The sequence below is a fragment of the Paracidobacterium acidisoli genome (assembly GCF_003428625.2).
GTDB classification, from domain to species: Bacteria; Acidobacteriota; Terriglobia; order Terriglobales; family Acidobacteriaceae; genus Paracidobacterium; species Paracidobacterium acidisoli.
In genome coordinates, this window is record NZ_QVQT02000005.1 from 115343 (window position 1) to 230685 (window position 115343).

Sequence of the window (115343 nt, forward strand, 5' to 3'; positions counted from 1 at the left end):
ATCACGACGAGTCGCAGAACCTGGAGCTCCAGCCCGGCGATGTCGTGACCATCTTCTCTCAGGCCGATATCCATGTGCCGCTCGTGCAGCAGACGAAGTATGTGCGTCTCGAAGGCGAGTTCGTGCACTCCGGCATTTACAGCGTGCATCCCGGTGAAACCCTGCGCCAGCTCGTCAGCCGCGCCGGCGGCCTTACCCCGGGCGCGTATCTTTATGGCTCCGAATTCACGCGTGAATCCACGCGCGTCGTGCAGCAGCACCGCATCGATGAATATGTGCAGAACCTTGAGCTGGAAATTCAGCGCGGAAGCCTCGCCCTCGCTGCCTCTCCCGTATCCACGTCGCAGGACATCGCCAGCGGCGCCGCGGCCCAGAACAGCGAGCACGAGCTCATCAGCCGTCTGCGGCAGATGCGGGCCACGGGCCGTGTCGTGCTGGAGCTCGAATCGGCCAGCACCGGCATCAGCAGCCTGCCCGACATCCCTCTCGAAAATGGCGATCACTTTATCGTGCCGCCCGTTCCGGCAACCGTGAACGTGGTCGGCGCCGTCTACGACCAGAATTCCTTCCTTTACCATGATGGCCGGCGCACCGGACAATATCTGCGCCTGGCCGGTGGCCCCGATCGCGACGCGGATACCAAACACGCGTTCATCATCCGTGCCGATGGTTCGGTCGTCAGCCGCAAAGATGAGAATGGCCTCTGGGGAAATACCTTTGAAGATGTGCCGCTCAATCCGGGAGACACCATCGTGATGCCTGAAAAGACCATCAAGCCATCCGCTCTGCGCGGCTTCCTCGACTGGTCGCAGGTCTTCTCGCAGTTCGCTCTCGGAGCCGCCGCCATCAGCGTGATTCATCAATAATGGCTAAAGATGTCAGATCAATAATGGCCTAAAGATGTCAGGTCAATAATGGCTAAAGAGGTCAGATCGAAGCCGGGTTGCTGCTCTTCATCGTGATCGGATCGTCAAATAAGAATGTGAGGGGCGCCATAATGCGTATCGGCAGTTGCCCCACCCGGCAGGACAGGAACTGGAAGCACCATGAATAAGTCGACAGCCTTCGAACAGGAGACCGGTACCGCAAAGCCCATGACCGCCGGGCCGGAATCCTCGACCGTGTCGCACCCCGAGCAGCAGGAGATCTCCCTGCTCGACATCCTGCTGGTCCTTGCCGAGCGTCGTAAACTCATCTTCCTGATCACTGTCATCTTCGCCATCGGGGCAATCATCATCTCTCTGGTGCTGCCCAAGCGCTATACGGCGGAGACGACGATCCTGCCTCCGGATGCAAAGTCATCCTCTTTGTCTTCCATGATGACTTCGCAGCTGGGAAATCTGGGCGGCATCGCAGCTCTCGCAGGGGGAAGCCTCGGACTCAAAAATCCGAATGAGATGTTCATCGCCATGCTCAAAAGCCAGACGGTGGAAAACGCCATGGTCCACCGCTACAACCTCATGCAGGAGTATCACAGCAAATATCTCTCGCTTGCGCGCAAAAGCTTTGAAAAGCACGTCACCCTCGACGGAAACGGCAAAGACGGCCTGATTCACATCTCCGTCGAGGACTGGGACCCGAAGCGCGCCGCTGAGCTGGCCAACGGTTACGTCGATCAGTTCCGCACACTCTCTCAGACGCTCGCCATCACCGAGGCCGGACAGCGCCGCCTCTTCTTCGAGCAGCAGCTCCAGCAGTCGAAGGACAGGCTTGCCGACGCCGAAGAGGCGTTGAAGGAGACCGAGCAGAAGACCGGCATGATCCAGCTCGACAGTCAGGCACGCGCCCTGATCGAGACCGCGGCCAGTCTGCGCGCGCAGGTCACCGCGAAGGAAGTTCAGCTCCAGGCCATGCAGACCTATGCCACAAGCGAAAATGCGAACGTGGTCGAGATGCAGAAGGAGCTCGACGGACTGCGTGCCCAGCTCGCCAAACTTACCGGCAACCAGGATGAAACCAGTGGAGCCCTGATCGCTCCCAAGGGTATGATGGCGCAGACCGGCCTTGAATATGTTCGCCGCCTGCGGGACGTCAAATACTACGAGACCATCTTCGAGATCCTTGCCCGTCAGTATGAGCTCGCCAGACTCGACGAAGCAAAAGAGGGTGCTGTGATTCAGGTGGTCGACCCGGCCATCGTTCCCGACCGCCGCTCGTTTCCCCAGCGTGCTCTCATCACCGTCGTCACGACATTCATCGGCTTCTTCTTTGCCTGTTCCTTTGCCCTGGCCCAGGCTGGCCTGGCGCATATGAGGCAGGACCCGGAGACGAACGCGAAGCTCAGTCTTCTGCGCCAGCTGCTCCGCTTCCGCCGCTCGCCGGCAATTGCACACGAAAGGTGAACCCCCGGTGCCGCTCATGGCATCCTTGAAAGGGAATGGTTCCGGCACAGTCACATCCCCGGCGCTCGTTTGAGCTCACTCTTGCCAGCGCTCGCCGCACCATGCTCTTCAGCGAGATCGTCCGGCTGGCCATCGACAGCTTCCGCGCCAGCAAAGTGCGCTTCATGCTGACGGCGCTCGGCATGGTCATCGGCTCGGCCTCGGTCATCTTCGTCGTCACCATCGGCCTTACCGGAAAACAGTACATTCTCAATGCCATCGAAGGCATCGGCACCAATATGGTGGAGCTCGAGTACTCCGGCGGCGGAGCGGGCAACGTCAACACCAATTTCCAGAACGATCTTCTGACGCGCGATGACGAGCGTGCCGTCGACGAGCAGGTTCCCGCCGTTGCCGCCTCGTCGCCTATGCTCGAGATGCACGACCGCATCAGCTTCGGCAGCGGCCTCGTCAAGGATGTGCTCGTCCTCGGCGTCAGCCCGCAATATCGCCAGGTGCGCAACCTTATCGTGCTCTCCGGCCGCTTCTTCGACGACGAAGACGAGACCACGCACACCAAGGTCGCCGTCGTCACCGAGCCCTTCGCGCGCGCCATGTTCGGCAGCACCTCGGCGGCTATCAACGGAACCTTTCAGCTCAGCGGCATCCCCTTCACCATCATCGGAACCTTCCGCGAGCGCACGGACACCTTCGGCCAGTCCGAAATCGCCGACCAGACCATCCTTGTTCCCTATTCCGTTGCGCGCTACTTCACCGGCACCGACAACGTGAAGCAGATCTTCTTTTCCATCCGCGACGCAAGAGATGTCGAGGCCGCCTCAAAGCAGATCGTAAATGTCGTGCACGGCCGCCACCAGCAGAATTCCGTCTACACCGCGCAGACTCTCACCGCGCTCCTCACCACCGCCAGCCTTATCGCCAACGCGCTCACCATCGTGCTTATGCTGGTCTCAGCCGTCACGCTCGCCGTCGGCGGCGTTGGCATCATGAACATCATGCTGGCCACCGTGCGCTCGCGCATCCGCGAAATCGGCATTCGCAAGGCCCTCGGAGCCACCGCGCGCGAAATCAAGCTTCAGTTCCTCATCGAGGCTGTCTTTATCTCGCTCGCCGGAGGTCTCATCGGCACGATCATCGGCCTCGCCGTGCCTTTCTCTGTCCGGTTCTTCACCAGCTATCGCGTTCCTGTCTCCGGATGGTCCGCCGTCATTGCCCTCGTCACCTCGACGATGGTCGGCATCATCTTTGGAACGCTGCCGGCCAACCGCGCCGCCCAGCTCGATCCCGTCGAATCCCTCAAGTACGAATAACGCAGGAGCAGCGAGCGCAGCGATTAGCCATCAGGAGGTAGCGATGAGAGAACAGGAAACAGAGAATTCAATGCACCGCACTGCCTCTCTTCTAATGGCTAATCCCTGATCCCTGCCTTTACCGCATCTTCACGCCTGCAGGAATCACCGCCAGCGCGACTTCCATCTCCGTTCCATCCGGCAGATGCACATTTTTGCCGTGTGAGAGGAACGTCGCCGAATTCGCGTCGTGAATATCGCTCTTCAGTGTTACTCCCGGCACGCCGTTCTGCGGCGTCTGCTGCTGCTGTTGCCCGGCCTCTTCACCGGAAGGCATGCCCGCTCCGCTCATCTGCGGCTGCGAAGCGGAAGCAGACGCCGCTCCGGATGATCCCGACGGCATGCCCGCTCCGCCCGGTACTCCCACGCCGCCCGGAGAAGACGCGCTCGGCATCGGTGCGCCGCCGCCTTCGCCCGCATTCGGCTGCTGCATCGGGTTCACCGGCTGAACAATCGCCGTCACCGTCGCCTTGATCGGGAGCTGCTGCCCATCCTTCAGGCGCGCATGATCGAACGTCACCACAATCGTCGAATCGCCTTTATGCTCCGACGCCGTGACCTGATCCACGTGCCCCACCAGCTCCGTACTCTTCGGCAGCGTCTGCGCGTCCGGAATCTGCACATCCTGCTGCAGCTTCGCCGTCACCGCGTCGCCCTGCTTCGCCTTCTTTGCATCGAGTGTTTTATCGAGCTCTGCTTTTGCCGGAACCATCTGGATCGTCCGTGCCGCCGGCTGCTGCGCCGTATCGCCCGCGGCCGTATTCTGGGCGCTCATCGCCGGAGCTGCCAGAAAAGCCGTCATCGCCGCCGCAGCGCATGGCAAAATCCACCGCTGTATCTGTCTCTGCATACAAAGCCTCATTTCCGCCGCGCATCGTCCTCTTGCGGGGACGCTCCTCCGCGAAATAGCGTTGCCTGCCGCACCGCCGCTGTTAAACTGGAAACAGGCAGCTTCGCCCCGTTTTTTCTGAATCGAAGCAACCATCAGAGCTATGGCCACCGCCACCCCACTCCCGATCTCCGTCAGCGAGTATCTCCATACGAGCTATCGCCCGGACTGCGACTACGTGGACGGCATCATCGAGGAGAGAAACCTGGGCGAGTTAGATCACGCAGCCATGCAGGGCGCACTTATGCAGTGGTTTAGCCAACATGCGCGCGAGTGGGGAATTCACGTCTACCCTGAGATCCGCGTCCAGGTCTCCTCAACGCGCTTCCGCATCGCCGATATCTGTCTGGTCTCCCGGCAGGCGCCGCGCGAGCAGATCATTCAGACGCCTCCTGTCGCCGTGATCGAAATTCTCTCCCCCGAGGACCGCAGGCCGCGATACGCCCAGCGCCTCGATGACTATCGCCACATGGGCGTGAAGCACATCTGGGTCATCGACCCCGCCACGCGCAAAGGCTTCGACTGTTCTTCCCGGGACTGGATCGAAACATCGCACTTCGTCGTCTCCGGCAGCCCTGTTCACCTTGATCTTGCGGCGCTCTTCGCCGCCATCGACGAAGACCACGCCCGGTAGCTGCTTTTTCCGTCGGGTGGCTGGATGCCATCGCCCTCCGGAAAGCACTGCCCGAAACCCGGCGAGCCGCGGTCGCACCGCGCTCCGGCAACAGAAAGAGCTTAGGAAATCCCTGTGAGCACCATTCGCAATATCGCCATCATCGCCCACGTCGACCACGGCAAGACCACCCTCGTTGATGCCATGCTCCGCCAGGCCGGAACCTTCCGCGCCAATGAAGCCGTCGCCGACCGCGTCATGGACTCCAACGACCTCGAGCGCGAGCGCGGCATCACCATCCTCGCCAAGAACACCGCCATCTTTTTCAAAAACGAGAAGATCAACATCGTCGACACCCCCGGCCACGCCGACTTCGGCGGTGAGGTCGAGCGCGCCCTCAAGATGGTCGACGGCGTCATGCTCCTCGTCGATGCCTCCGAAGGTCCGCTGCCGCAGACTCGCTACGTGCTCTCCAAGGCCCTCGAAGCCGGCCTGCCCGTCATCCTGACCATCAACAAGATCGACCGCCCCGACGCGCGTCCGCAAGAGGTTCTGAACGAGGTCTACGACCTCTTCATCGACCTCGACGCCAGCGAAGACCAGATCGACTTTCCCGTCCTCTACACCAACGGCAAGCAGGGAACCGCGACCACCGACATCGCCATCTCTGGCACCGACCTTCAGCCCCTTTTCGAGCAGATCCTCACCACCATCCCCACCGCGAAGGGGGACGCAGCCGCTCCGCTCCAGGTCCAGGTCACCAATCTCGACTACTCCGACTACCTCGGCCGCCTCGGCATCGCGAAGGTCTTCAACGGAACCCTCAAAACCGGCGACGAAGTCTACATCTCCAAGCTCGACGGCTCGCTTGAAAAGACCCGCATCACCAAGCTCTTCAGCTTCAGCGGCCTCAAGCGCACCGACATTACCGAGACCGAGCTGGGCGATATCGTCGCCGTCGCCGGAGTCACCGGCATCACCATCGGCGAGACCATCACCTCCATCGAAACCCCCGCGCCCATGCCGCCCATCGTCATCGACGAGCCGACCATTGCCATGCAGTTTTCGGTCAACAACTCGCCCATGGCCGGACGCGAAGGCAAGTACGTCACCTCGCGCAACCTTCGCGAGCGCCTCGACAAGGAGCTCCTCACCAACGTCTCCATCCGCGTCGAAGAGACCGGCAGCCCCGACAGCTTCAAGGTTCTCGGCCGCGGTGAGCTCCAGCTCGCCATTCTGATCGAGATGATGCGCCGCGAAGACTTCGAGCTCATGGTCGGCCGCCCCGAGATCGTCACCCGCACCATCGAGGGCAAGACGATGGAGCCAGTCGAGCACCTCACCATCGACATCCCCGACAACTTCGTCGGCACGGTGATTGAGCGCCTCGGGCCCCGCAAGGGCGAGATGGTCAAGATGCACGGCCACGGCCGCGTCCGCCTCGAATTCCGCGTTCCTTCGCGCGGCCTCATCGGTCTGCGCAGCGAGCTGCTCACCGAGACCCGCGGCACCATCGTCATGAATTCGATCTTCGATGGCTACATGCCGTATCAGGGTGAGATCCCGCAGCGCCCCACCGGCGCCCTCATCGCCGATCGCACCGGAACCACCACCGCCTATGCACTCGAAGGCCTCGAAGACCGCGGCGTGCTCTTCGTCCCGCCTGGCGTGGAAGTCTATGAAGGCATGGTCATCGGCGAGCACTCCCGCGACAATGACCTCGACGTCAACGTCGTCCGCGAAAAGAAGCTCACCAACATGCGCGCGTCCTCATCGGATGAGTCCGTTCGCCTCACCCCGCCCCGCGCCATGAACCTCGAGCAGGCCATCGAGTTCATCGCCGAGGACGAAATGGTCGAGGTCACGCCCAAATCTCTCCGTCTGCGCAAAAAGGTCCTGCAGGCCAACCGCCGGCCCAAACGCTACGCGCCGGTCTCCAGCTAATTCCGTGTCCGCGCCGGGGCGAGTCTTTTCTCGATGAGACGCGCCCCGTCTGCAGGTCAGCGCCTGTGCTGACCTGCGCCGCATCCTCTTTTAGTCCGGGCCAAACCTCCTCTCTCCCCCACCCGGCAATTGTCATTTCTTTATCTCAACTTCCTGCACCTGCAATCCGAACCCATCCAGCCGCCGTACCCACTGCAATGAAAACTTCGTCTCTGCGAAGTGCATTGCCCCGCCCGCTCGACTTCGCGCGCCCCCATCAGGATGTTTCACTTTGTGAGGTCTATATGCAGGAAGCCACCATCGTGGAAAAAACCCGTACGTCTGTCGCTCGCCGCGCCTTTCTGAAGAATGCCGGCGGAGCCGCAGCCTTTGCCGCCGCCGCACTCGCCGGAGGCACGCAGCTTCTGCGCGCCCAGGGCACCAGCGTCATCGACACGCCGCAGGAGATCTTCACCGCCGCGCTCGTCGCCGAAGATCTCGCCAACGTTTTCTACTACAACGTGCTCACCGGCCCGGTCATCCAGAACGCCAACCTCGCCGGTCCCGGCGGCAGCGCGAAAAACATCGCGCCCACCGGACAAGCCGACGATGTCGGCTACCTTCGCGCAGCACTCTACGAAGAGTTCCAGCATGCTCTGCTCTTCCGTCAGCTGCTGGGCAGCAACTCCAACTCCACCGACCCCTTCCAGACGTTCTATTTCGACAGCGCTGCATTTTCCGATCTCGACACCTTCGTCAACACCCTCGTCGCGCTGGAGCAGGCCTTCATCGGCGCCTATCTCGCCGCCATCCTTGAATTCAGCACCCTCGCCGCGCAGGGTAAAACCCTCACCTTCGGCGGCCAGCAGTTCACGCCCGGCCAGCTGGCCTACTTCGCCCAGGTCTCGGCCACCATCATGGGCGTGGAGTGCGAGCATCGGGCCCTCGGCCGCTCCATCAATCCTCTTTTCATCCCCGCCAACAACACCACCTACGAGTCGACCGACGGAATTCTCTCCGTCTTCAACGGCCCCAGCTCCGCCGTCGCCGCGCTTACTCCGTTCATCACCCCCGGCAGCGGAAAGACCGCCTATCCGCTCAAACAGGCGCATGACTTCGCCTACACCGTCTGGACCTTCACCGCCGGAAACATCCCCGCCCCGCCCGCATCCTGACGCCGCCTCGAACCGGAAGACAGAGAGGCGTCGCTTTCCGGCGCGCCTCTCTTTCGCTCTCCCGCTCTCGCGCCTCTGCTGCGGGCCCGCGCTGTGTTAGTGTTTGGTTAAGAGCCTGACCGCGCCCCAGGCGCCTCGGGTGTGTATTGCATGTCGCCTCAGCCGAATCTTCTTTCGCCGAACACCTCACAGGCATCGGCTGCGAACAAGTCTCACCGGCAGGAGCCCTCCTGGCTCCGGCGTTCGGAGCTGATCCTGCGTGTGCTCGTTCGCCTCTATATCGGTCTTATTCTTGTCGTTCTGCCCTGGACGCACTTCTGGGCCGACAATCGCTTCTTTATCTACTTCGCTCCCGTCGCCCGCTTCACCGTCAGCGGACCCTTCCGCGGCTTCATCTCCGGCCTCGGCCTTCTGAATATCTGGATCGCCATCACCGACGCCGTCTTCCACAAGGAACCCTGAGCCGTCCGTCCCTCCGCTCCGGAGAGGTATCCTCTTCAAAGGACAGGCAGCATCGCTCTGTGCCATCCCGTCACCCCGCGGACCAGGAGAGCCGCACCGATCATGTCCCGGAAAACCCCTGAGCCGCTGGCCTCCGCTCCACTCGCCTACGAAAACCCTGCCTTCCTCAACAGCCCCGACGGCCGCATCATCCGCATTCTCTCCGAGTACTCCGAGCCCCTCGCCCGCTTTCGCCGCGAGCGCATCCAGGACACCGTCGTCTTCTTCGGCTCCGCCCGCTTCCGCGCTATCGCCGAGGCCAGCCACGATCTCGACGAGGCCAGGCGCGACCTCGAGCTCCTCGAAAACACCGGCTCCCGCCAGCCCGCTCCCGAAGAAGAGCAGCCCGCGCGCCGTCCCGATCTCGATCAGGGAGAGACCAGCGCCCTCCGCCGCCGTCGCGCCGAGGCCGCCGTCGAAATGGCCCGCTATTACGAGGACGCCCGCCGTCTCGCCGGACTTCTCACCGAGTGGACAAAGACCCTCCGCTCCCGCCGTCATCGCTTCGTCGTCACCTCCGGCGGAGGCCCCGGCATCATGGAAGCAGCCAATCGAGGCGCCTGGGAAGCCGGCGGCAAATCCATCGGCCTCAACATCCGTCTGCCCTTCGAGCAGATGCCCAACCAGTACATCACCCCCGCGCTCAACTTCGAGTTCCACTACTTCTTCATGCGCAAGTACTGGTTCGCCTATCTCGCCAAAGCGCTCGTCGTCTTTCCCGGCGGCTTCGGCACCCTCGACGAGATGTTCGAGATCCTCACCCTCGCCCAGACGCAGAAGCTGGCCAAAAAAATCACCGTCGTCGTCTACGGCTCGTCTTACTGGAAGGAGGTGCTCAATCTCGACGTCCTCGTCGAAAAGGGCGCCGTCTCCCCGCGCGACCGCGATCTCTTCCAGTTCGCCGACACCCCCGAGCAGGCCTTCGAGCTCCTCCGCGACGGCCTCATCCGCAACCATCTGGAGCCCGAAGCCGCCCGCCCCGAAGCCGACGTACCCGACATCGCCCACACACGGAGCTAAAAAGCGGTCAGCTAAGAAGCGGTCAGCTAAGAAGCGGTCAACTAAAGTCCGGGCTGCTAAGAACCGGTTAGTTAAAGTCCGGCCATCGGCGGCAATGCAGCGGAGGGATCTGCTTTCTCTTCCCTCTGCAGAATCTCGGGTGCCCCACCTTCGCGAACCGGGGTCCCCAACGCACGTGGTGTTCGTGCGCTGGGGTGGAGAAGCTAAGGTGGGAGGGTCATCTCGCGCAGGGAGATCCGGTAGAAGCCCCGGGCTTCAGCCCGGGGAAATCACGCCGGAAACGAAAAGGGGCTTCAGCCTCGGGCCTTTTTCGCAGGTCAGATATTTCGGCTCGAAAAGAGAACTTCAATTTCGCCCCATCCATGAGCCGGCCAAATCTTCCGCTGACCGTCTTATCGCTGACCGTCTTATCGCTGACCGTCTTATCGCTGACCGTTTTTCCGCTGACCGTCTCATCGCTGCCCGCCCCTTACCTGAACAGGTAACCCCCACATTTGACCCTCCTTTTGCCTGCCCGTAATGCCTCGTTCACGGTGCAATCCGATACTCAGCGCAGGCAGGATCTACGGGAGGAACCAAATGGCCGAACTCCGCCGCATCTCGTATCTCTGGAAGGACGCCGACGCTGCTCGTGGCTGTTCCACCGCTGTTTCGCTCCACAGTCACACCAATCAGTCGAAAGAAACCCTCGACTTCCTGGCGAACCTCGGCAACACCTATCCGCTCATGCGTCCGCTGCTCAGCTTCGGCGAGCGCCGCGCCCGCGAGCGCTATGGTGTGACCGTCAATTACGCCTCGGCCTGGTGGACACCGCCCCTCACGCCGCGTCTGGCCTTCGATCTCGAGAGCCGCCAGATCGAAAAGCTCGGCCTCCAGCCTCTCGTTTCCATCACCGATCACGACACCATCGCCGCGCCCATGCTTCTGCGCACCGTCGCCTCGGCCCGCCACATCCCCGTATCGGTTGAGTGGAGCGCTCCCTTTGGCGGCGATCAGGCCTTTCACCTCGGCATTCACAATCTGCCCAGCGACACCGGCGCCGAGTGGATGAAAATCTTCGAGCAGTACACCGCCGAGCCCGGCACGGCCGCTGAAAAGTCAAAACGGCTCACGGAAATCCTCTCTGCTCTGCACGCCCTGCCCAACGTGCTCGTCGTCTTCAATCACCCGCTCTGGGATCTCTATCTCATCGGAGCCGAAAGGGCCGCCCAGCGCGTCGACGAGTTCCTCCACATGAACCACGAGTTCATGCACGCCTTCGAGCTCAACGGCCTCCGCCACTGGGAAGAGAATCGCGCCGTCAAGCACCTCGCCCGCCGGTGGAACAAGCTCCTCATCTCCGGCGGCGACCGCCACGGTCTCGAGCCCAACGCCAACATCAATCTCTCGAACGCGTCCAGCTTCACCGAGTTCGTGCATGAGGTCCGCTACGAGGGCCGCAGCCACGTCCTCTTCATGCCGCAATACGCGCAGCCCTGGAAGCACCGCATCCTCGAGTCCACCCTCGACGCCATCCGCGATTATCCGGAGTTTCCGCAGGGCTCCCGCACCTGGGACGAGCGTGTCTACCACCCCGATGCCAACGGCGTCCCCCGCCCGCTCTGCGCAATGTGGCCCGGCGACGGCTCCGCTCCCTGGTATCTGCAGCGCGCCATTCAGGCGGTCCGCCTCATGGGCAGCCGCCCCGTCTCCGGCAGCCTCAGGATGGCCTGGAGCGAATCCCGCGAACTCGGCTTCGCCCTCGGCGAAGAAGCCTTCTGATCGGAAGAAGCCTTCCGGCTTTATGGGTCGCCGCACAGGCGCCCACCACACAGGTGCTCCCACTCTTCATGCAAGGAAGGGTGGGAACGCACACCCTGATTGGCGACAAGGAAGGAAGTCGGGGATGGCACGGAAGATTCGGGTGACAAGGAACTAGTTCATTCCCTTGTCCGGACAGACGGGCATGGGGCACCGGCATAACTTTGTTCGCCGGGGTCCCCAACGCACGTGGTGTTCGTGCGCTGGGGTGGAGAAGCTAAGGTGGGAGGGTCATCTCGCGCAGCGAGATCCGGTAGAAGCCCCGGGCTTCAGCCCGGGGGAAAGAGCAGCGAAATAAAAGGGGCTTCAGCCCCGGGCTTCACGAATTTCCTTTGCTCGCACCGGCAGCATCCGGAGCGTTGGTTTCCTTCTCTTCGTCCCAAACGGGATGGGGCAGGCGCGAAGCGAAGGACCTGCATTTCCTGCTGGGCGAAAGATGGGAAGTGTCATCGCTTCGTATCAGGGCACGGCTTTAGCCGTGCCGAACCAGCCTCAAAAACCGAAGGGCTTCAGCCCCTGCGCAAGCATAGTCACGGAATATATCCCATCTCGCGCAGCGAGATCCGGTAGAAGCCCCGGGCTTCAGCCCGGGGAAAAGAGCAGCGAAATAAAAAAGGGGCTTCAGCCCCGGGCCTCACGAATTTCCCTTGCCCGCATCGGCAGCATCCGGAGCGTTGGCCTCCTCCGCTGGCGCAGGGGGAACCGCCGCCGGATCTGCCGGCTGGTTCTGCGCCGCAACCGGAACAGCCGCGAGACCCTGACCCGGGGCTGGCGCCGCAGATTCCGGAGCCGGCTCAGCCCCAGCCGCCGCAGGCTGCGATGGCGGTGCCGGCGGAAGCTTCTGTACCGGTGGAATCCCTCCCGCAGCGTCTTTAGTCTCCTGTCCTCTCTGGATAATCCGGTCGAGCATATCCGGTACAAATCGCTCTGCAAAGCCCGCGATGAAGCTCCACAGAAACAGCTTGGCGTAATCCAGACTGGCCATCGGAAGCAGCCGGAAAAGGAACGGCCAGTTTTCCGGGTAAGCGATCTTGCTGTCCGGTGGGATCGCATGAAAGGACGGAAAAACCGTGCCGCCGACCAGATTGGCGATAAAAATCAGCAGCAGCACCACGGCGAACAGTGCGCCGATCAGCGGAGACAGCCACAGAAAGTAGCTGCTGTTCTGCACCGCCTGGATTACCATCAGTGAATCCGCGTCCTCGCTGTTGATCGACTGCATCCGCCGCAGGGAGCTCACATACCCTCCCAGAATGCCTGCATAGAGCACAGTCGCCAGAACCGCGATAAACGGGATGTGCAGCCAGCGGCCGGTGATCAGCAGAGCCAGTGCCCACAGAACCGTATAGGTGAGCACCCATCGGACCACGCGAATGGTCAGGTGGGTCTGTACCGAATCCAGCTGCGGCCCCAGAACGTACCGCCAGTGAATGCCGCTCGCCAGCGTCTTCAGATCTCCCAGCAGCGATTTGCGAATCGCCGTGTCCGACCCGTTGCACTTGTTCAGATCGGCTGGCTGATAGACCCCGTACTGCCGCTCTCCCACCACTTCGCGGTACCGCAGCCGCAGCACCGGCGCCCGCTGCAGCAGTGTCTCCGTCGGCTGCAGCGACAGCAGCGTCTGTTCCAGCTCCAGCAGGCTGCCCCGGTTCAGCTGCTCCGGGCTTGTCCGGAAGGTATCGATGATCGCCTTCGCCCGGACCATCGCCGGATCGGTAGCCGGCACATCCAGCGCATCCAGCTCCGCGATCATATGTTCAACATAGGCCGTGTCCCATGGGTACAGAGGGACAGACCTGCGTGTAAAAGGCCAGCTCATGAGGTATCTCCTTGGCATGCGGTCGAACAGCACTGGGGAGAAAGAAGAGGGGAAGCCGGATCGGAGAGCCAGGTCAGCAGCCGGATGAGCCGCGAACGTACCAGCCGCGCAAGCCGCGGTCAAGCGGATTCTTCTGCAAAGCGTCCGCGCCCCCGTGTCGTCGTCGCCCGGCTCAACAGGAGCAGGCTCTCTGTCCGCGGCCGCAACATCAGTCTGCTTGCCGCCCGGCAGCCCGCCGGTATCAACCGAAGCCTCGTTTTTTATTCGGTTCTGATCGAGCTCCGCAAAGACGATCCGCAAACATAGCGCGAAACCCATCCGCCGGGAAGCCAAAATGCTTCTGTTCCGATAGACTGAGAGCGGGTTTCTCCTGTGGACTGAGGGGGCTATGCCATCCGAGGCGGGCTTTCAGTGCGCTGGCTGTGGAGAGTGGAATGAAACTGTGGTCGACGAGTCTGCCGGAAAACGGCAATCGTATGTCGAAGACTGTCAGGTGTGCTGCAAGCCCAACCTGCTGGTTATCTCGTGGAATGGTGGCAGGTTTGTCATCCGCGCCGAACTGGAAAGCTGAAAGCCTCGACTCGGGAGTGTGGCAGTAGCCGGATGATGAACAGCACGCAGTATGAAACACCGGGGTTGGGGTCTGCCCCTTCCGTCACATATAATCGCCTTTTCCGAGAATCCGGCCAGATTTTCAGCAGTGAGGGTGTGCCTATTTTTCCCGTCGATCGTTGGAGCGCAGACTCCCGGAGCCATCAGAGCAATTCTTTGCGTCGTCAGTCCCGGGGGCTCATGCGTGCCGGAGTGCCGTCCTGCCGCATGATGAAGTTATTCGTTCTCATTCTGTTGTCCCTGACCGCTGCCTCCGCATGGGCGCAGCAGCAGACCATCAGTCAGATTCGCGTCATCGGCAACCGCCGCATCCCCAAGGAAACCGTTCTCGCGCGCATCTTCAGCCGCGTCGGCGAGCCTTACGATCCGCTGACCGTCGAGCGCGACTTCAACTCGCTCTGGAACACCGGCTACTTTGAGGATGTTCGCATCGAGAAGGAAGACTCGCCGCAGGGCGCGGTCCTCGATATCTACGTCCGCGAAAAACCCACCATCCGCGAGATCAACTACAAGGGCCTCAACTCCGTCACCCTGTCCGATGTCCTCGACCGGTACAAGAAGGAGAAGACCGGCCTTTCGGTCGAAAGCCAGTACGACCCCACGCGTATCGCCGCCGCCGTCACCGTGCTGCGTGAGCTGCTCGCCGAGCACGGCCACCAGTTCGCTACCATTAAGACCGACATCAAGACCATTCCGCCCGCATCTGTTCAGGTCAACTTCCTCATCAAGGAAGGTCCCAAGGTCAAGGTCGGCAAAATTCAGTTCGTCGGCAATGACCACGTCAGCTCCCGCATTCTGCGCGAGTCGATGAAGAATCTGCGGCCCGTCGGCATCCCGCACTCCATCTTCCTGGAAAATCTCTTCGCCAAGACCTACGACGCCAGCAAGCTCGAAGAGGATTCCGAGCGCGTGCGCCAGGCCTATCGCGACCGCGGCTATCTCCGCGGCGGCCCGGTCGGTGAGCCGCAGACGCATATCCGCAACGAAGGCGGTCTCTCATGGATCACCTTCCGTCCCCGCAAGGGCAAGGACATCGATATCAAAATGAATATCGATGAGGGTCAGCGCTACCGTCTGGCCGGTATTACCTTCAGCGGAAACAAGGCCGTCACCAACGCCAAAGCGCTCCGCGCGCAGTTCGCCATGAAGGACGGAGACTGGTTCAACGCAACCGCCTTCGGCAAGGGCCTCGACAACCTGCGAAAGGCCTACGGCCAGCTCGGCTACATCAACTTCACCGGCATCCCCAACCCGACCTTCGACGACGCGAAGCACACCGTTACCTTCAACGTCGACATCGACGAAGGCAAGCCCTTCTACGTCTCCCGCATCGAGTTCCAGGGCAACACCGTCACCCGCGACTTCGTCATCCGCCGCGAGCTGCTCCTCCAGGAAGGCCAGATCTACAACAGCCATCTCTGGGAGCTGAGCCTGATGCGCCTCAATCAGCTCGATTACTTCGATCCGCTCAAGGTCGATCAGGACTCCGAGACCCATCAGAACGCCGAAAACGGCACTGTCGATCTGCTCCTCAAGGTGCACGAAAAGGGCAAGAACTCCATCGGCCTCAACGGCGGCGTCAGCGGCCTCTCCGGATCGTTCCTCGGCCTCAACTATCAGACCAACAACTTCCTCGGACTCGGTGAAACCCTCACCGTCCAGGCCAGCGTTGGCGATCTGGCGCGCAATCTCGTCTTCAGCTTCAACGAGCCGTATGTGCGCAACAAGCCGCTGAACCTCGGCTTCTCGGTCTTCGACAGCAAGTCCGACTACAACGCCTCGAAGAACTACCAGGTCACCGGCAGCGCCGCCAACCTCAGCGCGGCTACCACGTCTCTGCTGCAGAACTACAATCAGTCGAGCACCGGTTTCACCATCTCCGGAAGCTACCCGCTCAAGCACTTCAGCAAATTCGGCTTCCCGCGCTTCGGTGTCACCTACTCGTTCAACGATTCGTCGATTCGCACCTTCAGCGCCGCGTCGGCCAATCTCTTCCAGACGCTGGCCTTCCGCAGCGGCATCCAGGGCCAGAACGCCCTCCAGGGCATCGTCAACAGTTCGGCATCGTTCAGCCTTTCGATCAATAAGCTGGACAGCACCTACATGCCGCACACCGGCCAGGAGCTCTCGGCCGCATTCCAGATCTCCGGACTCTGGGGCAACGTTCGCTACATTCGCCCCGTCATCGAGTTCCGTCAGTTCCGTCCCATCAAGGGTCTGTGGTTTAACCCTGAAGGCCGCAACACCTTCGGATATCGTCTGCAGGCGGCATATATCCGCGGTATCAGCGGCGACGTCGCGCCTCCCTTCGATCGTCTCTATCAGGGCGGCGAGTCCGATCTTCGCGGCTTCGATGTCCGCTCCGGAACCCCGTACGGCTTCGTTCCCACGCGCGTCCAGTTCGCTCTCACCAATCCCGACGGCAGCACCGTTCCACGCGATCCCAACAATCCGAACCTTGGACCGATTGAGGTGCCGCTGCCCGTCTACGGCATCGCTTCCATCGGTGGTGACGCCAACTTCACCTCCAACTTTGAATACCGCATTCCGATCTACGCCCGGACCGTGGCCTTCAACATCTTCGATGACTTCGGCCTCGACATGGCACTCGACAGGAACCAGCTCCGGCAAAGCCCCCAGGGACTCGACGCCCTTACCTCGCCGCTCTACGGCTGCCCGAACTACGTGAACGGCGCCTGCCAGGGGGGCTTCCCGATTAAGTTCAGTCCCAACATCGACCCCATCTCCGGAACCAACTTCGTCCCGCGTATGTCGGCCGGTGGAGAGCTGGACGTGATGATGCCGATCATCAACGCGCCCTTCCGCCTCTACTACGCCTTCAACCCGCTTCGTCTCGAAGAGAATTTCACGCGCCAGGATCTCATTACCCGCGCCATGTTCCCCTCAGGCGGCGCCGGCGACTACTCCTATGCGCGAGCGGAGCAGTTTTACAACGGCCTTTATCAGCTTCGCGAGCCCCGCAAGACCTTCCGTCTCGCGGTCAGCACCACCTTCTGATCCTTCCGGGGCAGGGTCCGCTCTGCCCCGAATCTTACCGGGATGTTCATTGACGCCCCCTCTGACCCAACCTATAATTTTGTCAGCTTCTGAGCATGTCTACTGTCCGTGTCTCTCCTGCGCTTCCCGCTGAAAACCGGGAGCAGCTCCTGTGAAGTACGGAAGAGGTCGATACCAGGAAGCGATAGTTCGCTTCTAAGCAGGATGCGGGCGATCTTACCCAGGAATTTAAGGAGTTTGTCATTTCCATGAAGCGTTCGTTGTCACTCGTTTGTGTACTCGTGTCCGGATTCGTCGGCATGAGTGCCCTGGCTCAGGCCCCTGCGGATCCTGCGCCGGCCGCTGCCGCAGCCAGCCCCTCCGGCACTACCAAAATTGCGGTGATTGAATTTCAGGCAGCGGTGATGCGCACCAACGAAGGCCAGCGCAACTTCTCCGAGCTGCAGAAGAAGTATCAGCCCAAACAGCAGGCAATCAATCAACAGAATCTTGAGGTTGAAAACCTCAAGAAGCAGCTGCAGACCGCCGGCGACAAGCTCAGCGATCAGGAGCGCGCCTCCCAGCTGAAGTCGATCGACGAGAAGGAAAAGGATCTCCAGCGTCTGGTCGAAGACACCAAGAATGATTATCAGTCCGAGATGGGCGATACCTTCAATCAGCTTGCACAGAAGGTCGGTGAGGTCGCGACCACCTATGCGCAGCAGAATGGCTTTGGCCTCCTCATTGACGCCGGTACGCAGCAGAGCGGTGTTCTCTGGGCCAGCCCCACATCCGACATTACGCAGGCTGTGATCACGGCCTACAATGCCAAGTCAGGTGTTCCGGCTCCCGCCAGCGTGCCCTCCGCGCCGACGCCGCAGCACACTCCGGCAGCCCACACGGGCGCGACCGGTGCGCATACCACCGCCAGCCATTGATCCGGCGTTTTTTCCACGAAAAAGAGGCTCCGTCAGGAGCCTCTTTTCTTTTCCGGGCCATTTTCTCTGGATGTTCTGCTGTACGCCGAGCAACCCTTCTGCCTGTGGAAAATTTTGTGGAATTCTTTTGCCGCAATCTTCCTGTCCGAAGTAATCCTGGAGCTTTCTTATCTTTGAAACTCGGGTCTTTCCGCCCCAGTCTGCTTATCTTTCAATCACTTACACGCAGAATTGCCGGGCTTCCGCCTCACTGCAGCAGGAAGGATCGCGCGCCTGCGCCGCAGAAAGCGCTTTCCACAGCAGAAGTTAATGTGTGATTACGAAACCCCAGGACAGGAACAGGGAAGACCGGGAAGCCAGAGAAAGAAGGAGTGCTTTTGGTGGAGCTAAACGGGATCGAACCGTTGACCTCCTCGTTGCGAACGAGGCGCTCTCCCAGCTGAGCTATAGCCCCACACTGGCCGGAAAAACTTTGTCTATTCTAGCAGTCTCTTTCCATTTCGCCAAAGGTCCATCGTGCCATCGATGCTGCAAACATGCCCCGGCTCCCCCGGCACGAATCCCGGGTGCCCCACCTTCGCGAACCGGGGTCCCCGGCGAACAAAGTTCGCTGGGGTGGAGAAGCTAAGGTGGGAAGGCAGTACTGAATCCGGGTGCCCCATGTCCGTGTTTTGGACATGGGGCACCCGGCAGAGAGACTCCCGCCAAAGAGCTTCACCGGCGCGTCACCGATGGAACGCGGTCGCGAATCGCGGCCGTCAGCGCCGTGCGCAGATCCTGAATACGATCCACCGCAATTTCGCCCTGCGCCAGGTCCGCGGCGCCTCCGCCGCGCATCCCGAAGGAGGCAAGCGCCTCTCGCAGCAGTTGTCCGCAGTGAAACTCCATATCATGGCTGTGCGCCAGCACCACCGATCCAGGATCGCTCTCCATACCGAACAGCAGCGCCACCGTCTGCGGAACCGACGCCGTCAGCCGCGAGGCCAGCAGACGAAGATACTCGCGGTCGCGGTCCGCATACACCCGGCTCACCAGCCGCAGCTGATCCTCGATCGGAACCTCTACCGCCAGCCGCGTCGCATGATACCCCGCCAGTTCCTCGCTAAGCCGCAGATGCTGCTTCGCCGATGCCTTCGTCTCGCTCTTCAGCCGTTCCAGCGCCGCAGGCAGATCGTCCGCCTTGCCCGAGATCAGAGCCGCAGCGCGCTCCAGCAGCTCTGCATCGTGCCGCGCCGCCGCCACCGCGCGCAGGCCGCAGACAAATTCCACGCGGACGCCGCGCGCCACTTTCTCTGTCCCGCGCACCAGCAGCCCGCCGATCTGTCCCGTAGAGCGGACATGCGTGCCCCCGCACGCATTCAGATCGCACTCCTCGATCTCAATCAGCCGGATCTCGCCTTCGCGCTCCGGCAGCTTGCGCAGTTGCCCCTCCGCGAGCAGCGCCTCCGCCTTCTCCCGCGGTACCACCTGCATGCGGACCGGCCTGTCTTCCGCAATGATCTCGTTCACGATGCGCTCCACGCGCTCCAGGCTGTGGTGTGCCGGAGCCGTCCCGGCAAGATCGATCGTCGAAGCCGTCTCGCCCAGGTGAAACGAGACTGTGGAAAGATGCAGCTCGCGCGCAAAGATCGCCGACAACAGATGCTGCCCCGTATGCTGCTGCATGTGGTCGAGCCTTCGGCTCCAGACAATCTCGCCTTCCACTTTGCTTCCCGCCAGCAGAGGCTTCTCCGTGGTGTGCCACACCTCTCCGTGCTCGTCTTCTTCCACGGACTCGATCGGAGCTTCCAGCACCGCTCCTGTTCGCGACACCGCCCGCAGCACGCCCGTGTCGAAGGGCTGCCCTCCGCTCGTGGGATAAAAGGCCGTGCGGTCCAGCGCAACCTGCCACACCGAGCGGCCCGCGGTGCGGGAAACCTCGCGAATATCGGTGACAGCCGCCTCGAAACTCTTCAGAAACGAATCAGCGTAATAGAGACGGTCAGACATACCGCAAACCCTCGCTCCTCCAGTGTAGGACGAATCCCTCCGCTCAGTTCGGGCTGCTTCCCATCCCCTTCCACTCCAGCTCGATCAGCCCCGGAAGACTCTCCAGCTCCGCCAGGATGGGAGGAATATCCGCCGCGCCCCGCGTCGACGGCCAGCGCAGCTCGCAGGAGATACTCTTCCGGTGTTCGTCTACAAAGTGGCTGACCGAAAGGGAGCGGACATGAAACTTAGCCGCCACCAGCCGGTCGCGCAGCTCCTCGACCGTCAGCCAGTCCTCTCCGGCCATCACGCACAACGTCGCCCGCTCATACCGCTCAATCCGGTTTTCGACGCCGCGCAGCCCCTGCAGCACCAGAAATCCGGTCAGCGTCGCCGCCGAGCCCAGCACGAGCTGGCCTCCGCCCAGGCACAGCCCCACAACGGTCGCAAACCACAGCGTTGCGGCGGTCGTAATGCCCAGCACAATCTCATTCTTGCGGACAATCGCGCCCGCCCCGATAAACCCCACCCCGGTCAGAATGCCGAGAGGCAGCCGCATCAGGTCCATCACCGCGTAGGAGTCATGCGGTTTCCCGTTCGTCGGCATCAGCAGATTCACCTGAATCATCGCCACCGACGCCGCCAGCGTGACCAGCAGCGTCGTGCGCAGCCCCGCCGGATGCCCCGTCTTGCTCCGCTCCGCGCCCAGTATCCCGCCCGCAATCACCGTGAGCAGAAGACGCAGCGCGATCGCCGGCCAGTGAATCTCCGCCGTCATGTATCCCTTGGATTAAGTCACCACTCGCCGCGGATGGCTGGCCTCTGCTCCGTCAGTCGATTTTGGTGAATGGATCGGGTGGAAGGGTATGGGCTCCGGGCCGTGTCTGAGGAATCGGTTCCGGCAAAGTTTTGTATCAGGGCACGACTTCAGTCGTGCCGTATGCCGCCGAAATACATCCGGGCTTCAGCCCCTGAGGAATCATTTCCCAGGCGGACTATCGCTATTTCTCAGCCCGGCTCAGGCAGCGACTGCCGCACAGCCGCCATCGCCTTCCAGGGATCGCGCCGCAGCCGGCTCGACCACTCTTTGAAGTCGTGTACGCGAAAGACCGGCATCTTTCCCTCGGAAAGCTCCTTCCACGCCAGCGGCATCGCTGCCGGAGCGCCGCTCCGCGCCCGCGGCGAATAGGGAGCCACCGCCGTCGAGCCCCGGTCGTTGCGCAGATAGTCCAGAAAGATCCGCCCCCTGCGCGCCGCGCGCGTCATCTTCGTCAGATACAGCTCCGGATGCGCTGCCTCGATCTCCAGCGCGATCCTGCGCGCAAACTCCTTCACCGCCGGCCACTTCTCCTTCGGCGTCAGCGGAGCCACCACGTGCAGCCCCTTGCCTCCGGTCAGCTTCACAAAGCTCGTCAGTCCGTACCGCTTCAGCTTTGCGCGCACTTCCTCCGCGGCCGACGCCAGCACCCGCCACGTGATCCCTTCCCCCGGATCGAGATCGAAGATCAGATGGTCCGGCTTCTCCACCGCATCGTTCCGCGATCCCCACGGATGAATCTCCATCACACCCATCTGCGCCAGCCCCGCCAGCGCCTCCGGCGTCGACAGCGTGATGTACTCCTCGGCCTTGCCGCCGCCACGTTCGGCAATCTTCGTTCCCTCAATCCCATCCGGCATGCCCGCCGTCACATGCTTCTGAAAGAAGCAGGGATGGCCGCTTCCATCCGGACAACGAACCAGGCTCAGCGGCCGCCCCGCAATGTAGGGCAGCATGTACTGCGCGATGGCCAGGTAATAGTCCGCCAGCTCCTGCTTGGTCAGGTGCGATTCCGCATCGAGCTCTTTATCCGGATGCGTAAGACGAATCTCGTACGCATGCGTCTGCGCCGGCGCGCGCTTCCCGGCAACCGCCTTCTGCTTCACCGGCGCAGAAGAATGCTTCGCTGCGCTCTTCGCTTTCTGCGGCGTCTTCGGCACAGGCTCTTCGGTCTCCCGCACCACATCGGCTGCGGGCTTGTCGTCGCGCACGCCCTTGAACGAGGCCTGCCGCACCAGGTGATCCGCCGTCCACGTCGCGAACGCAACCTCCGTCACCACGCCGGGAGTCACCCACCTCACCCCGCGTGCCGCCTCCGCCGGAACCGCATCGAATGCCGGGCCGCTGCGCCGCAGCTTCTCCAGCCGCTCGCGCATTGCACGCCGCGCCGCCTGCGTAAAGCCGGTCCCGGTGCGTCCCGCATAGATCAGCTTCTTTCCCTCGTAATAACCCAGCAGCAGCGCGCCAATGCCGCGGCCTCCATCGCTCGGAAGCGTAAACCCTCCGATCACGAACTCCTGCCGCATCCCGCATTTGATCTTCAGCCAGCTTCCGCCGCGCGCGGAGCTATATGGCGCATCGGCCCGCTTCGAGACAATCCCCTCCAGCCCCAGCCGGCACGCATGCGCAAAGACCCTGCCGCCATCTTCTTCCAGATGCTCGCTCAGGCGCACAAACCACTCGTCGTCTTCGCCGTTGCTCTCGCCCAGCAGCTGCGCCAGCATCGCCTTACGCGCCGTCAGCGGCTCTCCACGCAGTGAGTGACCGTTCAGATGCAGCAGATCGAAGACAAAGTAGTACAGCGGCTGCCGCCGTTCTTCGTGAAAGGCCTGCTGCAGCAGCTGAAAGCTGCTCGCGCCCGACGGCGTAAGCGCCACCACCTCGCCATCCAGAATCGCCGCCTCGACCGGAAGCTCCTTCAGCTCCGCGGCAATATCCGCCATCCGGTGCGTCCAGTCCAGTCCCTTGCGCGTCAGCAGCTTCACCTCAGGCCCTGCTTTAGCGCGGCGAATATGTGCCTGCATGCGATACCCATCCAGCTTCAGCTCATGCAGCCATCCATCGCCCTCCGGAGCAGCGGCCGTCAGCGACGCAAGCTGCGGCTGCACAAACGCCGGCATCGTCTCGCGAGGCAGCCGGGCGAGCGCCTTCGTGGCAATCGGCTCACCCTTCCTTCGCCGTTTCGCAGCGTTTGTCTTTGTCCGTGCTTTACCCCTGCCGGAGCCCTTCGCCGCTTCTCCGTTGGCTTCGCGGCTGTGCCACACGCGGTCTTCCTGCGCGGCAATGGCCTTCAGATCGCGACCTGTCGTCACGCTGTCCGGTGCATCCTCAAGAATGCTCGGGTCCTTCTCCGCTTGTTCATACTGGTCATGCTCTTTAATCAGCAGCCAGTTCGGTTTGGCCTCGCTGGCCGCGCGTCCGCCCATCCGGATCAGCGCCCACTTCCCATGCAGCTTTTTTCCGTGAAGCGTGAACTTCAGATTTCCTTTGGCCAGCCCTTCGCTCGCATCGCCCAGCGGCTCCCAGCTCCCTCTGTCCCACAGCATCACGGTGCCGCCGCCATACTCCCCTTTGGGAATAATGCCTTCAAAGCCGCCATACTCCAGTGGATGATCCTCCACCTGTACCGCCAGGCGCTTGTCTCCGGGAAAGTAGCTGGGGCCTTTGGCGACCGCCCAGCTCTTCAGCACCCCATCCCACTCCAGCCGAAAGTCGTAGTGAAGCCGCGTGGCATCGTGCTTCTGAATCACAAAGGCAAGTGTGTGGCCGCGTGCTTCCGGCTTCGCGGCCGCAGACGGCCCGCCCCGCGGCTCCGCTGTTTTGTTGAAGTCGCGCTTTTCGCGGTACCGCGCCAGATTCTTCCGGATACTCCCTGAGCCGGGCTTTTGCTGCGAGGCACGTCGCACCATCACCACCTGCCCTTAAGCGCTTCTGCGATGGCTGGCCGCCGCAGGCCTCACCGGTACCGGACCCTTCTTCGCGGGGATCGCGCGTCCCTTGCGTGCAGACGCAGCAGCACGCTTCGCAGGTGCCTTGCCGTTCTTCTCGCCGATGCTTCTGCGCAGCGCCTCCATCAGGTTCACGACCTTCTCCGGCCTCGCTTCCTCTTCCTCGCGTGCCAGCGGCTCGTTCTTCAGCTTCGCGTCCAGCATTTTCTGAAGAGCCGTTTCATAGTCGTCCTTAAAGTCGCTCGCATCGAACACGTGCGTTCTGCGCCGAATCAGCTCCTTCGCCAAAGCCAGCTGATCCGCATCCACCGTCGCCGCGCCGATCGACGAAAAATACTCATCCGGCTTGCGCAGCTCGCCGGCATAGCGCAGCGTATAGGCCATCAGGCCGCGCGCATGTTTGCCCATCTGCGGAACGATCGCCACCAGGTGCTCGCGCCGGTCGAAGGAGACTTCGCCCAGCCCCGCCTTGCCCGACGCCTGCAGCGCCTCGCGAATCACCTGATACGCCTGCGTCTGCTCATCGTCTTCCGGAACCACAAAGTAAGGCCGGTCGAAGAACGACGGATCGATCTCCGCAGCCGCGACAAACTGTGAGATCTCGAGAGCGCGCTTCGTCGGCAGACGCAGTGCGTCAATCTCCTCCGGATCGATAATGAGGTACTTTCCCTTGTGGTATTCGTACCCCTTCACGATCTGGCTGCGATCGATCGGGCGGTTGTTCTCGACCACGCTCTGGCGGCGCACCCGCTCGCCCGTCTCACGATCGATCTCGTGAAAGGAAATCTGGCTGGCTGCGCTGGTAGCCGGAAAAAGCTTCACGCCGAAGGAGACCAGAGAAATCTGTAGCTGACCTGACCACGTTGGATGTGCCACGTGCAACCTCGCGTACTGCAGGTAATTAGGATTCCACCTCACGGCGGAAAGCTGCCACGCCTGCGATTGTTCCCTGATCGGATACTCACCCGGGCAGACCCACCCTGGCAAAGCTAAGGTGGAGAGATGTGCCCACGCTTCGTATCAGGGCACGGCTTCAGCCGTGCCGAAACAGCCTTAATCGGATGGGCTTCAGCCCCTGTCTCGTCGGGTGTCCCATGTCCCGTTTTGACAGAGGTTCTTCATCCGGCGCGGAACGCTGCCAGTGATCCTTACGCGAAAGGCCGCTGTTTGCAACACGTTTCTGGCGTGCAGCCCCATTCCGGGGCGAACAGAACGGGAAGAGAAATGCCTGGGGGAAAGATTTCTACGCCGCTTTTTTCTGCGCCTGAATGCGCTCCGAAAGCAGCTCCTTCGCCCGTTCCAGCTCTCTTCTGCGTGTGGCGCTCAGCCCCTTGCCCGCTCGGTTGATGAAGTAGGTCAGCATCCGCATCCCCGATCCAGGTCCCCTGGGAGAAACCTTCTTCGAGGCCAGCGTGCGCGCAATCACCGGCGCGCTCTTCGTGAAAAGCCCCTCCGGCGGATGCGTCGAGTCCGTCTTTACCTTACTGACCCAGCGCTTTCCGCTCGTATGGCTTCTGCCTGTGCTGCCTTTTCCAGTGCTGTGCGATGTCCGCGTCTTCGTCATCGAAACCTCCCGCTGTGATCCTGCAGGTTACGATGCGTTCCTGATGCAGTCCGTCTATTCCATTGCCGCAGCCGTGCTCTGATACTCGCTCCGCGTCAGGAAGTAGAAGACCGCCGGCGTCACCACCAGCGACAGCAGCATCGAGATCAGCAGTCCGCCGGTCACCGCAATCGCCAGCGGCTGCAGCATCTGCGACCCCGCGCCCAGCGCAAAGGCCAGTGGCAGCATGCCCGTCACCGCGGCCAGCGCCGTCATCAGAATCGGCCGCAGTCGCCGCTTCGCCGCCTCCAGCATCGCTTCGTGCCCATTCATGCCCAGGCTGCGGAACTTGTGCTCCGCATCGAGCAGCAGAATGCCGTTCTTGGCCACGATCCCGATCACCATAATCAGCCCCATGAACGAGGCCACGTTGAACGAGGTCTGCGTGATCAGCAGCGCCACGGCCACTCCGAAGGTCGACAGCACCGACGAGGTCAGAATCGCCACCGGCGCGGCAAAGTTGCGGAACTCCGCCAGCAGCACTCCGAAGACCAGCACCAGCGCCAGCAAAAGCACAATCAGCAGCTGATGGAACGATGTCTGCTGCTCCTGGTAGGTGCCGCCGTACGTCACGCGCACCGTTGGAGGCAGATGCAGCCCATCCACCGCGGCCTTCACCCGCTTCATCGCCGAGCCAAGGTCCGAGCCCTCCAGCCGACCCGTCACCACGATCATCTGCTGCAGGTTTTCGCGCCGGATCTCGTTCTGCGGCGGCAGCTGCTGCACCGTCGCCAGCGCGCCCAGCGTTGAAGTGTGCCCGCTCGAGCTGTTCAGCACCGTATTCTCGATTGCGCTGAGCGAGCTGCGGTACGCGTCCCCAAACCGGACGCGCACCGTATACGGCCGGTCATTGCTGATGATCGGATTGGCCGCCGGCACGCCATCCAGAATGGCCGTCGCGTCTGTCGAAACCTCTTCCGGCGTAAACCCCAGCCGCGCCGCTACCGCGGGGTCCACCTGGAACGAAGTCGCCGGGCCGCTGATCGTGTTCTCGATCCCGTTTAGCACGTCCACGACGCCCGCCTGTTTGTGGATCGCGTCCGCCACCTCGGGCCCAAGCTGGTTGAGCAGCGCCTGGTTGTTCGAGAAGATCTTGATCTGCACCGGCTCCGGCGCATTCGACAGGTCGCCGATCATGTCCTGCAGCACCTGCGTGAACTCCACGTCCAGCTCAGGCTCCGACGAGGTGATCTGCGCGCGCACGTCGCTGATCACATCGTCGATGGCCCGGTCGCGCTTGTCCTTCAGCTTCACCGTGATGTCGCCCGTGTTGGCTTCCGTCACCGCCGCCAGCCCCATCTGCAGACCGGTGCGCCGCGAGATGCTCTCCACCTCCGGCGTGTTCTTCAGAATCTGCTCCACGTGGCGCAGCACGCGGTCCGTCTCCGTCAGCGAGCTGCCCGCCGGCATGATGTAGTCCAGCACGAACCCGCCCTCATCCATCTCCGGCAGCAGATCCGTCCCCAGCGACTGAAATACAAAGTAAGTGCCCGCCACCAGAATCACGCAGCCCGCCACCAGCCACAGCGGACGCCGCAGCGCCTGCTGCAGCAGCCTGCCGTGCCAGTCGATCACGCGCCGCATCAGTCCCGTGCTGCCTTCGGTCTCATGCAGCATCAGCTTTCTCAGCTCTTCCTCTTCCGTCTCCACCGGCTTCGCGGCATCGTCTTTCGCGCGGTTGTCGTTGCGCAGCAGCATCAGGCTCAGGCTCGGCGTCCACGTCAGCGCCAGCAGCAGCGACGTCAGCAGCGAGACCGTCATCGTAATCGCCAGCGCGCGGAAGAAGCTCCCCGTCACGCCCGTCACGAAGATCAGCGGAAGAAACACCACGATCGGCGTAATCGTCGACCCGATCAGCGGAGCCGTAATCTCCTTCAGTGCCTTGCGCACCGCTTCGAAGCGCGGCTCGCCCGCATCGCGGTGCAGTACGACGTTCTCCACCACCACGATCGCGTCGTCGATCACCAGGCCCACGGCCGCCGCCAGCCCGCCCAGCGTCATCAGGTTAAAGCTCTGCCCCGTCGCGTACAGAAAGATAAATGTAACCAGCACTGTGACAGGAATCACCAGCCCCGCGACAATCGACGATCCCCAGTCGCGCAGAAACACCACCAGAATGATCGAGGCCAGGATCAGGCCGATCAGAATCGCATCGCGAACGCTGTTGATGCTCTCGCGCACCAGGTGCGACTGGTCGTAATATGGCTCGACCTGCACGCCCGGAGGCAGCACGTGCTTCAGCTGCGCGATCTCCGACGCCACTTCGTCCGCTACCGTGACCGTGTTGCTCGAAAGCTGCCGCGTCACATTCAGCAGCACCGCCGGCTTTCCATTCGCCGTGACAATCGTGTACACCGGCATATCGGCCGGCTGCACCTCGGCCACGTCGCCAATGCGAATCGGAACCCCGGCCGCCGTGGTTTTGATCACCACCTGCGCCAGCTCGGCTGCGTTGTGAACCTGTCCGCCCACCAGCCCCAGAATCAGCTCGTGCTGGCTCTCATACAGCCCCGGCGAATCGATCAGATTGGTCAGCTGCACCGCGTTCAGAATATCGGTGACCGTGACCCCCGCCTCCTGCAGCTTCGCCGGATTCGGGATCACGTGGAACTCCGGCACCTTGCCGCCCTGCACCGTCACCGTGCTCACGCCGGGAAGCCGGTTCAGCGGCGGCTTCAGATCGTATGTCGCAATCTCCCACAGCCGGTCCTGCGCCACCGTATCCGAGGTCAGGCTGTATCCGAGAATCGGAAACGTCGCGAAGGTCAGCCGGTTGACGGTGATGTGCGTCGTCGCCGGCAGTGTCTGCTCCACGCGTGAGATCGCGGCATTCACATACTGCAGCGTCTGGAACATATCCACGTTCCAGTTGAAGAACAGGCTCACCTCCGCCGATCCGCGGCTGGTGATCGAGCGCACCGTTTCGAGCTCCGGCACCGCGTTCACCGCGTCCTCCACCGGCCGCGTGATCGTCACCTCCATCTGCTCCACCGGCATCACGCCGTTGTCGATGCCGACCACCACGCGGGGAAAGTTCGTCTCCGGAAAGACCGCAATCGGCACCTGCGTCGCCAGATACACGCCGGCCACCACCGCGACAATCACAAAGAACAGAACCGGCCGCGTATTCCGCGCCAGCCAGAAGCTGCTGTCGCCGCGAAGGCCCGCCTGTATTCTTTCCTTCAGTTGCTGAAGTCCTGCCTGGCCGCGCCGCTCCCGGGGCATCAGTCATCTCCTCCGGATTTCGCAGCGCTCGGCTTGTCGGCATCCTGATCGGCCTCGGCCGCCGTCACCACCTTCACCTTCGTGCCGTCGTCCAGCGCATACGCGCCCACTGACACCACCTGCTCGCCCGCCTTCAGACCGCTCACAATCTGGACCACCGCATCGTCGCCGCTGCCCGACGTGATGCCGGTCTGCACCACGCGCTGATGCGCCACGCTCCCTGCGTCAACCACCAGCACCATCGTCTTGCCGCTGCTGGCCGTCACAACCGCTCCCGCCGGCACCACCAGCGCATGCGGAAAGCTCCTGCCCGCAATCGAAACATGCACCGGCGTGCCCGCCCGCAGCTCGCCCTTCGCATTCGGCACGCGCACCCATACCTCGACCGTCGTGCTGCCCGGATCGAGCGCCGGGCTGATCAGCGATACCGTGCCCTTCGCCGGCTCATCCATCCCCGGCACCGCGACGCTCGCATCCGATCCCACCTTCATCTGCTGCACCTCCGACTGCGGCAGATGCGTCTTCGCAATCAGCGCCGAGGTGTCCATCACCGTCAGCAGCGGAGTTCCCGCCGCCGCCGTCTCGCCCGGAAACAGCGGCCGCTCCGTCACCACGCCGCTGATGGGGCTGCGAATCTCCGTGTAGTTCACCATCGCCTGCGCGCCCTTGTATTTGCCCTCGGCGGACTCCAGTTGCCCTTTGGCGCTCTCCATCGCCGCCGCGCGATTCACCGCCCGCTCCGACGCGAGGTGCTTCTGCGCAATGTCGTATGCGCTCTGCGCCTGCACCAGCGCTGCGTGCGCCGTCTGCACATCGCGCTCCGGAATCGCTCCCTGAGCGAACAGCGATTTGCGCGCGTCATAAATCTTCTGCTGCAGATCCAGCGCCGTCTTCGCCTGCTCCTCGTCCAGCTCCGCCTTCTGCGTGCTCTCCGGAATCGTCGCCTTCACCGCCGACTGATAACTCGCCTGCGCCTCGGCATACGCGCCGCCCGCGTCCATCGCAGCCGCCGTCAGGTCCTTGTTTTCGAGCGTCGCCAGCAGTTCGCCCGCCTTCACTCTGCTGCCGCGCTGGATAAAGTACTTCGCCACCGGCGCCGTCACCTTCGGCACAATCGCCGCCTGCGCCAGCGGAGCCAGCACCGCGTCTCCGGTAATCTGCTCCGTAACCGGCTGCTCCGTCGCCGTCGCGGCCTGCACGCTCACCACCGTCGGAGGCGCCGCCTCTTTGCTGCTGCATCCCGCTGCCAGCAGCAGCGCTGCCGCCACGGCCACAGGTGCGTATCGTCTGCAGCGCGGCTCTCTCCGCAATGCAGCTGGGGTATCGATCCGGTTCATCCAGTCGGCCTTTTTATCCACGTTCTGCCTCATTGAGCAAGCACTCCGGTCAGCGTCAGCAGGCTTGCCAGCGCCGCGCGATAGCGAACCATTCCATCTGCCTGCGCCGCCTCCGCCGTCGCCAGCGTGTTCTGCGCATCCACCACTTCCAGCACCGTCGCCTCGCCCGCCTTGTAACGCAGGTTGGTCAGCTCCAGGCTTTTGCGCGCCCCACCGGTGCTCTGGTCGAGCGAGCTCAGCTGCACGCTCGCCGCGCGCGCTTCGTCATAGAACTCGTCCAGCTCCGCAATCAGCGCCCGCTGCGTATTGGTCAGCTGCGTTCGCGCCACGTCGCGCATCGCCTTCGCCTGCCGCACGTGCGCCTGCGTCGCAAACCAGTCCCACACCGGAATATCCAGCGTCACCGACGTGGAGTACGCCAGGTTGTGCACGCCGTCGCGGCCGTTCACCGCAAACTGCTCTGCGTCGATGCCGTAGTTGTAGTTCAGCGTCAGGTCCGGCAGATACGCGGCCCACGCCGCCTTCACATCCAGGTTCGCCGCATCGGCCGCAGCCAGCGCGCTGCGCAGGTCCGGATTGTTCTTCTCCGCGGCCGCCTGTACATCCGCTCGCTCCGGCACTGCAGGCAGCTTCGCCTCCGTCTCCGCAAGCTGATAGCCGGTCCTGGGATCGGGAAATAACAGCACGCCCAGATCCAGCCGCGCCCTACTGGCGGCCAGCGTGGCGTCGCTCAGCGCGCGCTGCTTCTCTTCCAGTTGAAGCTCGGCTTTCACCACATCGGCGTGCGCCACTTCACCCGCCGTTTCCAGCCGCTCCGTCAGATCGTGAAAGTGCGATGCCTCATCCGTCGCGCGCTGCGCCACAGCCTCCTTGCGGTCTGCGGCCAGCAGCGAGAAGTAGAGATTCACCACATGCACCACCAGCGCCCGCCGTGCCGCCTCCTGCTCCGCCGACGCCTGAATCGCCGCCGCGCCCGCGCGTTTGTACTGCGCAAACACGCCCAGCCCCACCGTCTCCGTCACCTGCGCCTGGCTCATGTACTCGTGCACGCTGTTGTTGGCGATATACGCCGGTGCCGGAGTCACTCCGCTCTGCGCCAGCGCCGCCTGGTCCTTCGCCGGCAAATGTGCCGACTGCGTGAACAAATACTGATTGAAGTAGCGCACGCTGGGCAAAAAGGCCGACCGCGCAATCGTCCTGTCCGCCGCCGACACCTGATTCGCCGCAACCGCGCCCGCGTATGTGGGGTCCGCCGTCTCCGCGCGGCGAATCGCCTCATCCAGCGTGATCACCGCCGGAGCCTGAGCGGGAGCCTGTGCCTCCGTGGCAACAGCACTGCCCGCAGCCGGAGCGCTCGGCAGTGTTCCCGCCGCTCCCGCCTCCTGCGCCGTAGCCGGCACAGCAAGGCACAACGCTGCCAGCAAAGAGATGCCCACTCCCGCGACCGGGAAAAGAGCGCTTCGATGATGCCGTTGTCCAGTCAATCGCTCACTCCGTGCGCCCACACCGGAAGGAGCAGGTGCACACGTCTCTCTCCGAATTTTCCGGCCGATGATTCCCGTACAGTCTTTCAGTGGAGCCTTAAAAAAAGATGAAGGTGTGGAACCTTAAAAAAATATGAAGGTAATGCGTAGAACATCCCGACGATTTAAGTGCCCCATTCTTCGCGAAGCGAAGTGTGGGAGTGTAGAACCTCAACCCAGGTTTCCGCTTTGTCTCGCGCCAGCGAGACCCGGTAGAAGCACCGGGCTTTAGCCCGGTGAATAAACAGACGAAGAAAGACGGGCTTTAGCCCCGGCCGTCCCCCACGCCGGGCAGCCATACCGTTGCGGCTGCGCCGCCGCCGCGCTCGCTCTCGATCCGGATCGTGCCGCCTGCCTTCACCACAATCGCCCTGCAGATCGCCAGTCCCAGCCCCGTGCCGCCCGTATTGCGGTTGCGCGAAGGGTCGTCGCGATAAAACCTCTCGAAGACATGCGGCAGCGCCTCCGTGTTGATGCCGTCTCCCTGGTCCACCACGCGCAGCTGCACGCCGCCCTCGGCAGCCTCCACCGTAATCTGCACCGCGGCCTGCTGCGGGCTGTGCTGCAGCGCATTCAGCAGCAGGTTTGAGACGATCAGCCCAAAATCGTCCTCGGAAAGCCGTACGGAAAGCGGTCCCGAAGCCGTCACCTGCACCTTCACATTACGCAGCTCGGCCATCGAGGCAAACTGTTCCGCGGTCCTGCGCGTACAGGCCGCCGCATCCGACGCAGTCTCGATCGCCGTCGTTCCCGCCGCCGCGCTTTCCACCCGCGCCAGCGTCAGCATCTTCAGCACAATCTCTTCCATGCGCGCGCAGTCCGCATGGCAGCGCTCGAGCCCCGCTTCATACTCCTCCGCCGTGCGCTTCTTCATGTGCAGCAGCTGCAGAGACGATTTCGTTACCGCCACTGCCGTCTTCAGCTCATGCGCCGCATCGCTTACAAACCGTCTCTGCTGCTCGAAGGCGCGCTCCAGCCGCTCCAGCACGCTGCGCAGCGCCTGCTCCAGCGGAGCCAGCTCGCGAATCCGCCGCACCTCCTCCGGCGGATTGAACTGCCACGCGTGCACCGAGATGCCCGCCGCCTCCGCCGCCAGCTCACGCACCGGAGCCAGCGCCCGGCTCAGCAGCCACGCCATCAGCACGCCCGTAATCGCCATCAGCAGAACGCTCGCCAGCGCATAAAACTCCACCGCATCCCGCACCGCTCTCCACACGTGCTTCGTGGGAGCGCCGTAAACAATCACTACGTGCCGCGGAATCCCGCCGCCCTTGTCTCCCGGATCGACAATGCGCAGCCCGTGCAGCACCAGTCCGCGGTAATGCCTGTCCTTCACCTGCATTTTGAAGTACGAGCCGTCTGAAGCCTGCAGCTCCGTCTGCGACGCGCCGCTCCAGTTCGCCGACCGCCCCAGCACGCGCCCGCTCGCATCGCGCACTTCGTAGACGTCCTCCCGGGGAAGGGAAATCTCCGTCCCGTCGAGCATCACGTTGTCGCCCGTGTCCTCCGCATCCTGCACCGCTCCCAGCAGCGAATCGGCCCGCCCGTGCAGCATCACATCGAAGGCGCGGAAGTGCGAATGCCGCTCGTAGATCAGAGCGATTCCTGTCACGCATAGCGCCGCGAGCAGTTCGGTCAGCAGAACGGTGACAATCAGCCGCCGCACAATCGAATACCGCTTCATCCCGCGATCTCCCGCTGAATCACCAGCCGGTAGCCGCGCCCCCGCAGCGTTTCGATGCACGGCTGCTGCGCCTCCGCGTCCAGCTTCCTGCGCAGGTTCGAGACATGCGCCTCGATCACGTTCGAGTGGTGCTCCCAGTTGTAGTCGTACAGATGCTCCAGCAGCTCGCGCTTCGAAACCACCACCCGCGGCCGATGAATCAGATATTCGAGAATGCGGTACTCCATCGGAGAAAGCTCGATCCGCCGTCCCGCCCGCTCCACCGTCTGCTCCAGCGTGTTTACCTCCAGATCGGCCACCTTCAGCGTCGGGTGCGGAGCGCCCTTGCCGCGCCGGATCAGCGCCTTCGCGCGCGCGATCAACTCGCCCAGGTCGAAGGGCTTGCTCAGGTAATCGTCTGCGCCCGTGTTGAGCAGGTCGATGATCGACCCGGTCTCGCTCTGCGCCGTCAGAATCAGCACCGGCGTGCTGGCTCCCCGCGTTCTCAGCCGCTTCAGAACACTCTTGCCGTCCATCTTCGGCAGCATCAGGTCCAGGATGATCAGGTCGTAGCACGGATCTTCGGCCAGCAGTGCGCCCGTCTCTCCGTCCTCTGCGCAGTCCACGGCAAAGCCCGGACCATCGCGCAGAGCCGACGCGATATTTTCCGACAGCCGCGTCTCATCCTCGACCAGAAGAACCCGCATATTGATCAGTGTCGCTCAGGCGCGGCGTCTCCGTCGCGCCTGTTTCGAGCGGCGTTTTATCGCTCCACCACCAGAACCTCGAAGCTGTCCGCCAGAATCGCAGGCCGCGGGCGCGGATGCTCCGCCGTCGCTGCGGGCTTGGGTCCGAACTCCGCCGTCACCAGATAAATCGTTCCCGTGCGCGAATCGATCGCCATCGTGCGCGCGCCCCGCTTGGTCGGCAGCGTCTGCACCACATGGAACTTGTCCGGCGAGTCTTCCTTCACCACCGTCAGACTCCCCTCGCCATTCGAGCTGAAGGCAAGCTGGTCCTTCGTGTCGAAGCGGTCCGCATCCGGACCATCGCCGATCGGCTGCGTGGCCACCAGTTTGCCCGTATCCGAATCCACGATCGCCATCGTCTTGTTGTCGCAGACTGAGAAGAGGCGGTGATGCGCGGCATCGATCGCAAGCCCCGAAGGCGACTCGCACGGAGCCAGCGGCCACACATTCAACACCTTATGATTCGCCGCGTCGATGCGCACCAGCTGGCTCGTGTCCTCGATATTCACGAACACATGTCCCTGTCCGTCCGCCTGCGAAAACTCCGGCTTGCCCGGCAGCGGAATCGTCGCCACCACGCGATTCGTCGCCGTATCCATCACCGTCGCATTTTTGCTGCGTCCGTTGAAGGCATACACGCTCCGCGTCGTCGGCTCGTACAGAATCGAATCAGGATTGGTGCCCGCCTGCACTGAAGCCGTTACCTGAAAGGTGGAGCGGTCGAAGACGCGGATCATTCCCGCTGCGCCGTCGCTGATGTATCCGGTTTTTCCATCCGGATTCAGCGCCACGCCGTGCGTTCCGCCCAGCCCCGTGATCTCAGCTTTCTCTTTGCCCGCGACCAGATCCACCACCATCACCCGGTTGTTGCGCGCGATGTACAGCAGATGCGCCTGCGAATCGACCAGCAGATAATCCCATCCGCCCTCGCCGCCGAGCTTCCAGGTCTGCTTTATCTGATACGCGTCGGCCTTCTGTGCCCAGGCCGTGGATGAAAACATAACCGCCAGTCCAAGCCCGGCGATCAACACCCCGGACGCTGCTTTCCTGATCATCTTCCACATCCTCCCGCGATCAGGCTAGGAGCCGAACCTTAACCCAGCCTGAAGAGGACGCTTTTAACCATCTGTTATCGAAGCAGCAGCCCCCACGCCGCAATCACAATGCCCGCGCCCCCGAACAGCATGCCCAGAAGCCAGTACGAGCGCTGCCGGGTCAGCAGCGTGATCGACGTAACCACCAGCCCAATCTCCAGCAGCGCCTCGCCCAGATCGAATTTGGTGGCCCTGCGTTCCGCCTTGCGCACCTCGTCTTCGTACTCGCGCGCCTTTTTCTGGTCCTCCGCCAGATTCTCATTCCACTTGTCGAGGTGGCTTTTGTAATTGCTGCTGACCTGATTCGCCGCGTTCTGGTCGCGAATCGGCAGCGCCGTCAGCAGATCGGCGGTCAGCTGCGTGTCGTACTGGCGAATCTTCTGCGCCTGATAAAAATTCCACTGGTCGCTCGCCCGGGCCTGCATCAGCACCGCTTCGGTGTGCGTGCGGTGCCCCAGCACCGTGGTGATGGCCACCACCACGGCCAGTACGCTCATCGTAAAACTCACCGGCCTAAGGCTTGGGTCGTGTGCGGCGTGTTCGTGTTCTTCCTGCAGTTCCTGTGCTTCGTTCGCTTCCATAATCGCTTTCCGGCAGCGGCTTTCCTCGTGGCTGCCCGCCTCAGTGTACGAGCCCCCATCCGGTTTTGGAAGCGGATCAGTTTTAATAGATCAGCTTGAGCGAAAACTGAATCTGGCGCGAAGTCCCCGCCGTTTTGCTGATCTCTCCAAAGCCCGATCCCTTGATCGTATTGGCCGGCAGACCCATGTTCACGATATTGAACAGGTTGAACAGCTCCGAGCGGAACTGCAGGTCCATCAGCTCCGCGCCGCTTCTCCTGTGGCCGAACGGCGTGTCTTTGATGAACGCAAAGTCGAAGTCGTAATACGCCGGTCCGCGAAACGTATTCCGCCCCAGCGTTCCAAAGCGTCCCGAGTTCGGCCCGGTCCCGCCCGCGATCCCGGTCGGAATATGAAAGAAGGAAGCGTTGTTCGTCCCTTCTCCGAAGTAGTCTTCGCGCGGCCGGGTCGCGCTGTGCGTCGTCGACAGATGCGGTTTGGCAATCTGGTCCGGCCGGTCCGCGCCGTATGTGCCCACGCCCGTCTGCTGAATACCCGAGTACACCGTGAACGGCGCGCCGCTCGTGATCGTCGAGATGCTCAGCATCTCCCACCCCGCCGTCACCTTCCGGCTCACCGGATGCAGAAAGCCCAGGCTCTCCGCGTGCAGGTCCTGCGCCAGGCTCAGCGTAAAGGCATGCGCCGTATCGAACGTCGACGGCCCCTTCTCCGGGTGCGTATCGAATGGATTCTGCGGCGACGGAATCGTCACCGCGCCCGTCGAGCCCGTGCCGCCCGTCACCGTGCTCGTGTCGTCCAGCGACTTCGACCACGTATAGCTCGCCTGAATCCCCGGTCCGCCATGTCCCGCCGTGCCCGACAGCGATGTCTGCAGCGCGTGGTACGACGAGTGCGAGTTGTCGGTGATGACCTGTTCAAAGCCGAATCCGCCGCTTACCGCGCCCGACGCGTCGAACTGCGTGTACGGAGCAAATGCCGGCTCTGCGCCCGGATACCCGTTCGGATACGAGATGCGCGGCAGCCGGTACGACGCCGTGCCCACATACGCCGCATCCGCCGTCAGCCCGCCGAAGCGCCGCTCCGCGCCCAGCGTCCACGTCTGCAGAAAGCCGTTGCCGAAGTGCCGGTCCACCGCGCTGATGTTCAGCAGTGAGAGCTGATGATCGGGCGACAGCGCCGCCATGTCCTTCTGGTAGCGGTCCACATCCATCACCGTGTTGGCCGGAACCTTCTTCGTGTCGCTGCTCGCGAAAATATCCTGCCCCGCCGGCGTGTACACGCGCGGCAGCTGCGCCGGCGTGATCTGAAAGCCATAGCGGATCGGCCCGTTCTTCGCCGTGTTGACACGCGGATACACCGCAAACGGCGTCGAGCCGGTAAGAAAATTATCCTGCCAGATATTCGGCGGAATCACCGTGATTCCTCCGCCGGCATGTATGTGCAGCCTGCTCGTCGCGCGCCAGTCCAGCTGCACGCGCGGCCCCCATCCATTCCATCCGAACCGGTATCCCGGCTGCGGATTGATCAGATACTGCTGGCTCACGCCCGCCGGCGGATGAACATCCAGAAAGCTCGACGTGCGATGCGCCCGCTCTGAAATCGGCGAGTACACCTCGTAGCGCAGCCCGTAGTCCAGCACGAATCGCTCCGACAGCTTCCACGTATCCTGCGCATACACCGTGAAGTTGTTGCGGTTGATCGCCGCCGGTCCGATATGCGCTCCGTTCGAAAAATACGGCGGCGCCACCGCGACCGTGTACGAGTAGGGATAGCCGATCAGCAGGCTGCTCAGCGTATCCGGCAGCGGATCGCCCGGCTGCACGTCATGCGTTCCGCTCATCGAGGGAATAAAGATCGGCGAATACACCGTGCCTCCGCCAAAGTCGTACTCCCCGTTCGGGCTGATGCCGAAATACGTCGTGTCGCGGTTCAGGCGAACCTCCGCGCCTGCTTTCAGCGCGTGCCGCTTCGTCGTCCAGGTAAAGTTCTGCCGCGCCTGAAACAGATTTCCAAACGACGACATCACCGACCCCGCCGCCGAATTGAACGCCTCATACAGCCCGTCGTTAAACTTCAGCGCCGGGTCCGTCCGGTTGGGAGTAGGGAACGACGGCGTCGTGCGCGTGATGCTCAGCGACGACTCCCACAGAAAGCGCGGCGAAACCGTCCTCGTGTACGTAAAGACCACATTGCGCTGCCGGTCCACATACTGCACGCCGAAGCTCGGATCGATCGTCGTCTGGTCCGGATTCGTCGTCGGCCCCGTCAGGTTGTCGAAGTTGAAGCGCGCGAAGAACTGTCCCTTCTCGCCCAGCTTCTGATCCAGCCGGATCGAGAACTGATCGGCGTCCGTGGCCACCTTCGACGGAGCCGCATACGTCCGCGCCTGATACGTGCCCATCGGATTATTCGGCATCGGATACCGCGCCAGGACCGCGGCAATCTGCGGATTCACCGGAACCGTCAGCGTATCCGTGCTGCCATCCGCATACGTCACCGTATCGAACCCCGCGCGTTCTGAAGCGGTCGGCATCGGCAGCACCTGCGTCGTGCCCAGTACCTGGCGAAAGCCCTGGTACTGCCCGAAGTAAAAGGTCTTTCCGCGTCCGTCATAAAGGTGCGGCAGCACCACCGGTCCGCCATTCGTAAATCCGAACTCGTTGCGGCGGAAGGGCGGAATCCGCCCCGGCTCCGCGATCGAGGGATGATCGAAGTAGTTGCGCGCATCGAAGGCCGAGTTGCGCACAAACTCGAAGACCGATCCATGAAAGCCGCTGCTGCCCGAGCGCGTGATGATGTTCGTAAACCCTGAAGCGCCGCGTCCGATCTCCGCCGGCATCCACCCCGAGCTCGACTGAATCTCCTGCACCGCATCCACATTGAAGTTGGTGAAGGTCGCGCCGCCCATCTCCGGATCGCTGATATCCGCGCCGTCCATCGCGAAGGCCGCCTCCACGCCGCGCTGCCCGTTGATGGCAAACTGCTGCGTGAAGTTCGTCGCGCCGTTGCTGTCCGTCATCGTGCCCGCCGCCAGCAGCAGCAGCTGGCTGATGTCGCGCTTGTTCAGCGGCAGCTCGCTCACTGACTGGCTCGAAAGCTGCTCGCCTCCGGTCGCAGCCGGCTTCGTGCCTGAGTCGCTCGGCGGCGGCTTACCCGGAATCGAAAGGACATTCTCATCCGTAAGCGTCAGCGCGGCCACTCCCTGCGCGCTTGAAAGATCAATCGGCAGCGGCACACTCGCCGCTCTGCCCCGCGCCCGCACCGTCAGCAGGTAGCGCCCTGGCTGAATGTTCACAAAAGAAAAGCTGCCGTCCGCCTTCGTCGTGGTTGCGCGCCGGTTGTCCTGCAGGGCAAGCTCGACCGTGGCCCCGGCCACCGGCTGGCCCGATACCTGGCGCACCACGCCCTGCCACACGGGAATCGCCGTCGACTGCGCCGATAGGGGAAGAGTCAGAAGAAGGCATGCGGCGAGCAGGCAGAGCATCAGCCCCGAACCTCGTCTGCCACGCTGTGTTGTTTGCCGGAAGGTGTAACGGCTGTATGTTCTGCGATCCGCGATCAAATGGCCCAATCCACGTCGTAACGTTTACATTCGGGCGAAATACCGGCTCTTTTCTCAGCCTTTCGTTCGCCGGTGGGAATTATATCGGCTCAGCAGGATACCGGTCCGTAACCGGCGGCATCCAGGGGTGCCCCCGGCGTGCCCCCACCTTCGCGCAGCCTCGGTGGGAAGGGAGTATTGAATCAGGGTGCCCTATGTCCGTCTTTTCGGACATGGGACTGAAAACCCTTTCCTTGTCATCCCGACACCCTTCCCCTTTGTCATCCCGAGCGAAGTCGAGGGATCTGCATTTTCTCTTCCCTCAGAAGAGTCAGGGTGCCCCACCTTCGCGAACCGGGGCCCCCGGCGCATGTAGTGTTCGTGCGCTGGGGTGGAGAAGCTAAGGTGGGAGGCGTTATCGCTTTGTATCAGGGCACGGCTTCAGCCGTGCCGAACCAATCTCAAAAATCAAAGGGCTTCAGCCCCTGTGCGACATAGCCACGGAACACCTCCCGTCTCGCGCCAGCGAGACCCGGTGAATAAAGCATCAAAGAAAAAAGGGGCTTCAGCCCCGGCCTGAAAACAGACTCATGATTCGGTTCAGGGTGCGCGGAACGAATACGCCGTCACCGAATGAGGAGGCACCGTCACCGACGCTGGACTCGACAGCGTGCTGTTCGTAAGCGCCACCGTCGCCGCTGTAAGGTACGTCGTCGAGCCCGTGCGCGAGTCGTTCATCAGATTCAGCGCGCCCGGCGCATACTGCATCACCTTCACCGTCCCCTGCGGCGCCGCCGTCCCCGCAAAACCGACCGTATAGCTCGTCAGCGGATTCGTATTGATCAGCACAAAGCTGCGCTCTGCGCCGCTCCTGAAGCAGAACGCATACAGCCACGGAACATGATCCATCGCCGGCTGATCGTTGTCCGCCGGATCGCCCGGATAATCGTACGTCGGCAGCCCCGACGTGAAATCGCAGTCCGTCATCTCGCCTTCGATGGCGTGATTCACCAGCTCCACTCCCAGAAACTGCGGACGCACATTCTCCGTCGCCCCGCCCATGTCCACCACGTCGCCCCACAGCTTGGCATACAGATCCGGCGGATTCGACGTGCCGTTGTACACCCCGGTCAGCGTGAAGAACGCCTGGCTCAGAATGCCTGCACGCTCGTTCAGCAGCCCCTCCAGCGCGGCCACGATGCCCTGTCCGGCTCCTGATGTCAGCTCGTCCTCTTCGTCCTGGGTCAGATTGCGCGCCGGCGGCGTGCACTTCGTCCCGCACGACTGCATCGTGGAGTTGTTCTCCTCATACACCGCCACTTCGCAGCGCGACGTCCCCTTCGGCCCGCAGGCATGCAGATTCTGATAGTCCTTCAGCGACTGATATACCTTTGTCTGCGACCGCGGGTTATAGATGTTGTTGTACGGCTCCACCAGCGCCGAAGCCCACGCCGCATCCATCGACGGCGGACTCATCCCGAGCGACGTATACGCATTGATCTCCGCATAATCCGGGCATCCGTCTTTCTTCGGTCCGCACACATTCTCAATCGCCAGATCGGCCTGGAACGTCGTCGCCGTCTGAAACCCGATGCCCAGCCTGATCACATCCGGAGGAAAATACGGGTCCCGTGTCCGGATCGGCTGAAAGATCGCGTGCGCCCTCTCCGAATAATCTCCGTAGTATGTCGCGTTCTTCCGCCACGGCAGATTCTGCCCGGCAAAGGCAAAGTTCCAGCACTCGTTGCAGAACGAAAGATCGATCTCGCTGAAGACCGAGGTCCACGGCTGCGTCTGTCCCAGCGCCGCTCGCCTCGCGCCGTACTTCGTCACCGCCGGAGCATCCAGGAACTCCGTCAGGTTCACCGGATCGTCCCCTTCCAGCGTCACCGGCAGCTCGATATACGGCACCACCGGCTTGCCTGAGATCTTCTGTACCGTCTCGCACAGCACCAGAAAATCGTTCAGGCTGATGCCTTCGCCCATGCCCTCGTTATAAAAGCCTGTGCCCGAGTACGCCCGTCCCATCGCCTGATCCGGCTGCGTCCAGTTCCATGCCGTCTCGCCATTCTGGCTGCCCCAGAAGCGCAGCACCTGCGACCCCGACCGGACCAGCGTATCCACCACCTCATCGCGAAACACCGACGGATTCCGCGGATTCTGCCCCGAGATCTTCCGGAAGCTCAGATTGTCGAAGGCCACCGCGCCCCCGGTCACCGCAACCGTAAACATCCCCGGTCCCGGAGCCGTGCAGTCCGTCGTTTTGCCGCCGGCCACGCAGTTCGCATCGCCCGTTGCAATGCCCACCTCGGCCGCCTCGCAGTTCTCCGTGTATTCGGCCCACTGCCCGGTCAGCTTCGGAGCAAACGGCGCGCACCGCAGCCGGTTCGAGCTCGTGCTCAGCCTCTCGAGCGACGTCCGCAGCTGCGGACTCCCCGCGGTAATCTTCGCTTCAAAAGACAGCTGGTACGTCCCCCGGTGCAGCACATAAATATCCGGCGTCGTATTCGCGATCTGCAGATTGTCGTAGTAGAGCGTAAAGCCCGAAGAAGACCCCGGCGCCGTCGCATCCATCACCAGCGACTGCGTCCCGCACGCGGCGCACAGCCCCGTCGTCAGCGACGTCAGCTTTCCGCCCCTCGGAATCTGCACCGCCGCCAGCCCGTTGCTGCCCGCGCTCCGGTCGCCCTCCCACACCGCCTCCGGTGTCGGGTCCGTCACCTTCGACACGATCATCACATCGCCCGCCGCCGTCGCCGCCGCGCACGGAGCGGCAAACGTGAACGTCACCCCCTGGCCCTTCCGGAAGTCGCTCCGCGAATTCCCGGCAATCGTGCCCGAGCACCCCAGCTCCGCCCCATGCCTCTGCGACTGGACAATCGAAAACTCCGCGCCCTTCCAGTAATCCTCCGCCACCGGGTCATACGAGTCCGGCGAAACAAAGGTCGTGCGCGTCCCCTCGTCTCCCGACGGCCAGATCTGCCGGATCGAGAACGGCTCGAAGCCCGGATTCCCCGTCCCCAGCAGGTTTTTGAAGACCTGGCTGTTGTCGTAATACGACAGCGATCCGACATTGTGTCCAATGCGTTTGGGGTGAGCCTGCAGAACCGAGGCGTCGTTAAAGGTGAGCGTTTGCGCTCCGGCAATCGTCGAGACCAGCAGCAACAGCCAGGGAAAATGCCTCATACCGATGCTGTTCATTGTAGTGGGCAGCGGTTCTCCCCCAGGGAAAACTTCCAGGAAATCTCCGCACGGCATGAATTTTGAATGACCTGCCTGTAACAGACCGAAATTGCCGGCCGCCGGGGTGCCCCATGCCCGTCTTTTCGGACATGGGACTGAAACCCTTTCCTTGTCATCCCGAGCGAAGTCGAGGGATATGCATTTCTTTTCCCTCCGAAGAGTCAGGGTGCCCCACCTTCGCGCAGCTAAGGTGGGAAGGGCACGGCTTCAGCCGCTGAGGGACGGTTTCCGAATATTCCATCCCCGCCCTGTCATCCCGACACCCTCCCCCTTTGTCATCCCGAGCGAAGTCGAGGGATCTGCATTTCTCTTCCCCCTGAAAAGTCAGGGTGCCCCACCTTCGCGAACCGGGGTCCCCGGCGCACGCGGTGTTCCTGCGCTGGGGTGGAGAAGCTAAGGTGGGAACGTCTCGCGCCAGCGAGACCCGGTAGAAGCCCCCGGCTTTAGCCGGGGGAATAAAGATATGAGAAAAAAGGGGCTTCAGCCCCGGCGAATGAAAGCGAGAAATTGAAAGAGAGTGTCCCATATCCGTCTGTTCGAACATGGGGATCGCAGAATCCGGATGCTTCGCGGAGCCGAAAGCCGCGTTCCAGGCCGCACCCGGCGACCCGAAAGTTGCAGGCCGATGTACCCTCAGCGTCATATCCACCCCTTGCAGCCGTCCTCTATGGTTCCTGCATCTCACTCCCTCAAAGGGGACAAAGCTTTTATGCAGGTTCTTTGCATGCCCACTCAGTTCCATGCCGACATTGAATGCCCCATCTGCGGCCAGAGTTTCGCACTCTATTTCGAAAGACAATCCGAGGCCGAGCGGCACAACGCCCTCGAAGAGGTGCGCTGCGCGCTCATCAACCACCACGGACTCGTCAGCACTGCCGCAGCGCACTCCGGCAGCTCCTTCAATGTGCCCGAGTGGTCCGGTCCGGCCAATATGTCGGCGGCGGCGCTGCTGGGCGGCGCGCCGGTCCACGAATAAGTCAGGCCCTCCCCACGCCCCTCGAACGGGCGCAGAAAAAGTAAAAGGGCCACCGTCTGGTGGCCCCGAAATGCTTCTTCTGCAGTTGCCTGTTATTCCTGAACATTATCCACAAACGCCTTCAGCTTGCGCGACCGCGACGGATGCCGTAGCTTGCGCAGCGCCTTCGCCTCGATCTGCCGGATGCGCTCACGCGTCACCTGGAAGCTCTGTCCCACCTCTTCCAGCGTGTGCTCCGAGCCGTCTTCGAGTCCGAAGCGCATCTTGATCACGCGCTCTTCACGCGGCGTCAGCGTGCGCAGCACCTGGGACGTGTACTCCTTCAGGTTCACGCTGATCACGGCATCGGACGGCGAAACTGCCTGGCGGTCTTCGATAAAGTCGCCCAGGTGCGAATCTTCCTCTTCGCCGATCGGCGTTTCGAGCGATATCGGCTCCTGTGCAATCTTCAGCACCTTGCGCACCTTGGCTACAGGAATATCCATCCGCCGCGCGATCTCTTCCGAGGTAGGTTCGCGGCCCAGCTCCTGCACCAGCTGCCGCGACGTGCGGATCAGCTTGTTGATCGTCTCGATCATGTGCACCGGAATGCGGATCGTTCTCGCCTGATCGGCAATGGCGCGCGTAATCGCCTGTCGAATCCACCACGTCGCATACGTCGAGAATTTGTAACCGCGGCGGTACTCAAATTTGTCCACCGCCTTCATCAGGCCGATATTGCCCTCCTGAATCAGGTCGAGAAACTGCAGTCCGCGGTTCGTATACTTCTTCGCAATCGAGACCACCAGCCGCAGGTTGGCTTCAATCAGCTCGCGCTTCGCCTGCTCGGCATCCATGTCGCCCTGGATGATCTCGCGCTGCGTGCGCTTCAGCTCGGCAATCGACAGCCCGGCTTCCTGCTCCAGCTTCTCAAGGTCGGTCCGGCAGTTCTTTTGCTGGCGCCGGTACTCCTTCTTCAGCTCCTCGCTCTTCGACTGCTCGAACTTCTGGTCCAGCGAGCGAATCTGCCGCTCCAGCATGCGCATGGCGTCGACAGTCTTGTTGACCTTGTCCAGCAGCCGCTTGCGCTCCTGGTTCGTGTAGCGCAGCTCGCGCACAATGCGCGTAACGTAGATCTTCTCCCGGGCAATGCCCCAGCGCGTCCTGCGATGCTCCTTCGCCTTCGCCTTGGGATTGATCGTCGCCAGCTTTTCGTCCAGCGCCTGCGCCTTCTTCTGGTGCTTCACCAGCGCATCGATGCGGCTCACCGTCTGCCGTACCCGCGCCTGCAGAATCTCTTCCGTGATCTCCTCTTCGTCGAAGATCACCACTTCCTTGATGTTGCGTACGCCGCGCTTCAGGTCTTCACCCAGCGCCGTCACTTCGCGAATCACGATCGGCGAGCGCGAAACCGCCTTCATCACGCGCATCTGTCCGCGCTCGATGCGCTTGGCGATCTCTACTTCGCCTTCGCGCGTCAGCAGCGGTACCGTGCCCATCTCGCGCAGATACATGCGGACGGGGTCGTTCGTCTTTTCCAGCGTGCCCGGTGTCAGGTCGAGCTCGACATCCTCGCCCTCTTCGCCTTCAAACTCATCGCGGTCGCCGCCGAGCTTCGGGCCGCCTTCCAGCAGGTCAATTCCCTGGGTGCCGATCGTGGTGATCAGATCGTCCAGATCGTCCGGGGAATTCATGTCGCCAGGAATGAGCTCATTGACCTCGTTGTAGGTCAGATAGCCCTTTTCCTTGCCTACGTCGATCAGTTTCTGGATATCTTCTTCGTATTTGTCTTCAATGGCCAAGCGGATTGGTCTCCCGCAATCGATGTTCGGATCTGTTTGTCTGGATGAGACGCGGTGCGGTCGAAGCCAGTGGGCAAAATCCCGGTGCGAAGCTTAGTCGCGGGGCAAGGGCGCACGTCCACCAAAGACTTCCAGAATATCATGCCGGGGAGGCAGTTCCGGCGTACTTTGAGAGCACATACACATTTTGCTCTCCCTCCCGCAGCCCTGAGTTTTCTCGCAGATCCTCAAATACTTAGATGTGGAAAAACCGAAATTGTTTCATCCCGCCCGCCACATTTCCCGTAGATGACGCGGATGACATCTGGCCCGCACAAGTCTTCCTGGCCTGTGTGAGAAAAGCGGGAGAGAAAGGGCTTGCAGAATCCCGGGTGCCCCACCTTCGCGCAGCTAAGGTGGGAGGCGTCATCGCTTTGTATCAGGGCACGGCTTCAGCCGTGCCGAACCAGCTCAAAAACCAAAGGGCTTCAGCCCCTGTGCGACATAGCCACAGAACACATCTCGTCTCGCGCCAGCGAGACCGGTAGAAGCCGGGTACCCCATGTCCGTCTTTCCGGACATGGGACTGGAAACTCTTCCCCTTTGTCATCCCGAGCGAAGTCGAGGGATCTGCATTTTCTCTTCCCTCAGAAGAACCAGGGTGCCCCACCTTCGCGAACCAGGGTCCCCGGCGCACGTGGTGTCCGTGCGCTAAGGTGGGAGGCGTCATCGCTTTGTATCAGGGCACGGCTTCAGCCGTGCCGAACCAGTTTCAGAAACCAAAGGGCTTCAGCCCCTGTGCGACATAGCCACGGAACACATCTCGTCTCGCGCCAGCGAGATCCGGTAGAAGCACCGGACCATCTCACTCGTGCCAATCCACCTGTCAACCCACCCGGCCCTAAAATCCCGCATAAACCCAACAAATCAAAACCGTTTACAGACAGAAAAATCTGGCATGATCTTTCCCTCATTTCCTTACAATGGAAGCTGAGGTCACGCCATAAGCGAATCCGCCCTTCCAAAAAACGAAACCCTGATAAATCATGAAGATAGCCTGGGATAACCTTGGTAATCCCATCGTATATCCATGAAATTAAATGACTTACCGGAGGCATGGGGTCAAAAAGAAAATGCCGCTGCAAGGCGAACGGAGAAGTACCGCGGAAGGACCGGCTCGCAGCCCGTCCCGCCGCCCTGTACCCTGTAACTGTCCGTCACGCCATCGGAAATGTCCGACTTCGCCCAGACCGTCAAGCAGCAGGCCGACATCGTCAAAATCATCGGCGAATACGTCCGTCTGAAGAAGGCCGGAGCCCAGAACTACAGCGGCCTCTGCCCCTTTCACGGCGAAAAGACCGCGTCTTTCTCCGTCCACGCCACCCGTCAGTTCTTCCACTGCTTCGGCTGCGGCCAGTCCGGAGACGTCTTCACCTTCATTCAGAAGATCGAGAACGTCAGCTTTCCCGAGTCCGTCCGCATCATCGCGCAGAAGTGCGGCATCCCGCTTCCGAAGCGCGACTTCTCCTCACCCGAAGAGGCCGCCGAGCACCGCCAGCGCGGCAAGCTCATCGAGCTGCATGAGGTCGCAACCCAGTGGTTCGAGGAGCAGCTCCGCTCGCCCGAAGGCGCGACCGCCCGCGAATATCTGACCGGGCGGGGGCTGAATGACCAGGGAATCGCCCGCTTCCGCATCGGCTACGCGTCCGACTCCTTCCACGCCCTGCGTGAGCGCCTGCAATCCCTCGCCGACATGGACACCCTCCGCGCCTCCGGCCTCTTCTCCTTCAAAGAGCAGGAAGGCGGCAAGCCCGGCCCGCTCTACGCCCGCTTCCGCAGGCGCGTTACCTTTCCCATCGCCGCCGAATCCGGAAAGGTCATCGCCTTCACCGCCCGCGCTCTTGAATCCGGCGACAAGGCCGGCCCCAAGTATCTCAACTCGCCCGAAACCCCGCTGTACACCAAGGGCCACGTCCTCTTCAATCTCGACAAGGCCCGCCAGCCTATCCGCGACAACAACTTCGCAGTCCTCGTCGAAGGCCAGATGGACTGCATCTCCGCTTACCTCGCCGGAATCACCAACATCCTCGCCACCAGCGGTACCGCCTTCACTGAGGCGCAGGTCCGCCTCCTCAGCCGATACACCACCCGCGTCATCGTCAACTTCGATCCCGACACCGCAGGAGCGAATGCCGCCGAAAAGTCCATCGCCCTGCTCACTGAAGAAGGCTTTGAGGTCAAAATCGTCACTCTCGAAGGCGGCCTTGATCCCGACCGCTACATCCGCGAGCGCGGCGTCAAAGACTACATCGCCGCCCTGCGCAGCGCCCGCCGCCATCAGGACTACCTCATCGAGCGGGCCCGCCATCTTCATCCGCCGCGCACGCCCGATGCGAAGATCGCCGCGCTCAACTACCTGCTCCCGCACATCCGCCGCCTGCCCAGCCGCATCGCCCGCGACGAGTTTGCCTCCGACGCCGCGCAGTCCCTCGGCATCGACTCAGCTCTGGTCCGCGAAGAGCTCCGGCAGGCGGCCAGTAAGCGCCGTGACTCGCTCGGCTCAGCCGGCAGCTATCCGCTTACCCGCGCCGAGCAGATTCTGCTCCAGGCCTTCGCCGCGCCTCACGTCAGCGAGACGCACCGCGCCGCCGAAGCCGGATACCGTCAGCACGAATCCGACTTCGCCAGAATGCGCAGCGATGTGCATGAGATCCTGGGTCTGCTTCGCGCCCGCCCGGCCGGCTCCGATCCGCTCGAAGCCGTGACCACCCCTGGGCAGCGCCAGATCCTCGCCAGCCTCTTCGTCTCCGTTCACGACACCGAGCCGTCCCCGGCAGAGGTCGAATCCGCCGTCCATAACCTTCGCTGCGCTTCGCTCCAGCAGGAGCAGCGCTCTCTTCGCGCCGCCCTCGATGCCGCCGAAAAGTCAGGCAACGCGGAAGAAGTCCTGCGCCTCACCGCGGCAAAACTCGCCGTCGATCGCCGTCTCCGCGAGCTGGACTGAGTGAAGACACGTCAGCTCTGCGTGTGGCTGAGGAGGTAATCGCGCAGCTGGCTGTTGACCTGTGCGGCCTGGCGCACACCCTGATCGAGCATGCCTCTCCACTGTTTCGCGCTCTCGTCCATCTCGACCGTTCCGAGCAGAAAGCTGGTCTGCAGGACGATTTCGAGCGCATTGCCCAGGTCATGAATCAGGCGGCGGATCTCCTCTGCATGCACCTGCGGAATCGATTTCGTTTCAGAGCTGTCAGCCATCAGATACGTTGCCTCGCGAGAGCCTTTCGGACTGAAAGGGCAGGGAAATGGAGTGGGAGCATCAACGATTCAGATGCAAAGCAGTGGAACTGCGATCTGGTTTGACACGCCGCGAGCTCTTTGTAACACTGTGAATGACTGCCGTCCAGACGACCCGTGCTGGAGACTACTGTGCCGAAGTGGCGGAATTGGCAGACGCGCATGGTTCAGGTCCATGTACTCGCAAGGGTGTGGGGGTTCGAGTCCCTTCTTCGGCACCATTGAATCCTGTATTTCGCCGGCATTGACGGTTCGAAATCCGCATCGGATATCCTTCAGCCTGATCTTTCAGTGGTTTAAAGTGATCCGACACCGCGGAGGGATGTGTGAGTGGTTGAAACAGGCGGTCTTGAAAACCGCTTTACCCGAAAGGGTAACGGGGGTTCGAATCCCTCTCCCTCCGCCACAGACCAGGTCCGGAACAGCATCGTCTCACCCTCGATGATCCAGCCTCTGTAAACAGATGCTGCTGCTTGTAGGAACGGGCAGTGCCATGTAAGGTTTCTCATCAGAGGTCCCCCAACATTCCTGCTGTCGTGACCAGCTTCAGAGGAGCGCGTCCACCATGGCCGAAAAACAGGACAGCCGGCCAGCACGCCCTGTTCTTGCCCTGCGTATCGGGATTACGGGTGCCCGGAAACTTCGTGCCGATCAGCTGAACCGCATTAAGCACCAGCTCAGTCACGTACTTGCTCTCGCCAAAGAACAGATGGAGCATCTCGCCGTCAAAAAGGCCGTGACCGAGTCCTACGCACCCTCTAAGGAGGGGAAACTGGCCCCGGAGCTGCACATGTTCTCTCCCCTCGCCCGCGGAGCAGACCGGCTCGCAGCGCAGGCTGCTCTTGATCTGCATTACGACCTTTCCGTGCCTATGCCCTTTGCGCAGGCGGAATACGAGAAGGACTTTACCGGCTCCGACAAAGATCATCCGGAAGAAGTTCCTCTCGCCGCGCATCAGGATCTCGAAGAGTTTCGCCATCTGCTCGCGCAGTCGTCTGCTCAGATGACGATCGACAGCAGGCGCAACGCTGAGCCCTCCGGAGAGGACGTTTCAGCGTATGCGTATGAAGCGGTTGGCCGTTTTGTTGTCAGACATTGCGACCTTCTGATCGCAGTCTGGGACGGCTCACACGGTAATGGCCGGGGAGGTACGGCCGACATCGTCCACTATGCCGCAGTCTCCGGCGTCCCCATCTGGTGGATTCATGCTGAGCGCGAGGCGGATCCCATCTGGCTGTCCGATATTCAGGATCTGCGCGACCCATTGCCTGTCAGTGAGTCCCCTGAACAGAAACTGCATACACATTTGGCGCGGCTGATTCCAGCTCCCCCCCGGGTACGCCGGCACCATAACAACTGGATCGGGCGTCTCGCATCTGTTCATCGCGAGAAGAATGTCTCGCCAGCCTCCGTTTACTTCTCCGAAGAGCCGAAACCGAGTAATCCGATCTGGAAGACATATTCGAAGCTCATGGCGTGGGCATCCGGCTGCAAACCCCGGTATCCTCAGGTCCACGAACCGGTCGAGCCGATCGCCCGGTATTGGTTTCGCCACTATCAGACTGCAGACAGCCGGGCCAGCCAGTATGCGGCGCGATATCGATCAAGTTACGTCTGGGTGATTTCTCTCACCACCCTGTCCGTCATCATCGGAGCACTCGCGTTGAGTTTGCTCCGGGTAAAAGAGGAGTGGTCGCGTGTCCTGGCGGTATGCGAATTGGCCACACTGATCTTCATCGTGCTCGTTGTCTGGGCATCGCTTCGATATGAATGGCATGAGCGATCCATAGAGTATCGGCTGCTGGCGGAGTTATTCCGCAAACAGGAGACTCTGGCATCGCTCGGCTGGTCGTTGTCCATCGGGCACGTGCAGCACCTGGCAGACACGCAGCGGCTTTCCTGGGTCTCCTGGCTGTTTGCGGCCATGCAGCGTTCGGCGCCATTACCTCAGGCCTCCAAGATGGACAATGAGACGGCGCGCGCCATGCTGCAGCATCTGATCGACGAGCAGATCACTTATCATCGCGATCGGGAAAAGATGTCCCTCAATGCGGCGGAGAGGTTTGAAGGGTTAGGCGGCCTGGCCTTCGGAATTGTGCTCCTGTGTGTCATTCTGAAGGTCGGCAGCGAAGCCATCAATGGGCTTCCCTATATGGTTCTGGCCCTCGCCGTCATGGCCATCATATTGCCGGGAATCTCCGCGGCCTGTCTGGCCATCCGCAGTTATGCGGAACTCCAGTTGCTGGCCGAACAATCGCGCTACATGATCTCTGAGCTGGAGCACTCCCGAATCAGGGTCGCCCGTCTGAATATCAGCCGCCCGCTCGTCTCTCAGGATCTGGGTGCGGAAGCAGCCATCGTTGGAACAACCATGCTGCAGGATCTGGAAGGCTGGGGAAGACTGTTCCGGGGCAAACTGATGGAAGCCTGATAGCCTGCCCGGCCCCAAAGCCTCCCTGCGGAAGCTGCCCTTTTCAGAACAGGTGGCTTCGAAGGTCTGATGCTGCCCCCAAATGCAAAGCCGGTGGAAGTGTTCCTCCACCGGCTTTGGGAAGGTGCGGCTCGGTTATTAGTTGTGGTTTGGGAAGATGCCGACACGAAGCGAGAACATGAAGCTGCGCCCCGCTGTCAGGCTAAGTTGATCCAGTGGTGAGGCGGCCGTCGTGGCAATGTAGGCTGAGCCATTCACCTTAGCCGGGCCATTGCTTGATGCCACGTCCAGAATGCTCTCATCGTTGAACAAATTGTTTACGCTGAAGCTGATTTTCGACTGATTGAAGATCGAGTGATTGTGAAGGGTATAGTTCAGGAACAGATTCACGTTGTTAAACGGTGCGTCATATACCTGGTTGTGATAACTTCCGTTATCGTTGTAGTGATCGCCGACGCGTTTTTCGATCACTCCCAGATCCAGCCCGTGATCCTCATACGTGACGGCGAGTGACTGCGTATAGGTGGGAGCGTCAGCCACATACAGACCTGAGGGCACGTCCGTGCCGGTATACGTTGCCTTCCCTGCCGTGCCGTTCGCATAAACGTTGAAGCCATATCCCAGAAACGCATTGGCCTCTGCCTCAAACCCTTCGGTGATCGAGTCCGGCCCGAGGTAGTACTCGTTCAGGTCGTAAGCTGGATTATTCGGATTGGCGACCGCATTGGAAACGTAATTGTTCTGAAACTTGACGCGGAAATAGTCTGCGTCAAGCGTCATACGGTTCAGCTTCACTACCGTCCCGCCCTGGTAGGTCGTTGTTTCCGTTGGTTTGGGGAGCGTGCCCACTTCCTGGCCGCCACCCGCAACATCGAAGGTGCTGCTCGGCGGAATCTCCGATCCTTTGCCGAACTGCCCATAAGCCGACCAGTTATTCGTCAGTTTATAGTTAGCTTCTGCGGATGGCAGATTGCTGCCAAAACCGCCGGAGGAGTTAACCGATGCTCTGCCCTGCAGACTTCCCACGATCTTGCCGTCGTCTGCATACTGTGTCAGGTTCATGTTGTAGTAGGCATACTTATCGCCGGCAGTAATCGTGAGCTTCTTCGTGGCGTGCCACTCATATTCCGCGTAGGGGTTATAGGAGTTCGTATAGAAGTGCTCGTGGAAATTCGGCAATGCCTGATCGATGTGCGTGATCGGATCAGACGGAAATTGATAGCGGTTTGTCGTGGCCCACTCGTACCACATCCCTGTGCGGAAGACGCCATACTTTGAAACCTGGCTGATCGTCGATGTCTCGCCGTATTTGCGGTAGCTGTTCAGCTTGTCCACCGCGCACGGAAGCGCCATGTATGTCTTCTTCTTCACCTGGTTATTGCAGCCAGTATTACTGCCCGCCGGTCCTTCGAATATCCAGTTAGTGGAGCTGTTCGGACCGTTCGCCAGTCCCGTCGAATCATTGGGATTGTCGTTAGCGTAATACTGCGCGTTGTAATAGCTGTAGGTGTACGGCTTCACATCCAGCAGCCAGCCGTGGCCCAGGTCGGAATTCACACCGACATACTCGAAATCCGTAGGCAGGTTATACGTGTTGTACTTCTGGTAGAACGCGCTGGTTGAGTCGTTGTTCTGCAGCAGATAATTCCAGCCGTATGCTGCAACCTGGGCGCGGAGCGGGGGATTGTTCGGTGTATTCGTGCTCAGCCGGATGACGCCGCTGTAGCCGGTGATCGTGGTGCGATCAGAAAGCTTGTAAAGCACCTTGATATCGCCCGCATTGCGGGTCTGATCATTCAGGGTCTCAAATCCATCCGAAGTCATCCGGTGCACATCGAGCGTAAGCCCGATCCTTTTGCTCGGACCGAAGAAGCCCGAATTGTACTGCCCATCGATTAAAAGCGTATTGAATGATCCATACGAGACAGAAGGCTGAACTGATTGTTCACCAGGTACGTCCTTCGAAAGAAGATTGATGGAACCGCCAAAGGTGCTGGGGCCGATGGTCGAAGCGGTTCCAGGGCTGCGATCGAAATCCACACCGCCGGTCCAGAGTCCCGGAAAGAAAGCCCAGGAATGATGGGTCGGCGTATTTGTATCGTCAAACGGAATGCCGTCCCACGTGATGTCGTAATCGCCATCCGGGAACCCGCGAAAGTAAGTCGTTCCCTGTCCAAGACCGATGCCATTGGAGTTGTAGCTGAATGTGCCGGGCGCGATCTGAATGATCTCGGAGTAATCGGAAGTCGGCGGAGTAAATTCCTGGATGAACCGGCTGCTGATCTCCGATTTCGGTGCTTCCGTATCAAGCGAGCCCTGCGAAAGTGCATGCTGCGCAGCGATAGAATTCACTGCCTGAGCTTCCACTTCCACATTCTGTGACAGCAATCCGACCTTGAGCTGTACAGAAAGACTCTGCAGCTGGCCGGCAGCGACCGCGACGTTTGTTTTCGTTGTGGTCGCGAAACCTGTGGAGCTGATCGTTACGTCGTAGCTTCCGGCAGCCAGGCCGGCCGCCACAAAATGGCCCTGATTATCCGTGGTGAATTGCTGTACCTGTTCTGTGGATTCGTTTTTGACAGCAACCGAGGCTTTTTGTATGGCATTCCCGTAAAGATCCGTTACGGTGCCGGTGATGGATGCCCCCGCAGATTCCTGAGCAAATGATGTATTCGACAAGGCTCCACTGGCCAGCACGGTGGTGCCTAAAATCAACGCAGCAAGGCTGCGCCTTAAAAGCGTCTTCACTCTTCCTCCAAATGGTTCTTCAAAGTACGGCAACTTTCGCAAACCTAACGTCGCAGCGTGAATATTCCGTTACATGAAGGAAGCGGGAACTATGTGAAAGACGCCCTGGGGCACTGTCACATCCGACCGTGAATCGTACCGGGCCGATCTTGCCGGCAGAATTCGTATGATTTGAAGAATTTGCGTCACTGTCAGGAGAGATTCGCGGGCCGAATCACTCTGCCCCTGACGTATCTGCGCTATCCGAAGTATTGCCGCATCTTCTGAGTGGACTTCAGATTTTCTTAAGATACGCTTCAGGATTTTTGCGGTCGGAATGTCAGGTTTTCAGCGAAATACCGCTATAGCGAAATATATCGGCTGCAAACTTGCCGCTATGCGGTGCATGTGACACCCTGAGTCCCGTATGAGATTTCTCAGAAATCCTCGCCACATCCGGCTTCGCTTTACCGTTCTTCTGGTTGCCGCCGCGCTTCTCTGTTCCGTGACAGTATTGCATGCGCAGGATCGGGAGAGCCGGCTTGCAAACACAACTATTTTGATCGTTCGTCACGCCGAAAAGCCCGCCTCGGGGCCCAGCCTCACGCCGGAGGGCTTTGCTCGTGCGAAGAAATATGCGCAGTATTTCAACCCGTTTCGGGCAGACGGAGCGGCGATTCAGATCGATGCTCTCTACGCCGGAGCCGATTCCTCAAACAGTGTGCGCCCTCGGCTTACGCTCGAGCCACTCAGCCGCGCGATCGGCATTCCGCTGAACACGCAATTCCCCACAAATGAACCCGCTGCATTGGTTCATGCGCTCTCAACGGAACCTCATGGTGATCACGTCCTGATTGCCTGGCGGCACGGTAAAATTCCTGCGTTGCTCAAAGCATTCGGAGCAGACCCTTCCGCCTTGCTCCCCGGTAGCGTCTGGCCTGACTCTGTCTTCGACTGGGTGATCCTTCTTCGCTACGATTCGGCCGGACATCTGCAGGTGCAAAAGGTCATCCACGAGCCAAATCCGTTGCCCTGACAGTGCAACCGTGCCGGGCCCTGCCGTCTGCTGAAATTACATCGCATACTCGAGAGGCCGCGTCTGCCGCTCTTCTGATATCAATGGAAACCGAATGCTGAATACAGAGCCTTCCAGTGGTGCGCTCTCTACTGTGAGCTCGGCTCGATGCACATCGGCAATCCAGCGTGCAATAGAGAGGCCCAGGCCGCATCCGGCCTGCGCCTTTCTTTCGCGAAGATCAGCCTGGTAGAAGCGATCGAATATCTGTTCACGAACATCGCGTGACATGCCGATGCCTGTATCGCGCACGATAACGACCACATCGTGAACGCTGGCAAGTACCTCCGCGTGGATCTCGCCATGCTCCGGTGTGTATTTGATGGCATTATCGAGCAGAATGCCCAGCAGCCGCTGCATCAGCTGTCTGTCTCCCTCAATCAAAACGGGCTCATCTGGAAGATGCCAGTCCAGCAGGATGCCGCTCGATTCTGCCAGATCTTCCACGCGTCGGCATCCGCTTACCACCAGGTCGCAGAGGTCAATGCGTTGAAAGGAGACTTCCTGCATGAAGTTGCCGCTCCTGGCCAGTGACAGCAACGCATCGAGCAGGGTCGAAGCCGTACGGCACTCCGTCACAATGCGGTCCAGATCATTGCGGTACTCCCGCTCCGTGCGGTGTCTGTGCAAAGAAAGCTGCGCCGTTGCCAGCATCACCGTAATAGAAGTGCGGAGATCGTGAGAAACATCTGCGGAAAACTGGCTCAACCGTGAAACTGCGGCCTCCAGTCTGCCCAGCAGCTGGTTCCACGCCTCAGCCAGTTGCTGCACTTCATCCCTGGCTGCGGGTACAGGCAGACGAGCGGAAAGATTCCCGATACCAATCTCTACTGCCGCTCTGGTCATACGATCCACGGGCTCCATGGCCCGGTGACTCAGAAAGTAGCCGCTGAGTGACGAGAGAATGAGTATGACCGGCAGAAGAAACAACAGCGCATTGCGATAGGTTCGCAGTATGTTGAATTCCACATCCAGCGAGCTGCCCACGTACAGGTTCGCAGGGATGCCATCGAGCGCAACCGCATGGCACATCGCCAGCGCAGGGCCATCCACAAGCTGAAGCATCTGAAAGATTCGCTTTTCGCAATCAACCGGAGCCGATACGATCCAGTCTGCACTCTTCGGGTCAGAGGGAAACAGTAAACTACCGTCCAGTCTGCGCAGCAAAAACAGGTTTCCTTCGTGGGTAACCAGTGCGTAGTTGCTTAACTGCTCATTCAGCGAAGCCTGAAGGTGCTGCTCCTCATTGTCCTGGAGCAGTCGTATCAGCCGTTCTTCGCGCCCCAGCAGATGTGTCTTTTTCTCCTGCAGCAAGGCGTATTCCAGCACGCCATAAGAGATGACGCTGAAGAGGAGTGCCCCTGCGAAGGTCACCAGCAGATACCACAGTGTGAGTTTGACCCGGATCGGCAGCGCGCGCATTTCAATCGACCACAAAGGTATATCCGATGCCGTGAATCGTGCGAATCAGGGGTCGATTCTCTGATTTCTCCTCCAGCTTGTTTCTCAGGCTGTGGATATAAACATCAAGCGTGTTTTCTCTTGTTTCGGTGGCGCTGCCCCATCCGGCCTCGATCAGTTCTTCCCGCGATGTCACAAGACCACCCCGTCGCATCAGCACTTCCAGCAGCTCCATCTGTTTACGGGTAAGCGGAATCTGTTTCCCGTTTCGAATGGCAAGGCGCCGGCTACGATCGAGTGTCACGCCGCCAGCCTGAAGTACAGCGGGCACAGTCGGCTGTACACGCCGCACGATGGCTCCCACGCGTGCCAGCAGAATCTCCAGCAGAAAGGGTTTGACCAGGTAATCGTCCGCGCCCAGATCGAATGCCTCAAGCACCTTCGGTACGGCATCAATCGCTGTGAGCACCAGTATTGGGGTACGGCAACGCTGTGAGCGTACTTTTTCCAGAACGGCAAAGCCATCCATGCCAGGAAGAAGGATGTCCAGTAGGGCGGCGTCATATTCGCCCTCCAGCATCATCGCTGCGCCCTCAGTCCCGTTATGCGAAACGGAGACACAGTGACCATCTTCTCTCAAGCCACGCTCCACCAGTTCGGCAATACGCCTGTCATCTTCGATGAGTAATACATTCATGATGAATGACGTGCAGACTATCGTTGTCAGGTTTCGGGAAGATGAAAATTCCATGACTGGGATCGGCGAAGTGGCCGCTCCACCATCCGCAGGCCTCAGAATCAGGGGGAAATAAGCAACAACTCCTGCCTGCGCAGCCGCTTGTCAAAGGTTCCCCGGCAGATCTGAAGCGGCCATCGCTCCATGTGGGAACGATCTACCTTCGCAGGGTATCGATGGCTTGAAATAAAACAATGGCGAAGGTGAAAAACAGAAATGTCAGGACGAGGCTAATGCCAATCCAGGAGATCAGCGCCGCAAAACCTCTGGAGGTCTTCAGATGCGAGTGCTTGTGGCGCCTTGTCATATTGCCAGTCCACCCAGCTTCCGCACGAGGGGGAACCAGCCTCATTGTTGAGGCTAGTTCTCGAACTCCTCTGATCGTGGTGGCAGCACATCCTGCTCCCGAGCCGCCCAGACGTAAAGCGTGGGTAACAGGAAAATGCTCATAATGAGAGCGGCGATCAATCCACCGACAATAACGATGGCGAAGGGCCGCTGCGAATCGGAGCCGATTCCATGAGACATGGCTGCCGGCAGCAGGCCAAAAGTGGCGACAAGCATCGTCATCATAATGGGACGCAGCCGCAGAACAGCGCCCTCGACAGCAGAGTGCTCAACCGAGTGACCATCTGCACGAAGCTGATTGATGTATTCGAGCATGATGACACCCGTCTGTACGCACACTCCGAAAAGCGCGAGAAAGCCCACGCCCGATGAAACGCTGAAATGCGTGCCTGTTGTCATCAGGGCCAGCAGTCCCCCCAGGGGAGCCATGGCAACGCTGGCAAGGATCAGCATCGCCCACTTGAATGACTTGTACATCGAATACAGAATGATGAAGATCAGCAAAACCGTCAGAGGAACAATCAGGAGCAGCCGCGCCGCTGCGCGTTTCTCGCTCTGGTATTCGCCTTCCCAGGTAATGTAATAACCTCTGGGAAGCTTCATCTGGCGGTTGACCTTGCCGATAGCCTCTTCTACCGCGCCCCCGAGATCGCGCCCGCGAACACTGTACTTAATGGCGACATACCGCTGGTTATTTTCGCGATAGATTTCCGAGCCCTCATCCGCCTCTCGTACCGTGCATAGCTGGCCAAGCGATACCCGCTCGCCGGAAGGCGATAAGAGCCGAATATTCTGAATGGCTTCCCGCGTGTCGCGATACTGGGGAAGGTAACGCATCACGAGGTCATAGCGGGCCTCGCCACGCAGGACCTGAGTAAAGGCGGTGCCTCCAACCGCGGTCTGGATGGCGTCCTGCACGTCGGCCACATTAATGCCCCAGCGCGCCGCAGCTTTACGATCCACAGTGAAATTCAGATCAGGCTGACCTGTTACCTGAAGCACGCCAAGGTCGGTAATACCTTTAACGTGGCTCATAATAGCTGCCGCCTGTTCGGCTTCATGTTCGAGCACGTGCAAATCATCGCCGTAGATCTTGGTGGCCAGCTCGCCTTTGACGCCGCTGACAGCCTCTTCCATGTTGTCTTCAATGGGCTGAGAAAAGCCCCAGATTACGCCCGGGAACTTCTTTTCAAGAACTGCATTCATGGAGGCGATAAGTTCTTCCTTGCGTCCATGAAACATGGGGCGCCATTCTTCCTTTGGCTTCAGGTCAACGAAATATTCTGTGTCGAAGAACCCGGTGTGATCTGTTCCGTCGTCCGGTCGCCCCGTCTGACTGGTGCATTGCGTTACCTCGGGAAACGAACAGAGCACAACTCGCGCTTCATTGGCCACGAGGATACCCTCGCCGGGTCCCGCACTTTGCAGCAGGATGCCGCGTACCCACAATGCGCCTTCATCCAGATGCGGCAGGAACTCAGAGCCGATAAGTCCGCCGAACGCAAGATAGACAGAGACACAGAGCGCGGCTGCTGCAATTCCGACTGTTATGGCGCGATGATGAATGGCCCACGTGACGCTCTTCCGGTACCGTGCCGTAAGAAACGTCATGATGGGGTTGTGCCATTCTTTGGCGCCCTTGCTGAACAGGAAGCTGGACAGAACCGGGGCCAGCACCATGGAGAAGATCAGAGCGCCCAGCAGCGCAAACGCGACTGTCCACGCCATGGGCTTAAACAGCCGTCCTTCCACCGACTGCAGCGTAAAAATCGGCAGATAGGCCGAAATGATGATCGCTATGGCATAAAAGACAGGTCTCTGAACTTCATGCGCCGCTTCAGAAATCCGTTCGATCGGCTTTCTTCCGTTCTCTTCCTTCCGTGCAAGATGGCGGACGATGTTTTCCACCATCACGACCGCGCCATCGACCACCATGCCGAAGTCGAGCGCACCCAGTGAAAGCAGGTTGGCCGGAATATGTCTCAAGTCCAGGCAAATAGCCGCAAACAGCAGAGAAAACGGAATGGTGAGTGCGACAATGAGGGCCCCGCGTACATTGCCCAGAAAAAGAAAAAGAATAATAACGACGAGGACGATGCCTTCAGTCAGGTTATGCAGTACCGTATGCGTGGTGAAATGCATCAGATCGCTGCGGTCGATAAAAGGAACCAGCTTCACGCCCTGTGGAAGAATGTGGTCGTTCAGTTCCTGGACTTTCTTATGAATTCCATCCAGTACCGGATCAGCGTCCGCGCCCTTTTGCAGAAGAGCAATCCCTGAAACTACATCGTTGTTGTCAACAACTTTTCCGTCTTCACGGTGGTATGCCTGGCCAAATTGTCCGAGGCGAATCTTCGCCCCCTGGGTGACGATGGCAATATCTTTTACGCGGATCGCTGTTCCGTTTTTGCTGGCGACAACCGTGTTTTCGATGTCCTGAATATTCCGAACCAGACCCACTTCGCGGATATTGATCTGCTGCAGTCCTGCCTCAATGAAGCTGCCTCCTCCGTTGGCGTTGTTATTTGTGAGCTGCTGCTCCACCTGAGCAATGCTCAGTCCATAAGAGATCAGCTTGTCAGGATCGACGCGTACCTGATATTCGCGCGTGGGACCGCCGAAGTCATTCGTATCAACTACACCTGGAACCGACTTCAGATTCTTATCCACCACCCAGTCTTCAAGCGACTTCAGCTCCATCACGTCGTATTGAGGATTGGTGCTTTGCAGGGTATAAAAATAAATCTGGCCAACCGGACTCCAGTCCGTCCCCATCTGTGGAACCACGCCTGCCGGCAAAGTAACCTGCGAAAGCCGCTCCAGCACGCGTTCACGGTTCTCGAAATTTGTGGTGTCTTCGCCGAAGACCATCTCCACAGTAGAAAGTCCGAAGAGAGACCATGAGCGGACATGAGCAATCCCCGGAATACCGTTCACTGCTACTTCAATGGGGATAGTGACCTGCTGCTCGATCTGCTCGGCAGAAATTCCGGGCCATTGCGCGATGACGTCGACGTAATTATTGGCAACGTCCGGATAGGCCTCGACGGGCAGGCGCTCAAAGGAAACAATCCCCCAGATGAACAACAGGATTCCAAGTGCCAGGGCCAGAAAGCGATTCTGAAGTGAAAAATCAACGATCCTGCGGATCATTGCGCCTCCGCAGTGGCTTCCAGTTGCAGAGCACTGGCCACTACCTTCTGGCCGGGCTCGATCCCCGAGAGAATCTCTTGCTTTTCTCCCGGCAGCGTATCGCCGACATTCACTTCCACACGCTTAAACTGCTTTTCCCCCGCGGGAGTAAATACCCATTCGCGATCGTGCAAATGAAGGATCGCAGCGGCAGGTATAACCGCGTGGACTTGCTTTTTCCTGCTCTCCAGGGTCGCCGTCACAAACATTCCCAGACGGAGAAGCCCTCCTGCATTCGAAACCTCGATACGGACTTTAGCCGTACGGAGAATTGGATCGAGTACCGGGCCAATATCGCTGATGCGACCGGCCAGCACCCGGCCAGGATAAGCACTTAGCCCGATCTGCGCCGTCTGTCCCAGCTGAATCTTCGACAGATCGTTTTCATAGACATCGCAAAGTATCCAGACGGCCGACAGATCAGCAATCGTGAATGCATTCGGAGAGCCGGCATAGGTTACTCCTGCTGCCGCTGCATTCGTGACGTTCTGCGCGATAATGACACCGGAGATAGGTGCATAAACATTGACGATGCTCGACGGATGATTTCTGTTGATGCCGAGCGTTTCCAGCTGTTCCTCGGACGCATTCAGATCGGCTTTGGCATCGCTTTCCGTGTCCTCGGCCTGCTCGAGTATGCCGAGTGAAACAGCGCCGTGAGCATATAAGTCTTTGGCACGAACGTAGGCTTTATTGGCCAGCAGTTCATCATTTACAGCCTTCAGATAAGTATCGTAGGCGTTCGTGACGTCCGGGCTCTGCACTCGCAAAAGCAGTTCACCCTTTTTTACGTTGTCATCCAGACGTGCTCGAATATCAACCACGCGCCCGCTCGCCAGCGAGATGACGGGGACTTCACGAGAAACGTCAGGATTCACCGTGCCGGTCACGCTCAGTTTGTCCTGAGCGTCCATCTGTTCTGCGGCAATCAGCGGGTATTGCTTCGGATTGTCAACGTTAATTACCCCGTTGTTGCTGTTCTCGATGATCTGCTCCTGTGGAGGCGCACCATCCGCAGGAGCGAATTTTTTGCCGCATGCCACGAGAGAAAGACACACAGCAAAACAGCAACCCGATCTCACGATGCTATGGCTCATCATTGGATTACCTCATGTCCCACAGCAAGATTCAGTTGATCCGCGGCCATCAGATACGAGCCAATCAATTGCAGATAGGTCGTCTGTATTCCTCGGTAGTTGCTTTGCGCGTTCAGAAAATCCATCAGTGAGGCTCCGCCGTGCTGCCATGCATATGTAACTGTGTCCCGGACGCGCAACGCCTGCGCCAGATACTTGTTCTTATAGGGCCGCAGCAAAATCAGATTGCTGTTTACCTGCGCATATGCCGAATCGACATCGCTGAAGACCTGTGTTTGTGTTGCGTCTGCTAATTGCTGATTGCGATCAATATCGAGCAACGTACGCTGTTTCTCTCCCTGATTGCGGTCGAATATACGCAGAGGAATACTGATGCTCGCCCCCAGTGTCTGCGTAGCGTTCGGGTTGTTATTTGAGGAGTTCCACGTATACCAGCCGCTGAAAGTCGGATCTGTCGAGCCATTGGCAATCGCAAGCTTATGGTTTGTGTTCGCCTGCTGAATGGATTCCAGAGCAGCCTTCAGATCTGGCCGATTGTCCAAAGCGATCTGATGAAATGCTCCCAGCGGGTCTAGCTGGTCAGAGAAGCCGAAACTCCCCTGCACATCAAACTGACCCACAGGCGTCTTGTCATTCAGCAGCTCCAGAAGCTGAATCTTCGCCGTACGCAGGTTGACTTCAGCCGCCTGCAGATCTGATTCATACTGCACGCGCTGCAGTTCAATTCTGTCTAGGTCGATCTGCGCCAGATCGCCACTCGCAAAGCGCGTGCGGCTGATGTCGATAATCTTGTCGTAGTAATCGAGCTCCTGATGGGCAAGATCCACGATGGCCTTCGCCTGCAGAGTTTGTATGAATGCCAGCCGTAGATTGAAGAGAAGGTTGCGTTCCAGATCTTCATGCTGCGAAGACGCGATCTGCGTACCTTCCTGCGCGCTCTGAAGGCGCAATTCGCGCTTGTGGTCGCGCTCATGCAGATAGCTCAGTGTGGGAACAACATAAGTACCGCTGAGTGGCGTCCAGGTTCCGTTATGGGGAGCGATTTGTGTTCCGTCCTGCGAGAACGCGAATTGTGGATTCGGGCGCAGATTAGCCGTAATCTCTTCAGCCTTTACCTCCTGCACGTTGATCGCATCCGCTTTTAACGTGGGGTTTGCGGCCTCAAATCGTGCCTTGATCTGATCCCACGTATAGTCGTTTTGTGCGAGCAGGGGCTGGCTCCAAAGCAGCGCGGCTAAACATGTGACAAGACAAAAAAAGATGCGACGAAGCAATGACCGTCTTCTGGGATTCATGGAAATCTGCTGTGCGAATATCGGTTTGTGGACAGCTTTAGGCATGTCCTCAGAGGTGCGATAGGTAATGTTCTGAATAGGTCGGGAAGTTCTGATAAGTCGTAGCTTAGCTTTCCAGGCTCCTAATGCCCACCCTATCTTTCGGCTGCGCATGGCTATCTTTTGGTCAGATGTGCTTCCGAAGCCGTCATTCAAAGCGCATGATGAATTCAGCAATATATTCTGTGCGCCTCACCGGAATTGTGGCAGATGATCATGCTTTCATCGCTGTTCCAGCGCAGCCGTAAATCTGTTGTTCTCCAGGCAGGGATTCTGATCGCTGTCATTGCGTGCCTCGACTGGCGTGCAGTCGACGAACTGCCTCTCGGATTTCTCTACTTATTGCCGATGTTGCTGATCGGAAGAGTTCTGAAGCCCTGGCAAATTGCAGCTTTCGCAGCCCTGTGTACCTATCTCGCAGAGGCATTCGATGCCTTTGTCTGGACGCTTAAAACCGGTATACCGCGCGATGTCCTGTACTTCGCGGCCTTTTTCTGTGTCGGGCTTTTTGTCAGCGAGGTAAACCGGAACCGTCAAATTGCGGTGAAGCACCTTCACGAAATTGAGCGGGAGAGAGATTCGCGGCGCGACGCGGAAGAACAACTGAGAGTGTTGATTGAGAGCAGTCCAGCTGCCATCATCACAGCTAATTCAGATGGCCGTGTCCTGATGGCGAACGAAGCAGCACATCGTATGCTGGCACTTGCATCGGGAATGCTACCCGACCGCTCCATCCATCAATATTTTCCTTCACTCCTGAATATTTCCCGGCGTGATTCAGGTAGCCAGCTTTTTCGTGCAGTGATGCAGTCGCGCGGCCAGCGCGAGGACGGCGAAGTGTTTTTGGCTGATATCTGCTTTTCTACGTATCGCACAAATGCTGGTTCGAGGCTTGCGGCGATGATCCTCGATACGTCGGAAGAGTTTCGCACCCATGAAGAATCCAGCCTGCATCAGGTGCTGGCTGGATCACGCATCGCTGTCGGAGCCGTGTCGCATGAAATACGCAATGTGTGCGGAGCCATCGCCGCCGTTCATCAGAACCTTTCGCGCAGTGGCCTGTTGGCACAGAATAAGGATTTCGAGGCCCTTGGAAACCTCGTTCTCGCACTGGAGCGGATCGCAGATGTAGACCTTCGGCAGTCCTCAGACCAGGGGGCAGAAATCGATCTCACTTCCATACTCGATGATTTTCGGATTGTCATCTCACCATCCCTGCGTGAAGAGGGCATCGAGAGTTCATGGAATATTGAACCAAATCTTCCGTTGGTATGGGCAGACAGGTCCTCTGTAATGCAGGTCTTTCTCAATCTTGTGACGAACAGTATTCGGGCAATGGCGCCAAAGAAAGAGAAGTTGCTATCTGTAAGCGCCAGAATAGAAGGTCGCCATGTGCTTGTAGAATTCATAGATAATGGCGGCGGAGTGCCTCATCCGGAACAATTATTTCGACCCTTCCAGCAGGGTGCGCAATCAACAGGGCTTGGTCTTTATCTTTCTCGCGCCTTTACGCGTTCCTTCGGCGGTGAATTACGTTATAAAACTGTACCCAATGGCGCCTGTTTCGCTGTTGAATTACCTGCTGTGAACTCACTTGAAAAGACACTGTGAAAGAACCTGTTTCCATCTTGTTGGTTGACGATCACGCGCTGTTTCGTGAGAGTCTCGTGCGTCTGCTTGAAAGCGAGCCGAATTTTCAGGTAGCTGGCCATTGCGCGACGATTACGGAAGCGCTTCAACGGCTCGGCAACACCAGAGTGGACGTAATCCTGCTCGATTACGATCTGGGACAGGAGGCGGGAACCGACCTGCTTGGCAGGCTTTCTTCTTGCGGAAAGAAGGTGAAAGTTGTGATGGTTACGGCTGGCATGGGCGACAGTGTCACGCGCAACGCCCTTCAGGCCGGCGTAGCTGGAATCATTTTCAAGCACAGCGGTCCTGGGCAGCTGATAGAAGCAATCCGCAGGGTTGCAGGCGGAGAAATGTGGCTGGACAGTGGAGCGATCCAATCCCTGCTTGTGGCGTCCGGCGAAGCACGCGATTCACAGCCACAATCTCCTTCGCTGACAAGCCGTCAGCGCGAGGTGCTGAGCGGCATCCTGGATGGGCTTACGAATAAGGAAATCGCTCTGAAGATGCAGACTTCCGAAACCTCCGTCAAGGCCATTATTCAGGATCTGTTTCAAAAGGCTGGCGTGCGAACGCGTAGCCAACTTGTACGGATTGCCTTTGAGAAACACTCTGCGGACTGGGTGGACAGAAGATCCTGAACAAAAGCTCGTGAATCTGCATAGCATTAAGCCACGTTCTCTGCTTCTTTATCTGGAAGCCCGCAGATAGAGCTTCTCTCTGCCTGGATTCATCTAAAATATGAAGAGAGAAGTATTGAGATAAAGCAGAGTTCATCGCATGCTGGCGATTGCGCTCCGAAATACGGGGATGCCATGCGGGTTTCCCTCGATGTCTGGGTCCGCACTGCTTTAGCGATGCTGGCCGCCGATAGTTCGATGACCAGCACAAGCGTGGACCGAAAGGGAGAACAACATGGAGATGCCCTCCCCTCGGCTTCCGGACGGAGTTGTTATTTCACACTCGATTCGTCCAGAACGATATCCTGTATCGAGGTGATGCTGAGGCCATATTCCGGCTTCAGGTAGTAGTTGAGGAACGCGACTTCTCTGCGCCATGTTTCAAGGTGATGCTCCCGCTCTGAAAATCCATGCAGCTCATTTGGAAAAGTGAAGTACAGATAAGGCTTTTTAGCCTTCTGCAGCGCCTCGACAAACTGCTGTGATTCGTAGGGAGGAACCTGCGGATCGTTTTGTCCCTGCATGATGAGTAAGGGCGCAGCAATCTTCGGCACATCCCGAAGAATGTTGGCCCTGCGATAGACCTCCGGTTTCTGGTCTGGTGTGCCTCCCATCTTGGCAATCCAGCGAATTGCTGCGGGCCGATTCGTCCTCCTTATATAGGAGTCTCGATCGACTACGCCATAGAGCTCGATAGCCGCATGCCAGATATCCGGCTTCTTGGTGACTTCATAAGCCACCATCGTTCCTCCGTGACTGCCTCCGCCTATGCCAATTCGTTCAGGATCGGCCAGGCCCTGCGAGATCAGGTATTGCGCGCCCTGCGCGACATCTTCGACCTCGCCTCCTCCACTGTCTTCCACGTTGAGATTGCGGAACTTCTCGCCATACCCGATGCTGCCGCGATAGTTGGGAGTCAGCACGACGTATCCGTGCTGAGCCAGGTATAGCGCCCATGGATCCCATCCCAGTGTGTCCTGGCCTTCGGGACCGCCATGGATCCAAAGTACCGAGGGATATTTCTTTCCCGCTATATAGTTCAGCGGCTTATACAGAATGGCCGCTATCTCCAGACCGTCTGGGCTCTTGTAGTGAACGACCCCAGGTTGCGGAAGCCCAGTATCGGCGAAGTTGGCCGGTTGCGTGCGGAGAAGCAGATGAGCTGTTCCGCCTTCGACAGGGGCGACGGCGAGGCTGGATGATTCAAAAGACGAATCGTGCAGAAGGTAAAGCTGGCGTCCATCCGGCGACCAGATCGGCTCTCCTTCCACTCCTGAAGATACGGAGGCAAGTGGGTGCAGGTGTCTGCCATCCGGAGAGACGATCCAGATATGCCGCTCCTCCGGATGCTCCCGGTTGGAGACGAAAGCGAAATATCGTCCGTCCTTCGAGAAGACCGGATCTTCATCCTCCGATTCGCCTGTAGTGACCGCGCGGGGCTCGCCGCCATTCGCGGAGATCAGGTAAATCTTGTTCCATCTGGAGTCCTGAAGAATAACCGCGAGCGACTTTCCATCGGGAGACCACTCGGGATGGCGAATCGACCATCGTAGGGGCGCTGCAGACGTAGGGGCGCTGCAGAGGCCCGCCCGGATACTCGGGCATCTTCGGATAGTGCTGGATCTCCAGCAGCGTTTTGGCAAAAGCACCATATGGCTGTGCAAGACGAATGATGTAGCTGCTGCGCGCATAGTGTTGTCCGTCCGCGTCAAAGTCCGCATCGGCTTTCTCCACCTCGACATCGCCGGTACGCAGAGTATTGATGAGCCTTGCTGTTGCAGCCTGGTCCTGCTGCTCCGCGGGCACGATGAAGGCGTATGGCCCGGTCTTCCGATTTACCGCGTTAAGTCCCACCTGGTAGAAGTTCTTCAGATAACGCTCACGATAGATCGCGGCATTGTTCGTAATCGAGAAGAAGGCATCGATCTGGTAATCCACGATATCGCCCAGGCGCCAGGTTCCGCCCTTCCAGGGATTCGGAAAGTTCCAGGTGGCGACCTTCGCGTCATAACCGATACCCTTGCTCAGTTTGTCGAAGGGAACGCTGATGGGTGAAGCAATATTCGCGCTGGCCGATTCGGTAAGGATGCGTAATCCGTTGTGATACGAGATGTAGTCTCGAAGCGGAGACCAGAAATCATACACGCCATAAGACAGCACTCCCGTCTTGCCCGTTTCTGCGATCTCAAGCGCCGTATTTGTGCCAAGGGCGTTCATGGATGAGATCAGAAGAGGATCGATATTTGGATCGAAGGGATCGACGAAAGGTGGCAGATAAATGCGAGCCGAATCTGCACCCTGCTGATGCAGGTCGTAAAGAATCTGCGGATGCCATTTGTTGATCAGCTTGACTGCGAGGCGCGTTTCCACCTGGGTGAAGGTTGCCCAGTCCCGGTTGTCGTCATGTCCGACATAGTGATGCCAAAGCACAACCGGGCTGACGCCTTCATACGGCGTTCCCAGATATTTCTTGTACCAGTCCACAACGAGCTGCTGCCCATCCGGATTTAACGATGGCACCAGCACAATGATGTCGTTGTGAAGTATGGAGCGAATCTCCGGTGTATTGCCGGTCGCCAGCAGCCAGGAAAACTCCGAGGCGCTTTGCGAGCTGGCGATCTCAGTCGAATGAATGTTGCAGGTTACGACAAGAACCGTCTTTCCTTCATCGATCAGCTGCTTCGCTTCATCTGGAGTGGTCGTTCGCGGGTCGGCGAGCTTTCTTTGAATATCGAGGTAATGCGCGAGGTGCGCAAGATTCTCAGGGGCAGAGATAGTTACCGCAATAAAAGGACGGCCTTCCGTTGTTTTGCCGACTTCCGTATAACGGACACGATCGGATTGAGAGGCCAGTTTCTGAAAATATGCCGTCAGCTGCGTCCAGTCCGCCAGTTGGCGATCCGTTCCCGGTTTAAAACCGAAGGCTTCCTCCGGAGACGTAACAGGAGCGGCGAACGCCGCCAGCGCCAGATTCATGGCCAATGCAAAAAAGAGCGGGAACTTCTTCATGTACACCTGTCCTGTAACGCGCAGAACAAGCTCCGCGCAGCGCGTTCGGTAAGTGACAACCATTGAAATAGAGACAGAAAGGCGCGAAGCTGCTCAGCTGCGAACCCAGCACACATGGAGCGTGGCAGAATTGCACGCGGAAAGCATACCCATGTGCAGCCGATGCGGCGTTGAAGCAGCTCTCTCTTGTCAGTATGAACAGAAAGTCGGGGTGTGCAATTTTCGGTTCAGAGACAGCGGGTTAACAGAAGCGGTCCTGAATGACTGCGCCTGGATCGAGCATTCCGATTTTCTGACTAAGTTAAAGTCAACGGCGACATCGAACGATGACACACTGACAACCGCGAGTGGGTTGTAAGTGGGAAGGCTGAGACAAGTGTGTCATGAGTATTAGACTTATCACAGATCAGAGCGATGTCAAGCCAGCGGTCAAGGGTTTTTTGATTTCCCGGTGAACTGTATTCGCTTCGGTACAGACGGCTTTTGTGGCGCCCGGTCTTTTGGACGCCGATCTGTGTTCGCCAATGATCATGCCCGCAGGCGGGCATTTTCGCCACGGCATCAGTATCAGGACAAAGTGTTTTGCATGCCCTGGAGCCTGTGCTTTGGCTCATAGCCGCTGAGGGCAAGGCGCTTGCCGTGTGAGCGGTGCGCCTCCTCGGAAACAGGATGCACGCCCGAGGTGGTGACCCACCGATTGTAGAAGTTGAAGAGTGAGACGACGAGGATCGTGAAATATATGGCTTCATCGGTCCATCCCTGGGCGTGCAGTGTATCTACGTCGCTCTGATTCATCTCCGGCAGATCCGTTGTGATCTTCGCAGCAAAGCGCAGAAGCGCCTTTTCGTTCTCCGGCAGTGGCGAGGACTCAGGATCATTGAGAACAGCGCGGACCAGCTCTTCGCTGCCCAGCAGCTCTGCAGCCACAGCGGCATGCGATCGCCAGCAAAATTGGCACTCATTGATCCATGAGGTGTACGCCGCAATCAGTTCACGCAGGCCCAGGCTGACGGATGAAGGAGCGCGCATAACGCCCTCCGTAAAACTTGCTAGGGGCGAAGTGACTTCAGGCCGAAAGGCAAACAGATGCCATATCTGCCAGTACTCGCGCCCTGCCGCTTTGGTTGCGTCGATCAGGCTGGCATAGGGGCTGGGCTGTGGGTTTGCCTCGACCTCACGAAGATACATGGGTTCCTGCTCAATTGCTTTCAACGGCGGCCTCCGTCTCGAGTGAAAGAGATTCAGAAAACGTTGCCGGCGGCGCGGCGAAACGATAGGCGGGCAGCAGCAGCATCGCAAAGGCCACGACCGCCGTGATTACGGAAAAGATCGAAAGTATCCTTGTGTACGAACCCGTAACATCGTAGATATACCCGAGCAAAAGCGGAGCTGTGCCTCCGGCAACGGCATACACGCTGTAGGTAAGACCGTATATGGTGGAGAACGAGCGCATGCCGAAGTAGCGCTTGAGCATGTAGGGAATCAGGTCGAACTCGCAGCCCATTCCCAGCCCGGCAATGAGTGCGGCAATAGCTGCCGCGCGAAATGAACGAGCATGTCCAAGAAGATAAATGCCGCTGCCCGCAAGGAGCAGCGCGCCGGTGGCGATGCGCGCGCCTTCGAGATAGTCCAGCATCCAGCCGAGCAACAGACGTCCGGCCAGACTTGATCCGCCAAGAATAGAAACGATAAATGCTGCATCTCTCGCTGAGATGCCGCGATCGTTGAGCATAGGAACCAGGTGCGCAAGCGCGCCGTTTTCCGCAAGCGACATACAGCAGATGCCCAGCGCGATCAGCCAGAAGCTGCGTGACGCCAGTCCTTGCTTCCAGCCGAGTCCGGGAGCCTGCTCGCCCGCCTGCTGTGCCTTATTGGCAGCGCGATGTTTTGCCTGCGACGACGGCGCGAAGAACCAGGTAAGCGGGGCGCCGAGAAAGAGCGGCAGACATGCGAGCAACAGATAAGTGTTCCGCCATCCGTAAACGGAGATCAGGTGTTCGACGAGCGGCGGAAAGAAAAGCGAACCCAGCCCCGAGCCTGCGACCACAAATGACAGCGCAATGCCCAGTCTGTGCTCAAACCAGCTTGCCACTATGCGCGCATAGCCAAGCTGGTAAGTACCGGTTCCGGCAACACCAATCACAACAGCCGTAGCGTAGTAACGAGTGAGGCTAGGAGTAAGAAAGGCGAGGGAAGCCATCCCCAGGCCGAATACCGCCATGCAGGGTGCGATGAGACTGCGCGGCTCGAATCGGTCAAGCAGCTTGCCCATGAGCGGAGAGCAGATGGCGACGGTGATTGCCGCCAGGCTGAAGCCCTGCGAGATCTGCTCGCGGTTCCACCCGAAGTCATGCTGCCACGACTTCATCATCAGGCTGAAGCTATAGATGAAGGTCGTGGCAAAGCCCACCATCACTCCAAGCTGGCACACGATGACGATACGCCAGCCTGTGTAGCGCAGGCTTTCTTCGCTGTCAGCGGAATGGTGTTTCGGATTCCTCACACGAATCTCCGCTTACGTGTTAGCGCGAGGGCTTCAGGTAGCCGGACTCCGCGAGGTGACGTCCCATCTCGGCATACATGGACTCGTCGCGCGGCTGCCATGTGTCCAGTCCGTCGACATAGCGGTTGTACATGCAGAAGGCTGCGGCGATGAGCACCGTGTCGTGAATTTCATGGTCGGTTGCGCCCTGCCTGCGCGCCGCTGCCACATCTTCGGCGGTCACACTCCTGCCGCCTTTCTGCACTTTGGCTGCAATGGCCAGCAGCGCCTTTAACTTTGGAGATATGGGAGCGTTCAGAAAATCGGTCTTTACCTGCTTCACCGTCTCTGCGTTGCCAAGATGGCACGCGGCCGCCGCTCCGTGGCTCGTCTGGCAGAAGTAGCAATCATTCTCTGACGAGACATAGGTAGCAATCAGTTCGCGCTCGCCGGGTGTAAGGCTGTTGGGCTGGTGCAACAGAATATGCGCGAGCTCGCGCATGGGCCTGGCTGTCTCAGGACGGAAGGCAAAGCCGGCGCTGATGCCGGGAAGTCCTTCGGGCAGGGCGATGTGAGGCATATTTTCTTCTCCTGGCTTTAACGAGCGACAGGTTCCGCAGGCAAATAGGTTTTGCTGATGGCGACATAGCCTTCGCGGGCCACCGCTTTGCCGCGCTCGCGGTACATAGCCTCGTCGTGAGGTTGTATGGTATCCAGCCCGTCGACATAGCGGTTGTACATGCAGAAGGCTGCGGCGATGAGCACTGTGTCGTGAATTTCATGGTCGGTTGCCCCCAGCCTGCGCGCCGCTGCCACATCTTCGGTGGTCACGCTCCTGCCGCCCTTCTGCACTTTGGCTACAATAACCAGCAGCGCCTTTAACTTATCCGGGATGGCCGCGTGCTGGAAGTCAGCTTTCACCCGCCGTACCAGTTCCTCGTCGCCGTTCAGATGGGCGGCGGCAATGGCACCGTGGATCGACTGGCAATAGTGGCAATCATTGAGATAGGAGACATAGGTAGCGATCAGCTCGCGCTCGCCTTCGGAGAGTGTGCCGGGGTTGTGCAGCAGCACTTCGACAAGCTCATTCAGCGGCTTCGCTGTTTCGGGACGGAACGCCATGGCGCCGCGTATTCCGGGCAGCCCCTCAGGCAAAGCGATGTGCGGCATAAGAACTCCTTATCACGGTAAAGAGGATTGGGTTGCGGGAGCGGTTTGTGCTGTCGTTCCACTGAAGCGCCGCAGCAGCATTCCGCCCGCGAGTACAACCGTGACGCCCACCAGTGCGGGAACCGGGCTGTGCAGCAGAATCAGAAGCGCGATGACAACAGCGCAGAAGAGAAATACGATCGGCGCCGCGGGGTACCACCACCGCCGTACCGGCTCCTTCAGCCGGAACAGCGTGGAAACCGACAGCGCGAGAAAACATACGGCGGAAAAAATAATGTAGGCCAGGATGCGGTCGAAGGCGCCGAAGAGAAGAATCAGCAGCGCCATGCATGTCTGCAGCAGAATTGCGTTTGCGGGCGTTCCAAAGAGAGGATGCAGTCTGCCGAACACGGAGAAAAATTCGCCATCGCGCGCCATTGCGTAGTAAACGCGCGGAGCGGCCATGGTCAGCGCCAGCAGCCCGCCAAGTACGGAAAGCAGCACACACACAGACAGGACTCTTCCCCCTGCATGTCCAAAGAGTGCTTCCCCGAACTGTGCGACGAAGGCGGTGTTGGAAGTGATGTGCTCCACCGGCACAACGGAGAGGAAGGCTGCGCTGACAAGCAGGTAGACGACCGTGACCAGCAGGACTCCGAAGGTAAAAGCAAGAGGCAGGTTGCGTTTCGGATTGCGTATTTCACCTGCAAGTTTTCCGGCCTCCCACCAGCCGCCAAAGCTGAAGAATGCGCTGACAATGGCTCCGGCAATAGCAGCAAAAAGAGGATCGGACCCGGTACGCCGCACCGTAAGCGGTAACAGATTTGCAGAAGAGGCATGACCCGAAAGCCAAGCCCATGCCACCAGCGCCACCAGCACAGCGATCTTCAGCAGATTGGCAGTGGCCATGACTCCGCTGCTCAGCCGGGTCCCGGCGTAGTTCACCGCGCAGATCGCCAGCAGAGCGAGCGCTGGAAGAAACGTGGCCAGCCTCGGTGGAAGGTGGATCAATGTCTCGACGTAGGGCAGAGCACCCACCGCGAGCGCGGCGGCAATTCCAGGGTCGACTACCGCGGCGGACATCCAGCCGTAGAGAAAAGCGATGCGCGGGCCGTAGCCCTCGCGCAGATACACATACTCGCCTCCCGCCCTCGGGTACCGGATCGCCAGTTCCGCATAGCAGAGCGCTCCGCTGAAAGCCATCACTGCCATGCCGCACCACACTGCAGCGAGCAGCGCGGGCGAGCCGAGCGATTTGGCCATGGCCGCTGGAGTAAGAAAAATTCCCAGCGCAATCGACTCTCCCGTAACGACGGCTATCGCCGCAGCCAGCCCGATTTGCCTGCGTTGTTCCATTCAGGAACGCATCTTACGCCAGGCGCCAAAAGGCCGTATATCCACCTTTGGGTGGAGACAGAGTCCATTCTCTGGGTCCAAGACACTCTCTGCCTGGGTTGAGTAATGTGCCGCTAGTTCAATCCCCCTATCGCGAAAAGAGCCGGACAAAGTTGTCATTGTTTGAGGCTGGTTCGACGGAGGAAGTCTTGCACAAATCTGTTTTTCGCAGAGCTGCATTTGTAGCGCTGTGCTCGCTTCTTGCTGTTTTCCCGTTTGTCCTCGATGCACAACAGCTTGCTGTCGCGAGTATTGGCGGCACGGTTGCAGATCCTGCTGGCAGCACTGTGGGGGGAGCGGCCGTGACACTTACGAACCTCGCACAGGGTACAGTCCGCACCTTTACTACCCAGCGTGATGGGAACTTTTTCTTCAGCACTCTTCCGGCGGCTCGTTACAGTTTGTCCGTCGCATCGGTTTCGGGATTTGCGGCTTTTCAGCAGGAGATCGTTCTCCTCGTTGGCGAGGACAGGAACCTGCCGATCAGGCTGCAGCCCGGCAGCAGCCATACCCAGGTCACGGTCAGGGGAGACACGCAGCAGGGCGTCGACACCACAACTTCCGTTGTTGGAGGAGTGATCAACGCGCGCCAGATCGAGACGCTGCCCTTGAACGGACGCAACTATCTTGAACTCGCGCTCCTCGTTCCCGGCAATGCTCCCGCGCCGAACTTCGACCCCACCAAGGAGAACACCTTTCTCATCTCTTCTGCCGGACAGGTTGGGCGCGGTGGCAGTGTAACCATCGATGGCGCGGACAACAATGATGATGTGGTTGGCGGCTCGCTCGTGAATATACCCGAAGACGCGGTGCAGGAGTTTCAGATTGCAACCAACCGTTTTTCTGCGGAGCTGGGCCGCTCAGGCTCGTCCGTGATTAACGTGGTTACGCGGCAGGGAACCAACAACCTGCACGGCGGCGTGTCCATGTATGAGCGTGACCGCGTGCTGCAGGCGCTGCCAGCAACCTACGATCCCAGTGTCGGCAGTGTGCCGCCGTTTCACCGTCAACAGTATGCCGGCGAGATCGGCGGACCTTTCCATCGTGATAAGGCCTGGTGGTTCGTTGCGATGGAAGACAGGCAACAGCTTGGCGCGGATCTGACAGGTGTGCGCGATACCACGAACAAAACAATCAACGAAACATTCGCCACAGCGCCCCTGCACGATTACCTGACAACGGAGAAGCTTGACTGGCAGGTGACTCCGCGCGACCGCATCGGTTTCCGCCAGTCGCTTGAGCTGGAAGACGACCTGAGTCAGAGCGAGCTGGACCGCTCGCTGGGCACCGCGGCCTACCGGCAGACATCCGGGAACCATCTGCAGGGCCTTGTTGCAGACTGGGTTCACATATTTACGCCATCGCTTATCAACCGCGCCAGCTTCGCGGACAACAACTTCGCCAATGCGATTTATCCCACTTCGAATGCGCCGCAGATCACCTTCCCTGATCTCGATGACGGCGCGACCTATCGTGTTCCGCAGAAGACGCAGCAGTTCCGTCTGCAGGGCGATGACACGGTGACATGGGCGCGCCGTAATCATACGTTGAGCTTCGGCGGCGAGCTGCAGTGGATCGACGCATACTTCTATCTGGGAGTATTTCAGCAGGGCAATATTCAGGCAGTTGAGGATTTTCCCGATTTTGACCGCAACGGAGATGGCAAGGTAGACGACAATGATCTGCTCTTCGCCGTCGCACTGCGGAGTTCCACCCCTGACCGGCCGCTTGTGCTGCCTGACAACGGCAGTTACCACATGGCCGGCTTTGCGCAGGACGACTGGAAGGTCGTGCCGAACCTGACCCTGAACCTCGGCCTGCGCTGGGAAATGGACACCAATCTGAATAATCTCAGTTGGTATGCGAACCGAAACCCGATCGTGGATTCGTTCTACCAGGGCACGCGGCATCGCGATTATGGCAACTGGGGTCCACGCATTGGCTGGAATTACACATTCAATCCGCACCTCAGCGTTCATGGCGGATACGGCGTCTACTATGACCGCGTCGTGCTCGAGATCATGTCGCTGGAAAAAGGTCTGGATGGCCGCGCGCTCGCGCTGAATGTTACCGCAGGCAATGCCGTAACGGATCAGAATGGCAACCCTGTTTATCTGAACCCGGACGGCACCTTCAGACCAGGCACGCCGGAGCTGCTCTCCAGCCCCTTCAGCGGATTTCCATTTACAGGCGCAGGCGCGACGGGCATCGACATCATTAACAATCGCCTGCGCAATCCGATGGTGCAGCAGTTCAACCTGGGGGTCGGAAAGCAAATAGGCAACGACCTTCTCGTCAAGGTAGACGGAATTCACAATCTCGGAACGCGCTTTATTATTGGTCGGCCGGTCGGCTCGGTCTACAACCCTCTGACGCAGGGGCCGGACGAAGTGACTGACCTCGAATCCGCGGTCAACACAAAATACGACGCGCTATGGGTCACCGTACGCGATCATATCTCGCATTACGGCGAGTTCGACGCAGCCTACACGCTGGCCAAATCCTACAACTACGCCAATGACGACCAGATACCGTTTGAATATTCGCCGATCGATCCGAATAATCTGCAGCTCGAATACGGTCCTCCGCCGAATGATCAGAGGCATCGCCTGGTGATGTCGGGTGTAGCCTATCTCCCGCTCAGGCTCCGCTTCGCCCCCATCTGGACCATCGCCTCCGGCGTGCCTATGGATATTCTTTTGCCCGACGGCAGCGAGCGTGTGCCGACGATCCAGCGCAATGCAGGGGGACGCGAGTTTCACACTGCCCAGGAGCTGAATGCGTTCATCGCCCGTACCAACGCAGCAGGAGGTGTGTACGAAGCCAGCACCAGCAGCTATGTGATCCTTCCTCAGATCAGCAGCCGCGCCAATTTCAACGACAGCTTTAACTCGCTCGACTTCCGCCTCGACCGCACCTTTGCCTTTTTTGACCGCCTCCATGTTGATCTCATAGGAGAGTCCTTCAACATCTTCAACGTGACCAATATTCTTGGAGTCAGCAATCTCAACTACTCCGGTTTCGCCAACACCCTTTCACCCGACACGAACAACCCCGGCTACTCATCCAGCTTTGGCCGGCCGGTATCCACTGCGGGTGGCGTTTTCGGCTCGGGAGGGCCAAGAGCGTTTCAGGTGGCGATGAAGCTCAGTTTTTGAACGAACAGGTGAGCCCATGAGCCGTCCCGAATACGAATTGCTTTCCAGGCTGAAGGCTGAAAGGCCAGCTCAGACAGAAACAAAAATCCGCCTGATCGAGGAAGATGAAGCGACGGGAGAAACTGCGGCTGCTTATCAATACTTCCGCGATCAGACGGGACGGCAGGACGTTCCAGGGATTTTGAAATGTTTCGGCATCAATCCGGCATTCGTCCGCCAGATGGTCGACATTTCTTCGTCGCTGCTCTTCTGTGAGGGTGCTCTGACCAGGCGGCAGAAAGAGCTGATTGCGACGTATGTTTCGCAGCTCAATGCCTGCCCCTACTGTTTCGACAGCCACGGCTTTTTCCTAATGGTGCATGGAGCATCGAGACAAACGGTGGATGACCTCGCCGCAGGCATTCTCACTGGACTTTCTGAGGCTGAGCGAGAGCTGCTCCTTTATCTCGGCAAAGTGGAGCGCGAATCATTCAAAACAACGCCGGAGGACGTGGCGCACATGCGCAGCCTCGGCTGGCAGGAAGAGCAAATTGCCGAGGCCGTGCACGTTGCCGCCATGATGGGCTTTTGTAATCGTGTCGCGAATGCATTCGGTCTGCCGGCTCAGAACCTGCTGTCGCTGCAATTTACCTGATTGCAGATGAAGAGCGCCGATTAACTGCTGGGCGCCACATCTTGCCGGCCAATTTTCTGTAACGCATACGCCTGTCGTTCATACCCTTGTGCTGGCAGTGACGCTCTGAAGGTTTTGAGCAATCCGGCGGGATTTTTCGACAACGAGTGCAGCACCCTCTGGTGGAAAGGTCTCGCAGGCGGTCTCGGCGAAAAGAGAGAGCCAGCGCTCAAAGTGTTGTGGGTCCAGTCCGAGTTGGAGATGTCGCATCATGGGATTGCCCTTGTATCGGCCGGTGGCGAGCAATATGGAGGACCAGAAATCTTTCAGTACGGCGAGATGATAAGGCCAGTCATCAACGACGGCATTAAAGATAGGGCCAATCTCGGGGTCATGCCGGACCTTCGTATAGAAGGCATCTACGAGTGTGCTGATCTGAGCCTCAGAAATATCAGGATCCATGATGAACCTGTCTCATTCTGGCTACAGAATACCTGATGGTCGGTTACGTGAAACCTGAACAGGGACATTCCTGACTCGTCTGCGAACTGTCCGGTTTTCTGGCGTCTGGAACCACTGCGAATCGCGGCGGCTGCCTGAGATCAGGCAGCCCCGCTAAATGCGTGGAAAGAGGGTCTATCCATCAAATAAGGCTGCGCAGGGTGCCCCCGATGTCAAGGCTGGCCCCGGTGATGAACTTCGCGAGCGGCGAAGCCAAAAATACCACGGCCTGGGCTACATCCTGAGGTTGCCCGATTCCCATAGGCATGTATCGTTCTTTCAGGAATCGCTCCAATGCTTCCTCTCTATCGACGTTATATTGGGCTACCAGCTGATCCACAATTCCACCCGGTCGAGTCCACATCCGCGACCAGATAGGTCCTGGGAGAACCACATTTACACGGACTTGCGAAATATACTGCCGGGCCAGAGCTTTCGTCAGATAAAGCAGGCCCGCCTTGCAGACTCCATAGTCCATCATGGTAGGTTCCGGCTGTTTGGCCAGGTCGGAACCAATATTTACCACCGAGCCCGAACCTCGTTTAGCCATCTCCGGCAGCAGGGCACGGCAGATGCGGATCGTACCCATCAGGTTGACGGCAAGGCTGTCTGCCCACCGCTCATCAGAAATTTCTTCAAACGAAGCTGCATCTCCGACACCAAGATTGTTGACCAGGATATCGGGAGGGCCGCCGAAGGTTTTCCGCACCTCTGAAACCAGATCATTCACCCCTTCGGCAGTTGCAAGGTCTGCTTCAATCACTCCGGCTCGCCGTGAGGCCGTCTCACGAAGCGCAGCGCCATCCAGATCGGCCACAAATACATGGGCTCCTTCTTCTGTCAGCAGATCGGCGATCGCTTCACCGATCCCATGAGCCCCGGCAGTAACACATGCAGTTTTTCCTTTGATTTGAGTGTCCATTTATGCCCCTCGCATTTGTTCCTGTCAGAGTGATTAAGGAAGTTGGGAAAGAACGGTATTGTAATAAGTGGTGTGCGGCGGAAGCATATCGTTGTAAGTTTTGGTAGGGTGAACGAACGGATCTTCATTCTTTCCACGCCACTCCTCCGCGAGTTTTTGAATGGCATCGGTCTGTGGAGGGCCGTCGTGTACCACGACCCTGTAGCGGAGTGTCAGCGCCGCATTCGGAGTAATCGTCAAGGGTCCAAGCGCAGTGATGCACGGAGAGACCATCCAGAGGTAGCGCGCGTTGTGCCATAGCGACGGCGGGTTCAGAGGGTGATCAATCACCGCAGCTCCAACGGTTTTGCCATCGGATGCCAGCTTGATCGTGTAGTCGTACCACGGCTCCGACGGCCAATCTGTGAGCGGATACGAATAGTGCGGGTCCGGAAGCGTTACTTTTCCTGCAGCGGTTGAAAAGTAGGATTCCCCATATTTCTGCGCCTGGAAGTCAAAGCCTCCGAACGCACTCTGAAGAATCTCGTAATCGTAAAGCGGCGCAAGCCGGTAATAGAGATCCAGAACATACATGCCATCGTGCTCGCTTACGATTGCCTCATCGGTCTCATCGAGCATCTTGTGGTTATCAATCAGCCAGTCGTTATGAATCTCAACCTGAGCGTGATCCGCGTCTGCTTCGATCAGCTTCACACTGCGGTTTTGGATGATGCGTCCTTCGCGCGGCGCGTAGGCTCCCCATGCCCAGAAATCGCCGCGTTCGACGGTAAAACCTTTCACCGCGTGGTCTGGTGCCGCATTACGATAATCGCTGGGAACATGAAACTCCGAATTCATGAATCCAAAAAAGATCCCGCGATGATGGGGATGATCATTGGGCGCGACATTGGTTACGCGCTCACCGGAAGGTGTATTGACGGGATCGAAGTACGCGGCACTCGGTGCTGTTAGTCCGATATTATCGGGCCGCACCGTCACGTATTCCAGAACCACCTTTCCATCAGGAGCAAGAAGCTCCATCCCGCTGGGCACGGAAACCAGGCTGAAAGTTCCCGTGGGAGTACGAGGAGTATTCTGTGCCAATCCTGAAGGTCCGCTCGCTAATGCCAGGAAGGCGCTGACCCCAAGGATGGCTGCGACTTGCAGTGCTCGAAACGACATGGATATTCCTCTACTGTTGCTTGTTGTTGTGGTAGTCGGCGTATGGTCTGTGCATCCTGACCTCATTCTTACTGGTCACCAAATGACGAACTCCTGACGGCAAATTGGATCAGACGCATGCCGACCTGATACAACTTCTGTTTCCAGTGCGCCACGGTAATTGACCCGCTCTGCGCGTCCGGCTGAAGAACTGACACTCGTTTCAGGGTCTTACGTGTGCCTGCCTGAAGATGCATGTGCTCGAGAAATTATCGAAATGTTGCGCAGTGCGCAATTTTTGTTGCGCACTGTAAGAGTGCGCAGACTATCAGGCTTCGAAGAGCTAAGTCAAGAATGCTCTTTTGTATCGTCTGGCCTACGGTTAGAGCCTCGCAACGCGAGGAGATAGCCAGAGCGCATTAGGCTTTGAGGGCAATGCCGGTCAGCCGTGCTCGCGGTCCCGGCAGTTTTCAATCACAACTACCCCCGTCTGCTTTCAGCCGGTCGATGAGGCGCAACAGCTCTCGCAATGGTGGCCGATTGGGTGGCCTGTCTGCCAGAGTGATATCGACGATGACAGGAATCAGGTTTCCTGGCTATTTCATTCGGAGTTGCGAAGCAGACCGCCGATTTTGTTGGCAATCACGCAAACTTTTTCCCCATACTCCGAATAGAGGCTGTCAGGCAGGCGCGAGACTGGAGCCGATATGCCAATTGAGCCGATGACATGGTTGTTAAAGCGGATCGGCGCCGCAATACAGCGGAGATCCTCGGCATGTTCCGAGTCATCTATCGCATAGCCCATTTCCTGGATGGCGGCACAGTTTTCCGCGAGGGCCCCGATCGTTGTGATGGTGTTTTTCGTATATTTCCGTAGCGGACTCAATCCGAGCAGTGCGCGGAGTTCGCCTTCGTCAGCGTCAGCTAATATCGCTTTACCGTGAGCTGTACAGTGGAGCGGATGGAGTTCGCCCGTCCTGCCGACTGCGGCAATTACGCGACTGGCATGCGCTGAGTCGATAAACAACACGCTCTTGCCCTCCCGAACCGCGAGATGTGCTGTCTCATTGATTTGGGTCGCCAGCAGGCTCAGATCGGGATGGGCAATATCGACGAGGAGCTTACTCCAGTCATATTCCCGCGCCAGAGCCCACATCGAGGGCCCCAGTAAAAAATCCTTTTTCCCCGGCTGACAGGACAGGAAACCGCGACGGCGCAGCGTGACGGCAAATCGGAATGCGCTGCTGCGATCGATGCCAAGCAGGTCCGCCAGTTCCGCAATGGATATAGATCGCTTCGAGCGGCCCACGAGCTGAAGAATTTCCAAACCGCGATCAAGGCTCTGAATGTATGGAGCGCGGGGATTGTCCTTTGTCTGCATAAGTCACGAGCTGTTCGAAATCTTTTCAATTTCGTTCAGATAGGCGTCATTCTCCCGGCATGATCGATCGATATGGATCGAAACATCCTGCGTTGCTACTCCAACATCGGGTAAATCATAGCATCCTTGTCAAACCGTATCGTCAGGTCCTTCGATCGACATACGTAGTCTTCCAGTGGTAAAACGTTTATTCTGGCACCATCGCTCCGTTCGGCTCTCGACGGGCGCTCCAGCCTCTGCCCGCTTCAACCTCTCAGATCTTCTGCCGACGGGAAAAATATTCGCCATCCTCATTAGGATAATGCTTCAGCCAAAGGATTCCCAAAAATATATTGACTAAATTTCAATGGTCTTGGTACGATGCCATCCGTTCGTGAAATGTGCAATACGCAACGCTTGTTTTACATTGCGCACCTACGTGACAGCTTCTCATGAGTTGAGAAGGCAGGAGAGATCGCTCTCCTGCTTGAACGCGCATGGATGAGCGCTGGTCCATTCTCCGGGCACTTCAAAACGGGAGTCGGTGGCTCATGGGCCAGGCAGAGATGATTTTTTGATTTTCGCTATTGCACCAGGACCGGGTAACCGGCGGATGAGGTGCGAAGAGGTCTTGTTGACCGGGGCGCGAAGCAGGATTCAGAAGAGTTCACAGGTAAGGTAACCAATGAAAACGTTCGCATTTTTAACTCGTTTGTGGAGGCAGGAAATGGTAAGCCCAGAAACAGCGTCGTCGCAACGGATGTGGTCGCGCAGAATGCTGCGACACTTAGCGACGATATTCATAATCGGCTCGCTGCTGCCGCTGATCGCATACGCCCAGTTGACCGTCGGCCACGTTACCGGAACGGTCACCGACACATCGGGGGCGGTGATCCAGGGGGCGGCTGTTACATTGACAAATTCGGGGACGGGTATTTCGCAGCATACTGTCTCGACCTCGACCGGAAACTATGCGTTCGAGCAGGTTGATCCTGGAACGTATTCGCTGCATGTAGAGGCTAATGGTTTCTCAGCGGCGGTTACAAACGGCATTGTCGTGCATGTTCAGGAGACAGTTACGCAGAACTATCACCTGGATATTGGCAATGTCACCACCCAGGTAACGGTCACCGAAACAGCGCCGCTGCTGCAGGCGCAGGATGCCTCCGTCGGGCAGGAAGTGGACGAGCGACTGGTTAATAATCTGCCTCTGGTCGGACGCGACTGGACCACACTGGCTCATATCGCTCCCGGCACAACATCTGTGAATGGCCAGGCCGGAACGACCTCCGAGGCGTTTTCCTCGAACGGTGTGAACTCCGTGCAGAATGACATGCGTCTGAACGGTATCGACGACAACATGGAGTTCTATGGCGGCTTCGGCACTATTACGTCAGAAGGCGCTACCTCGATCATTCCGGCACCGGATGCGCTGCAGGAATTCAAGCTGGAAGAAGGAAATTACAGTGCGCAGTTCGGCCATTCAACCGGATCGGTACTGGATGCCGTGATCAAATCCGGCACGGACACTTACAGAGGCGACCTGTGGGAGTACCTTCGGAACACGAATTTGAATGCGAATGATTGGTTCCTGAACAACAGCAACCAACCTCGATCTCCCTATCATGAGAATCAATTTGGCGGCTCGATCGGGGGACCGGTCAGACTGCCGTTTCGTAAGCATGGTCTGAAGAATACATTTTGGTTCTTCGATGCTGAGCGTTCCAATACCTCCGCTCCGAGACCCTATACGGAAACAGTGCCGACTGCAGGCATGGTCAACAGCGGCTTTCAGAATATGTCGGACCTCATTCAGTTCAACAGCGGTTCGAACACGGATTCCCTGGGGCGCGTATTTTCCACCGGTACGATCATGGATCCGGCGACAACACGTAACGTCTACTGCGGTGTACCCGATTCAGTTACCGGTCTGCCCGGTCCATCCTGCGGCGGGGCCGCCGTGGGCACGGCCGTGGGCACGGTTCGCGATCCGTTTTATACCGGGAGTGTCATTGGCGTAACCAATTACACCACCGTTCCGACTGCAATGCTGGACCAGATTCCGTCCGGCCGCATCGACCCGAATGCGGTCAAACTGCTGAGCCTCTATCCAGCGCCGACGAAATCGGGCGCCTTCCTCAACGATTGGGTGGGAGCCCGGAACTACAACCTCACCATCAATCAGTACGACCTGCGTATCGATTCAAACCTCAACGACAAAAACATCATCTGGGGCGTGTGGGATGTGTATGACGCGCTGGAGAATCAACCCGGAATTCTGTCGGGATTCGCGCAGGGCGCCAACTACGGAGCCGGCACTGACTGGAGTCCGCACTGGGCCCTGGCGGGTAGCTATACACACATCTTCAGTCCAACGATGACGAACGTATTCCGCGTCGGCGGCCAGAACGCTCAGGATTCCAACGTTCCGCCCTTCGGTAACCAGACAGGCATTCCGGCGCAGTTCGGAATTCAGGGAATTACAGGTGGCCCAGGTCTCGGCGGTCTGCCAAACATCACCATGACCAACCTGGTTTCACTTGGCGTGAGCGGCTACAACCCGGTCACTCACTCTACTCCCAACTGGGAAATCGACGAAGTCGTGACGAAGATCCACGGAAACCATACGTTCAATATTGGATATCAGTTGACTGACATCCTGGCCCACCTGCGGCAGCCGACCGCCGGTTCGGGACAGCTTAAATACACCGGTCAGTTCTCGGATATTACGACGAAGACCACTGGTTATACGGCAATGGCGGATATGCTGCTGTCGCCTTCAGGATCGTATGCCCCGGGCCTTGGCTATTACGAGGGCGGCCCCCAGCAGGTCGTACTTTCCACCGCGAACTTTATCAATAGTCAGAGGTGGTACAACGCGGCATTCTTTCAGGACGACTGGAAGATCACGCCTAAGCTAACTCTGAATCTGGGTCTGCGCTGGGACAAATACGGCGCGACCAAGGAAATGAATGATCATCAAACGAACCTCGTCGGCAGTGGCGCTGGTAATGGTCCGGGCGGCATCCTCTATGTGCCGAAATCGACCTGCAGCAGCTTGCCCAACAACTTTGTCCAGTTGCTGACGAAGGACTCTATTTCCCTCAAATGCACTTCGGATCGCGGATTGATGCAGATGCAGAGCCTGAATTTTGCTCCGCGTCTCGGCTTTGCCTACCAGATCGATCCGAGCTTTGTTGTTCGCGGTGGGTATGGCATCACGTACGGTTCACTGGGTAACATCGGCGCTGCGCCATATGTGCTGGGGAATAATTACCCATTCGTGTTCAGCGTTCAGTCGCTGGCGGGCAGCAGCACCGTGCCCATCACGTACACGGATGGCGGAGTGCCCAGTCTTGAGAATGCCTTCCAGGAAATCAACATTTCGTCTCCGGCCAATGCAACGATCGAAGGGCTCCAGGTTGCAGGCATGGGGATCAACGACAAATACCAAACTCCGTATGTTGAAAGCTACAACCTCACCGTGGAGAAGCAGCTGAGCCGCCGGGATGCAGTGCAGATAGCGTATGTGGGCGACGTCGGCAAGCACCTGGACAGCCGAGGAACATACAACCAGCCCAGCACGTTCATTGCGCCGACGGCTAATCAGTATTCGTACTCACCATTCCCTGATCTTGGGCTGAAGGGCGCCTGGCTGGTGACGACGGGGGTCTCCTCGTATAACTCAATGCAGGCGGTGTATAACCGGCAGGTAAGTACCGGCTTAAATATTACGGCGAACTACACCTATAGCCACTGTATGTCAGATCAGGCCGACATCTCCGAGGGGCTCCCATACAGAGCGCAGTTCCTGGCCGGATTTGGGACCAAAGGCGATTACACAACGTGCGTCGACGATGCAAGGCATGTGTTCCATGCATCGGGATCGTACGATCTTCCTTTCGGACATGGAAGAGAGTTCTTCTCCTCCGCGAATCATGCTGCGAATGAAGTGATCGGCGGATGGAACCTGGACTATATCTTCAGCTACCAGAGCGGCCAGCCGTTTACCGTTCCCAGCGCTGTGGCGACGTCGGGTGGTTTCACTGCAGATGCAGACATCACAGGCGATCAGTATGCCAATGCAAAGTCCGTAAAGCACTGGCTGAATGCTTCGGCCTTCACGACTCCCCCGGTCTACGACGGCAGCGCGAATTATGATCAGGGCTTTGCTCCGCTGGGTCCGAAGCAGATGCAGAGCCGTGGTCCCGGCTTCTTCAACATCGACTCGTCTGTGTCCAAAGACTTTGCAATTAAAGGTGAGTCGACATACCTCCAGTTCCGCGCGGAGGCGTATAACCTAATGAACCATCCGCAATTCAGTAATCCTGGAAGCCTCAATTACACAAGCCCCAATACCTTCGCTTCCATCACTTCGGTGAGGAATCCAAGCCGTATCGTGCAGCTGGCACTGAAGCTGTACTACTAGGGAGCGAAGCCTCCATATAGCCTTCGTAAATCCGGTCTGCATCCGCTTCAATACGATGCAGGCCGGGGCTGCGGAGACAGCCGCATACAGACGCAGAATCTGGAACGATCACAAGCGACCGCCCGACATCAGGGAGCGGAATAACAAATGTGTTGAAACCCGGTGAACTGTAAAGACAAGACCTTCCCAATAAAGATGCTTCTGCATCTTGGAGCCGCACGGAACGCTGCATGAAGCGAGATTCTTCAAGCCATTTGAAGCACTCAGGGCCGTCTCCTGATTTTTTATGAGAAATAGTCCATCTATGAAGGCGCCAGTCCTGAACCGTAGATTTCATCGAATCTCTCTCATGCTCAGGCTTGTAAGCTGCGTCGCAATGATTGCGGCGAGCATTTCCACAGCGGCTGGCCAGAACGATCACAGGACGTGGAAAGAGTACGGGGGAGGACCCGATAATTCGAAATTCGTGGATCTGAATCAGATCACGAAGGCGAACGTGAATAAGCTGACGGTGGCGTGGGAGTATCCGACGCGGGATGCGGAACCTTATTTGTTCAATCCCATTGTCGTCGGCAATGTAATGTATGTTCTGGCACGCGGCAATTCACTGGTTGCACTGGATGCGACGACAGGCAGGGAGATCTGGATTCACGCGCACCTGCCTGGGATTGGCACACGAGGTATCAGCTTCTGGGAAAGTAAAGATCACAAGGATCAGAGGCTGATCTTCCAGATCAATCACTATATCGAAGAGATTGATGCGCGGACCGGCAAGTCAATTCTGACCTTCGGTGATCGTGGACTTGTGGATTTACGCGAAGGCCTGAGCCGCGCCCCTGAGACCGTAACCCGTATCAGGAGCAACACGCCTGGCCGTGTGTTTGAAAACCTGATCATTATGGGCTCCGCAACGGGGGAGAGCTACATGTCGCCGCCCGGCGACTTACGCGCCTACAACGTGATCACTGGCAAAATGGCGTGGGTATTTCACACGATCCCTCATCCCGGCGAGCCTGGATATGAAACATGGCCCAAAGATGCCTGGAAGTACATCGGGGGAACAAATACGTGGGGCGAGATTACTCTGGATGAGAAGAGTGGCATCCTGTACTTCCCGACCGGCTCACCTACCTATGACATGTACGGCGCTGACCGCACAGGCAAAAATCTCTATGGAGATTGCCTGCTGGCCATCAATGCTCGCACCGGCACGTTGATCTGGTATTTCCAGGATATTCACCATGATCTGTGGGACTACGATCTGACTTCGGCACCGCAGCTGATCTCAATCAGGCACAACGGGAAAGAGATTCAGGCAGTCGCACAGGCAGGTAAGGATGGTTTCCTGTATGTGTTCGATCGTTACACCGGCAAGCCTGTATGGCCGATCGAGGAGCGTCTGGTCCCGCAGAGCGACGTGCCTGGAGAACATTCATGGCCTACGCAGCCGTTCCCAACCGCGCCTCCGCCCTTCGCACGGCAGACACTTACCGCCAACGACATTGATCCTTATTTGATGACGCCCGAAGAGCGGGCGATATGGAAGAAGAGAGTTGCCGGCGACAATAATCAGGGACTATTTACGCCGCCTTCAGCCACGAAGGAGACAGTGGAAATGCCGGGGGCGCGCGGAGGATCAAACTGGGGCACGACGGCCGCAAATCCCGACAAGGGTCTGGTCTATGTGCTGACCCAGGATTGGCCTTCATTTATTCCAAAAGTAGCGGAGCGCTCGCTGCCGCGCGCCGGAGGACAGTACGGTGCCAGTGCAACAGGAAAACAGATCTTTACGGAAAACTGCCAGTCGTGCCACGGTACAAACCGGCAAGGTTCCGCTGTGGCGCCTGCGTTGACGGATCTGTTTTTAAAGCTGAATCTGGATGACTTCGAGCAGATCCTGAAGTCGGGCAAAGGCGAGATGCCGGCATTTTCGGGACTGAGCTCGTCGAATGCTGAGGCGCTGTACTCCTGGTTGGTGAATCCGGACAATCAGCACCCGCAGCGTCCCGGCGCATCCGCAGCCGCGATATCACTGGACGGACCGGTAGTGGCATCGGGGGGAGCGCCAGGCGGGTTGTCCACTGCGGGCAATCCAAATGCGGAGGCGCAGAAGTACGGCGGTAACTTTGCAGGCCCTCCATATCCAAAAGGAGTGACGGCTCCTCCTCGCATGTATTCGGACTATGGCCTGGATTTTCCTTATGTGGTTAGTCCACCGTGGTCTTCAATTGTGGCGTATGACCTGAACTCCGGCACAATCAAGTGGAAGGAGCCTCTTGGTGATGATCAGGTAGCCGCCAGGGAAGGCGCAAAGGATTCCGGTGTTGAAGAAGGTGGTGAGCGGCGCGGCATCATCGTCACCTCGACCGGTCTGCTGTTCGTAAACTGCAAAGACGGCAAGGTCCGTGCTTTCGATGCAGAGACGGGCAAGGTTCTCTGGACTACAGATCTGACCACCGGCACAGAAGGAATTCCAGCCATGTACGAAGTGAATGGGCGCGAGTATCTGGTGGTTCCGGCGTCGTCACCTCTAAAACTCGGCCTGGGACCAAACGGGGCCCAGACAAATCCTGGTACGAAACAAGGGTATATGGTGTTTGCTCTCCCGAACTAGCCGAAGAAGCGATGGCAACGTCGGATGCCGACGACGCAGATGTCAGCTATGTGGCGTCACTTGAAAACTGAACTTGTGACAAGAAGATTCAACAACCGGAAAAGAGGCGTTATGTCCAGTTGGTATGCCCGCCTGGGGGCCGCGGTTATGTTTTTTTGTGTTGTCCCTATGTTTGCTGCGCGTCAGACGTTCCTGCCAGGCCCTTCATTCGAACCGGACACCACGCTGACGGGATCGAGCCTGTCTGGATGGCGTACTTTGGGAGACGCTGAATGGCAGATGACAAGTGGCAATCTCACCGGAACGCCTGGATCTTCCGGAGCAGGCGGGTGGCTGGCGATGAATCGCTCTTTTCAGGATGTCGAGCTGTTTACCAGATTCCAATGCACCGGTGGGTGCGTCACGGGAATTCTCTTCCGTATCGAAAAGACCCCGGACGGGGGAATGAAAGGCGTCTACGCCTCGCTTAGCGAGGGGAAGGCAGTGATGTACTTCGACGTCACCGTTGATGCGCAGGGCAGGATTACCGATCGCACACCATTGCGCTCCGGCGGAGGCAAGATGAGGGTGGCTCCGCCCGCATCTCCAAATCCCACTCATCGAGCGGCCCCTGCGTACAACCCGGGACGCTTTAGCCCCTATGCGCAGGCACCGGGTGTCGATTATCCCTACACAAAGCCGGACTCCAGTCTCTATCCGGATGAATGGAATGATGTGGAGATGATCTTCGACGCGAATATTCTTCGCGTCGATCAGAACAACGGCCGTTCTACCGGTGGGGTCTCCGACTCTTCGGAAGGATATGGGCCGATCGCCTTCTATGTGGGCGGCAGCGGCAAAGTCGAGTTCAAAGACATCGCTTACAAGGACATTCATTTCCACTATCGCGCCGCAGAGGATACCTCTCCTGCTTTCAGGAAGCAGACCATCAGTGACTTCTACTATTCCTGGGGCGCCGCGTCCGCTGATTTCAATCACGATGGAATCCCTGATATCGTCTCCGGTCCCTACATCTATCTCGGTCCCGATTACACAAAATCAGAAGAGATCTATCTCGGTGAAACTGTCAATCCGTCGACGGGATGGGCAACGAAATCGTGGATGGAGTTTGCTGCCGACTTTACTGGAGACGGATGGCCCGATGTGCTGGCCTGCAAATTCATCGACGCAGATATGGGCTGCTACCTGTATGTGAACCCAAAAGGAGAAAGCCGTCGCTGGGATGTATATCGCGTCCTCGACAAATTCGATTCGGAAGTCGCTCTGTTGCGGGACATTGACGGTAAAGGGAAGCCGGCTCTTGTCTATGCAGCGGATGGCTATGTCCGTTATGCCGAGCCCGACCCTGCCAATCCGACCGGCCCATGGACCGTACATAACATCTCGGAGCGCGGATTTGATACAGCGCATGGTATCGGTGTGGGGGATATCAACGGCGATGGGTTGCCAGACATCATGAATGCCTACGGATGGTGGGAACATCCGGCGCCGGGCAATAGCGAAGCACAGTGGAAATATCATCCGGAGGTGTTCGGCCGGTTTGGCACAGGAGTTGGTGGCAGCGGTATGGCTGTGTACGACGTAAATGGTGATGGGTTGAACGACATCGTCACCGTGCTCGACGCGCATGGATGGGGAATGGCGTGGTTTGAGCAGAAGCGCGATGCCCAGGGGAACATCTCTTTCATACGGCATATGATTATGGACTCCCGCTGGACGAAAAACGCAGGAAACATAGCGTTTTCTGAAGCTCACGGCGATGTGACCGCGGACATCAATGGTGATGGCATTCCGGATTTTGTTGTTGGGAAGCGGTATTTCACACACCTTGATGACTATGCCGACCCCGATCCGTATGGGTCGCCTGTTTTGTATTGGTATGAGACGGTTCGTGACCCCAAAGCGCCCGGCGGTGCGCGATTTGCTCCACATCTGATCGACAATCGTTCCGGTTCGGGCTCCGATATCCTGGCCGTTGACTTGAACCACGACGGAAGAATCGACATCGTGACCGCAACTCGGCTTGGCACGTTCATCTTCTGGAACAATGTGAAGCGTGCCAAGCCGCAGTGATAGTGACGGCCCAGAGAAACTGTACTATGTGGAATGTTAGTTTTCGCCGGGTGATGGGCCCAGCGAAAACTGTGCCATTTCGATAGTTAGTATTTGGCAAAAGCTTGAAAGCGAAAGATTTTGCCGATGAAGAAGTTTTCGGGGGCAGATCTGGTACCTGAGAACATGCGGGCGAAGTCCTCAAATAGCGTAGGCCCGTACTGAAAGCAAACCGGCCGGCAAAGCTTTCAACATCCGTTACCGACAAATTAGCAATCGACTTGGCGCCGGCATCAGGATCGCCAGGAATGGATGCAGCATTCCAGTTGCCGCATCACCCTCGACATTTACACGCCCGCGCGGTTGATCAGCAAAAAGCGTGAAGTCGGCCTAAAAAATCATTGAATGATGCTGACGCTGGAAATAGGAAAAATTTCAGTACCCTTCCGCACCCTCGGAGACAGAAAACATCTCAAAGCAATATCTGCAACAGACTCATTGTAGGAGGTTTATTGGTGGACCTGATCGGGATCGAACCGATGACCTCTTCCATGCCATGGAAGCGCGCTCCCAGCTGCGCCACAGGCCCACAAGGGCTGAACACTTCTTATTTTCGTCGAGTAATGACAGTTCGTCAATGACGTGGGTTAGAAAATGCTCCATCCTCTCGGGAATGGCAAGTCATAAATACTTGTGCAGCTGAATTTCCATTTTTAGGCAGTTTTTTACTGCAGTGCTTCGAGAAAGAAAGAGTGCTGGCAACCTGTCAGGGGTCTAATCGCATCGTCCTGCAGATATGTCTTTTCAAAAAGTAGTTTTTATCGCCGTCGGGGTCGTACTCTCGGGTGGTGTGATGTGGGCACAGGGAACCCCTTCCTCTTCGGCTAGCGCACCAGGCCGGAGCGTGGCATCGATATTGCAACCAGCGACCGCACAAACGAGTAAAGCACTTGGAGTGCTAGACACTCGGCGCTGGAAGGCTTCTGCCGAAGTGAAAGAAGCAGTACAGGGAGATGTATCTTCGATTCAGAACGATCTGAACGCTACCCTGCCGGCATTGATCAGTCAGGCCGATGCGGCTCCGGGATCGGTTCCAGAGGCATTCGCCGTGTATCGTAATGTCGATGCGCTGTACGACGTCTTGCTGCGGGTAACCGAAAATGCGAATCTGATGGGGGCGCAGGATCAGGCGACGGCGTTACAGTCGGCGTTGGACGGGCTCAAACAGGCACGGTCAGGTCTCGGCGACTCGATCGTAAACCATGCGAAAAATCAGCAGGCGCAGCTGGTTCAGCTGCGGACCGCAATTGCTCATGCCGAGGCCGTGTCTGAACGAAAACCCGAGAAGACGATTGTCGTCGACGATGGAGCAACATCAGCGGCAACTCATCACCCAAGACGGCATACAACAACGAAGAAAGCTCCAGCGAGCTCCACAACGCCCGCCTCAACTTCTTCTTCGCAAAACTTGCCCTCTGCCAAACCTCAGCAATGAGAATCTCGATCATACTGCCGTTTTGGCAGTCCGCGAGCAGGCCTTGCGAGTGCTAACCGGATCAGGAGCTTTTTTTCTTTGGAACCTTTGCGCCGGAGCGGCGAGCTTCGGAAAGCCCAATAGCGATCGCCTGTTTGCGGCTCGTGACTTTCTTTCCGCTGCGTCCACTTTTCAGCGTGCCCTTCTTCATGGCGTGCATTTCGCGCTCGACGGATTTCCCCGCCTTCGGGCTGTACTTTTTTGTGGAAGATTTCTTCTTCGTCGCGCTCTTCTTTCCGGCCGTACTCTTCTTTGCTGATGCTTTCTTTGTCGCCATAAGCGGTTTCTCCCTGCATTATGGGAAGCAGTGCGCAAATGAAGAGTTGTGCCGTACGGAAAGAGTTACGAACTCTTCAGCGCGCGACAGCAGCTGGAAGAATGTCTTCAACATCCACCCACTGTGTTGGATATTCACCTGTATAGCATGCAATACAGTAGTGATTGCCTTCGCCGCCGTCACAGGCTTTCTGTAACCCGTCCAGTGACAAATAAGCGAGAGAATCGGCTTCAATGAACTGGCGAATCTCTTCGATGGAGTTGTTAGCTGCGATCAGCTCGGATTTGCGCGGCGTATCGACGCCATAGAAGCAGGGCGAGATCGTTGGTGGGCAGCTGATGCGGAGATGGACTTCCTTCGCTCCAGCTGCACGCACCATGCGCACGATCTTGCGGCTGGTAGTGCCACGTATGATCGAGTCGTCAATGAGGACGATGCGTCGGCCTTCGAGCAGATTGCGAACCGGGTTGAGTTTGAGCTTGACGCCGAAGTCGCGGACCTTCTGTTCCGGTTCGATGAAGGTGCGGCCTACATAATGATTACGGATCAAGCCGAAGCGAAACGGCACGCCGCTTTCGGCTGCATATCCGATGGCGGCGGTGACGCCGGAGTCGGGTACCGGGACGACTAAATCGGATGGCACGTGCGACTCGCGGGCGAGCTGGCGTCCCATCTGTTCGCGGCTCTCCTGCACCCACCGGTTGAAGATTTTGCTGTCGGGACGAGCGAAGTAGACCTGCTCGAAGATGCAGCTCGACTGTGGAATGCCGCTGGAAAACTGGCGCGAGGTGACACCGTCCTTTGTGACCATGACGAGCTCACCGGGAGCGACGTCGCGCTCGAATTTGGCGCGGAGCAGATCGAAAGCACAGGTCTCGGAGGCGAAGACGATGGTGTCGGGATTGCCGTCGGTGCCGGGAATGCGGCCCATCGACAGCGGGCGGAAACCGCGCGGATCGCGGGCAGCGAAAATGCGGTCACGCGTCATCATGACGATGGAAAACGCGCCGTCGACCTGACTGAGCGAGTCGGCGATGGCATCGACCAGCGTGGTGGCCTGGGAGTGCGCGATGAGCTGAACGATGATCTCGGAGTCGCTGGTGGTCTGGAAGAAGGCGCCTTTGCGCTCGAGCTGCGTGCGCAGATTGCCAAGGTTGACCAGGTTGCCGTTGTGCGCGATGGCGATAAGGCCTTTGGTGGACTCGACGCGGATGGGCTGGGCGTTGAGCAGGGCAGAGTCGCCGGTCGTCGAGTAGCGCGTGTGGCCGATGGCCATGTCGCCTTTGAGCTTGGCGAGCACGTCGTCGGTGAAGATCTCGGCGACGAGGCCCATGCCCTTGATATTCGAAAGATGCGTACCGTCAGCGGTGGCAATGCCGGCCGATTCCTGTCCGCGATGCTGGAGCGCGTAGAGAGCGAGATAGGCCTGGCGCGATGCGTCGGGGTGGCCGTGAACAGCGACTACACCGCATTCCTCTCTTAATTTGGGATCACCATCTTCGGTGCTGCGCTCATAGCGAGATATGTCTTCATTGCCGATAGTCTGCGTTACTTCGCCGGGGATGCCTTCGAAGAGCAAATGGGTCACGCCAGCACCTCGTTTGCAGTCTGATCGTGCAGGGAGGATTTGAGAGCGGTGGACCAGGGTTGTTTGAGGTCGGCGATGGTTGAGTGAATCACTATCTTGTTGTCGAAGATAAGCTCAAATCGATCCGACGTCGTTGTCCCGATAGGGTCGCAATAGAGTTCGTCATACTCATCGATGATTTTTTCGATTTTCTTCCGTGATTCAGTGTCACAGGTTATGACTATGGAGCTTGATGTTTCGGAGAAACAAGCATCGAAAACATCTGCATAATCTGGTTGGAAGCTGGCAACATGTACGCCTATACCATGTACGAAGCCAGCTTCTGCCAGCGTAACAGCCAATCCGCCATCAGAAATATCGCAGGCGGAATGCAGAAGCTCTTCAGCGGCAAGTCGGATCAGAACTTTCTGTAGCGCCGCCTCGTCACCGAGATCAAGCATGGGTACTGTGCCCCAGAGCTTATTCAGCACGACTTTCGCATATTCTGAAGAGCCAAATGCAGAAAGCCGTTGCTGCTCATTCGCGTATCGGAGGAAATTTGGCCGGATTAACAGGATGTGGTCGTCTGCTTGCTGAAAGTTTGCAGATACGGTTTTGGTTACATCATCGATGACACCCACGATGCCGATCACGGGGGTTGGATAAATCCCTTCACCTTTCGTTTCGTTATAGAGCGACACGTTGCCGCCGGTAATCGGCGTGCCTAATGCGGTGCAGGCTTCGGCGAGGCCGTCGATGGCGGAAGAAAGCTGCGCCATGATCTCCGGCTTCTCCGGGTTGCCGAAGTTGAGGCAGTTGGTGGCGGCGACGGGGGTGGCTCCGGTACAGGCGACTTTGCGGGCGGCTTCGGCGACGGCGAGTTTTGCGCCCTGTTTCGGGTCGAGGTAGCACCAGCGGCTGTTGCCGTCGAGAGCCATGGCGAGGCCGCGCTCGTGTCCGGGAGTTCCCGAGCCCTTGATGCGCATCACTCCGGCTTCGCCGCCGGGGCCCTGTGCGGTATTGGTCTGCACCATCGAATCGTATTGTTCGTAGACCCAGCGCTTACTGCTGATGTTCGAGGAGGCCAACAGCTTCTTAAGGTCGGCGGTGTAGTCGCGGGGCTGCTTCAGCACTTCGAGGACTTCAGCGGGCGGGTCAAGCGGGACAGGAGCTTTCCAGGTCCCGATAGGGCGGTGATAGCGCGGAGCGTCGTCGGTGAGGGACTGATTGGGGATGTCGGCTTCGAGCTCGCCACGGTGCAGAATGCGCAGGCGTGGCTCGGCGATGACGGTGCCGACAATAGTGGCATCGAGACCCCATTTAGTAAAGACATCGAAGATTTCCTGCTCGCGGCCTTTCTCGGCGACGAGGAGCATGCGCTCCTGCGATTCGCTGAGCATCATCTCGTACGCGGTCATACCGGTTTCGCGCTGTGGAATCTGGTCGAGATTCATCTCCAGACCAACGCCACCGCGCGCGCCCATCTCGCAGCTGGAAGAGGTGAGTCCAGCAGCGCCCATGTCCTGAATACCGACGATGGCTCCGGTGCGCATGGCTTCGATGCAGGCTTCGAGAAGAAGCTTCTCCATGAAGGGGTCGCCAACCTGGACGTTGGGGCGTTTCTGCTCGGAGCCTTCCTTAAATTCTTCGCTGGCCATGGTCGCGCCATGAATACCATCGCGGCCGGTCTTGGCTCCCACATAAATCACGGGATTACCAATGCCGGTCGCTTTGGCATAGAAAATCTCATCGCGGCGGACAAGCCCCAGCGCGAAGGCGTTCACCAGCGGATTGCCCGAGTAGCAGGGCTCGAACTTTGTTTCACCGCCGAGGTTAGGGACGCCGAAACAGTTGCCGTAGGCGGCGATGCCGTGAACGACGCCTTCGACGATGGAGTGGTTCTTATGGAGGACTTCGCTGGAGATTTCGGAGTCTTTATCGATCGGCCCGAAGCGGAGCGAGTCCATAACGGCGAGAGGACGCGCGCCCATGGTGAAGATGTCGCGCAGGATGCCGCCGACACCAGTGGCCGCTCCCTGGAACGGTTCTATATAGGAGGGGTGGTTGTGCGACTCGATCTTGAAGGCGCAGGCCCAGCCGTCGCCGACGTCGATGATGCCGGCGTTTTCGCCCGGACCCTGGACAACGCGGGGACTCTCCGTGGGCAACCGCTTCAGGTGTACGCGCGATGATTTATAGGAGCAGTGCTCGCTCCACATGACGGAATAAATGCCCAGCTCCGTGAGGCTGGGTGTGCGTCCCAGTGCCGCTTCAATGCGGGCATATTCCTCAGGTGTGATGCTGTGCTGAGCCAGAAGCTCGGGAGTGATGCTGTGCTGAGCCAGAAGCTCGGGAGTGATGCTGGCAGGCCGGGGAGCCAGGGAAGTTTCTGGTTTCATGGTGGTGAAACATTATTGTCGCATGGGTGGCGGAGAGACGTCGCTCCGGATTTTTCCCTCTTTGGGGCGGCCGATCAGCCAGCGCCGCTCGCCGTCCATGCCTCCCGCACCGCGGCGATATGTGCGGGCCCGGTGCGGCAGCATCCGCCGATGGCCTTAGCCCCGGCTGCATACCATTCCCGGGCCATCCGGCCAAAGTGAACCGGATCGGACTCGCCCCGCCAGCTCCGCGTGGTCGCATCCCAGATCTCCCCTGAATTTGGATAAACGATGACAGGCCTGGACCTACCGTTCTCGGCCTCTTCAATCAGTGAAGTTATCAGCCGAGGCGGCGTGCAGTTTACCCCCACTGCAATGGCCTGGGGTGAATGGTCGAGCAGAGCAGCGCATTCCCGAAAGGGCTCGCCGTGTGCCACATGAAAGCGGTCGCGGCAGGTAAAGGAGATCCATGCCTCCAGGGCAGGGAACTCGCGCAGTGCCGTAAGAATGGCCCGCGCTTCTTCCAGCGAGGGGATGGTTTCAAACGCGATCAGGTCGGCGGCAGTATCGGCAAACACCGCCAGGCGCTCGCCATGAAAGGCGATAAGCTCCTCAAAACCAATAGCATAGCGCCCATGGTATTCGGATCCGTTGTGCAGGGAGGCCCCATAGGGTCCCAGTGACGCTGAGACCCGGATCGGGCGTGGATTTTCAGCCGCATAGCGCTCGCAGGCCAGCATCGCCAGTTCCACAGACTGGCGCAAGGCTCGGTCGGCATCGGTCGATGGACGGCCCAGCTCAGCGTAGCCCTTTGCCGAGATCTGATAGCTGGTGGTCGAGATGCAGTCGGCTCCGGCGCGAAGGTAATCGAGGTGGACGGCGGCGATGATTTCCGGCGAGGTGTCGAGCACGTGGGCCGACCAGAGCGGGCCGGAGATATTGCAGCCGCGGCGTTCGAGCTCGGTAGCCATGCCGCCATCGAGAACGCGAATATGCTGAAAACCTGTCTGATCTTCAGGAGGCACAAAATTCCCCAACGCTATCCCCGCTCGCTCCGGAATTGCAGTCCGGCAGAGCTCGGCGATGCGGACGTTCTTCTGATACACTCAAGCATAGCTCGTGGGGTGCGGACGGCTTCCAGGCAGCCTGTCCAGACGCGGGTACCAGCCAACAACATCGGGGAGTGGCTCAGCCTGGTAGAGCACCTGGTTCGGGACCAGGGGGTCGGAGGTTCAAATCCTCTCTCCCCGACCATTCATAGAATCAATAAGTTACGCGGGTTTTGTTTCTGAGGCATTAGTAGGCCCAGGGCTCAATCGCGCAATGAAAAGCCGCCCAACCCACGCCTTGTTTCCCACCCCTGAAAGCATGCCAGGCCACTGAGCCGACCTCATAGACAACGGGAAAAGCACCGCGATCTATATCGAATCCAGCGACCTCTCACCGGGTAGGAATTTGCCAAACGGAAATAGGCTCCCTCTATAACTATCTGTATGGATTCGCGGCGTGACTTTCTGAAAATGATGGCTTTGCTGGCTGCTGGAGGCAGTCTGGCCGAAGTTCTGCCTCCCTCGATCCAGCGGGCATATGCCATTGATCCGGCGCCGGGAAGCACATATCTCGATGCCGAGCACATCGTAATTCTCATGCAGGAGAATCGATCGTTCGATCACATGTTCGGCACTTTGCGCGGCGTTCGTGGCTTTAACGACCCGCGTGCCATGACGTTGCCAAATGGTAATCCGGTCTGGCTTCAGAGCACTGCAGCGGGAGAAACCTATGCGCCGTTTCGCCTCGATATCAAAAACACAAAAGCTACATGGATGGGATCGCTGCCGCACAGCTGGGTCAACCAGGCCGAGGCGCGTAATGAAGGCTGTCACGATCGCTGGTTAAGCGCCAAAGCCAGCTCCGATCCGGCATATTCCCATCTGCCGCTGACTCTGGGCTTTTACAGCCGCGAGGATCTTCCGTTTTATTACGCACTGGCAGACGCATTCACCATCTGCGATCAGAATTTCTGTTCCTCGCTCACAGCCACCGAGCCGAACCGGCTTCATCTCTGGACGGGCACGGTTCGTTCAGAGCCGTCCATTCACTCCTGGGCGCATGTGCGCAACGAGGACATGGGGTATGACCTCGAGCTTAACTGGACCACCTTTCCGGAACGGCTCGAACAGCAGGGCATCTCCTGGCGTATTTATCAGAATGAGATCAGCCTGCCTTCCGGGCTGAAGGGTGAGGCAGATGCGTGGCTGTCGAATTATGACGACAATACGCTCGAATATTTCACACAGTATCGCGTACGCTTTTCCCGCACACACAGACGCTATCTTGCCGAAACAGAGCGATCGCTTGCGGCCGAGCTCGATCGGTTAAATGCACAGACACCACCTCGTCCGGAGACAACAGAAAAACAAATTGCTGCTTTAAAGGGCAGGCTGGAGAGCATCCGCCACACTCTTGAAACATGGACCGAAGCCGCTTTTGCAGCGTTGCCTGCGCACGAGCAGAATCTCCATCGCAAGGCATTTACGACGAACGAGGGCAATTCGGATTATCGCGAATTGACTACGCTGCATTATCGCGACGGCAGCACAGAGCGGGAGATGCAGATCCCCAAAGGCGATGTCCTTTATCAGTTCCGTGAAGATGTTCGCAGCGGAAAGCTGCCGATGGTTTCATGGCTCGTCGCGCCGGAACGATTCTCCGATCATCCCTCGTCAGCGTGGTACGGTGCCTGGTATCTTTCCGAGACGCTGAACATCCTCACGCAAAACCCGGAGATCTGGAAAAAGACGATCTTCATTCTCTGCTACGACGAAAACGATGGCTACTTCGATCATGTTCCGCCATTCGTTCCGCCTCAGGCCGAACGCCCCGAAACCGGCAAAGCTTCGTCTGGTCTCGATACCTCGGTGGAACACGTATCTGGGGAGCAGGAAGCGAAGATTCGGCAGGCAGAGCCGGACTGGAAAGGCCGTCCTGGGCCGATCGGTTTAGGATTTCGTGTGCCGCTGGTGATCGCCTCGCCATGGAGCCGCGGCGGGTATGTCTGTTCACAGCTCTTCGATCACACCTCCATCCTGCAATTTCTGGAGACGTTTCTGAGCCAAAAGACCGGGCATCCGGTTAGTGAGACAAACATCAGCGCATGGCGCCGCACGATCTGCGGTGATCTCACAACAGCTTTTCGACCGTTTCACGGGGAAAAGACCGTTCTGCCCCAGCCGTTCGAGCGCGATGCCTTTCTCAGCACAATCCACCAGGCGCAGTTCCGGGCAATTCCTGATGATTATAAAAAGCTGAATCCCGCGGAAATCGCGCAGGTGCGAAGCTGTTCCACTGAGCCATCATGGTTCCCGCAGCAGGAAAGCGGCGTGCAGCCGGCGTGTCCGCTTCCGTATGAGCTCGAAGCGGACGGCATGCTCTCCTCTGACAGAAAATCATTTTCAATTCATTTTGCCGCCGGCCGCGAAAAGTTTGGGGAGCATGCAGTTGGTGCACCCTTTCGCGTGTATACGCCCGGAAGAATACGAGCCAGTGGTGCTCACTCTGCGGAATACAGCGACGGCCGCGCATGGGACTATGCCGTTTCAGCCGGCGACCGCATTGCAGATGAGTGGAGACTCGAAGATTTTGCGTCGGAGCATTATCACCTGTGCGTATATGCTCCGAACGGCTTTTATCGTGAGTTTCTCGGCACTGCAGGCGATCCTCAGGTGGAGATCAGACTTCGTTCCGCGCATCTGGATGACGCCACCGCCGTGAACGCCGAACTGCAGCTGATAAATCATGACACGCTGCATGCAGTCACTGTGGTGGTGGAAGATGCAGCCTATGGCGGCAAGCCGCATATGGTGAAACTGTCTTCAGCTGGCAGGGACCATGCTGGCACACGTATCGCGATAGATCTCACCGGCAGTTTCGGCTGGTATGATTTGCGGATTCGCGCCGAGGGAGTTCCGCATTTCGAGCAGCGCTATGCAGGACACATCGAGACAGGCCGGGAGAGTTTCAGCGATCCACTGATGGGGCGAAGCATTACGAAGAAAAGCTAACGGATGGTTCAGAGTTCCCCGGCAGGAAGACCTTCGATCCTGCGTAATATCTCTTCACACGCGGCCAGATCTTCCGCAACAAAATGCGCGCCCGCCTGACGCAGTGTATCTTCCGCTTCCCTGAGGCGCCTGCTCTTTTCGTCCTGCGGCAATTGTTCCCAGTCGGCGGCGTTCAGCCCGACCATGTTTCCAGTGCGTGTCAGTCCGATGGTCCACATACCTGCATTCTGTCCCTCTTCGATGTCGCTGACAGTGTCGCCGATCTTCACGCAGGCAGACGGCGGATAAACATTCAGCAGTTCGGCATTTCGCATAAGCATCCAGGGCGCCGGCCGCCCCGCCGGCACCTCATCCGGGCACACGACGGCATCCGGACGATATCCGTTCTTTGCCGCCTGCGCGAGCACGGGAGTCAGCATCTGGCGGGTATATCCCGTGGTTGTGCCGATCCGGATTCCGCGCCGTTGCCATTCCGAGACAGTCTCTTTTACCCCGGAGATGAGCTGCGAATGTTGCGTGATGATATCCATCTGCAGCGGACCAAACTCGTCGAAGAGCATCGAAACATCCTCGCCCGATGGCTCATGACCGTGATTTGCAAACCACTGCGAAGTAACAATCGGAAGGGCAAGAATGGCGTTGATGTGATCTCGTTTGAGCAGGCCCATATCGCGACGCGCATCTTCACTCCTGAGCGTGATGCCGTGTCGTGCAAAAAGCTCCTGAAGAGCGAGCACGGGCGCAATCGACCCGTGATCGACGGTTGTCCCGGCCCAGTCAAGCATAATGGCGCGAATGGTGCGGTATTGCCTCATCGGTTGCCTTTCTCAGCAAAGTGCTTCCAGCGTTTCGAGTGCGACACCAAAGCTCAGAGTCATACCGGCTCCACCGAGTCCGGTGATGACGTCTACTCCATCCTCTGGTTGATAGCGAACCCAGGGCTCTTCCGGGTGTTTTGCATAAACGCCGTACCAGCGCTCTGCGATGGAACGATCCGGAACCTGCAAAAAAGTTTCGAGATGGCGAAGAATCATCGCATCAATGCAGTCGCGGTTAAATGGTGTGGGCGCCAGTCCATATTCGTGAGAATCGCCGAAGGTCAGCCCTCCTGAAGATGCCTGCGACACCATGGTATGGATACCGAAGCGATCATATTCCGGCATCTGCTGCGCGATGTACGCGCGCAACGCGTCAAGGGAGCGGCAGATGCGGAAAGATGGATAGAAGCGAAAGGTAAGACCTCCGGCGATGGCCGGCCCGAGATTCCAGTTCTGTGGCTGCGGTCCCGTTCGCATCATCTGGAGTCTGCAGCGCACGAGTCCGCTTTGCGCGAAGAAATCCGGAAAGAGCGTTTCAAAATCAGTGCCGTTGCAGACAATGACACGTTCTGCCTGCCATGTCCTGCGCGATGTCACGATTCTGGAACGCTCAACCGAATGAACGGGGCAGTTCCAGTGGAACTGCACTCCATATTGCTCCGCGAGGAATTCAGGAATTTTGCGCAGCACTTCGCGCGGATCAACCATAATTTCCGTGCCGCTCCAGAGCGCCCCGACAACCGCAGCAGGCTGCACCGCAGGCGAGCGAGCCAGCGTCTCATCGCGACTGAGCCACGCACACTGGTATCCCAGCGTTGGACCCAGTTCCGCAAACTCCTGCCCGACCGCCGCTTCTTCTTTTCGGCAGGCAACGTGTAGTGAGCCGGTATCCTTATAGGGAATCCTGGCTGCCTGCAGAATTTCGAGCCATTGATACCGGCTCTTCATCGCAAGATCGAACATACGGCCGGCAGTCTGACCGATCGGCCAGAGAAGGCCAAAGTTAGCGATCGATGCCCCGCTCGCAGCGGGATGTCTTTCAAAGACGGTGACTTTCTTGCCGGATTTCGCCGCGATATACGCATGAGCGAGTCCGAGAATACCCGCTCCGACAATCGCCGTATCCGTGCTTCTCTCCGTCACCCCCGCAGACTATAAGGGCAGATTCGAGGTTTCAAGGACTGAACGGTTAGATTGCTGTTTATCGTACGTTTGGGGCCGAATGGCTGACGCGCAGATAGCGCCCGAGACCAGCGCAAAGAAGACAAAGAGATCAAAGAGCCTGGTCCACCCCAGGCGGGAAACAAAGAGAGTAACCAGCAGTGGCGAGAGTATCTGTCCGATCGAGCCGATGGCATTCACAAAGCCGACAGCACGCCCGTGAAGCTCGCCCGGAACCGCATCGAGCACCGCCATCCCGGACATGAGCATATCGGCACCGTGAATCAGAATGCCCATCAGCGAAATAGAAACAATCAGGCCAAACCAGCCGCTGTCTGCCAGCACGGGGTGCAGCAGACAAACAAAAGCGAGAAGAAAGAGCATGCCGGTGGCCAGCGTAAAGCGCCGGTTCCCGAACCACCGCTCTGAAGCATAGCCAACGGCAACCGGACCCAGAAAGCCACACAGTTCGAAACAGGACGCAGTATGATCCGCGCGATACGTGGCATATCCCAGGCCCGAAGTCAGATACAGGGGTAGCCAGAAAAGCAGTGTGTATCGGGTCATCTTAAGAAAGAAATACATTCCGGAGATGACGCGGATGTGGCGATTTTTCAGTACGCGAATCCAGGGACTGCCCTCAGCCTGTGTGGCGAATTCCGCAGAAGGTGTGCTCTCATAAACAGGATGCGGTGATTCAACCGTCTCATGGGCGAAGAAAAGCGTCGCCCCCAGCAGAGCGCAGGATGACACCAGGTAAACGAGATGGATTCCGCTGTGCGCAGTAAAGCCGGTGTGAACAAGGAGCCATGCGGTCAGTGAAGTTGCCAGCAGGCCTCCGAGAATATAGCTGGTGCTCCACCAGCCAAGTACCCGGTCTCGTTCACTGCGTCGAAACCAGCTTCCTATGAGCTTGAGCAGCGAGGGCCATCCGAAGCCCTGGCCGAAGCCATTACCAAGCTGCAGTGCCAGCCCGAGAACCGGATGCGAGCACCATGCCAGCAGCGCAGTGCAGCCAATCGATATAACGGCGCCGGTCAGCGCGGTACGCCGGGCGCCAAATCGATCCGCCAGTGTTCCGCCAATCAGTTGTCCCAGAGCGTATGTTGCGCCGAAACAGGCAAGTACCAGAGCGAGATGAGAAACGCCGCCGTCGGCAGCGGTCCCTGCATCCTTTCGGCAGATGTAGTAGCCGGCATAGAGCATCCATGCGGCCAGAAAAATTCGGCCGCGCCAGGCTGCGAGCGTTCTGTCCCGTATCTTCATTGCATTCGACTGCTGGTTGTTGTCGGCACTCCGGGCAACGGCTCATGGAAGACTCTCGCTTCCGATTGAGACGCCATCGGGATGACAACCTGAGTAATCGTGCCCTTCTGAAAGCTGTCGACAATTGCTTCAGGGAAGGCGTCGCGTTCGCACAGCATCCGAATCGCCGAGCCAATCGCAGCTTCGTCTGTGCCGTCGATGCGGATCGAGCGCCATGCGCCATTGATGATCGTTAGAAGAGCGATGCGGCCGGACAGCCGTAGCCGGTCCTGAGAGGGGCTTCGATCCACAACCGCTCGTCCTGTCGCCGTATCTTTGACGATAAACCGTGGATTGCCGGTCTGTGCAGCGGGCACGAACGCACCCGAAGTTACAGCAGATCCGGAACCGTCGCCATCTGCAGAGCCAAGAGAGAGGAGAACATCTCCCGAAGATGTAGTTCGGTCCGGCACACTGACCACAGTAAATTGCTTATGAAATTGCCCGGCCAGATTGAAGAGGGGCGCAGCGGCATTGAGTTCCTGCATATCGACAAACACCCTCCCTCCCCGGTCTTCCTGTGGCGGCAGGTATAAGACGACACGATGGCTTTGAAACACGTCCTGCCAGAAAGTAGTAAAGGGATGCTCTTCCGTCATCTGCCAGCGTATGCAGATCGTGCACAGAAAGAGAGCAGCAAGGGTAGGCATCGCAAGCCGGTAAAGAGACAGGCGTGGCGCCTCATTATGATTCTCTGTCAGATCGCCAGCTGATATTTCCGCAGGCGCTTGTTCTTCCGATGCCTCCACCGTATGGAAAAACCGCGGGACATAAGTTCCTGGTGGAATCTCGATTGAGAACGCACTATTTGCATTCTCCGCTCTTGCATAAACGGTCAGCCGCTTGCGTACGTCATTCGCGCGAACGCGCACACCCGCATCCGCTCCGGTATCGTACGTGGCGTTGCGGCCCAGCAGGGTCATGCCGATGAGGCGTTCCTTCAGTGCCTCAATATTTCCACCGAGCGTATTTTCCGCGATGTGACGCAGAAACTCACAGCTTTTGGGACTGGTCCTGAAAGAGGAGCTCGCGCAGATGGCTTCAACCAGCTCTCGCAGCTCAGCTGCATACCGGTGAAGCTCCGGATGCGGGATTTCCTCTTTGGTCTGCATCGCGATCGTCTGAGACCGCGATAGTAGCGCATCGAGATTAAAGAGTAGCGAACAGGAACAATTCGCCGATTTGTGATCTGGCTTTCATCGCGCCTTCGCGTTGCCTTCGCTTATCCCTGCCCGGGTGAACGGTAACGCAGTCGTACTTAACCTGCCGAACGTTTCGCTGCTCCATCTTTGCTGCGAGCCTGAAGAGCAATGCAGCCGGAACGGGCCGCCGCAGAAAGCCCGCAATGTTCTGTTCCTGTTGCATGCACCAGAGCCCGACAAGGGCGAGAGTCGGGGTCTGATGAGCTTTACTGCCCGCCAAAGCAGGGTGTTCGTAGTTACGTGGATAACCTACGCAGGCTACTATCTCTGTCGTAAGAATCTCAGCATCGTGTTGCCCGCGCTTCATGGAGTATCCGGCTCAGGCACTCTGGAGCTGGCGAATATAGTTTTCGGTTATAGCCTGTTGTATGCCATAGGGCAGTTCGTCTTCGGATTTCTCTCGGACTATGCGGGAGCAAAAAAAATCGTTGGTAGCGGGCTTGTGCTCGTAATCATCAGCAATCTGCTGATGAGCGCGCATGGATCGATGACATGGTTGCTGATCTTCGCATGCCTCAACGGAATAGGCCAGGCAACCGGCTGGTCGGGACTGGTGAAGATCATGGCCGGTTGGTTTCGCGGCGAAAACCGCGGCGTCATCATGGCCTGGTGGGGCACAAATTATGTGTTTGGCGGCTTCCTTGCGACGGCATTTGCAACATGGGCGATCACACAGAAGAGCCTGCTGCCTGATCCCGGCTGGAGACGCGGTTTTCTCTTCCCGGCATTGATCCTGCTGGTAATTACCGCGCTTTTCTTTCGTTTCGTTCAGGACATGCCACAGCAGGCGAATCCCGCCGAAGCAGATCGCAGTCTGCAGCCAGTCCCCAAACGCGTGGATCGCCCTGAATGGAGCGATCTGTATGCTCTGTTGCGTACCCCCTCACTGTGGATGATCGGCCTCTCTTATTTCTTTCTGGAGATGTGTCGATACGCTCTGATGTTCTGGCTGCCGCTCTACCTGGTATCGCACCTGAAATACAGCCTTGAGACTTCTGGTTACGTGTCATCTCTTTATGAGCTGGTCGGCATCGTTGGCGCAGTGCTCGCCGGGTATATTTCCGATCACTTCAATCAGTCGCGGCGCGCACCTGTGTCCGCAGTCATGCTCGCAGGTCTGGGAATCATTCTGTTTCTGCAGCCTGCGCTTTCGCGATGGGGGCTCGTCGGAGCCGCGACAGGGATTGCGCTCGCCGGGATCCTTTCCTATGGTCCCGACACCCTTCTTTCCGGCGCTGCCGCTCAGGATATAGGCGAAGTACGAGCGGCGGCCACAGCTTCAGGGCTGATCGACGGCGTCGGGCATATGGGTGCGCTCTTATCACCCTACATTGTTGTATTTATCAGCAGGCAATATGGGTGGGACGCGCTCTTTATGGTTCTTGCTGCGGCAGCCGTCATAGCCGGAGCCATTTTGTTGCCCATCTGGAATCTGAGGCCGGCCGATCGGTGCCTGGCAGATTCTCAAAATAATGCCGTTTGCCAGTCTGCCTTATCGTGACGCAGGGAAGGGAGAGCGCGATGAAAAAAACAGGAGATGAAGCCAGCGTGCCGCAGTCAGAGGGAGATGTGAATAGTTCTGTGGCACGCGAAGCATGGCAGCGTGAGCATCTCGATGAGGAGACGCAGGAGCTGCTGGCTGAAGACGCCCGCTATTTTCTCCATCAGTCTCTGTCCTCTCCATGCCTCAATGCACTCAGTGCCTGTGAAGGCAGCTTCCTCATCGATGTGCAGGGCCGTCGCTATCTGGACTTCCACGGCAACAACGTTCATCAGGTAGGATTCGGCCATCCGCGAGTAAAGGAGGCGATACAGGAAGCCCTGAACCATCTTCCTTTCTGTACACGCCGCTATACAAATCGATACGCGGTAGCGCTGGCGAAGAAACTGGCCGGAATTGCTCCAGGAAAGCTGAACAAATGTCTTTTCGCGCCTGGAGGCGCGGAAGCCATCTCGATGGCTGTAGGGCTGGCGCGTATGGCGACCGGTCGCTTTAAAACCATCTCTATGTGGGACTCATTTCACGGCGCGACGCTCGATGCCATATCCCTTGGTGGGGAAGCGCTCTTTCGCAACGCCATCGGGCCGCTGCTGCCCGGCGCCGAGCATGTGCCTCCGCCTGAGCCTCTTGAATGTCCGTTTCGATGCGGCACGCAATGTAATCTGCAGTGTGCAGATTATGTCGAATATATTCTGCGCAAAGAAGGTGATGTAGCTGCGGTCATTGCCGAAACCGTTCGCAGCACGGGTACCATACCGCCGCGAGATTATTGGGTAAAGCTTCGCTCCGCCTGCGATCGCTACGGTGCCTTTTTAATTCTGGACGAAATTCCCCATGCATTGGGCCGCACCGGTTCCATGTTCACGTGCGAGCAATACGATATCGTTCCTGACATGCTGGTAATCGGCAAGGGACTGGGCGGCGGTTGTATGCCTGTTGCTGCGCTGCTCGCGCGCGAAGATCTCGATATCGGTCAGGATCGGGCCCTCGGCCACTTCACGCATGAAAAAAATCCTGTAGCCTGTGCAGCTGCTCTGGCCACACTTGAAGTTATAGAAGAAGAAGGCCTGGTGGAGCGTGCTCGTATTCTCGGCGCTCGCTTCCTCGATCAGCTCCGGCAACTACAGCAGAAGCATAGTCTTATTTATGAGGTCCGAGGCATCGGGCTCCTGATTGCTCTGGTTCTCAGAACACCGGACGGCTCGCCGGCAAATGCTGAGGCGGAGCAGATGATGTATGCCGCACTCACTCGTGGCCTCAGCTTCAAAGTGACTATGGGCTGCATTCTTGTCCTGACTCCACCGCTGACAATCGAGAAGCAACATCTGGACGATGCTGTTCAGATCCTGGACGACTGTTTGAGTGAACTGGAGAAGAATTGAATGAGATATACCCCGTTCATACTTCTGCCCGCATTTACTCGCGCGCGAAAGAGTGCCCTGTACCGGCCGCTTTTGCCGAACTGAAGTAAAACCATCTGGAAGATGTTACGAAGAGATCAAAAGCAGATGCATGATACGTGTCCCTCTGCAGGGATTGCACTCCATCCGGGCATTTAACGCAGGCACGCTCCTCGCTTAACCTGCTGAACGTTGCGACACTCGCCTGTCCCACTCAGGATTCCCATAAGCCGCCGGTGTGAAGGTGGCTCGTCAACCGAACTTCGCAGTGAAAGGCGGACGGATCAATGCGCAACAGATTTTTGCGGAAGCCAGCGCTCCTTATCGGAGCATTACTCGCCACTCTGTCCTGTCTTGCGCAGAGCACGACCGGTACCATCACAGGCACAGTCACGGATCCGGGCAGAGCTGTTGTCACAGGTGCTCAGATTACACTCACCAATTCTCTGACCGGCCTGGTAAAGACAGTCGTTACCAATTCAACCGGTCAATACGTTCTCGACTTCATCCCCGTCGGCATCTATACCATCCGTATTGAAGATCCAGGTTTTACGCCGCAGCAGCGTGGCAGAATCGAGATCGCCGCCGCTCAGGGCATTCAGATCAATTTCTCTCTGCATGTCCAGTCCGTAACGCAATCGGTTTCCGTATCCAGTGAGGCGCCGCTGATATCCGTCGGCACCTCCGATCTGCGCACTCAGATATCCAGTACGCAGTTGAACGAACTGCCGGTCTCGCATCAGGATTGGACCAGCCTTCTGCAGACAACTCCGGGCATAGCGCAATCCGATGCGGGCAGCGCCGGGTCGGAGGATGGTTCCGGCATCGACATCAATGGCCTTCCCGGAACGGGCTATAACCTGACAGTCGATGGAACCAATGCCGCTCAGGATATGGAACATCCGGCCTTCGGTTTTTCAGAGGCGCCAAACATCATCAATACCGTCAACAACGATGCCATCCAGGAAGTGAGTATGGTGCGAGGCATCGCACCGGCATCGGTGAGCGGAACCATGGCCGGGAACATCAACATCATCACCAAAGGCGGCACGAATGCATTTCACGGTGATGTGTATGAAATCAACGAAGAAAATCTCTACGACGCGCGCAACCAGTTTGAGACAAGTCGTCCGCGCACGACGTTTAATCAGTTTGGCGGTGCCATCTCCGGACCAATTCTGCCAAACAAAATGTTTTTCTTCACCAGCTACGAAGGGGTCAGATACAACGCCTTTACAGACGTATCAGACGACGTTCCTACGCCGTACCTGATCAGCATCAGCCCGTCGGTATTCGCATCCGAATTCGCAGCCTATCCCGCAGTGCCACAGCCCGCCGATCAGCCCCAGGCATACACTGTCAATCTTCACAAAACAGGTTCGACTGTCCAGAACGACAGCAATGGCATCGTTCGGCTTGATTACAACCAGAGTGGAAACAACCAGTACACAGTGCGATACACAAGAGGCCGCCCTTACTATAACGATCCGAACATCATTGTGATCAACCCGCGAATCTACCAGGACCACGGCGATGCCTACAACGCGAGCTGGATTCACTCGCAGGGCCAATGGGTCTCAAATGCCAGGTTTGGTTACAATCGTCTCCGCTCCAGCCGGGACGATGTCGGCATCGCTCAGGATTTTGAAGGAGTCTCCTTCTCCGGTTTCAGCACGGGCGGATCGGAGCTCTTCCTCAAGGCTGGCGATATCTGGACCGGAGAAGAAAGTATCGCCTGGACTCACGGGCACCATACGATTCAGACGGGCGGTATTATTCAGAAGTGGAATGCAGGCCGTACGGACCTGAACACAACGGATGTTTCTTACTCAAGCCTGTCCGATTTTCAAAGCAATATTCCCAGTAAAATTCGCATTACCTTCGACCTGGCGCCGTTCAATATCTACGAGTATCAGTTCGGTGGTTACATTCAGGACGACTATCGCATCCTGCCCAACCTCACGATTAATGCGGGCATAAGATACGATTACTTCACAGTTCCTAAAGAGGATTCAGGGCGTCTGTTCAATCGCGGTATTAATCCTGCCGCTCCGCAGCTGGGTCCAGGGTTCGGACCGTATCTTCCGGCTGACAGCATCTACAATGCCAACCACTTCAACATCCAGCCGCGCCTCGGTTTCAGCTGGGGTTTTGGGCCCTCCGGTTACAGAGCAGTTGTCCGCGGCGGTTTTGGCGTCTACACAAATCCGCACGAGATTTATGGGGAAGCGATCAATGAAGTACAGACCAATGCGCAGACCCCGTTTCGCATCACGCTGAATCGTGAACAGGCACTTGCCGCAGGTCTTCAATACCCGGTTCCGCGGGCCGACTATACAACAATTCTGCAGAACCTTCAGACGCAGGGTGTCTTCTCTTCTGACTTTGCCGACTCCGCCATTAAACAGAGCTACCCTAACCCCTATAGCATGCAGTACACGCTTGGTATCAGCCAGGCGTTTCCCTGGGACAGTGTCCTCGACATCGCCTACGTCGGAAACCGTGGTCTCCATGAGAATATTACCGACGTGGAAAACCTTCCGGATCGCATTTCCGGCACCGCCCCGTTTCCCCAGTTTTCGCAATTCAATTATTACTATGCTGGAGACACCAGCAACTACAACGGTCTGCAGGTTCAGCTGACAAAAAGACTGTCGCAGGGAATCACCTTCGGCGCGGCGTATGTCTGGTCAAAATCGATGGCGTTTGAATATGCCGGCCTGCTGAAAGAGTCTTCTCCGCAGGACAACAACAACATCAAAGCGGATTACGGCCCCACCCCGTATGACATTCGCAATCATTTTGTCCTCAATGGTGTGTGGACCCTTCCTCTCCAGCAATGGTTTGGTCTGACCTCACGACCAGCAGGATATTTCCTCGGAGGCTGGCGCCTGTCGGGAGTCTTCACCGCCACCGATGGCAACCCCAACAATATTGGCGACGGCAATTCGTCTTATCCCAGCGATCGCCCCGATCCGGTGCCTGGCGTCAATCCATATGTGGGCCACTACAATCTTGGCCAGTTGCAGTATCTGAATCCTTTGGCCTTTGTGAATCCCGCCATAGAGGAAAACAGCGGCGCGCAGATTCGCGGAGGCTATCTGAGTAAGGACTCCATCTACGGTCCCGGAGAAATCAACCTCGATGCGACTCTCTCGAAGAGCTTTCGCTTTACTGAGCACGCTCAGTTCGAGTTGCACATGGACAGCTTCAATGCGCTGAACCATACAAACCTCGGTGGTCTCGAAACGGATACGACATCAGGCAGCTTCGGGCAATTGACATCGGCAACGGCCCGTACCGTGCAGATCGGTGGCAAGTTCACATATTGAATGGTCGAAACACCGGTGAGCGGTGTGTGCATATCATGCCGCTCACCGGAAAACCGCAGGACAATATCTCAGCATAAAGGGTACCCATGTCGAAAAAAATTCTGCGCCTCGCGATCCTGTGTTCACTGGCAGCGGCTTCCTGCTTTGCCACCGATCTGCCGAAAACGGTCTATCAGCTTGCAGATGGCATCGTCAGGCCGTCGCGCCTGAAAGGAGCGCAGGAGGCGTACATGCCGCTCATCGTAAACAGCAATCACGCCGCGAATCTGCTGGCTCTGCCAAACGGTGATCTGCTCTGCTTCTGGTATGCGGGCATCTATGAGCGCGGAGATGGCGAGTCGATCGTAATGTCGCGGCTCGATCATGGATCAAAGCAATGGACCAGGCCTGTCATTGTGTCGAACCATCCGGGCTGGGCCAATCAGAATCCGGTAGCTTTTCTTGCTCCCGACGGTCGCATCTGGCTCTTTCACACAACGCAGTTAGCCGGGCACAGCCAGAAAAATGATCTGGTCTGGGCCTTGATATCTGCCGACCAGGGGCATACATGGAGCACCCCGCAGACAACTTTCCCCAATCCCGGCATGTATCTGCGGCAGCCGCTTGTCATCTTCCACGGGCAGTGGCTTTTCCCGGTCTATCATTCCGCGGGTGGAAGCATCACATCGAATGCTCAGAACGATGTGTCCTACGTGGAGATATCGAAGGACAGCGGAAAGACCTGGAAGGAGTGTGAGATCCCCGACTCCGGCGGAGAGGTGCAGATGAATATCATCAGGCTCTCTGAAGACAGACTCATCGCATTCTTCCGCAGCCGGTATGCCGACTGGATCTATCAGAGTGAATCGGCAGATGGCTGCCAGTGGAGCGCTCCGGTTGCTGCAAAGCTGCCGAACAATAACGCATCCATTCAGGCTGTGAGACTTGCTGACGGTCACCTGGTCATGGTCTTTAACAATGCCCAGGCAACCCTTGAGCGCGGCAAAGCACAGACGGCAGCACGAAGGATTCTGTCAGTTGCCCTGTCCATCGATGGCGGCAAAACATGGCCGTGGATTCGGGATCTCGAAAATCAGGAAACGCAGCCGTCTTTGTTGCCTCTCGAAGATCCGGAGTATTCCTATCCCTCGGTCACTCAGTCGAAAGACGGCATGATTCAGGTGGCGTATACCTTCCGCCGCGAAACGATTAAATATATGGCGTTCCCGGAAGAGTGGATCAAACACGGAACGACAGAGGGTGGAAAAACCTCCGATATCCATTCTGAAAATGTTGCCTTACTCGAATTACCTCAGACAGGCGCATATCCTGCCAATCTGCATTGAAAGTTATGGCTCCCGGCATCAGCATGGGAGCCATAACCAACACGAATAACGCTCCTCTATCAATAGATAGACAGCACGATATAACTGCATAGCAATGAGCGCAAACTTATTCGGTTTCGCATGGCCCACTCGCTGAATCATCAGCATCGGGTTTTCGTGATAAGCGGCAGGCAGCCCTACGAGCGCGAATCAGCCGGAACAGGTACGTTCGTATGGAAGTACTTTTTATACGCGGAGATCCAGTTAGTCGCAATGTCGTGCTGCGCCGTTGCAAGATCCAGCTTCCGTTCGCATACAAGCTGATGCAGTCGCTCTTCGAGCGCATCCTTTACATGCGCATTCCATTCTGTCGAAGAATATGGCTCCGGCCATAAATTGTGAATGTCTGAGGTGCCTCCGAGCTCAGGAATGACGAGGAAATCAATCTCGTATTGAGATACAGCTGTACCGGGCATTCCATATTCGCGGAGAATCTGCTGCTGCAGCGATGCAGAAGTGACGCGCGCCTGCTCATACGGTCTGGCTTCACACACATCCCGCAGGCGAACAGATTGATAATTCCCAGGCGTAAGTTTCTGGTCCGGCAGTGATACATCCCGAACAGCATGCGGAGTAGCCGCAACGTCTGATCCTTTAGGGTGATGCCGCCATGCTGCGCCGGCAACCACGGTGATGGCTGCGAATACAGCCATTGCACCCGCAATTTTCAGGGAAGAGAAGCCAGGGCTCCATGGCAGCAGCCGGCTTTTGGGCGTTTGTTCGGCGAGCTCCTCGACAAGTCGAGCTCTGAGCAGCCTGCGTGGCCTCTCAGCCGAAGGAATCTGCGCACTGAGTTCCATGTGATGCAGCTCGATCCATTCCGCAATGGAAGCCTTTATACTGTTTCTTCGCGTTTGACACTCCGGGCATGATTGCAGATGCTGCCTCACCTGGTTAACCCGCCACGAGTCGAGCTCTCCGTCCACAAACAGCAGCAGTTCTTCATCGGTCAGGTGATTCTTACGGATCATTTGCAATTACCCCATATCCGCACGTCTGAGGCGTGCCATCGCACGTGTCAGCGCAATCGAGACGGAGCCCAGCGAAATACCCAGTACTTCAGCGATCTCCCGATACTTCAAGCCTTCCGCACGCAGTCGCAGACAGCGCTCATCCTGTTCAGGCATGGCATGCACAATGGCCAGCAGGTGATTCTGTCTTTGCCGGAAAGCCACACGCTGCTCCGGATCGGGGTCCGGATCAGGATAGGCTATAAGCGTTAACTCATCGTTTGACGTCATGTTTTCCGGCCGCCGATTGTTGATGCGTCTTTTCAGCGCCAGATTATGCCCGACACGAAAGATCCAGCCGCGAAGATTGTGACGCGATCTGTCCATCTGAAGATGGCGAAAAAGCAGAAGAAAAACCTCCTGTATGACATCCTCGCTGTCCTGCGTCGTCAGTCCGAACGAAACTACATACCGGAAGAGCCGATTTCGATAAGCATCGAACATGGCGATCACTTCCTCTTCCGGAGGCGAAGATGTATCGGTGCGTTCTGTCTCCGCAACCACGGAAGAGAGCCAAATCTGGATCGGAAGTTCGTTCAACGGTTCTCCTGGGCCGTCATTAATGATATTCCCCGGCTGCGGAATCTGTTCAGGCTGTTTTTTTGCGCTCTGTACAGGACCGAAAGCAGCGCCAAAATAAAAGCTGAACAAATCCACGATGAAAAGAATATAGGAGTGACGCCACATCGCCGCATATGCGGCACTGATTCCATTGAGAACAGGTATCGAATGAAGCGGGTTTTGGTTTTCGTTGTGCTGGTTGTTATTTCTGCGTGCGGCTCTGCATGGGGCCAGGTGAACTATGGTGAAGTGCATCTCAAAATTACAGATCCATCCGGCGCAGCAATAAAAGCTTCGGTGGAGCTGAGCAGCAGCGGTAACGGCTATGACAAATCGTTCACTGCGAACTCATCGGGTGTACTGAGGGTTCCGCTTCTGCCGTACGGTGCATATCAGCTGACGATCAGCCAGTCAGGTTTCACGCCGTTTTCTAAAGTAGTGGAAATAAGCTCCGCGCTGCCCCTTGATGAGAATATTCAGCTCAGCCTTGCCTCCGTGGTCACTCAGGTAAAGGTGACGGGGGCCGAGACGCTGATCGATCCCGATAGCCCCTCATCTGTAATGGAAATCGGATCGAAGCAGATTCAGGAGCGTGTGCCCTCATTGCCGGGCCGGTCGGTACAGGATCTGGTGAATTCGCAGCCCGGATGGCTTTACGAGGGCAACGCTGTTCTGCACCCGCGCGGTTCTGAGTATCAGACACAGTTTGTTGTGGATGGCATTCCCCTCACCGATAATCGTTCTCCCAGCTTTGGCCCTGAAATCGAAGCCGACGATCTGGATTCGATGAGCATTTATACCGCGGGCTATCCGGCGGAGTATGGACGCAAGATGGGCGGCGTTGTTGAGCTCGACACCCGGCGGCAAACCGATCCCGGACTGCATGGCGAGGTTGTGCTCTCTGGCGGAAGCTACGACAGCGCATCCGGCTATGGACGGCTTCAGTATGTATGGGGCAAAAATACTGTCAACGGCTCAGCCTCCGGCGGCATGACCAGCCATTATCTGAATCCGGTTGTTCCCCAGAATTTCACGAATACAGGCACCGTCGGAGATTTTTCCGCAGGCTATGAGCGTGATCTTACCCCGAACGACCGTCTGAGCTTCAGTGTGAGACATGAGCTCTCGCGTTTTCTCATTCCAAATGAGCTGCTGCAGGAACAGGCTGGACAGATTCAGAACGGCGACAACTTTGAGACGATGGGCATCGTTCATTATCAGCACATCATATCGCCCGACAGCCTGATCGCCTTGTCTGGCATGGTGCGCGATAACGCGAATGATCTGTATTCCAACCAGAATCCGACGCCGATTGATGCCACCCAGAAGAATGATTTTCGCGAGGGCTATTTCAAAGGAACGTATTCACTGCATCATGGCCATCAGGAATTCAAGGCGGGCATTGAATCGGATTCGATCTTTCTGCATGAATTTTTTACTTACAACATCACTGCCCCGGATTTCTTCGACGACGACACACCCCAAAGCCTGACCTTCGCGGCGCAGCGTCCCGATCTGGAGCAGTCCGCATTTATCGAAGACCTCATCCATCTGGGCAAGTGGACCGTGAGCGCCGGTCTGCGCTGGGACCACTATCAGCTTCTGCTCAACCAGAATGCTGTCAGCCCGCGGCTTTCCATCAGCCGTTATGTGCCCTCGCTCAATATGGTGCTGCACGCATCGTTTGATCGTATCTTCCAGACGCCGTCCTTTGAGAACATCCTGATTTCCAGCTCCACAAAGATCGATGCGCTCAGTGATGACTTTCTCCGTCTTCCTGTGCAGCCATCAAAGGGTAACTACTATGAAGGTGGTCTGACGGAAGCTTTCTATCATCGGATGCGGCTCGACGTGAACCTCTACCGCCGTGACGTCAGGAACTATGCCGATGACGATCAGCTGCTGAACACAGGCGTCAGTTATCCGATTGCCTTCGATAAATCTGTGATCTATGGAGCCGAAAGTAAGCTCACGCTGGTTCAGCTGGGCAAGCTGAACGGATTCGTCAGCTATTCGTACATGGTAGGAAATGTCTGGTATCCCGTGACCGGCGGTCTTTTCCTTGGCGATGACGCTGATGCGGCTCTTACGCAGTTGA

The 115343-nt window shown here is 58.4% G+C and carries 75 protein-coding genes, 5 tRNA genes and 1 pseudogene (2 of these 81 running past the window's edge); 33 read left to right on the top strand and 48 right to left on the bottom strand.

What is annotated here, in order from left to right; genetic code table 11:
- The 3 genes from D0Y96_RS14550 to D0Y96_RS14560 form a co-directional block, all read left to right on the top strand.
- On the top strand, window positions 1-866 hold the final stretch of the coding sequence (locus tag D0Y96_RS14550; RefSeq protein WP_117301276.1) for an SLBB domain-containing protein. Its footprint begins 1867 nt before the window's first position; only the last 866 of its 2733 coding nucleotides appear in the window; its start codon lies off the left edge, out of view; it ends in the stop codon at window positions 864-866.
- Between the two features lie 180 nt (window positions 867-1046).
- Window positions 1047-2342: a GumC family protein gene (locus D0Y96_RS14555; protein WP_252263809.1), complete on the top strand. Its 1296-nt coding sequence runs from the start codon at window positions 1047-1049 to the stop codon at window positions 2340-2342.
- Window positions 2343-2377: 35 nt separating this feature from the next.
- A complete protein-coding gene (locus tag D0Y96_RS14560; protein WP_117301279.1) occupies window positions 2378-3652 on the top strand; it encodes an ABC transporter permease in 1275 nt (424 codons plus the stop codon).
- A 118-nt stretch (window positions 3653-3770) separates the two neighbouring features.
- Here the strand turns inward: D0Y96_RS14560 and D0Y96_RS14565 are convergent, their stop codons facing one another.
- A complete protein-coding gene (locus D0Y96_RS14565; RefSeq protein WP_147325074.1) occupies window positions 3771-4541 on the bottom strand; it encodes a hypothetical protein in 771 nt (256 codons plus the stop codon).
- A 142-nt stretch (window positions 4542-4683) separates the two neighbouring features.
- On the opposite strand from D0Y96_RS14565, the gene D0Y96_RS14570 reads away from it, so the two are divergent.
- From D0Y96_RS14570 to D0Y96_RS14595, 6 genes are all read left to right on the top strand, one after another.
- Complete coding sequence (locus tag D0Y96_RS14570; RefSeq protein ID WP_117301284.1) at window positions 4684-5214, top strand: Uma2 family endonuclease; 531 nt, start codon at window positions 4684-4686, stop codon at window positions 5212-5214.
- A 108-nt stretch (window positions 5215-5322) separates the two neighbouring features.
- Window positions 5323-7137 (top strand): translational GTPase TypA, encoded by a 1815-nt coding sequence (gene typA / locus D0Y96_RS14575; RefSeq protein ID WP_117301287.1) that lies wholly within the window; start codon window positions 5323-5325, stop codon window positions 7135-7137.
- Window positions 7138-7421: 284 nt separating this feature from the next.
- Window positions 7422-8291 carry a ferritin-like domain-containing protein gene (locus tag D0Y96_RS14580; protein ID WP_158562400.1) on the top strand — a complete coding sequence of 290 codons (870 nt, stop codon included), beginning with the start codon at window positions 7422-7424 and terminating at the stop codon, window positions 8289-8291.
- A gap of 150 nt (window positions 8292-8441) precedes the next feature.
- A complete protein-coding gene (locus D0Y96_RS14585; protein ID WP_117301291.1) occupies window positions 8442-8753 on the top strand; it encodes a hypothetical protein in 312 nt (103 codons plus the stop codon).
- A 102-nt stretch (window positions 8754-8855) separates the two neighbouring features.
- Complete coding sequence (locus D0Y96_RS14590) at window positions 8856-9812, top strand: LOG family protein (RefSeq protein ID WP_117301293.1); 957 nt, start codon at window positions 8856-8858, stop codon at window positions 9810-9812.
- Window positions 9813-10391: 579 nt separating this feature from the next.
- Complete coding sequence (locus D0Y96_RS14595; protein ID WP_117301296.1) at window positions 10392-11573, top strand: PHP domain-containing protein; 1182 nt, start codon at window positions 10392-10394, stop codon at window positions 11571-11573.
- Between the two features lie 673 nt (window positions 11574-12246).
- On the opposite strand, the gene D0Y96_RS14600 is transcribed toward D0Y96_RS14595, so the two are convergent.
- Complete coding sequence (locus D0Y96_RS14600) at window positions 12247-13431, bottom strand: hypothetical protein (RefSeq protein WP_147325075.1); 1185 nt, start codon at window positions 13429-13431, stop codon at window positions 12247-12249.
- 388 nt (window positions 13432-13819) lie between these two features.
- Between D0Y96_RS14600 and D0Y96_RS14605 the strand changes: the two genes are divergently transcribed.
- The 3 genes from D0Y96_RS14605 to D0Y96_RS14615 all read left to right on the top strand — a co-directional run bounded on the left by D0Y96_RS14605 (window position 13820) and on the right by D0Y96_RS14615 (window position 17978).
- Entirely contained in the window at window positions 13820-14002 is a 183-nt protein-coding gene (locus D0Y96_RS14605) for a CPXCG motif-containing cysteine-rich protein (RefSeq protein WP_117301304.1), read from the top strand.
- 248 nt (window positions 14003-14250) lie between these two features.
- Window positions 14251-17061 carry an outer membrane protein assembly factor BamA gene (gene bamA, locus D0Y96_RS14610; RefSeq protein WP_350449085.1) on the top strand — a complete coding sequence of 937 codons (2811 nt, stop codon included), beginning with the start codon at window positions 14251-14253 and terminating at the stop codon, window positions 17059-17061.
- Window positions 17062-17360: 299 nt separating this feature from the next.
- Window positions 17361-17978, top strand: coding sequence for an OmpH/Skp family outer membrane protein (locus tag D0Y96_RS14615; RefSeq protein ID WP_158562401.1), 618 nt, complete (start codon window positions 17361-17363; stop codon window positions 17976-17978).
- A 378-nt stretch (window positions 17979-18356) separates the two neighbouring features.
- On the opposite strand, the gene D0Y96_RS14620 is transcribed toward D0Y96_RS14615, so the two are convergent.
- The 15 genes from D0Y96_RS14620 to D0Y96_RS14690 all read right to left on the bottom strand — a co-directional run bounded on the left by D0Y96_RS14620 (window position 18357) and on the right by D0Y96_RS14690 (window position 42213).
- Window positions 18357-18432 (bottom strand) — tRNA-Ala (locus D0Y96_RS14620).
- A gap of 260 nt (window positions 18433-18692) precedes the next feature.
- Window positions 18693-19967 (bottom strand): alanyl-tRNA editing protein, encoded by a 1275-nt coding sequence (locus D0Y96_RS14625; protein ID WP_117301312.1) that lies wholly within the window; start codon window positions 19965-19967, stop codon window positions 18693-18695.
- Between the two features lie 43 nt (window positions 19968-20010).
- Window positions 20011-20724 (bottom strand): MgtC/SapB family protein, encoded by a 714-nt coding sequence (locus tag D0Y96_RS14630; protein WP_117301314.1) that lies wholly within the window; start codon window positions 20722-20724, stop codon window positions 20011-20013.
- 230 nt (window positions 20725-20954) lie between these two features.
- A complete protein-coding gene (ligD, locus tag D0Y96_RS14635) occupies window positions 20955-23672 on the bottom strand; it encodes a DNA ligase D (RefSeq protein ID WP_117301316.1) in 2718 nt (905 codons plus the stop codon).
- 12 nt (window positions 23673-23684) lie between these two features.
- Window positions 23685-24587, bottom strand: coding sequence for a non-homologous end joining protein Ku (gene ku / locus D0Y96_RS14640; RefSeq protein ID WP_158562402.1), 903 nt, complete (start codon window positions 24585-24587; stop codon window positions 23685-23687).
- A 367-nt stretch (window positions 24588-24954) separates the two neighbouring features.
- The gene (locus tag D0Y96_RS14645) at window positions 24955-25275 is read right to left on the bottom strand and encodes a DUF3175 domain-containing protein (RefSeq protein WP_117301320.1); all 321 of its coding nucleotides are present in this window, start codon (window positions 25273-25275) and stop codon (window positions 24955-24957) included.
- Window positions 25276-25329: 54 nt separating this feature from the next.
- Complete coding sequence (locus D0Y96_RS14650; protein ID WP_117301322.1) at window positions 25330-28539, bottom strand: efflux RND transporter permease subunit; 3210 nt, start codon at window positions 28537-28539, stop codon at window positions 25330-25332.
- Window positions 28539-29813, bottom strand: coding sequence for an efflux RND transporter periplasmic adaptor subunit (locus D0Y96_RS14655; protein ID WP_350449086.1), 1275 nt, complete (start codon window positions 29811-29813; stop codon window positions 28539-28541). Before D0Y96_RS14655 ends, D0Y96_RS14650 begins: the two co-directional genes overlap by 1 nt.
- Window positions 29814-29905: 92 nt before the next feature.
- Entirely contained in the window at window positions 29906-31360 is a 1455-nt protein-coding gene (locus tag D0Y96_RS14660) for a TolC family protein (protein WP_117301325.1), read from the bottom strand.
- Between the two features lie 304 nt (window positions 31361-31664).
- On the bottom strand, window positions 31665-33083 hold the full coding sequence (locus D0Y96_RS14665; protein ID WP_117301327.1) for a sensor histidine kinase: 1419 nt from the start codon (window positions 33081-33083) through the stop codon (window positions 31665-31667).
- Window positions 33080-33769: a response regulator transcription factor gene (locus D0Y96_RS14670; protein ID WP_117301329.1), complete on the bottom strand. Its 690-nt coding sequence runs from the start codon at window positions 33767-33769 to the stop codon at window positions 33080-33082. Before D0Y96_RS14670 ends, D0Y96_RS14665 begins: the two co-directional genes overlap by 4 nt.
- Window positions 33770-33825: 56 nt before the next feature.
- On the bottom strand, window positions 33826-34866 hold the full coding sequence (locus tag D0Y96_RS14675; protein ID WP_117301331.1) for a YncE family protein: 1041 nt from the start codon (window positions 34864-34866) through the stop codon (window positions 33826-33828).
- 74 nt (window positions 34867-34940) lie between these two features.
- Window positions 34941-35486 carry a DUF4337 domain-containing protein gene (locus D0Y96_RS14680; protein ID WP_117301333.1) on the bottom strand — a complete coding sequence of 182 codons (546 nt, stop codon included), beginning with the start codon at window positions 35484-35486 and terminating at the stop codon, window positions 34941-34943.
- A gap of 82 nt (window positions 35487-35568) precedes the next feature.
- Entirely contained in the window at window positions 35569-38970 is a 3402-nt protein-coding gene (locus D0Y96_RS14685) for a TonB-dependent receptor (protein ID WP_117301335.1), read from the bottom strand.
- A gap of 657 nt (window positions 38971-39627) precedes the next feature.
- A complete protein-coding gene (locus D0Y96_RS14690) occupies window positions 39628-42213 on the bottom strand; it encodes a hypothetical protein (protein WP_147325076.1) in 2586 nt (861 codons plus the stop codon).
- Between the two features lie 781 nt (window positions 42214-42994).
- Between D0Y96_RS14690 and D0Y96_RS14695 the strand changes: the two genes are divergently transcribed.
- Window positions 42995-43246 carry a hypothetical protein gene (locus tag D0Y96_RS14695; RefSeq protein WP_117301339.1) on the top strand — a complete coding sequence of 84 codons (252 nt, stop codon included), beginning with the start codon at window positions 42995-42997 and terminating at the stop codon, window positions 43244-43246.
- 92 nt (window positions 43247-43338) lie between these two features.
- Here the strand turns inward: D0Y96_RS14695 and rpoD are convergent, their stop codons facing one another.
- The gene (rpoD, locus tag D0Y96_RS14700) at window positions 43339-45027 is read right to left on the bottom strand and encodes an RNA polymerase sigma factor RpoD (RefSeq protein ID WP_117301341.1); all 1689 of its coding nucleotides are present in this window, start codon (window positions 45025-45027) and stop codon (window positions 43339-43341) included.
- 1210 nt (window positions 45028-46237) lie between these two features.
- Here rpoD and dnaG point away from each other — a divergent pair.
- Entirely contained in the window at window positions 46238-48010 is a 1773-nt protein-coding gene (dnaG, locus tag D0Y96_RS14705) for a DNA primase (RefSeq protein WP_117301344.1), read from the top strand.
- A gap of 11 nt (window positions 48011-48021) precedes the next feature.
- Here dnaG and D0Y96_RS14710 read toward each other — a convergent pair whose 3' ends face one another.
- The gene (locus D0Y96_RS14710) at window positions 48022-48261 is read right to left on the bottom strand and encodes a hypothetical protein (RefSeq protein WP_117301346.1); all 240 of its coding nucleotides are present in this window, start codon (window positions 48259-48261) and stop codon (window positions 48022-48024) included.
- A 173-nt stretch (window positions 48262-48434) separates the two neighbouring features.
- On the opposite strand from D0Y96_RS14710, the gene D0Y96_RS14715 reads away from it, so the two are divergent.
- From D0Y96_RS14715 to D0Y96_RS14725, 3 genes are all read left to right on the top strand, one after another.
- Window positions 48435-48521 (top strand) — tRNA-Leu (locus D0Y96_RS14715).
- 95 nt (window positions 48522-48616) lie between these two features.
- Window positions 48617-48706 (top strand) — tRNA-Ser (locus D0Y96_RS14720).
- A gap of 159 nt (window positions 48707-48865) precedes the next feature.
- Window positions 48866-50731, top strand: a complete 1866-nt coding sequence (locus tag D0Y96_RS14725) for a lysozyme family protein (RefSeq protein WP_147325077.1) — start codon at window positions 48866-48868, stop codon at window positions 50729-50731.
- A gap of 138 nt (window positions 50732-50869) precedes the next feature.
- Here the strand turns inward: D0Y96_RS14725 and D0Y96_RS14730 are convergent, their stop codons facing one another.
- Window positions 50870-53479 carry a TonB-dependent receptor gene (locus D0Y96_RS14730; protein WP_158562403.1) on the bottom strand — a complete coding sequence of 870 codons (2610 nt, stop codon included), beginning with the start codon at window positions 53477-53479 and terminating at the stop codon, window positions 50870-50872.
- A 493-nt stretch (window positions 53480-53972) separates the two neighbouring features.
- Between D0Y96_RS14730 and D0Y96_RS14735 the strand changes: the two genes are divergently transcribed.
- Window positions 53973-54494: a histidine phosphatase family protein gene (locus D0Y96_RS14735; protein ID WP_199480337.1), complete on the top strand. Its 522-nt coding sequence runs from the start codon at window positions 53973-53975 to the stop codon at window positions 54492-54494.
- Between the two features lie 36 nt (window positions 54495-54530).
- Here D0Y96_RS14735 and D0Y96_RS14740 read toward each other — a convergent pair whose 3' ends face one another.
- From D0Y96_RS14740 to D0Y96_RS14760, 5 genes are all read right to left on the bottom strand, one after another.
- Window positions 54531-55970 carry an ATP-binding protein gene (locus D0Y96_RS14740; RefSeq protein ID WP_252263811.1) on the bottom strand — a complete coding sequence of 480 codons (1440 nt, stop codon included), beginning with the start codon at window positions 55968-55970 and terminating at the stop codon, window positions 54531-54533.
- Complete coding sequence (locus D0Y96_RS14745; protein ID WP_252263812.1) at window positions 55957-56685, bottom strand: response regulator transcription factor; 729 nt, start codon at window positions 56683-56685, stop codon at window positions 55957-55959. The genes D0Y96_RS14740 and D0Y96_RS14745 overlap by 14 nt, the downstream gene beginning before the upstream one ends.
- 345 nt (window positions 56686-57030) lie before the next feature.
- Window positions 57031-60171: an efflux RND transporter permease subunit gene (locus D0Y96_RS14750; protein ID WP_117301358.1), complete on the bottom strand. Its 3141-nt coding sequence runs from the start codon at window positions 60169-60171 to the stop codon at window positions 57031-57033.
- Window positions 60168-61310 (bottom strand): efflux RND transporter periplasmic adaptor subunit, encoded by a 1143-nt coding sequence (locus D0Y96_RS14755; protein WP_252263813.1) that lies wholly within the window; start codon window positions 61308-61310, stop codon window positions 60168-60170. The genes D0Y96_RS14750 and D0Y96_RS14755 overlap by 4 nt, the downstream gene beginning before the upstream one ends.
- On the bottom strand, window positions 61307-62647 hold the full coding sequence (locus D0Y96_RS14760; protein WP_252263814.1) for a TolC family protein: 1341 nt from the start codon (window positions 62645-62647) through the stop codon (window positions 61307-61309). Before D0Y96_RS14760 ends, D0Y96_RS14755 begins: the two co-directional genes overlap by 4 nt.
- Before the next feature lie 210 nt (window positions 62648-62857).
- Between D0Y96_RS14760 and D0Y96_RS14765 the strand changes: the two genes are divergently transcribed.
- Together D0Y96_RS14765 and D0Y96_RS14770 are read left to right on the top strand one after the other, a co-directional pair.
- Window positions 62858-64252, top strand: a complete 1395-nt coding sequence (locus tag D0Y96_RS14765) for an ATP-binding protein (protein ID WP_158562404.1) — start codon at window positions 62858-62860, stop codon at window positions 64250-64252.
- Window positions 64249-64911 (top strand): response regulator, encoded by a 663-nt coding sequence (locus D0Y96_RS14770; protein WP_117301362.1) that lies wholly within the window; start codon window positions 64249-64251, stop codon window positions 64909-64911. The genes D0Y96_RS14765 and D0Y96_RS14770 overlap by 4 nt, the downstream gene beginning before the upstream one ends.
- A 311-nt stretch (window positions 64912-65222) precedes the next feature.
- Here the strand turns inward: D0Y96_RS14770 and D0Y96_RS14775 are convergent, their stop codons facing one another.
- The 7 genes from D0Y96_RS14775 to D0Y96_RS14800 all read right to left on the bottom strand — a co-directional run bounded on the left by D0Y96_RS14775 (window position 65223) and on the right by D0Y96_RS14800 (window position 72946).
- Window positions 65223-66446 carry a S9 family peptidase gene (locus D0Y96_RS14775; protein ID WP_350449096.1) on the bottom strand — a complete coding sequence of 408 codons (1224 nt, stop codon included), beginning with the start codon at window positions 66444-66446 and terminating at the stop codon, window positions 65223-65225.
- On the bottom strand, window positions 66355-67959 hold the full coding sequence (locus D0Y96_RS20465; RefSeq protein ID WP_117301917.1) for a M14 family zinc carboxypeptidase: 1605 nt from the start codon (window positions 67957-67959) through the stop codon (window positions 66355-66357). The genes D0Y96_RS14775 and D0Y96_RS20465 overlap by 92 nt, the downstream gene beginning before the upstream one ends.
- 567 nt (window positions 67960-68526) lie before the next feature.
- Window positions 68527-69171, bottom strand: coding sequence for a carboxymuconolactone decarboxylase family protein (locus tag D0Y96_RS14780; protein WP_199480339.1), 645 nt, complete (start codon window positions 69169-69171; stop codon window positions 68527-68529).
- Complete coding sequence (locus tag D0Y96_RS14785; protein ID WP_117301368.1) at window positions 69158-70462, bottom strand: MFS transporter; 1305 nt, start codon at window positions 70460-70462, stop codon at window positions 69158-69160. The genes D0Y96_RS14780 and D0Y96_RS14785 overlap by 14 nt, the downstream gene beginning before the upstream one ends.
- A 19-nt stretch (window positions 70463-70481) precedes the next feature.
- On the bottom strand, window positions 70482-71021 hold the full coding sequence (locus D0Y96_RS14790; RefSeq protein ID WP_117301370.1) for a carboxymuconolactone decarboxylase family protein: 540 nt from the start codon (window positions 71019-71021) through the stop codon (window positions 70482-70484).
- Window positions 71022-71038: 17 nt separating this feature from the next.
- Window positions 71039-71611 (bottom strand): carboxymuconolactone decarboxylase family protein, encoded by a 573-nt coding sequence (locus tag D0Y96_RS14795; RefSeq protein ID WP_117301372.1) that lies wholly within the window; start codon window positions 71609-71611, stop codon window positions 71039-71041.
- Window positions 71612-71623: 12 nt separating this feature from the next.
- Entirely contained in the window at window positions 71624-72946 is a 1323-nt protein-coding gene (locus tag D0Y96_RS14800; protein WP_117301374.1) for an APC family permease, read from the bottom strand.
- Window positions 72947-73134: 188 nt separating this feature from the next.
- Between D0Y96_RS14800 and D0Y96_RS14805 the strand changes: the two genes are divergently transcribed.
- Entirely contained in the window at window positions 73135-76143 is a 3009-nt protein-coding gene (locus D0Y96_RS14805; protein ID WP_158562406.1) for a TonB-dependent receptor, read from the top strand.
- A gap of 16 nt (window positions 76144-76159) precedes the next feature.
- Window positions 76160-76777 (top strand): carboxymuconolactone decarboxylase family protein, encoded by a 618-nt coding sequence (locus D0Y96_RS14810; protein ID WP_117301379.1) that lies wholly within the window; start codon window positions 76160-76162, stop codon window positions 76775-76777.
- Window positions 76778-76855: 78 nt separating this feature from the next.
- On the opposite strand, the gene D0Y96_RS14815 is transcribed toward D0Y96_RS14810, so the two are convergent.
- From D0Y96_RS14815 to D0Y96_RS14830, 4 genes are all read right to left on the bottom strand, one after another.
- A complete protein-coding gene (locus tag D0Y96_RS14815; protein ID WP_199480341.1) occupies window positions 76856-77218 on the bottom strand; it encodes a group III truncated hemoglobin in 363 nt (120 codons plus the stop codon).
- 181 nt (window positions 77219-77399) lie between these two features.
- Complete coding sequence (locus D0Y96_RS14820) at window positions 77400-78179, bottom strand: SDR family NAD(P)-dependent oxidoreductase (protein WP_117301383.1); 780 nt, start codon at window positions 78177-78179, stop codon at window positions 77400-77402.
- Window positions 78180-78212: 33 nt separating this feature from the next.
- Entirely contained in the window at window positions 78213-79340 is a 1128-nt protein-coding gene (locus D0Y96_RS14825; RefSeq protein ID WP_158562407.1) for a DUF6807 family protein, read from the bottom strand.
- Between the two features lie 580 nt (window positions 79341-79920).
- Complete coding sequence (locus tag D0Y96_RS14830; protein WP_117301387.1) at window positions 79921-80700, bottom strand: IclR family transcriptional regulator; 780 nt, start codon at window positions 80698-80700, stop codon at window positions 79921-79923.
- A gap of 754 nt (window positions 80701-81454) precedes the next feature.
- Here D0Y96_RS14830 and D0Y96_RS14835 point away from each other — a divergent pair.
- From D0Y96_RS14835 to D0Y96_RS14845, 3 genes are all read left to right on the top strand, one after another.
- Window positions 81455-85108, top strand: a complete 3654-nt coding sequence (locus tag D0Y96_RS14835; RefSeq protein ID WP_158562408.1) for a TonB-dependent receptor — start codon at window positions 81455-81457, stop codon at window positions 85106-85108.
- 349 nt (window positions 85109-85457) lie between these two features.
- Complete coding sequence (locus D0Y96_RS14840) at window positions 85458-87722, top strand: outer membrane protein assembly factor BamB family protein (protein WP_215601626.1); 2265 nt, start codon at window positions 85458-85460, stop codon at window positions 87720-87722.
- A 48-nt stretch (window positions 87723-87770) separates the two neighbouring features.
- Window positions 87771-89795 carry an FG-GAP-like repeat-containing protein gene (locus D0Y96_RS14845; RefSeq protein ID WP_199480343.1) on the top strand — a complete coding sequence of 675 codons (2025 nt, stop codon included), beginning with the start codon at window positions 87771-87773 and terminating at the stop codon, window positions 89793-89795.
- 492 nt (window positions 89796-90287) lie between these two features.
- On the opposite strand, the gene D0Y96_RS14850 is transcribed toward D0Y96_RS14845, so the two are convergent.
- Window positions 90288-90363: transfer RNA gene (locus D0Y96_RS14850), tRNA-Ala, on the bottom strand.
- A gap of 402 nt (window positions 90364-90765) precedes the next feature.
- On the opposite strand from D0Y96_RS14850, the gene D0Y96_RS14855 reads away from it, so the two are divergent.
- The gene (locus D0Y96_RS14855) at window positions 90766-91269 is read left to right on the top strand and encodes a hypothetical protein (protein ID WP_117301395.1); all 504 of its coding nucleotides are present in this window, start codon (window positions 90766-90768) and stop codon (window positions 91267-91269) included.
- Between the two features lie 61 nt (window positions 91270-91330).
- Here the strand turns inward: D0Y96_RS14855 and D0Y96_RS14860 are convergent, their stop codons facing one another.
- From D0Y96_RS14860 to mmuM, 4 genes are all read right to left on the bottom strand, one after another.
- Window positions 91331-91585, bottom strand: coding sequence for a DUF6496 domain-containing protein (locus D0Y96_RS14860; RefSeq protein WP_117301398.1), 255 nt, complete (start codon window positions 91583-91585; stop codon window positions 91331-91333).
- Window positions 91586-91661: 76 nt separating this feature from the next.
- Window positions 91662-93173 (bottom strand): amidophosphoribosyltransferase, encoded by a 1512-nt coding sequence (purF, locus tag D0Y96_RS14865; RefSeq protein ID WP_117301400.1) that lies wholly within the window; start codon window positions 93171-93173, stop codon window positions 91662-91664.
- Window positions 93170-95551 (bottom strand): phosphoribosylformylglycinamidine synthase subunit PurL, encoded by a 2382-nt coding sequence (gene purL / locus D0Y96_RS14870; protein ID WP_117301402.1) that lies wholly within the window; start codon window positions 95549-95551, stop codon window positions 93170-93172. Before purL ends, purF begins: the two co-directional genes overlap by 4 nt.
- A gap of 74 nt (window positions 95552-95625) precedes the next feature.
- The gene (mmuM, locus tag D0Y96_RS14875; RefSeq protein ID WP_350449087.1) at window positions 95626-96555 is read right to left on the bottom strand and encodes a homocysteine S-methyltransferase; all 930 of its coding nucleotides are present in this window, start codon (window positions 96553-96555) and stop codon (window positions 95626-95628) included.
- A 152-nt stretch (window positions 96556-96707) separates the two neighbouring features.
- On the opposite strand from mmuM, the gene D0Y96_RS14880 reads away from it, so the two are divergent.
- Window positions 96708-96784, top strand: a tRNA-Pro gene (locus D0Y96_RS14880).
- Between the two features lie 239 nt (window positions 96785-97023).
- Entirely contained in the window at window positions 97024-99591 is a 2568-nt protein-coding gene (locus D0Y96_RS14885) for a phosphocholine-specific phospholipase C (RefSeq protein ID WP_117301405.1), read from the top strand.
- Between the two features lie 8 nt (window positions 99592-99599).
- Here the strand turns inward: D0Y96_RS14885 and phnX are convergent, their stop codons facing one another.
- Genes phnX through D0Y96_RS14905 form a run of 4 tightly spaced genes read right to left on the bottom strand, consistent with a single transcriptional unit; the run spans window position 99600 to window position 103987 of the window.
- Window positions 99600-100406, bottom strand: a complete 807-nt coding sequence (phnX, locus tag D0Y96_RS14890; RefSeq protein WP_117301408.1) for a phosphonoacetaldehyde hydrolase — start codon at window positions 100404-100406, stop codon at window positions 99600-99602.
- A gap of 12 nt (window positions 100407-100418) precedes the next feature.
- Window positions 100419-101552, bottom strand: coding sequence for a TIGR03364 family FAD-dependent oxidoreductase (locus tag D0Y96_RS14895; RefSeq protein ID WP_117301410.1), 1134 nt, complete (start codon window positions 101550-101552; stop codon window positions 100419-100421).
- Window positions 101553-101561: 9 nt separating this feature from the next.
- A complete protein-coding gene (locus D0Y96_RS14900; RefSeq protein WP_117301412.1) occupies window positions 101562-102836 on the bottom strand; it encodes an MFS transporter in 1275 nt (424 codons plus the stop codon).
- Entirely contained in the window at window positions 102833-103987 is a 1155-nt protein-coding gene (locus D0Y96_RS14905; RefSeq protein WP_117301414.1) for a hypothetical protein, read from the bottom strand. Before D0Y96_RS14905 ends, D0Y96_RS14900 begins: the two co-directional genes overlap by 4 nt.
- Window positions 103988-104087: 100 nt before the next feature.
- Between D0Y96_RS14905 and D0Y96_RS14910 the strand changes: the two genes are divergently transcribed.
- The 4 genes from D0Y96_RS14910 (at window position 104088) to D0Y96_RS14925 (ending at window position 111635) form a co-directional block, all read left to right on the top strand.
- Window positions 104088-105578, top strand: coding sequence for an MFS transporter (locus tag D0Y96_RS14910; protein ID WP_158562410.1), 1491 nt, complete (start codon window positions 104088-104090; stop codon window positions 105576-105578).
- 20 nt (window positions 105579-105598) lie between these two features.
- Complete coding sequence (gene pbfA, locus D0Y96_RS14915; protein WP_117301421.1) at window positions 105599-106960, top strand: (R)-1-hydroxy-2-aminoethylphosphonate ammonia-lyase; 1362 nt, start codon at window positions 105599-105601, stop codon at window positions 106958-106960.
- Between the two features lie 320 nt (window positions 106961-107280).
- Window positions 107281-110310 (top strand): TonB-dependent receptor, encoded by a 3030-nt coding sequence (locus D0Y96_RS14920; RefSeq protein ID WP_215601627.1) that lies wholly within the window; start codon window positions 107281-107283, stop codon window positions 110308-110310.
- Window positions 110311-110396: 86 nt separating this feature from the next.
- Complete coding sequence (locus D0Y96_RS14925; protein WP_117301425.1) at window positions 110397-111635, top strand: sialidase family protein; 1239 nt, start codon at window positions 110397-110399, stop codon at window positions 111633-111635.
- Window positions 111636-111811: 176 nt separating this feature from the next.
- Here D0Y96_RS14925 and D0Y96_RS20470 read toward each other — a convergent pair whose 3' ends face one another.
- The 3 genes and pseudogenes from D0Y96_RS20470 to D0Y96_RS14935 all read right to left on the bottom strand — a co-directional run bounded on the left by D0Y96_RS20470 (window position 111812) and on the right by D0Y96_RS14935 (window position 113371).
- Window positions 111812-112327 carry a hypothetical protein gene (locus tag D0Y96_RS20470; RefSeq protein WP_252263815.1) on the bottom strand — a complete coding sequence of 172 codons (516 nt, stop codon included), beginning with the start codon at window positions 112325-112327 and terminating at the stop codon, window positions 111812-111814.
- Between the two features lie 213 nt (window positions 112328-112540).
- Window positions 112541-112645, bottom strand: a pseudogene (locus D0Y96_RS20785) (zf-HC2 domain-containing protein); the annotation flags it as partial.
- 6 nt (window positions 112646-112651) lie between these two features.
- The gene (locus D0Y96_RS14935) at window positions 112652-113371 is read right to left on the bottom strand and encodes an RNA polymerase sigma factor (RefSeq protein WP_158562411.1); all 720 of its coding nucleotides are present in this window, start codon (window positions 113369-113371) and stop codon (window positions 112652-112654) included.
- A gap of 42 nt (window positions 113372-113413) precedes the next feature.
- Here D0Y96_RS14935 and D0Y96_RS14940 point away from each other — a divergent pair, with 42 nt between their 5' ends.
- A protein-coding gene (locus tag D0Y96_RS14940) for a TonB-dependent receptor (protein ID WP_117301431.1) crosses the window boundary here: on the top strand, window positions 113414-115343 show its 5' portion. 395 nt of this gene lie beyond the right edge of the window; only the first 1930 of its 2325 coding nucleotides appear in the window; it begins with the start codon at window positions 113414-113416; the stop codon falls past the right edge of the window.

Excerpts from the sequence above, each read along its gene's own strand:
- D0Y96_RS14555 (WP_252263809.1), top strand. The coding sequence starts at position 1,047 with ATGAATAAGTCGACAGCCTTCGAACAGGAGACCGGTACCGCAAAGCCC.
- D0Y96_RS14560 (WP_117301279.1), top strand. The coding sequence starts at position 2,378 with ATGGTTCCGGCACAGTCACATCCCCGGCGCTCGTTTGAGCTCACTCTT.
- D0Y96_RS14565 (WP_147325074.1), bottom strand. The coding sequence starts at position 4,541 with ATGCAGAGACAGATACAGCGGTGGATTTTGCCATGCGCTGCGGCGGCG.
- D0Y96_RS14570 (WP_117301284.1), top strand. The coding sequence starts at position 4,684 with ATGGCCACCGCCACCCCACTCCCGATCTCCGTCAGCGAGTATCTCCAT.
- D0Y96_RS14580 (WP_158562400.1), top strand. The coding sequence starts at position 7,422 with ATGCAGGAAGCCACCATCGTGGAAAAAACCCGTACGTCTGTCGCTCGC.
- D0Y96_RS14585 (WP_117301291.1), top strand. The coding sequence starts at position 8,442 with ATGTCGCCTCAGCCGAATCTTCTTTCGCCGAACACCTCACAGGCATCG.
- D0Y96_RS14590 (WP_117301293.1), top strand. The coding sequence starts at position 8,856 with ATGTCCCGGAAAACCCCTGAGCCGCTGGCCTCCGCTCCACTCGCCTAC.
- D0Y96_RS14595 (WP_117301296.1), top strand. The coding sequence starts at position 10,392 with ATGGCCGAACTCCGCCGCATCTCGTATCTCTGGAAGGACGCCGACGCT.
- D0Y96_RS14600 (WP_147325075.1), bottom strand. The coding sequence starts at position 13,431 with ATGAGCTGGCCTTTTACACGCAGGTCTGTCCCTCTGTACCCATGGGAC.
- D0Y96_RS14605 (WP_117301304.1), top strand. The coding sequence starts at position 13,820 with ATGCCATCCGAGGCGGGCTTTCAGTGCGCTGGCTGTGGAGAGTGGAAT.
- bamA (WP_350449085.1), top strand. The coding sequence starts at position 14,251 with ATGATGAAGTTATTCGTTCTCATTCTGTTGTCCCTGACCGCTGCCTCC.
- D0Y96_RS14615 (WP_158562401.1), top strand. The coding sequence starts at position 17,361 with ATGAGTGCCCTGGCTCAGGCCCCTGCGGATCCTGCGCCGGCCGCTGCC.
- D0Y96_RS14625 (WP_117301312.1), bottom strand. The coding sequence starts at position 19,967 with ATGTCTGACCGTCTCTATTACGCTGATTCGTTTCTGAAGAGTTTCGAG.
- D0Y96_RS14630 (WP_117301314.1), bottom strand. The coding sequence starts at position 20,724 with ATGACGGCGGAGATTCACTGGCCGGCGATCGCGCTGCGTCTTCTGCTC.
- ligD (WP_117301316.1), bottom strand. The coding sequence starts at position 23,672 with ATGGTGCGACGTGCCTCGCAGCAAAAGCCCGGCTCAGGGAGTATCCGG.
- D0Y96_RS14645 (WP_117301320.1), bottom strand. The coding sequence starts at position 25,275 with ATGACGAAGACGCGGACATCGCACAGCACTGGAAAAGGCAGCACAGGC.
- D0Y96_RS14650 (WP_117301322.1), bottom strand. The coding sequence starts at position 28,539 with ATGCCCCGGGAGCGGCGCGGCCAGGCAGGACTTCAGCAACTGAAGGAA.
- D0Y96_RS14665 (WP_117301327.1), bottom strand. The coding sequence starts at position 33,083 with ATGAAGCGGTATTCGATTGTGCGGCGGCTGATTGTCACCGTTCTGCTG.
- D0Y96_RS14670 (WP_117301329.1), bottom strand. The coding sequence starts at position 33,769 with ATGCGGGTTCTTCTGGTCGAGGATGAGACGCGGCTGTCGGAAAATATC.
- D0Y96_RS14675 (WP_117301331.1), bottom strand. The coding sequence starts at position 34,866 with ATGATCAGGAAAGCAGCGTCCGGGGTGTTGATCGCCGGGCTTGGACTG.
- D0Y96_RS14680 (WP_117301333.1), bottom strand. The coding sequence starts at position 35,486 with ATGGAAGCGAACGAAGCACAGGAACTGCAGGAAGAACACGAACACGCC.
- D0Y96_RS14685 (WP_117301335.1), bottom strand. The coding sequence starts at position 38,970 with ATGCTCTGCCTGCTCGCCGCATGCCTTCTTCTGACTCTTCCCCTATCG.
- D0Y96_RS14690 (WP_147325076.1), bottom strand. The coding sequence starts at position 42,213 with ATGAGGCATTTTCCCTGGCTGTTGCTGCTGGTCTCGACGATTGCCGGA.
- D0Y96_RS14695 (WP_117301339.1), top strand. The coding sequence starts at position 42,995 with ATGCCCACTCAGTTCCATGCCGACATTGAATGCCCCATCTGCGGCCAG.
- dnaG (WP_117301344.1), top strand. The coding sequence starts at position 46,238 with ATGTCCGACTTCGCCCAGACCGTCAAGCAGCAGGCCGACATCGTCAAA.
- D0Y96_RS14710 (WP_117301346.1), bottom strand. The coding sequence starts at position 48,261 with ATGGCTGACAGCTCTGAAACGAAATCGATTCCGCAGGTGCATGCAGAG.
- D0Y96_RS14725 (WP_147325077.1), top strand. The coding sequence starts at position 48,866 with ATGGCCGAAAAACAGGACAGCCGGCCAGCACGCCCTGTTCTTGCCCTG.
- D0Y96_RS14745 (WP_252263812.1), bottom strand. The coding sequence starts at position 56,685 with ATGGAATTTTCATCTTCCCGAAACCTGACAACGATAGTCTGCACGTCA.
- D0Y96_RS14750 (WP_117301358.1), bottom strand. The coding sequence starts at position 60,171 with ATGATCCGCAGGATCGTTGATTTTTCACTTCAGAATCGCTTTCTGGCC.
- D0Y96_RS14755 (WP_252263813.1), bottom strand. The coding sequence starts at position 61,310 with ATGATGAGCCATAGCATCGTGAGATCGGGTTGCTGTTTTGCTGTGTGT.
- D0Y96_RS14760 (WP_252263814.1), bottom strand. The coding sequence starts at position 62,647 with ATGCCTAAAGCTGTCCACAAACCGATATTCGCACAGCAGATTTCCATG.
- D0Y96_RS14765 (WP_158562404.1), top strand. The coding sequence starts at position 62,858 with ATGCTTTCATCGCTGTTCCAGCGCAGCCGTAAATCTGTTGTTCTCCAG.
- D0Y96_RS20465 (WP_117301917.1), bottom strand. The coding sequence starts at position 67,959 with ATGAAGAAGTTCCCGCTCTTTTTTGCATTGGCCATGAATCTGGCGCTG.
- D0Y96_RS14790 (WP_117301370.1), bottom strand. The coding sequence starts at position 71,021 with ATGCCTCACATCGCCCTGCCCGAAGGACTTCCCGGCATCAGCGCCGGC.
- D0Y96_RS14795 (WP_117301372.1), bottom strand. The coding sequence starts at position 71,611 with ATGCCGCACATCGCTTTGCCTGAGGGGCTGCCCGGAATACGCGGCGCC.
- D0Y96_RS14800 (WP_117301374.1), bottom strand. The coding sequence starts at position 72,946 with ATGGAACAACGCAGGCAAATCGGGCTGGCTGCGGCGATAGCCGTCGTT.
- D0Y96_RS14810 (WP_117301379.1), top strand. The coding sequence starts at position 76,160 with ATGAGCCGTCCCGAATACGAATTGCTTTCCAGGCTGAAGGCTGAAAGG.
- D0Y96_RS14815 (WP_199480341.1), bottom strand. The coding sequence starts at position 77,218 with ATGGATCCTGATATTTCTGAGGCTCAGATCAGCACACTCGTAGATGCC.
- D0Y96_RS14820 (WP_117301383.1), bottom strand. The coding sequence starts at position 78,179 with ATGGACACTCAAATCAAAGGAAAAACTGCATGTGTTACTGCCGGGGCT.
- D0Y96_RS14825 (WP_158562407.1), bottom strand. The coding sequence starts at position 79,340 with ATGTCGTTTCGAGCACTGCAAGTCGCAGCCATCCTTGGGGTCAGCGCC.
- D0Y96_RS14830 (WP_117301387.1), bottom strand. The coding sequence starts at position 80,700 with ATGCAGACAAAGGACAATCCCCGCGCTCCATACATTCAGAGCCTTGAT.
- D0Y96_RS14835 (WP_158562408.1), top strand. The coding sequence starts at position 81,455 with ATGCTGCGACACTTAGCGACGATATTCATAATCGGCTCGCTGCTGCCG.
- D0Y96_RS14840 (WP_215601626.1), top strand. The coding sequence starts at position 85,458 with ATGCTCAGGCTTGTAAGCTGCGTCGCAATGATTGCGGCGAGCATTTCC.
- D0Y96_RS14845 (WP_199480343.1), top strand. The coding sequence starts at position 87,771 with ATGTGGCGTCACTTGAAAACTGAACTTGTGACAAGAAGATTCAACAAC.
- D0Y96_RS14860 (WP_117301398.1), bottom strand. The coding sequence starts at position 91,585 with ATGGCGACAAAGAAAGCATCAGCAAAGAAGAGTACGGCCGGAAAGAAG.
- purL (WP_117301402.1), bottom strand. The coding sequence starts at position 95,551 with ATGAAACCAGAAACTTCCCTGGCTCCCCGGCCTGCCAGCATCACTCCC.
- D0Y96_RS14885 (WP_117301405.1), top strand. The coding sequence starts at position 97,024 with ATGGATTCGCGGCGTGACTTTCTGAAAATGATGGCTTTGCTGGCTGCT.
- phnX (WP_117301408.1), bottom strand. The coding sequence starts at position 100,406 with ATGAGGCAATACCGCACCATTCGCGCCATTATGCTTGACTGGGCCGGG.
- D0Y96_RS14900 (WP_117301412.1), bottom strand. The coding sequence starts at position 102,836 with ATGAAGATACGGGACAGAACGCTCGCAGCCTGGCGCGGCCGAATTTTT.
- D0Y96_RS14905 (WP_117301414.1), bottom strand. The coding sequence starts at position 103,987 with ATGCAGACCAAAGAGGAAATCCCGCATCCGGAGCTTCACCGGTATGCA.
- pbfA (WP_117301421.1), top strand. The coding sequence starts at position 105,599 with ATGAAAAAAACAGGAGATGAAGCCAGCGTGCCGCAGTCAGAGGGAGAT.
- D0Y96_RS14925 (WP_117301425.1), top strand. The coding sequence starts at position 110,397 with ATGTCGAAAAAAATTCTGCGCCTCGCGATCCTGTGTTCACTGGCAGCG.
- D0Y96_RS20470 (WP_252263815.1), bottom strand. The coding sequence starts at position 112,327 with ATGGCTGTATTCGCAGCCATCACCGTGGTTGCCGGCGCAGCATGGCGG.
- D0Y96_RS14935 (WP_158562411.1), bottom strand. The coding sequence starts at position 113,371 with ATGTGGCGTCACTCCTATATTCTTTTCATCGTGGATTTGTTCAGCTTT.